Source organism: Sphingobium sp. CR2-8, from assembly GCF_035818615.1.
GTDB lineage: Bacteria > Pseudomonadota > Alphaproteobacteria > Sphingomonadales > Sphingomonadaceae > Sphingobium.
In genome coordinates this window covers 967002-1081099 of sequence record NZ_JAYKZY010000002.1, presented here as the reverse complement: position 1 = coordinate 1081099, position 114098 = coordinate 967002, and the positions used below count along the sequence as shown (strand labels likewise).

The window sequence follows — 114098 nt, the reverse complement described above, 5'->3', positions numbered from 1 at the left end:
TGCCGCGGCGGTCGGCATCCATGGCGCCTCATCCGAAAGCGCGCTGGCCGCAGGGCTGGTGATGGGCGTGATGATCATTCCGTTCGTCTCCTCCATGGCCGACGACAGCATCGCCGCCGTGCCCCAATCGATGCGCGACGGCAGCCTGGCGATGGGCGCGACGACCAGCGAGACGATCCGCAAGGTGCTGATCCCCGCCGCCCTGCCCGGCGTCGTGGGCGGCGTGCTGCTGGCCGTCAGCCGCGCCATCGGTGAGACGATGATCGTGGTGATGGCTGCTGGTCTTGCCGCCAACCTGACGATCAACCCGTTCGCCAGCGTGACCACGGTGACGACCCAGATCGTCCAGTTGCTGACCGGCGACCAGGAGTTTGACAGCGCCAAGACGCTGGCGGCCTTTGCGCTGGGGCTGGTGCTGTTCATCGTCACCCTGTTGCTCAACATCGTGGCCCTGCGGGTCGTGAAGAAATATCGCGAGGCTTATGAATGAGCGCGCAGATTAACATGCCGTTCGCCCTGAGCCTGTCGAAGCCTGTCTTGAGCGACTGCCGCAGGCAGGCAGTCGAAGGGGGCCTTCCTTCTTTTGAACAAGAACAGGGCTTCGACAAGCTCAGCCCGAACGGGGTAGAGTTTACGCTCTCGACACGGAGATTAGCGCAATGAGCGCGAGAAACCCGACCGACTGGAAGTCGGAGGACATGCGCAAGCGGATCGCGGGGCGCTATGCCGCCGAGCGTCGCTTCAAATTCGCCGGCCTGTTCGCCGTCGTCTTGTCCGCGTCTTTCCTGGCCTTCCTGCTGATCACCATGATGGGCAATGGCCTGCGCGGCTTTACCCGGACCGAAATCGCGCTGAAGGTCGACTTCCCGGCGTCTCCGCTGTTGCTCGATCCCAATGCGATCACGGACGAGGCGCTCAATAACGCCAATCTGCCGATGGTGACGGGCACTGTCGCCAAGGCGGCGCTGGGCGATCAGGCCGATGCGCTGCTGTCGCCCACCGCCTGGATCAGCATCCGCGATGCGATCAAGGCCGATCCCAAAATCTTGGCCCGCACCGCGACGATCGACGTGCCCGCCTCCACCGCGCTGGACCTGGCGGCCAAGAGCCAGAGTTCGCCGGACATGGAAGCGGCGGTCACGCGGTTAAAGCAGCAGGGCCTGTTGGCGACCGGCTTCAACTGGAATTTCCTGTCCGCCAGCGACGGCACCGATCCGACGCAGGTCGGCATCTGGGGCGCGTTCAAGGGATCGTTGCTGACGATGCTGGTCACGCTGATCCTGAGCTTCCCGATCGGTGTCGCCACGGCGCTCTATCTGGAGGAATATGCCCGCAAAAGCTGGTGGACCGACATCATCGAAGTGTCGATCAACAATCTGGCGGCGGTGCCCTCGATCATCTTCGGCCTGCTGGGCCTGTCGATCTTCCTGAACCTGGCGCATCTGCCGCGATCGGCCGCTTTGGTCGGTGGCATGACGCTGGCGCTGATGACGATGCCGGTCATCGTCATCGCCGGGCGCAATGCCATCAAGTCGGTGCCGCCCAGCATCCGCGACGCCGCGCTCGGCATCGGGGCCAGTCCCGTGCAGGTGGTGTTCCAGCATGTGCTGCCCCTCGCCCTGCCCGGCATCCTGACCGGCACGATCATCGGCATGGCCCGCGCGCTAGGCGAAACCGCGCCGTTGCTGATGATCGGCATGCGCGCCTTCATCGCAACCCCGCCGGGCGGGATCACCGATCCGGCGACCGTGCTGCCGGTGCAGATTTTCTTGTGGTCCGACGAAGTGTCCAAGGGCTTCGTAGAAAAGACTTCCGCCGCGATCATCGTTCTGCTGGCCTTCCTGCTCGCGATGAACGGCCTCGCCATCTATCTGCGCAACAAGTTTGAAACACGGTGGTAATGACACCCATGACAGAAGAACAAACCAGGCTGGCCATCGAAAACCCGAAAATGTCCGCGCGCGACGTCAAGGTTTTCTATGGCGAGAAACAAGCGATCAAGGGCGTGTCGATCGACGTCGGCATGGACCATGTCACCGCCTTCATCGGCCCGTCGGGCTGCGGCAAGTCGACCTTCCTGCGCACGCTCAACCGCATGAACGACACCGTCGCTTCCGCGCGGGTCGAGGGGGAGATCACGCTGGACGGCGAGAATATCTACGCCCCCTCGATGGACGTCGTGCAGTTGCGCGCACGGGTGGGCATGGTGTTCCAGAAGCCCAACCCCTTCCCCAAGTCGATCTACGAAAATATCGCCTATGGCCCGCGCATCCACGGCCTGGCCGCTGGCAAGGCGGACATGGACGTGATCGTGGAAAAGTCGCTGCGTCGCGCAGGCCTGTGGGACGAGGTGAAGGACCGACTGCATGACAGCGGCACGGCGCTGTCGGGTGGGCAGCAGCAGCGGCTGTGCATTGGGCGCGCGATCGCGGTGGAGCCGGAGGTGATCCTGATGGACGAACCTTGCTCCGCGCTGGACCCGATCGCGACGGCCAAGATCGAGGAGCTGATCCACGAACTGCGCGGCCGATACGCGATCGTCATCGTCACGCATAACATGCAGCAGGCCGCGCGCGTGTCGCAGCGGACCGCCTTCTTCCACCTGGGCGACCTGGTTGAATATGGCGTGACGTCCGACATCTTCACCAATCCCCGCCAGGAGCGGACCAAGGATTATATCACCGGCCGCTACGGCTGATCCGGGGAGAGAGACAATGGCTGAACATACGATCAAGGCATTTGACGAGGAAATTGACCGGCTGCGCGGGCTGATCGCCGAAATGGGCGGACGGGCAGAAGCGGCGATCGAGAATGCGATGCTGGCGCTGCAACGGCAGGACAGGGTGCTGGCCGCGCAGGTGGTCGCCGACGACAAGCGCATCGACGCGATCGAGGCGGAAGTCGAAAAGCTGGTGATCCAGGTGATTGCGCTCCGCGCGCCGATGGCTAACGACCTGCGCGACGTGATCGCGGCATTGAAGATCGTGAGCGTGGTCGAGCGGATCGGCGACTATGCCAAGAATATCGCCAAGCGCGTGCCGCTGATCGCGACCAACTCTCGCATCCTTGAACCCATTTCGCTGCTGCCGTCGATGGGGCAGGTTGCAGGCGAGATGGTGCATGATGCGCTGAACGCCTTTGCCGCGCGCGATCCCGATCTGGCGCTGGCGGTGGTCGAGCGCGACACGGTGGTGGACGATTTCTACAACAGCGTGTTCCGCACGCTCGTCACCTTCATGGTCGAAAACCCCAAGACGATCAGCGAGTGCGCGCACCTGCTGTTCATCGCCAAGAATATCGAGCGGATCGGCGACCATGCGACCAATGTCGCGGAAATGGTCTATTATGCCGCGACCGGCCAGACCCTGCCCGAGCGCGAGCGTGGGCCCGACATGCAGCCGGAGGATTAGACCATGGCACGAGCGAAAATGCTGCTGGTCGAGGATGACGCGGCGCTGGCCGAACTGCTGATCTGGCATTTCAAGCGCGAGGATTTCGAGGTCGCCCATACGGTCGACGGCGAAGAAGCGCTGCTGATGGCGCAGGAAAATGTGCCCGACATCGTGCTGCTCGACTGGATGGTCGAAAGCCTGTCCGGTATCGAAGTGTGCCGCCGCCTGCGCCGCATGAACGGCACCGCCAATGTGCCCATCATCATGCTGACCGCGCGCGGCGAGGAAGAGGATCGCGTCCGGGGCCTGGAAACGGGCGCGGACGATTATGTGACCAAGCCTTTCAGCCCCCGCGAACTGGTGGCGCGGGTCGGCGCGGTGCTGCGCCGCGTGCGCCCGGCGCTGGCCGGCGAGACGCTGACCTTCTCCGACGTGGAGATGGATACCGTTGGCCACAAGGTGCGCCGCAGCGGCCAGGTGATCCCGCTCGGCCCCACCGAGTTCCGGCTGCTCAAGCATTTCCTGGAGCATCCGGGCTGGGTCTTCTCGCGCGAGCGGCTGCTCGACAGCGTCTGGGGTCAGGACAGCGACATCGAACTGCGCACGGTGGACGTCCATATCCGCCGCCTGCGCAAGGCGATCAACGCCGATGGGCAATATCAGGACATCATCCGCACGGTGCGCTCGGCGGGCTATGCGCTGGATACCGAGGGGATGGGGTAATACAAGAATGCGATGAAGCTCACCCATAAGGCGGTTCCCCGGCGAAGGCCGGGGTCCAGGTCTGAGCGCGGGACTGGACCCCGGCCTTCGCCGGGGAACTACTGGCTATAGCTTCCTATCAACGCAACTTGGTATAACATCCGTCATTGCTACCATAAAAGAAGGCCTCCCCGAGCGATTGGGGAGGCCTTCTAATTGCGACGGTGGCTGCGCAGCCGATCAGGCCGCGCGGCGGGCCTTGTTCAGCTTCTTGAGCAGCATGTCGCGCTTGAGGCGCGACAGATGGTCGATGAACAGTACGCCTTCCAGATGATCCATCTCGTGCTGGAGGCAGGTGGCGAGCAGGCCTTCCAGCTGCTCCTCATGGATGCGGCCGTCGCGGTCCATCCAGCTGGCGCGGACGACGGCGGGGCGTTCCACTTCGGCATATTGATCAGGGACCGACAGGCAGCCTTCCTGATAGACGGACAGTTCCTCCGACCCTTTGAGAATCTGCGGATTGATGAAGACCATCGGCTTCTTGACCGGCTTGGCGTCTTCTTCGTACGATTCGGGTTCCTGCAGGTCCATGACCAGAACGCGCTTGGGCACGCCGACCTGGATCGCGGCCAGGCCGATGCCGGGCGCGTCGTACATCGTTTCGAACATATCGTCGATCAGCCGTTGCAGATCATCGTCGATCGCATCGACCGGGGTCGAAATGGTACGCAGGCGCGGGTCGGGCGCCTCAAGGATCGGTAGGATTGCCATGTGCCGAACATAGATGGAACGGCGCGCTATTTCAAGCGGCTGCCTGGATCGGCGTGCGGATGGGGCGGCGTTCCGCTTAACTTCACACATTTCCCGCACATCTTGAAATATCCGAACAAGAGTAGGAAATTAAACTATAAAATCTACGGGTTGGGATGGCGTCTACGACTATTTTCATCTGTCCCGTACAGTCCTGAAAGAGAAGGAATGTCCTTCGACAGGCTCAGGACGAACGTGTGGAGATGCCGTGCCAATGCTCGCACAAGGGTTAGTGGCCGTCGGTCCGGTAGGACAGCGCCTGTCCCCTACCCCACCGGCCGTCGCGCGCGCAGCGCCTGCGCCAGCGTGCCTTCGTCCAGATAGTCGAGTTCGCCGCCGACGGGCACGCCATGGGCCAGTTGCGTCAGGCGGATCGGGAAACGCTCCAGCCGCTCGGCCAGATAATGGGCGGTCGTCTGCCCCTCCAGCGTGGCGTTCATCGCCAGCACCACTTCGTCCACGCCGCCCTGCTCCAGCCGGGTGACGAGCGCATCGATCGTCAGATCCTCGGGCCGAACCCCCTCCAGCGCGGACAGCCGCCCGCCCAGAACATGGAAGCGGCCCAGGAAGAGGCGCGACTTGTCGAGCGCCCAGAGGTCTGACACATCCTCCACCACGCACAGCGCGCGCGGGTCGCGGCGTTGATCGCAGCAGATGCCGCAGGGATCGACCGTGTCGACATTGCCGCAGATATGGCAGGTCACGAGCCGTTCGTTCACCGCCTCCAGCGCGCGCAGCAGCGGCTCCATCGCGCCTTCGCGCTTCTTGAGCAGGTGCAGCACCGCGCGCCGCGCCGAACGCGGGCCAAGCCCGGGCAAGCGGGACAGGGCCTGGGTGAGCGTCTCGATTTCCGGGGATGCCATGGAACCGAGATAAGGGCTTGCAAGTCGTCCCGACAAGAGGTTTGAGCATCGGTCATGCGTATTATCTACATGGGCACCCCCGATTTCGCCGTTCCCGCGCTCGATGCGCTGGTAAAGGCGGGTCACGACGTCGTCGCGGTCTATAGCCAGCCGCCCCGCCCCGCCGGTCGGGGCAAGGGATTGCGCGCCTCCCCGGTCCAGACCCGCGCGGAGGCTTTGGGGATAGAAGTGCGCACGCCGGTGTCGCTGAAGGACGCGGACGTGCAGGCCGCCTTCGCCGCACTAGACGCCGATGTCGCGGTAGTGGCCGCCTATGGGCTGATCCTGCCCCGCGCCGTTCTGGACGCGCCGCGCCATGGCTGCATGAACATCCATGCGTCGCTATTGCCGCGCTGGCGCGGTGCGGCGCCGATCCAGCGGGCGATCCTGTCCGGCGACAATATCACCGGCGTCACGATCATGGACATGGAAGCGGGCCTCGACACCGGGCCGATGCGCGCCAAGCATGTCACCCCGATCGAGGATAAGACCGCGGGCGTCCTGACCGCCGAACTGGCGCAGGCGGGCGCGGAGCTGATGGTCGAGGTGCTGGACGACCTGTCCCTGCATCCGCCCATGGCCCAGCCGGACGATGGCGTCACCTATGCGTCCAAGATCGATAAGGCGGAGGCGCGGATCGACTTTGCGCAGGATGCGCATCGGGTCGAACGACAGGTGCGCGCCTTCAACCCCTTTCCCGGCGCCTTCTTCGAATATCGCGGCGAACGGTTCCGCATATTGGCGGCGCATATCGAGCATCATGCAGGCCCGGCGGGCGCATTGCTGGACGACAGTCTGCTGATCGGCTGCGGCCATGATGCGATCCGCCCGACACTGGTGCAGCGCGCGGGCAAAGGCGCGATGTCGCCGGGCGAATTGCTGCGCGGGTACGACATGCCCGCAGGAAGCCGGGTCGACGCCTGAACCATGACCCGCTATGCGTTCACCGTCGAATTTGACGGCCGCCCCTTCATGGGCTGGCAGCGGCAGACGCATGGGCCGAGCGTGCAGCAGACGATCGAGGATGCGATCTTCGCCGTAACCGGAGAACGCGCCGTCATCCATGCGGCGGGCCGGACGGACGCGGGCGTCCATGGCCTGGCGATGCGCGCCCATGCGGAGATTGCGAAGACTATTGCGCCATTTCGCCTGATGGAGGCGATCAACGCGCGCATGCGCCCCGCGCCGGTCGCGATCCTGGCATGCGAAACCGTTGCGGACGATTGGCATGCGCGCTTTTCCTGCGTTGGGCGATCCTATGTCTATCGGATCGCCAATCGCCGCGCGCCGTTGACATTCGAACGGGGTCTGGTGTGGCGGGTGATCCAGCCGCTCAACGCCGCAGCGATGCACGATGCGGCGCAGATACTGGTGGGACGGCATGATTTCACGACGTTCCGGTCGGCCCATTGCCAGGCGCAAAGTCCGGTCAAGTCGATCGACCGGCTGGACGTGGTGCGGGATGGCGATCGGATCGCCGTCCACGCCGCAGCGCGATCCTTCCTGCATCATCAGGTGCGATCGATGGTCGGGTGCCTGGCGATGGTGGGCATGGGACGATGGTCCGCCGACGATCTGCGCGCGGCGCTGGAGGCGAAGGACCGGGCGGCGCTGGGCCTCAACGCACCGCCGGACGGACTGTATTTCGTGCGGGCGGCCTATCCCGGCGAATAGTCGTCAGAGCCGTGTGCGGAAGGGCGTGAAATCGGTGCCTTCGTCATAGACGTCCAGCCCTTCGCGCCGTTTCAGGCTGTTGACCACCAGATAGGTGACGGGCGTCAGCAGCGCTTCCCAGCCGACCTTCATCGCCCAGTTGGTGACCATCACGGTCAGCACCTGCGTGTGGGTCCAGTTGCCCAGAAAGGCGAGCGGGTAGAAGAGGAGGCTGTCCACCCCCTGCCCCACGATCGTGGAGCCGATGGTGCGCATCCATAGATGCCGCCCCTGCGTCAGCAGCTTCATCCGGGCCATGACGAAACTGTTGGCGAACTCCCCGGCCCAGAAGGCGACGAGCGAGGCGAAAACGATGCGCCATGTGCTGCCAAACACGGTTTCATAGGCTTTCTGGTCGGGCCAGCCGTCTGCGGGCGGCAGGGCCACGACCACCCAGCTCATCACCGCCATGAACAGCATCGCGCCGAACCCGGCCCAGACGCAGCGGCGCGCGCGGGCATAGCCATAGACTTCGGTCAGCACGTCGCCGATGACATAGCCCAACGGGAAGAAGAGGATACCCGCGCCGAAAGTGAAGCCGCCCAGCGTCGCCAGCTTGGCCGCGCCGATCAGGTTGGACAGCAGCAGGATGGTGACGAAGGCCGCCATGAAAAAATCATAATAACGCAGCGGGCGCGTGCCCAGCGCGCCTGCCCCGATTTTGTGAACCGCCCCATCGCTCATATGCTCCTGCATATCCTGTGGTCAGGTGATTGCAAGCGGCGCGCTCCCTCGCTATCGCGGCACGCGCACGGCCCCGTAGCTCAGTTGGATAGAGCATTCGCCTTCTAAGCGAATGGTCGCTGGTTCGAATCCAGCCGGGGTCACCAAAATCCTCTCCCAGAGCATTTCATAATGGGCCCGGAACGGCCAAATTCTTGTCAGAGAATTTGCCCAAGCAAGGACAAATATATGACCATCTACGGCGCCATCGAAGCGGGCGGAACGAAGTTTGTTTGCGGAATTGGTAACGCTGATTCCGGGTCGATCGAGACAGTGACGATCCCGACACGCGATCCAGACTCGACCTTTGCCGATGTCGCTTCCTTTTTCCAGCGAGTGCAACACCATGGGGCGATCGAGGGGATCGGCATCGGCAGCTTCGGACCGGTGGAGTTGCGTACGACATCCGATCGATACGGCCAAATATTGGCGACACCTAAACGGCAATGGGATGGCGCGGACATGGTCGCGCGTACGAGGGCGATCCTCGATGTCCCTGTCGTGATCGACACGGATGTAAACGCCGCCGCCCTTGCCGAGGCCGCTGCGGCTGGGTCACATATCTCCCAGTTGGCGTATGTCACCGTGGGCACAGGGATAGGCATTGGCCTCGTCAGTGGTGGGCAGCCCGTCCATGGGGTCGGCCATCCCGAAGCGGGGCATATCCTGCCACGTCGGCATCCGATGCATGAGGGATTTGCGGGCGTCTGTCCCTTCCATGGCGATTGTCTGGAGGGTCTGGCCAGCGGGCCGGCCGTGTCCGCGGTTTGGGGTGAGACGCCATCGCACTTCCCAGACGATCATCCTTTCTGGGAAGTCGAATCATATTATCTGTCGCAGCTTTGCGTGACGCTGTTCCTCACGATGGCGCCGGAGCGGATCGTGCTGGGCGGCGGCGTCATGAAGCAGCAGCGCCTGTTTCCATTGATCCATGCGCGCACCGCCGAGTTGCTCGCCGGCTATTTCAGCGCCGCCACAAGCGCCGAAGCGATGGCGCAAAGAATTGTGCCGCCTGTCTGTGTCGAGCCGCCGGGGCTGATTGGCGCCTATCTTCTGGCGGAACGGCAGGCGATGTAAGGATGTAGGCGATGGCCCCTATGGCCGGCAGGCTCGATAAGGAACCTGCCGGCCGCTTTGTTCCAGTGGATAGTCGGAGCGCATTACCTCCAGCCCGAACCAGCGCAGTTCGGCAATCGCCGTGCAGAGCGATCGCGAACCAGACCGACTGGCTTGAGAGGCGGCTGCCGCCATATCCACTGACGACGGGCAAAGCTGAAGACATCAGCTCTGCCTTTGTCGCCCGCCACCTATCGGCTGGACGATGGGCGATCAAACCCAATTCATAAGGCAATCGATGCAGTAATTGGATTGAACCGGGCAGCGACGCGCGGCTGAGGACCACGGATTATCAAACCAACAGAAAAATCATTCGCGCTGGCAGCCTAAGGCAGATTGTCCGCTTGGCATCGATCGATCCATAATTGGCAATGGTTTTTCGACATTTCCATTGTCATTGGGTCGCCAAAGAAGCGTGTGGCAAGACGCCGGCCTTCTCAGGGCGGTTGATGGAGAGATTATGGACCGCAGGACATTCATATTAGCTTCGGGCACGATGCTGCCCATGGCTTTGGGGTCGGGTGCTGCCGATGGTGCAGGCGCCAAGCCAGTGAAATCCGCGCGCCCGTCGGCTGTCCATCCCTATCTGATGAAGCTGGGCTGCCAGAGCATGCCATCGTCCGATGCGCATTTCGCCGACTTCGCCCGGTTCGGCGTCACCAATATCTGCGCCCGCGCAACCGTTGCCGATGGTCGCGCCTATCCCACGGTCGATGAACTGGTGGCGCTACGCAAAATGGCGGAGCGTCATGGCCTTAGCCTTGACATGTTGCATCCCGAAATGCTGGATTCGACCCATATCGACAGGGAGAAGCGCCCCGCCATCATGCTGGGCGGCCCAGATCGCGATCGCGATATCGAAGCCTTTGCAACGACGTTACGCAACTGCGCCAAGGCCGGTATCCCTGCGGTCAAATATAATATGAGCATGCTCGGTGTGCTTCGCACCGATCCGGTCCCTGGCCGGGGCGGCTCGCATTATTTCGGCTGGGATGAGTCAAAGGCCAAGCCCGCGACCCCGTTGACCCGCGCAGGGGTGGTCGACGCCGACCTTTTCTGGGAGCGCATCACCTATTTTCTGGACCGCATCGTGCCGGTCGCCAATGAAACGAAGGTCCGCATCGCCTGTCATCCCCAGGATCCGGGCACGCCGCCCGGCGGCTATCAGGGCATTACCAACGTCTTGGGGACCGTGGAGGGGCTGCAACGCTTCGTCCAGATCAATGAAAGCCCCTATCATGGGCTCAATTTCTGTCAGGGTTCCGTGTGCGAGAATCTGACCGATCCTGCCAGGCAGATTTTCGATGTGATCCGCTGGTTCGGGTCGCGTAAGAAGATCTTCAACGTCCATTTCCGCAACATTCAGGGTCATCGGGGCAAGTTCAACGAGAGCTTTCCGGACGAAGGCGACATCGACATGGTCAAGGCGCTGCAGGTCTATGCCGAGGTCGGCTATGACGGCATGATCATGCCTGACCATGTCCCGGGCATGGACGACCCCCAGGTCGTCAATGGCCAACCCGTCTGGACGCCGCGCGCCGAAAACTTCGCCTTTTGTTACGGCTATATTCGCGGGCTGCTGCAATCAGCCCAGCGTCTTTCCTGATTCACTTCATTTTATCCATCATTCTTTAAAAATTCCGGGGAGGAATACTCATGATTAATCGCTTTGCCGCTTTGGGCGGCGTATCGGCGCTGGCCCTTTTGACAAGCACGGCCGCTCTGGCGCAGGGTGCGCCCGAGCAGGAGGCTCAACAGGCAGAACAGGCCAACGCCGAAAGCGACATCGTCGTTACGGGCAGTCGCATCCCTACCGGTGGCTTCAACCGTCCGACGCCTGTCACCGTCACCAGCACGGCCCAGTTGAATGCTGCCGTTCCCACCACGCTGGGTGAAGCACTCAAGCAGCTTCCGGCTCTTTCCGGGTCGACCGGGCCTCGCGGCGCGCAGACCTCCAGCGGTCAGGGCGGCGCCTATCTCAATCTTCGGAACCTGGGCAGCACACGTACGCTGACGCTGTTCGACGGCCGCCGCTTCATCCCGAACGACGGTAGCGGTCAGGTGGACACCAACCTGTTCCCGCAGGCGCTGGTCGAGCGGGTCGAAGTCGTTACCGGCGGCGCATCTGCGGCTTATGGATCGGACGCGGTGGGCGGCGTCGTCAACTTCATCATCAACAAGAAGTTCGAAGGCTTCAAGGCGAACCTGCAAGCAGGTATCACCACCTTTGGTGACAATGGCGAGCAGAAGGCGGAATTCGCCTATGGCACCAGCCTGGCCGGCGGTCGGCTCCATTTCCTGCTGAGCGGCGAATTTTTTCGCAACGAAGGGCAGGATGATCGTATCACGCGTGGCTTCTCGCGCCAGAGCTGTGGTCCGATTTCCGTACCGGCAGGATCGGGCAACGCCTCTTCGCGCATCTTTGCCTGCGACATTCGCGCAGCCAATGCGGCCTTTGGCGGGCTGATCACCGCAGGCCCGGCGGGCATCGCAGGATCGACGTTCGATGCCAACGGCAATCCCGTCGCTTTCCAATATGGTTCGTTGCGCACCGGTTCCACCATGGTCGGCGGCAGTGGCCCGATCACCCAGTTTGCGCCGCTCATTGCCGGGCTGGAAAAGCGGATTGGCTATACACGTCTGGCTTATGATCTGAGCGATGCCACCAGCCTGTTCTTCGAGGGCAATTACGGCCATACGGAGGTCAACTACCAGGTTGGTTCCTATTCCAACCAAATCGGCACCACGGCGTTGCGGATCCAGCGCGACAACGCCTATCTGCCCGCCGGCTGGGCCGCGCGGATGCCGGTCGGGTCGACGCTGACCATGGGCCGTTATGACACCGACCTGCCGCGCACCCATGTCAACGTCGTCAATGAAACCTTCCGTGGCGTGCTGGGCGCCGAAGGTTCCATATTCGGCGACCTCAAGTGGAATGTGTATGGTGAGGCGGCGCGCAACGAACGTAACCTGTCGCTGTCCAACAACCTGCTCCAGGCCAATTATGTGAATGCCTCAGATGCGGTACGCAACAGCAGCGGCCAGATCGTCTGTCGCTCGACGCTGACCAATCCGACCAACGGATGCGTGCCGATCAACGTATTCGGCAACAATTCCGTGTCCCCGGCCGCGCTGAACTATGTCACCGGCACCAACACCGCCGATCAGGTGTTCAAGGAATATGTCGCTGCCGCATCGATCGCAGGGAACCCCGTTACCCTGTGGGCTGGCGATCTGGGCTTTGCCACTGGCGTCGAATATCGTCGGCAGAGCTTCAACCAGGTGGTCGATCCCCTGTCGGAAGCCTTCAATCCCGTCACCAATGCCGAAGGCGCCTATCGCGTCGGCAATGCCAAGGCGCAGAGCGGCAAATATAATGTGAAGGAAGCCTTCCTGGAGCTGAACATTCCGTTGGCAAAGGATTTGCCGCTGATTCAGGATTTGAACTTCAACGGTGCGGTTCGTCGTACCGATTACAGCACCAGCGGCGTAGTCACCACATGGAAGGCCGGCCTTACCTGGCAATTGTTCGACGACCTGCGTGTTCGCGGCACCCGCTCGCGTGATATTCGCGCGCCCAGCCTGTACGAACTCTACCAGCGCGGTACGACCAGCTATCAGCCGACCGTATTTGACGTGATCACCGGCACGACGGCGACCAATGTCCGCTCCGTCGTCACCGGCAACCGCAATCTGCGTCCGGAAATTGCCCAGACGCTGACCTTTGGTTTCGTCTATTCGCCATCGTTCCTGCGCAACTTCAACCTGTCGGTCGATTTCTACGACATCAAGATCAAGGACGCGATCGCTTCCCTGTCCTTCCAGCAGACACTGGAAGACTGTAGAAATGGCAGCGCGGAATCATGCGCCTTTGTCTATCGTGATGCCAGCGGGGTGCTGACGCAGATCGACGTGGCGACCAAGAACCTCGCTTCGTTCAAGACGCGCGGCATCGATTTCGAGGCAAGCTATCGCGTTGGTGCCGACTGGCTGCGCGATGGCGCAATGCTCAACACCCGCCTGTTGGGCAATTATATCGACCGCTATATCCAGGAAACACCCGGTGTCAGGCCAGTGGATCGCGCGGGCCAGGTCGGCGTAGCGCCGCATTGGCGCGCCACGGGTCAGGTCGACCTGCAGATGGGCCGCTTCTCGCTGTTCAATCAGGCCCGGTATATTGGCGGCGGCGCATTCGACAAGGGTACGGCGGCAACCGACCTGCCGCAGCGCAACTTCAAGGGTCAGATTTTGGTCGATACCCGCGTGGGGGCGAAGGTCGACATGGGTGGCAAGGATGCCGAATGGTATCTGAGCGTGACCAATGTCTTCAACAAGCTGATAAACCCCTATGTCGCGAACAGCGCATCTGGCATTTCCGACTTCGATGCGATCGGTCGGACCTTCCGCGTCGGCGTGAATTTCTCGCTCTGATGGGATGCAATTGAGCCGTCTGCTCTCACCAGGCTCAAAGACTTGAAGTTAAAGCATGGCCGGGCAATTTTCGCCCGGCCATGCCGTCATGGAGAATAGGTAATGAATGCAAAGCTTTTCCATGGCGTATTGGTGGGCGCGCTGGCCGGACTCCTGTTCGGATTCGATACGGCGGTCATTGCCGGCACCACGGAAGGCATAAAGGCAGCATTCGGCCTGGATGCGGCGGGCGTCGGCTTCACGGTGTCCAGCGCCTTGTGGGGTACGCTGGCGGGCGCATTGCTGGCCGGTGTTCCCGGCGATCGCTACGGCGCGCGTACTTCGCTGAAATTCATCGCCTTGCTCTATGTCGTTTCCGGCATCGGTTGCCTGCTGGCGTGGAGTTGGCCTGCACTGTTGCTTTTCCGCCTAATGGCCGGCTTTGCGGTCGGCGCGTCTTCGGTGCTGGCGCCGGTCTATATCGCGGAAATCGCGCCTGCTGAAAAGCGCGGCATGATGGTGGGCGCTTTCCAGTTGAACGTCGTTCTGGGCATCCTCGTCGCCTATCTCAGCAATTATTTCGTCACCAGCCTCAATCTTGGCGACCTCGACTGGCATGTGAAATTCGGCGTGACCGCGCTGCCCGCGCTGTTGCTTCTGGGCCTGATGCGCACCATTCCCGACAGCCCGCGCTGGCTGGTGGCCAAGGGTCGCGAGGATGAAGCGCAACGCATTCTGACCGATCTGGGCGTCGCGGACGTCCCCGGCGAAATCAGCACATACCGCCGGGCCGAAGCGACTGCCAAGGCGCCACGCCTCAGCTGGATCGCGCACCGCCGCCCGATGTTGCTGGCCATCGCCATTGCGTCTTTCAACCAGTTGTCGGGGATCAACGCGATCCTCTATTATCTCAACGATATCTTCGCCGCTGCCGGTTTCAGCGGCGTGTCAGCCGACCGGCAGGCGATCGTCATCGGCGCGTGCAATCTGCTGTTCACTGCGCTGGCACTGACGGTGATCGACCGGATCGGGCGCAAGACGCTGTTGCTGATCGGCTCGGTGGGTCTGACGCTGGCGCTGGCTGGCGTTGCGGCGATCTTCTCCAGCGGGACGCATCAGGGCTGGTTGCTGTGGCTGCTGATCGGCTTCATCGCCTTCTTCGCTTTCTCGCAAGGTGCGGTGATCTGGGTCTACATCGCGGAAATCTTTCCCACCGACGTCCGTTCGCGCGGCCAAAGCCTGGGTTCCTCGGTCCACTGGTTCATGGATGCGATCATCGCCATGTCCTTTCCGCTGGTCGCCGCCCATGCGCGCGCGCTGCCCTTTGCGGTGTTCGCGGCGATGATGGCGCTCCAGTTCGTCGTGGTGCTGTTCTTCTTCCCCGAAACCAAGCGGCGATCGCTGGAAGCCATCGGCGCGTCGATGCGATGAGGGGCGCAGGTCGCATGCTCGCACGGATTGTGCCGTTGTCGCTGCTAGCGCTCGCGACGATGGCCGTTGCGCAGGATGGCGGCGCGTTCAAGCCGGGCGCGCGCAATCCGTTGATCCCCGGCACCTTCGCCGATCCGTCGATCGTGCATTACAAAGGGGAATGGTTCGTCTTCGCGACGATGGACCCGTGGGGCGGCGAGACGCTGGGCCTGTGGCGTTCACGCAATTTTCGCGACTGGACCTTCTCCACGCCCAACTGGCCGACCAAGACGGCCGCGACCAGCCCGACTTCCAACAAGAGCCGGGTCTGGGCGCCTTCGGTCGTGCGTGGCCGGGATGGCCGCTTCTGGATGTATGTCTCGGTCGGCAGCGAAGTGTGGGTGGGCGTAGCCGATGATCCCGGCGGGCCGTGGCGTGATGCCAATGGCGGCAAACCGCTGATCCCCGGCAACGCCAAACCCGGCTATCACATGATCGATGCCGAGGCGTTCGTGGACGATGACGGGCAGGCCTATCTTTATTGGGGGTCGGGGCTGAACTGGGTCAACGGTCGCTGCTTCGTCGTGAAGCTGAAGCCCGACATGGTGACTTTCGATGGCGAGCCCAAGGATGTGACCCCCGCGCATTATTTCGAAGCGCCCTTCATGGTGAAGCGTGGCGGCCATTATTTCCTGACCTATAGCTGGGGCAATACGACGAAGGACACCTATCAGGTCCGTTACGCGGTCGGCACGTCGCCGATGGGACCGTTCATGGAGCCGGACGACCGGGCGCTGCTGGAAACGGATGCGGCCAAGCAGATCATCAGCCCCGGCCACCATGCGGTATTTCGTGCAGGCGGCAAGGATTTCATCCTCTACCATCGGCAAGCATTGCCTTTCCCTTCGGCGGACGGTCAGGTGCTGCGGCAGATCGCGGTCGACCGGCTGATCGTGCAGGGGGATCGCCTGAAGGCGGTCGTGCCGACCCATGAGGGTCCAGATGTGCCGGGGGCAGCGAAGCGGAGGGGCAAAGCGCTGCCCTATGCGCTGGCTGCTTCGACCGGGAAAGCGGACCTGGCGGGCGACGATAATTATGCGACCGGTTGGACCTCCGCTGCCGGGGCGTCCTGGCTTCAGGCCGATGCAGGCCGCAGCCGCATGATCGGCCGCAGCCAAATCCGCCTCGCCGATCCGAATAAAGCGATTCGCTATCGTCTGAGCGTTTCAGGCGATGGACAGGCATGGTATCCCGTCGGCGGTATGAAGGAGGCCAAGGGGTCGCCGATCATTCTGCCCGCCGCAGGCCGCGGTCGCTATGCGCGGCTGGATTTCGACCAGCCCGTCTCAATCCTCGAATGGAGTTTTCTGCCATAAAATCCCTTCGTCTCCCGGCGCTCGCTTTTCTGAGCATGGCTGCCGCTCCCGTGCCCGCCCCGATCCAGCCGCAGGTGTCCGCCGACCGCCCGGATTGGGAAAATCCAGCCATTTTCGCGCGTGGCAAGCTGCCTGCTCATGCCACGGGGTTCCCCTTCGAGAGCGAAAAGCTGGCGCTGGACAATGACAGGACGCAATCGGGCCGGTTCCTGTCGCTCGATGGCACATGGAAATTTGCCTATACGCAAAATGCCGACGAAGCGCCCATGGACTTCGCCAGCCCCGGTTTCGACCTGTCGGGCTGGAAGGACATAAAGGTTCCCGCCGACTGGCAGACGCAGGGCTTCGACCGCCCGCTCTACAATAATGTCCGCTACCCCTTCCCCCCAACCGCCCGCTGATCCCGCATGAGAATAATCCGGTCGGTTCCTACCGCCGCGATTTCGACCTGCCTGCAAACTGGAAGGGCAGTGATGTCATCCTGCATATCGGGGCCGCAGGGTCAGCCTATTATGTCTGGGTTAACGGCCAGAAGGTCGGCTATAGCGAAGACAGCAAGCTTCCCTCCGAGTTCGCGATCAGCCGCCATCTGAAGCCGGGACGTAACAGCGTTTCCGTTCAGGTCTATCGCTGGTCGGACGGCAGCTATCTGGAAGACCAGGATTTCTGGCGCGTGTCGGGGATCGAGCGGTCGGTCTATCTGATCGCGGCGCCCCAGGCCCGGATCGACGACATCTTCGCCAAGCCCGGTTTGAGCGCCGACTATCGCGACGGCACGCTGGAAGTGGCGCTGAAACCCTCCGCCGCTGCAAAGGGGCTGACGGCGCGCATGACCGTGCGGGATGGCGACGCCATCCTGCTGACGCAGAGCGCGAAAGTCAGTGGCGCGACGCTGTCGATGACCGGCACGGTTCCAGCGGTCAGGCCGTGGACGGCCGAGACGCCCAACCTCTACACGCTGCTGGTCGAATTGCTCGACCGGCATGGCAAGGTGGTGCAAGCCACATCGCAGCGCATCGGCTTCCGCACGGTAGCGATCAAGGACGGCATGGTGACCGTGAACGGTCGCCCGATCTTCATCCGCGGCGTCAACCGACATGAGCATGACCCGGAAACATTCCATGTCATCTCCGAAGAATCCATGCGCCGCGACATCGAACTGATGAAGCGCAACAATGTGAATGCGCTGCGCACCTCGCACTATCCCAATGACGAGCGCATCTATGCGCTGGCCGACGAATATGGCCTTTACGTCATGGATGAGGCGAATATCGAGAGTCATGAATATCTGTCGGCCGCCAACAAGGCGAAGGACGATGCGAAATTCATGCTCGGTTATGACCCCGCATGGGAGGGTGCTCATGTCAGCCGCGTGCTCAACATGGTGGAGCGCGACAAGAACCATCCCTCCGTCATTTTCTGGTCGCTGGGGAATGAAGCGGGCGTCGGTCCCAGCTTCGCGAAGGCCGCCGCTGCGGCGCGCGCGCTGGACCCCAGCCGCCTGATCTCCTTCCTGGGCTGGAGCCAGACCAGCAATCACCGTCCGCTGCCCTATTCCGATATTTACGCGCCCATGTATCACAGCATCGACCAGATGCTGGATTATGCCGCGCACCGCGAACATAAGCAGCCGATGATCCAATGCGAATATGCCCATATGCAGGGCAATTCGGGTGGCAATTTCAAGGACTATTGGGACGCCATCTACGCCCATCCCGACCGGTTGCAGGGCGGTTTCATCTGGGACTGGGTGGAACAGTCCATCTATCGCTATACCAAGGACGGTCGGCGTTATTGGGGCGATGGCAGCGCATTTGGCGATAATCCGCGCGGCGAGATCGAGTTTGGCGACGGACTGCTCCAGTCCGACCGTACCCCCAATCCGCAGCTGTTCGAGGTGCAGAAAGTCTATTCGCCGATTCAGTTCAGCGCGTCCGATGCCGCCAGCGGCCGGATCACGGTGCTGAACCGGCATGACTTCCGGGATTTAAGCGGTTTCGACTTCGACTGGCAGTTGGATGAGGATGGCGTGACCATCGCGTCCGGCAAATTGTCGGGCATAAACGCTGCGGCGCGCGGTAGTGGCGAATTTGCGGTCCCGCTGCCCGCGAACCCACGTAAGGCGGGTGCGGAATATCTGCTGACGGTCCGCGCTCTGGCGAAGGAAGGCAGCATCCCGTTGGTCAAGACAGGGACCGTCGTGGGCTGGGAGCAATTTGCTCTTGGCGCGGTGCCCGTGCCTGCCGAACCGCCGCGTGCGGGTAAGGTCACGCTCAGCCTGGAGGACGGGCGACTGGTGTTGAAGGCGGGGGTCACGACGCTCACCATCGACCGGGCGACCGGCCTGATTTCAGACTATGCTTCGGGCGGCACGACTTTGCTATCCGGCGGGGCGCCCAACTTTACGCGGGCGCTGACAGACAATGATGCGGGCACACGCAAGCCTGAATGGAACAAGCTGTGGGAGGATATGTCGAGCAAGCGACAGCTCCAATCGCTGACAACCGCGCAGGGCCGGGATGGCGCTTCGGTCACCGTGCGATACCTGATGGGCGAAGGACAGGTGGCGTTTGCGACCCGCTACTCGCTGGCGGGCGACGGCAGCCTGAAGGTGGAGGGCGACTTCAAGCCATTGAAGTCCGATCTGCCCGACCCGCTGCGCATCGGCTTTGGCTTTGCCACCACCGGCGGTTTCCAGACGGTCACCTGGTATGGGCGCGGGCCGCATGAAAGCTATGCCGACCGCAAGACCAGCGCGATGATCGCCCTGTGGCGTGGCGCGCTGGCCGACCAGCATCATGACTTCATCCGTCCGCAGGAAAGCGGGACCAAGACCGACGTGCGTTGGATGCAGCTATCGGGCGGCAATGGGCCGAACCTGCATATTGCGGGACCAAAGCCGCTCACCATGAACGCCCTGCCCTTCCCGTATGAGGATCTGTCGCGGCGCGAGCCAGGCACGCGCAAGAGTACGGATATCGTACCGCAGGCGACTGGGTCGCTGATGGTGGACGCGATCCAGTCGGGCGTTGGCGGCGACACGACATGGAATGATCCGGGCCGCGCCCTGCCGCAATATCGGGTGCCGCTGACCCCGCGCCATTTCGAATTTCGCCTCAGCCCGACCACCAAGGCGGAGGACGGACAGGCGCGGCCCGCAAAGGCCACCATCACCCCATGAATTGAAATGATCCAGGGCATTCCCCAGGCAATCAGGATATCGGCCGAGGCGATGCTGGACATCGATATCGCGCCGCTATCGCCCGTATGGCTGTCGTTCAACGGGATATGGCGGTTGCAGGCGCTGGAAACGGATCGTGGCGGGTAAATTCCCCCGCCATGATCCGTAGAGCAAATTCCGATCCGATTACATCGGCTCGAAATCTGCTCCAGTTATTTGATACAACGCGTTTTTTTTAACCAGCAGACGATTCCGTCTGGTTGGAAAACGCTTTGAGATCAGAGGATGCTCTGGCCGGTCTTCGCCCAGTCGGCGGCGAAGCCTTCCAGGCCCTTGTCGGTCAGCACATGCTTGGACAGCATCTTGATGACCGAAGGCGGCGCGGTCATCACGTCCGCGCCGATGCGGGCCGCTTCCAGCACATGGATGGGATGGCGGACGGACGCGACCAGGATTTCGGTGTCGAAACCATAATTGTCGTAGATGAGGCGGATGTCGGCGATCAGCGCCATGCCGTCGAACCCATTGTCGTCATGACGACCGACGAAGGGCGAGATGAAGGACGCGCCCGCCTTCGCAGCAAGGAGCGCCTGGTTGGCGGAGAAGCACAGGGTCACGTTGACCATCGCACCGTCGTCGGTCAGCGCCTTGCAGGTCTTGAGGCCGTCGATCGTCAGGGGCACCTTGATGCAGACATTGTCGGCGATCTTCCGCAGGACTTCGGCTTCCTTCATCATCGTCGCATGGTCGAGGGCGACGACTTCGGCGGAGACGGGACCGTCCACGATGCCGCAGATTTCCTCCACCACTTCCAGGAATTTGCGGCCCGACTTGGCGATCAGCGACGGGTTGGTGGTCACGCCATCCAGCAGGCCGGTGGCGGCCAGATCGCGGATATCGGCGGTGTCGGCGGTGTCGACGAAGAATTTCACTGGGCAGCCCTTTGCGCAAAAAAGTGATTCGTTGCGTGGCGCTATAGCGTCTTAGGGCTAGCCTGTCCTACATGGGCGCAATGTCCCGCGCCCGTGTCCTGATCCTCAACGCCGCCCTTGGCCCGCTCGACTATCGCGTGCCACACGGCATGCCGGTGCAGCCCGGCAGCATCGTCGTCGCGCCGCTGGGGCCGCGCCAGCTGATCGGCGTGGTGTGGGAGGAAGACAGCTTCCCCGACATCGAGACGGTGGGCGACAATCGGCTGCGCAACCTGCTGGAGGTGGTGGATGCCCCGCCGCTGCCCGAACCGCTGCGGCGGCTGATCGAGTGGACGGCGGATTATTATCTGGCGCCCCCGGCGGCCGTGCTGCGCATGGCCCTGTCGTCCATGGCCGCGCTGGAGGGGACGCGGACCGTGATCGAATATAAGGCGACCGGCGCGGTGCCCGAGCGGATGACGGAGCAGCGCGCCCAGGCGCTGGAGCGGATCGGCGAGCGGCAGGGCCTGATCCGCGAACTGGCGATGATCGGCGGGGTGAGCGACGCGGTGATTCGCGGCCTCATCAAGCAGGATATCTTCCAGGCGATCGAGGTCAGCGTCGACACCCCCTTCCCCATGCCCGATCCCGGCCATGCCCAGCCCGTGCTGTCGGACGCGCAGACCAGCGCGGCGGAGCAGATGGCGGACGCGGTACGGGCGCATGACTTCGCGCCCTTTTTGCTGGACGGCGTCACCGGGTCGGGGAAGACGGAGGTCTATTTCGAAGCGATCGCGGCGGCGATCCGGGCGGATCGGCAAGTGCTGGTGCTGCTGCCCGAAATCGCGCTGACCGAACCGTTTCTGGAGCGGTTCGAGAAGCGGTTCGGGACGGTGCCGGTCAACTGGCATAGCGGCCTGCGCCAGAGCGAGCGGCGGCGGGCCTGGCGCGCCATCGCCAGCGGCCAGGCGCAGGTGGTGGTGGGCGCGCGATCGGCTTTGTTCCTGCCCTATCCCAACCTCGGCCTCATCGTCGTGGATGAAGCGCATGAGGCGAGCTTCAAGCAGGAGGACGGCGTCCATTATCATGCCCGCGACGTGGCGGTGATGCGCGGCCTCATCGAGAAATTCCCGGTCATCCTGGCGTCCGCCACGCCCGCCATCGAGACGCGGCATCAGGTGGAACTGGGCCGCTATGCGGAGATCAAGCTGCCCTCACGCTATGGCGGGGCGGAAATGCCCACGATCGAGGGCATCAACCTGCTGACCGACCCGCCCGAACGCGGCCGCTGGATCGCGCCGCCGCTGGTCAAGGCGATCGACGAAGTGATGGCGAAGGGCGAGCAGAGCCTGCTGTTCCTCAACCGGCGCGGCTATGCGCCGCTGACGCTGTGCCGCCATTGCGGCTATCGCTTCCAATGCCCCAATTGCACCGCCTGGATGGTCGAGCATCGGCTGACCCATCGCCTCGCCTGCCATCATTGCGGTCATGTCGTGCCCGCCCCGCGCCGCTGCCCCGACTGCAAGGAAGAGGACAGCCTGGTCGCCTGCGGCCCCGGCGTCGAGCGGATCGCGGACGAGGTGAAGGCGCTGTGGCCGCAGGCGCGCACCGCCATCGCGACATCGGACACGCTGTCGTCCCCCGCCCGCGTGGCCGATTTCGTGAAGTCGGTGGAGGCCGGCGACATCGACATCATCGTGGGCACCCAGTTGGTCACTAAGGGCTATCATTTCCCCAACCTGACTCTGGTGGGGGTGATCGACGCGGACCTGGGGCTGGAGGGCGGCGACCTTCGCGCCGCGGAGCGGACATTCCAGCAGATCGTGCAGGTGGCGGGGCGCGCCGGGCGCGGGGAGAAGCCGGGCAAGGTGTTCATCCAGACGCGCATGCCGACCAGCGAGGTCATCGAATCGCTGATCGAGGGCGACACCGAGCGATTCTATGCGGTGGAGACGGAGAACCGGCGGCGCGCCAACGCCCCGCCCTTCGGCCGTTTCGCCGCGATCATCATATCGAGCGAGAATGCCGACGAAGCGGCGCAGATCGCGCGGCTGATCGGCAAGTCGGCGCCGGTGATCGAAGGGATGCGCGTCTATGGCCCTGCGCCTGCGCCGCTGTCCGTCCTACGTGGGCGGCATCGCCACCGCCTGCTGATCCACGCCAACCGTAATATCGACATTCAGGCGGCGATTCGCGAATGGCTGGGCAATCTGGCCTGGAAATCGGGGACCCGCGTCGCGGTGGACATCGATCCCTACAGCTTCATGTGATGGACAGGCCCCTCGTCAGTCCATGTCGCAATCTCTGTTCGCTCGACCGCGAGCGAAAGATTTGCACCGGTTGTGGCCGGACGATCGAGGAGATCGTGCATTGGCGCAGCATGACGGAAGCGGCGCGTGCCGCCGTTATGGCGCGGGTGCGGGATTTCGAGCCGGAGACGCGTCCTTCTGCTTAGCCGCCTGCGCGTCAAGGCCTTCCTTCATCCTGATGGCCGCCTGCCGCATATCCGATCCGTGCGGCGAAAAGGCGATCGGATCGAGCAGGACCGACGCCGCCGCATAGTCCCCGCGACTGGCCATCGCATGGGCGATCTGGAACCGGTAGCTGGGATTTTGCGGCAACAGGCTGAACGCCTTGTACAGGCCGTCATAGCCGATGTCCGGCATCTTGCCGCCACGCATGGCATGATAGCGGTAGAAGAGCGCAAGCGGCACCGGATCTTCGGTATCGGCACGATTGGCGCGGACGATGGATGTCAGCGCGGCCTTCCAATCCTCCGCCTTGTCGCTGTCATGGGCGCGCTGGAGCAAAGCTTCCGCGCGCACGGCATAGGCGCGGGAGGATTTGGGATCGATCGCGATGGCGCGATCGGCGTCCGCCAGCGCCGCCTCTCCCTGCTCGGCATCCCATTCCGCTTCCGCCAGAAGCGCCAGCGCATAGGCGCTGTCAGGATATTTGGCGGTCTTGGCGCGGATCGACGTGACCAGGCCGGGAATCTCTTCCTTCTTCGGCCGATGGATGAGGTGGAGTTCATCCTCCACCAGCGCGCCTTGCGCCGGATCAAGCGGCGTGACGGCGATCGTGCCGATCGTCATTTCCTGCGGCTTGATGACGGACATCATCAGGCGCTTACGCATATAGGCCTTCAGTTCCTTTTCCAGTCCGTCCAGCCCACCTTCGAAATAGCTGTCCGGCTGCACATCCTTCTTCCCCTGCGCCAGGTCGTTCAGATAGCGGGTCATGCCGGCCGTCTGCGCATTCTTGTTCTGGAAATAATAATGGGTCAGCAGCCAGGCGGTGCCATAATAGCGGTCGCCATCCTTGAGGTTCAGCCCCTCCGTCGTGCGGGACATCAATTGCTTGAGCGGATAGGGCTGGCCCAGCACCAGCCCCGGCACCCGCGCCATCGGCACCTTGGCGAACTGGATCGACCCGTCCTTGGGGAAATTCACGACCGAGAAAAATTCCGCGAACCCCTCCACATACCAAGCCGGATAGGCGGCCGGGAAATGGTGCAGCATGAAATGATGGGTATATTCGTGGAACAGCACCTCTTCGGCGCCCATGTCGAACTTGCTGGTCTTCGCGCCGCGCGCCAGGAACGCATAAGCGCTGCGATCGGAGGTGGTGTAATAGCCGGCGATATTGGGATTGCGGGCCAGTTCCTTGACCTTGGCCTCGCTCGACAGGAGATAGACCTTCACCGGGCTGCCCTGATCGGGGCTGGTGACGCCGGTCAGGCGGCGCAGCAGGAAATCGAACTTCTCCAGCTGCTCCGCAAAGTCGCGCAGCGTTTCGTCCCTGCCTTCGCTATAGACGGTGAAATGCCGCGTCTGCGCCTGCCACCAGGCCGCCTGCGCCGTGCCCATGTTCGCGATCGCCAGGCCGAACCCGGCCAGCGCCTTCAACCACAATCGCATCGTCCGCGCTTACCCCTTCCGCTATCCCCGGTGGCAAGGTGGCGGAGCGCGGGGCGGATGAAAAGACACAATCTCCGTCACTTGTCCTTTTCCCGCGCGAGCAGCGCCTGTTTCCTGTCCACGCCCCAGGCATAACCGCCCAGGCCGCCGTCGCCGCGCACGACGCGATGGCAGGGTATGAGCACCGCCAGAGTGTTGCCGCCACAGGCCGTGCCCGCCGCCCGCACCGCGCCGGGGCGACCGATCGCAGCGGCGATGTCGCCATAGCTGCGCGTCTCGCCCGGCGGGATGGCGCGCAGGGCGGCCCACACCGCCTGCTGGAACGCCGTGCCACGTATGTCGGTCGGCAGGTCCGCGCCCGATGCAGGATCGTCCACCAGCGCGGCGACCCGCGCCGCCAGCATGTCCAGCGTCGCATCGGCTGGGGTCAGGTCGGCGCGAGGAAAGCGAGCGCGCAGGTCCGCTTCATTCTCGCCGAAGCTGATGCGGCACAATCCCTTGTGCGTCGCGGCGACCAGTAGCGGACCCAGGCTGCTTTGCACGGTGCGCCAGCGAATCGTGACGCCGCGCCCGCCATCCCGCCACGCGCTGGGCGTCATGCCCAGATGGGCCTGCGCGTCGGCATAGGCGCGGCTGGGGGCGTTATAGCCCGCCTCGTAGATAGCGTCGGTTACGCGGCCGTCATGCGCCAGCGCGTCCTTCAGGCGCGCCGCACGCACGCCGCGCGCGAAGGCGGCGGGGGTCAGGCCCGTCTCCCGCTTGAACAGGCGATGGAAATGATGCGGGGCATAGCCGGCATGGGCGGCGATCGCGTCGAGCCGGGGCGTGTCCTCCGCCCCCTCGATGAAGGCGACCGCCGCCGCGACCGCCAGCCGATCGCGCCCGACGTCATCGGGATGGCAGCGCAGGCAGGCACGAAAGCCCGCCGCGCGCGCCGCCGCAGGATCGGACAGGAAGGTCATATTCTCGCGCCGGGGGTGGCGCGCCGCGCAGCTTGGCTTGCAATAGATGCCGGTCGTCGCGACACAGCCCACGAAGCGACCGTCCATCGCCCGGTCCCGCGCGACGAAGGCGGCCCAGCAGGCATCGTCGTCCGGCATGCCCGGTGCATCAAGGCTATTGGCGGGTTTCAGGCGGGTCATCTGGTTCATGCCTATGCGATAGACGCACGCGATTGACCATGCTTCCCGCGCCTTGCTTTCAAAAGTCGGCACGGCATTTCCCGATTGCACCAAGCGCGCCTTCCAATATGTATGCGCGCATCTATGGTCGCCCTATTTCGCCGCTTCGCCCCTGCCCTTGCCTTCGCGCTCGCCCTCGGCGTGCCTGCGTCCCTGCATGCCGAGCAGCAGGATATCGCCTCTGCCGCGCGGGGCGTGGTGCGTGTCGCGCTGGTCGCGACGGATGGGTCCGACGCCTATTTCGTGGGCCATGGCAGCGGCTTTGCCGTCGCGCCGGACAAGGTGCTGACCAACGCCCATGTCGTTGAACTGGCGCGCGAGGAGAAGAATCTCGTCATCGGCGTCATCCCGTCCGAAGGCACGAAGACCTATGGCGGGCGAATCATCGCCTATTCGCCGGGCAACGACCTGGCCCTCATCCAGTTGGAGGAAGGATCGCTGCCGGTCAGCACCTTCTACGCGGGCGCGGTGAGCGACGGGCAGCATGTGACCGCGATCGGCTATCCCGGCACGGTAGATCGGGCGCAGGGCCTGGGCCTCAAGCAGTTGGTCGAACCGCTGGCGACGGTGAAGACCAGCGGCAACATCTCGTCCGGCCGGGCGAGTCGCAGTTTCGACACGCTGCTGCACACCGCGCCGCTGGCGGCCGGGAACAGCGGCGGGCCACTGATCGACGATTGCGGCCGTGTGCTGGGCGTCAACAGTTTCGGGTCGGTGTCGGACGGCAATGACGCGGAGTTCGGATTCGCCGTATCGTGGCGCGAAGTCGCCTCCTTCCTGCGTCAGGCGGGCGTGTCGTCGCTGCACACCGTCGTTCCCTGCCGGTCGATGGCGGAGGCGGACGCCGCCGAAGCAGCCATCACCCAGCGCGAATCGCAGGCGACCGAGCAGAAAAGCCGCGCGAGCGCAGACGCGCGCGAACAGCAGATGACCCGCGCCAGAGACGCGGCGGAACGCGACATCATCACCGCCCGCGAAAACGCCATGGCCGGGGCCGCCGTGCTGCTGGCGCTCGCCGTGCTGGGCCTGGGCGCGGGCGGCCTGTTCTACAATCAGGGCAAGGAAAAGCAGGCGACATGGTTCCTGGCCGGGGGCGGCGTGCTGCTGCTGTCGGCGCTCGGCCTCTTCTTCCTGCGCCCCAGCTTCGCGGATATCGACGAGCGGGCCAAGCTGCCTGCCGACAAGGGCGTGGTGGGCAACGGCGCCTTTGCCTGGAGCGGGGAGAATCTCTGCAAGGTCGATCTGGCGCGCAGCCGCCTTACCGTGTCGCAGCCCAATGATATCGGCCTGAACTGGGCCGATGGCGGATGCGTCAATGGCAACACCCAATATGTGGCGTCCGGCACGACATGGCAGCGCATGAGCCTGCCCGACGAGGCCAATTATGTGACCAGCAACCAGTTCGATCCGGCCACCGGTGTGCTGCGCGTCCAGCGCTGGCTGCCGGATATCGACACAATGGACAAGGCGCGGGCGCTGCTCAAAGAAGGCGCTGGCAAGGGGCCTATCAAAGGATGCGGTAGCGATAGCGACCTGCTGTCGCGGATCGCGACGTTCCAAAGCGACGTGACAGCGTTGCTTCCGGCCCAGCCCAATGAACGGATCGTCTATCATTGCCAGAAGGGCCGTTTGGCCCCGACCGATCCCACGCCATAACCGATTCGTCGCGGCGGAAATACTCAGGCAAATAGGCGCGATTTCACACTATTGCTGGAATCGCGTCACATGACTTGCATAGTCATAATCGCGCTGCTAACCGGCCGGGCAACAGGGGCTCGGGACGGATTTGACCGCGCCCTCTTTTTGCATGACCCGCAAATCAACGGAGGACGGCAGGCGCGTGGAGATTAACAGCGGCATTCAGGCTAGCCTCAGCGGCCGCTACGCGGTGGCGCTGTTCGATCTGGCCCGCGACGCAAATGCACTCGACACGGTGGCGGACAGCCTGGCCGGGTTGAAGGCGGCAATTGCCCAGTCCCCCGATTTCAAGGGCTTGATCAACAGCCCGGTGTTGAGCCGGGACGCAAGCGGTAAGACGATCGCCGCCGTCGCATCCTCCATGGGGACCGATGCGCTGACGACGAAATTCCTGGGCGTCCTCGCCCAGAACCGTCGACTGGGGCAGTTGCCCGCCGTCATCCGCGCCTATGAAACGCTGCTGTCGAATCACAAGGGCGAAGCGCGCGCGCAGGTGACGAGCGCCCATCCGCTCGACGCCGATCAGATCGCCGCGCTGACCCGCAGCCTCAAGGCGCGCGTCGGCCGCGAAGTGACGCTCGACGCAAAGGTCGACCCCGCGATCCTGGGCGGGCTGGTCGTCAAGATCGGCAGCCAGATGATCGACAGCTCCATCCGCACCCGTTTGAATACGCTCGCCCAGGCGATGAAAGGCTAAGTCATGGATATCAACGCCGCAGAAATTTCGAAGGTCATCAAGGACCAGATCGCCAATTTCGGCACCGAAGCGCAGGTCAGCGAAGTCGGTTCCGTGCTGACCGTGGGTGACGGCATCGCCCGCGTCCATGGCCTCGACAACGTCCAGGCGGGCGAAATGGTCGAGTTCGCCAACGGCGTGCAGGGCATGGCGCTGAACCTGGAAGCCGACAATGTCGGCGTCGTGATCTTTGGCTCGGACAGCGAGATCAAGGAAGGCGACACCGTCAAGCGCACCGGCACCATCGTGGACGTGCCCGTGGGCAAGGGCCTGCTGGGTCGCGTCGTGGACGGCCTGGGCAACCCGATCGACGGCAAGGGTCCGATCGTGTCCGACCAGCGCATGCGCGTCGAGCGCAAGGCGCCCGGCATCATCCCGCGCACTTCGGTCCACGAACCCGTGCAGACCGGCCTCAAGGCGATCGACACCCTCGTCCCCGTCGGCCGTGGCCAGCGCGAACTCATCATCGGCGATCGCCAGACCGGCAAGACCGCCGTCGCGATCGACACCTTCATCAACCAGAAGACCGCGAATGCTGGCGATGACGAGAGCAAGAAGCTCTACTGCATCTACGTCGCGATCGGCCAGAAGCGCTCGACCGTCGCGCAGATCGTCAAGCAGCTCGAAGAAAATGGCGCGATGGAATATTCGATCGTCGTCGCCGCGACCGCTTCGGAGCCCGCGCCGCTCCAGTATCTCGCCCCCTATACCGGCGTGACCATGGGCGAATATTTCCGCGACAACGGCATGCACGCCGTCATCGTCTATGACGATCTGTCGAAGCAGGCCGTAGCCTATCGCCAGATGTCGCTGCTGCTGCGTCGTCCTCCGGGCCGTGAAGCTTATCCGGGCGACGTCTTCTATCTGCACAGCCGCCTGCTGGAACGCGCTGCGAAGATGAACAAGGAAAACGGCTCCGGGTCGCTGACCGCGCTGCCGATCATCGAGACGCAGGCGGGCGACGTGTCCGCCTACATCCCGACCAACGTGATTTCGATCACCGACGGCCAGATCTTCCTGGAAACCAACCTCTTCTACCAGGGCATCCGTCCGGCCATCAACGTCGGCCTCTCGGTGTCGCGCGTCGGCTCCGCCGCGCAGACCAAGGCGATGAAGAAGGTGTCCGGCTCGATCAAGCTGGAGCTGGCCCAGTATCGCGAAATGGCGGCCTTCGCCCAGTTCGGTTCGGACCTCGACGCGTCGACGCAGAAGCTGCTGAACCGTGGTGCGCGCCTGACCGAGCTGCTCAAGCAAGGCCAGTTCTCGCCCCTGCCGTTCGAAGATCAGACCGCGTCGATCTTCGCGGGCACCAACGGCTATCTTGACAACGTCGCCGTCAAGGACGTGACCCGGTATGAAGAGCTGATGCTCGCCTATCTGCGTCACGACCACCCCGAAGTGCTGACCGCGATCCGTCACAGCAAGGATCTGGGCGACGATGCGAAGAGCAAGCTGAAGGCCGCGCTCGACAGCTTCGGCAAGACGTTCGCATAATATAGTCTTCGTCATCCCGGCGCAGGTCGGGATGACGAACTGAAGGGGTCGTGATGGCTAGCCTCAAAGAACTGAAGATCCGCATCGGGTCGGTCAAATCGACCCAGAAGATCACCAAGGCGAAGCAGATGGTCGCCGCCGCGAAGCTGCGCAAGGCGCAGGCCGCGGCAGAAGCCGCGCGTCCCTACAGCCAGCGGCTGGAAGCGGTCGTCGCCTCGCTGGCGTCCAAGATCGCCGGTGGTACGGGCGAAGGCGCCTCCCCCTTGCTGGCGGGCACCGGCAAGGACGACGTGCACCTGCTGGTCGTCGCCAACTCCGACCGTGGTCTGGCAGGCGCGTTCAACGCCAACATCGTCAAGGCCGCGCGGCTGAAGGCCGACGAACTGATCAAGGCTGGCAAGACGGTCAAATTCTACCTGATCGGTCGCAAGGGTCGTCCGGTCATCAACCGCATGTATCCCGGCAGCATCGTCGCGCAATATGATACGACGGGGACCAAGCAGCCCGGTTACGACCAGGCGCAGGCGATCGCGCACGAATTGAGCGAGATGTATCTGAACGGCAAGTTCGATGTCGCGCATCTCTTCTACTCACGCTTCAAGTCGGCCCTGGCGCAGATCCCGACCGAGCAGCAGATCATTCCGGTCAAGATCCCTGCGGACGCCGACCGCAACGCCATCCCCGCCACGGTCGAGTTCGAACCGAGCGAGGAAGCGATCCTGGACGATCTGTTGCCGCGCAACGTCGCGATCCAGCTATTCAAGGCGCTGCTGGAAAACAACGCATCAGAACAGGGCGCGTCGATGACCGCGATGGACAACGCCACGCGCAACGCCGGCGACCTGATCAGCAAGCTGACCATCCAGTATAACCGCAGCCGCCAGGCCGCGATCACCACGGAACTCGTCGAAATCATCTCGGGCGCCGAAGCCCTTTAAGTGCAGGCAAGGACATAAGTCATGGCAACCACCAACAATGTAGGCCGCATTTCGCAGGTCATCGGCGCCGTCGTCGACGTGACCTTCCCCGATGCGCTCCCCGCAATTCTTTCCGCGCTGGAAACCAGCAACAACGGCCAGCGCCTGGTGCTGGAAGTCGCCCAGCATCTGGGTGAGAACACCGTCCGCACGATCGCGATGGACTCGACCGACGGCCTGACCCGTGGGCAGGAAGTCACCGACACCGGCGCGCAGATCGTCGTGCCCGTCGGCCCGGCCACGCTCGGCCGCATCCTGAACGTCATCGGCGAGCCTATCGACGAACGTGGTCCGGTGCAGACCGAACTGCGCTCGCCCATCCATGCCAAGGCGCCCGAGTTCGTCGAACAGTCGACCGAAAGCTCGATCCTGGTCACCGGCATCAAGGTCATCGACCTTCTCGCCCCCTATGCCAAGGGCGGCAAGATCGGCCTGTTCGGCGGCGCGGGCGTAGGCAAGACGGTTCTGATCCAGGAACTGATCAACAACATCGCCAAGGGCCATGGCGGCACGTCGGTGTTCGCGGGCGTCGGTGAGCGGACCCGCGAGGGTAACGACCTGTATCACGAATTCCTGGACGCCGGCGTCATCGCCAAGGACGCCGATGGCAACGCCATCAGCGAAGGGTCGAAGGTTGCGCTGGTCTATGGCCAGATGAACGAGCCGCCGGGCGCCCGCGCCCGCGTCGCCCTGTCGGGCCTGACCATCGCCGAATATTTCCGCGACGTCGAAAATCAGGACGTGCTGTTCTTCGTCGACAACATCTTCCGCTTCACGCAGGCGGGCGCGGAAGTGTCCGCTCTGCTCGGCCGTATTCCTTCGGCCGTGGGCTATCAGCCGACCCTGTCGACCGACATGGGCCAGTTGCAGGAACGCATCACCTCCACGCACAAGGGGTCGATCACCTCGGTGCAGGCCGTCTACGTTCCCGCAGACGATTTGACCGATCCGGCGCCTGCGACCTCGTTCGCGCATCTGGATGCGACGACCGTTCTCAACCGCGCCATTTCGGAACTGGGGATCTACCCGGCGGTCGATCCGCTCGACTCCACCAGCCGCGTGCTGGAGCCGCGCACCGTGGGCCAGGAACATTATGACACCGCCCGCGCGGTCCAGTCGATCCTGCAGAAATACAAGTCGTTGCAGGACATCATCGCGATCCTGGGCATGGACGAGCTGTCGGAAGAGGACAAGCTGACCGTCGCCCGCGCGCGCAAGATCCAGAAGTTCCTGTCGCAGCCCTTCCACGTCGCCGAAGTCTTCACCGGCATCAGCGGCAAATTCGTCGCGGTGGAAGACACGGTCAAGTCGTTCAAGGCGGTCGTGGATGGCGAATATGACCATCTGCCCGAAAACGCCTTCTACATGGTCGGCGGCATCGACGAGGCCATCGAAAAGGCCAAGAAGCTGGCCGCCGAAGCGGCGTAAGCTGCCAACATTTCCCCTCCCTTCTTAGGGAGGGGGTCAAGGGATGGGTCGCGAGCGAAACGCGCGTCAGCCTATCCCGCAAAGTTGCGCGCGATTGCTTCGCAATCGACCCACCCCAACCCCTCCCCTGAAAGGGAGGGGCTAAGGAAACGTAAAATGGCACTGCATTTCGAACTCGTAACCCCCGAAAAGCTGGTCCGCTCGATGGAGGTCTGGCAGGTCGTGGTGCCCGGCACCGATGGCGACTTCGGCGTGCTGGAAGGCCATGCGCCCTTCATGTCGACGGTCCGCGATGGCAGCATCCAGATCTTCGCTTCGGCGGGCGCCGCGGCGGAAATCATCCCGGTCGAAGGCGGCTTTGCCGAGGTCAATGAAAAGGGCCTGACGGTGCTGGCCGAAAAGGCCGGCTGACCGGCGAGCCGATATTATGGCGCTTTGGACGCCATAAGATGAGGGGCGCTTTCCGCGCCCCTTTTCTTTGCCATGACTGACGGCATGCGCGCCCAGCCCCCAACCCCGCCGTCCCTGGCCGAAACGCCGATCGCCAAAACCCCGCCTGGCCGCCCCACCCTGCTCGCCCGTCCGGTTCCGGGGGGCTGGCTGATCGCAGCGATCGCGGCCTGGCTCGGCGTCGGACAGTTGCTGCTTTGGCGCTTTCTGGATATCGCGCCGCTATGGGCCTATGGGCTGGGCGCTATCCTGATCGCCGGGTTGTGCGCAGCAATCGCGCGCACGGCGCGATCCTATACCGGACCCACTGTCGCTACACTCCTACTCTGCATCGGCCTCGCAGGCGCTATCCTGATGCTGGGTGGCGAAGGGCGTTTCTTCTACGCCAATATCGACTGGCAGGTCCGCTTCGCCGCGCTCCGCGACATGAGCGCCTACCCCTGGCCCTTCGTCTATATGCGGGCCGAACCCGAAGTGCTGCGCGCGCCGGTCGGCATGTTCCTGGCGCCGGCGCTGATCGGCAAGATCGCCGGTGCGCGCGCTGCCGATCTGGCCTTGCTCGTGCAGAACAGCCTGATGCTGGGCGCGATATTGGCGCTGCTGACCACCCTGTTCGAAACCCGGCGCGCCAAGGCGGTGGCGTTGTTCGTCTTCATGGTCTTTTCCGGCCTCGACGTGCTGGGCCGCCTGCTCATCCATGGCGGCCTGTCCGATCATCTGGAAAACTGGTCGGGCCTGCAATATTCGTCCACCGTTACCCTCGCCTTCTGGGTGCCCAACCATGCGATATCGGGGTGGATCGGGGCACTGTCCTTCCTGCTCTGGCGCGCGGGGAAAATTCCTTTAGGCGCGGCGCTGGCGCTGTTGCCGCTGACGGCGCTCTGGTCGCCGCTGGGGCTGATCGGCGCCATGCCTTTCGCCCTGCTGGCAGGGGTTCGCACCCTGTATCAACGCAGCCTGCGCGTACCCGACATTGCCCTACCCGCGCTGGCGAGCCTGATCGCGGTCCCCGGCCTGCTGTATCTCGCGGCCGCCGGGAACAATGTCGGGATGCGGGCGCAGACGATCGTGCCATTGCAATGGGGCATTTTCGAACTGCTAGAAATACTGGTTTATATCGCGCCGCTGGCGCTGATGGCGCGCAGCGTGCGCTTCGGGCGGGACACGCTGGCGCTCGTGACGGTCTGGCTGCTCGTCATTCCTTTCGTTCAGATCGGATCGTCGATCGACATGATGATGCGCGGGTCGATCTGCGCGCTGACGATCCTGGCGATCATGGTGGCCGATGCGTTGTTGGGGGAGCCGGCGACGCGTCGCCTGTTGATCGGGCTGCTCGCGATCGGGTCCATCACCGGGCTGGCGGAAATCCGCCGCGCGCTGGTGCATCCGCCCGCGCCGGAGGTGCGGTGCAGCATCTTCAAGGCGTGGCGACAGAATTTCGGGGATTTCCCGATCGATTCCTATGTCGCGCCCTTGTCCGCCATGCCCGCGCTGGTCCGCCCTACCGCGCCCGCTCAGGTCCGTCCCGCCGAACCGCCGCGCTGTTGGGATGGGTCATGGTATCATCCCGAAGATCCGTCAGTCCGATAATATGGCGTAGAGCGACAGGCCGATCGGAAAACGCACACGGCCCAGAAGATGCCGCTCCCATCCGAAGATGCGCTGCAACAGGGCGTTGACCGGTGCGGACGGCCTGGCGTCGAGCGGCGCGGTCCGGCGCAGCAACCGGTGCATGGTGCGCATCGTCATGGCCAAGGGGAATAGCAGGCTGTTGAAATAGCCGATGCTCTCGACCTTCAGCCCGGCGGCCTGCGCCGCCTCGCGCAATCCCGCCAGCGTGTAGCGCCGCTTGTGATGATGCAGTACGTCATGGTCCGACCAGAGCCATGGCACGGCCGGGACGGTCAGCAATATCCGCCCCCCGGCGCGAGCCGTGCGCGCAGCGCAGCGAGGGACGCGCGGTCCTGCTCCACATGTTCCAGCACGTCGAGCAGCGCGATCAGATCATAATGCGCGCCGTCGAAGCCGATCCGGTCGGGCAACATGCCCGGCTCGACCCGGCCGACGCCCTGCGCCTGGGCCAGGGCGCGGGCCTGGGCGTCATATTCCAGCGCATCGACCGACCCGTGACGGGCCAGCATCGCCAGGTTGCCGCCGGTGCCGCATCCTGCCTCCAGGATACGCGCGCCTTTGCCGGGTGCGATCCGGTTGCGGATCAGCCCGTCCAATATCGCGCGCCGGGCGACGAACCACCAATGGCCGCCCTCCTGCGCGCTCATGCTCGCATAGGCTGATCGGTCCATTCGTCCTGTTCCTTATGAAGCGGGCGCGCCATCGGTGCGACAGAATCCGTAGCAACGATGTAGAGCGGCCTCTGGCGCACTTCCCGCGCGACCCGGCCGAGATATTCGCCGACGATGCCCAGGCTGAGCAGGTTCAGGCCGCCCAGCATCAGCACCGCGACCATGATCGACGCATAGCCCGGCACATCCACGCCGGTCACGATCGTATGGGCGACCAGGAAGGCCGCATAGGCGAAGGCCAATAGCGCGATGCCGCCGCCGACATAGGACCAGATGCGCAGCGGCATGGTGGTCGATGCGGTGATGCCGTCGATCGCCAGCGACCAGAGCTTGCCCAGCCGCCATTTCGTCGTGCCAGCGCCGCGCACGGCGCGGACATAATCGACCGTTGCGACGCGAAAGCCGATCCAGGAAAACAGGCCCTTGTTGAAGCGGGCCTGCTCGCCCAATTGCTTGATGACATCCACGGCCTGCCGGTCGAGCAGGCGAAAATCGCCGACATTTTCCGGAATGGGATAGTCGGACAGGCGATTGAGGATGCGATAGAATCCATGCGCGCTCCAGCGCTTGAACCAGCCGTCGCTCGACCGGTCGATGCGGCGGGCGTTGACCACCTGCGCCCCGGCGAGCCAGGCGCGCACCATGGCGACGATGACGTCCGGCGGGTCTTGCAGATCAACGTCGATCGGGATGACGGCGTCGCCGACCGCATGGTCGATGCCCGCCGCCAGCGCCGCTTCCTTGCCGAAATTGCGCGAGAGGGACAGGCAGCGCACGTCCGGGTTCAGCCGCGCGAGGATCGACACGATGTCGGCGGTGCGGTCCGAACTGCCATCGTCGACGAACAGATATTCGGCGCGCGCATCCGGTCCGATCAGCGCCAAGGCCTTCGCCACCGCAGGGCGCGCGGCGTCGAGGAACAGGGATATGACATCCTGCTCATTATGGACGGGAACGACGATCGACAGGGTCGGCATGGCGCGCAAATTTCCCCAAAACTTGGGTTGGCTATCGACCATAATGGTTAACGCCGCGTAACTGGACGCAAGCCATCTCGGTAGAAGGGCATTTCGCGAGGATGATTAGCTTTCCGCGCCATTAGCCATTTGTCAAAGTTTCCATCCTATTCACCGTCTTCAACCAGATTGGATCGACGCTTTCGGGGCTATGCACGCCGATCGCGACAGAGTGGCGGAGAAGTATGAGCGCCTTTGGACGGAAAAATGGACCCGCCGGCATCAAGTCCGGCTTTGGCGTTGCCCGCCCGATGCAGGGCGGCGGGCCGCGGGAGGAAGAACGCGGCGGTGACCAGTTCCCGCCGCTGGACATCGCATCCCTGCCGGGCGAAGTGGCGTTCGATCCCTTGTCCGCGCCGACCAGCCAGATGCAGCGCAACGCCGATGCCATGGCGCGCCTGTCCGATCGCGCCAATGCCGAACATCTGCCTGATGCGGGACCGCAGGGTTTCGAAGCCAGCGTCCACAAGATCAAGGAACAGGTGCTGCCGCGCCTGCTGGAGCGGGTCGATCCGGAAGCCGCAGCGACGCTGACCAAGGATGAACTGGCGGAAGAATTCCGCCCGATCATCATGGAAGTGCTGGCCGAACTCAAACTGACCCTCAACCGCCGCGAGCAGTTCGCGCTGGAAAAGGTGCTGGTGGACGAACTGTTGGGCCTTGGTCCGCTGGAAGAGTTGCTGAACGATCCGGACATCACCGACATCATGGTGAACGGGCCGGAACAGACCTATATCGAAAAAAAGGGCAAGCTGGTCATTGCCCCGATCAAGTTCCGCGACGAAGAACATCTGTTCCAGATCGCCCAGCGCATTGTGAACAAGGTCGGCCGCCGCGTCGACCAGACCACGCCGCTGGCCGACGCCCGCCTGCCCGACGGTTCCCGCGTCAACGTGATCGTGCCGCCCCTCAGCCTTAAAGGCACGGCGATTTCCATCCGTAAATTTTCGGCCAAACCGATTACCATCGACATGCTGGCCAATTGGGGGGCGATGTCGCCGAAGATGGCGACCGCGCTGAAGATCGCAGGCGCGTGTCGGTTCAACATCGTCATTTCGGGCGGCACGGGTTCGGGCAAGACGACGATGCTCAACGCCCTATCGAAGATGATCGACCCGGGCGAGCGCGTGCTGACGATCGAAGACGCGGCCGAACTGCGTCTGCAACAGCCGCACTGGTTGCCGCTGGAAACCCGCCCGCCCAACCTGGAAGGGCAAGGCGCGATCACGATCGGCGACCTCGTCAAGAACGCCCTGCGTATGCGGCCGGATCGCATCATCCTGGGCGAAATTCGTGGCGCGGAATGTTTCGATTTGCTCGCCGCCATGAACACCGGCCACGACGGGTCCATGTGTACGCTGCACAGCAACTCGCCCCGCGAATGCCTGGGCCGTATGGAAAACATGATCCTGATGGGCGACATCAAGATCCCGAAGGAAGCCATTTCCAAGCAGATCGCCAATTCGGTCGACTTGATCGTGCAGGTAAAGCGCCTGCGCGACGGGTCGCGCCGCGTCACCAACGTGACCGAAGTCATCGGCATGGAAGGCGACGTCATCGTCACCCAGGAACTGTTCAAGTTCGAATATCATGACGAGGACGACAGCGGGAAGATCATCGGCGAATATCGCTCGATGGGCCTGCGCCCCTATACGCTGGACAAGGCGCGCATGTTCGGTTTCGATCAGCCGTTCCTGGAAGCCTGTCTTTAAAAATAGGCGACAGGCGCGGAACGGCCCCAAGGCGTGGGTTCCCGTCTCAAGACCGGCTTCCGGCTGATCGGCGTATTCTGACGGCGCAGGAAGCGCTTGTCAGGCAGGCCCATAGCGGGCACATCGGACGCCATAATCACGACCTTAGAGGAGTGCCCGATGCGCCTAGCCCCCCTGCTTGCCGCCGCCGCCGTCATCCTGCCGATCGCTGCCGCCCCGGCGCAGCCTGCGAAGAAACAGGCTGGCGCGCCCAAGGCCGACGCCGCCATCGCCAGCGCGGTCGCCGCCCCCAGCCGTACGCCCAAAAATGTGGCGCGCGACGCCTATCGCCACCCCGCCCAGACGCTCGCCTTCTTCGGCGTGACACCGAGTCAGACAGTTGTGGAATATGCGCCGAGCGGTGGCTGGTACAGCGAAATCCTGGCGCCGCTGCTGCGCGGCAAGGGCACCTTCTACGCATTGCAGCCCACCGGTCGCGGGCTGGACGGTTACAAGACCTTCCTCGCCGCGAAGCCGACCGTGTATGACAAGGTGAAAGTCGTCGCCTATCCCGAAGAGGCGAGCGCGATCCCCAAGGGCAGCGTCGACACGGTGCTGACGTTCCGCAACGTCCACAATATGGTCATGGCCGGCAGCGAAGCCGCGACGTTCAAGGCGTTCTTCGACATGCTCAAGCCCGGCGGCACACTGGGCGTGGTCGATCATCGCCTGCCCGAAAATCGCGACACGGCGCTGGAAAAGAGCAGCGGCTATCTGAAAGTCTCGACCATTCGTCGCATCGCGCAGGCCGCCGGTTTCGAATATGTCGGCGCGTCGGAGGTGAACGCCAATCCCAAGGACACGGCCGATTGGCCCAAGGGCGTCTGGACCCTGCCGCCCACCCTGTCGCAGAAGGATGTCGACAAGGACAAATATCTCGCGATCGGCGAAAGCGACCGCATGACGCTGAAATTCCGCAAGCCGGTGAAATAATCGGACGCCGGTTGCGTCCCGGCGCAACCGGGTTAAGGGCGGGGGCGTGACCGCCACCGCCCCTTCTTCCTCTCCGGCCGCCGTTCCGGCTGCGCCGCGCGAAAACCGTCCGCTCTATGCCATCGGCCTGCGCCTGATCGCCGTGCTGTGCATGTCCATCATGTTCATCACCGTGCGGCTCGCGTCGGACCATGGCGTGCATGTGCTTGAATCGCTCTTCTACCGACAGGCGCTGGCTCTGCCCGTGATCTTCGGCTGGATCGTGTATAGCAGCGGCGTCGGCGGCATCCGCACCAGCCGCATCGGCGCCCATGCCAGCCGCATGGTCATGGGCCTGACCGGCATGGTCCTCAATTTCCTGTCCTATATCCTGCTACCCCCGGCGGAGGCGACCGCCATCGGCTTTACCATGCCGATTTTCGGCACCATCCTGTCGGCACTGATCCTGCGGGAAAGAACCGGAATATGGCGGTGGGGCGCGGTTCTGCTGGGGTTTGTCGGCGTGATGACCATGTTGCGTCCGGCTGGCGGCATCGATGTGCCTGTCGCTGGCGTGGCGACCGCGGTGGGCGGCGCAATCGTGACCGCCACCATCAGCCTGGTGCTGCGCGCGCTCAGCCGCACCGAACCGGCCGGGGTCATCGTCTTCTGGTTCACCCTGCTGTCCATGCCGCCGCTGGGCATCGCCATGCTCTTTGTGGGTCAGGCGCACGACCTGACCGCATGGAGCCTGCTGCTGGTGATCGGCATTTCCGGCGGCATCGCGCAATTATGCCTGACGGGCGCGCTGCGCTGGGCGCCGGTGTCGGTGGTGCTGCCGATGGATTATAGCACGATCCTGTGGACGACCCTGCTAGGCCTCGCCCTATGGGGTGACTGGCCGACGTCGACCACATGGATCGGCGCCGGCCTCATCGTGACGAGCGGACTGACCATCGCCTGGCGCGAGCATATGCTCGGCCGCCGGGCACGGTTAGTTCAGTAGTTCAGCGTCCAGGCTGATATCGGCCTTCAACAGCTTGGAAATCGGGCAGTTCGCTTTCGCCTTGGCCGCCAGTTCCTGGAAGGTCGCATCGTCGGCGCCGGGGATGGTGGCTTTCAGCGTCAGCTTGCTGGCCGTGACGGCAAAGCCGTCGTCCAGCTTTTCCAGCGTCACGACGGCGGTCGTATCCAGCTTTTCCGCCGTCAGGCCCGCTTCGCCCAGGATCATCGACAGGGCCATCGAAAAACAGGAGGCATGGGCGGCGGCGATCAGTTCTTCGGGATTGCTGCCGGGCACGCCTTCGAACCGGGTGGCAAAGCCATAGGGATAGGCATCGAGCGCGCCGCTCTGCGTGGAAATGCTGCCCTTGCCGTCTTTCAGGCCACCGGCCCAGATAGCCGAACCGCTGCGATTGATTTTCATGACTATGCTCCTTTTGGTGAAGCGGGGAACCCCGGCGGACCCCCATGGTTGCATCATCATAGCTGCATTTCTCACAGGAGCGTGACAATGGCTGATCCTATCATGGAAAATCATGGAGACCTGATCGCATCCGACCGGGTCGAGGGCACCGCCGTCTATAACCGCCAGGGCGAAAAGCTGGGCCGGATATCGAACTTCATGGTGGACAAGGTGTCGGGCCACGTCCGCTATGCCGTGCTGTCCTTCGGCGGGTTTCTGGGCATGGGGAACGACCATTATCCCCTGCCCTGGTCGATGCTGACTTACGACACGGGTCAGGGCGGCTATGTCGTGGATCTGAACAAATCATTATTGGACAATGCGCCCCGCTACGCCAATGAGGACCGCCCCGATTATGACGACGGCTATGGCCGTAACGTCTATCAATATTATGGGCTTATCTACCCCTGGTAAGCCAGCGCGCCGGGCCGGGGCGGCTATGCCACCATGGCCCGGCCCGCGTCCGCCGCGCGGTTTTCCAGTTGCCTAGATTTCACCACATTTCGCCGCTTCCCTATTGTCTACCAGATAAATAGAATTATCTTCGGAGCCTCGATATACAGGATGAGGATCAGACCATGGAGCGATTCGGTTTTTCGGGTGACGCGCGCCAGCCGGTCGTATTGACCATCCCCGGCCTCAACAATAGCGGGCCGGGCCACTGGCAGACATTATGGGAAGAAACACGCGGCGATTGCGAACGCGTGGACCTGGGCAGTTGGGCCAGCCCCAATCGCAATGCCTGGGTGACACGGCTGGACGCGGCGATCCGCGAAGCGAACGCGCCGGTCATATTGGCGGCGCATAGCCTGGGTTGCCTGGCCGTCGCCTGGTGGGGGGCGTTGCAGAGCCAGGCCTATGGCTGGCCGGTGACAGGCGCGCTGCTGGTGGCGCCACCCGATTGCGACCGGATGGAAACGCCCGAATCCATCGGCGGCTTCGGCCCCACCCCGCGCGCGCAACTGCCCTTCCCCTCCATCCTGGTCGGCAGCCGGGACGACCCCTATATCTTCTTCGAACGCGCCCACAGCATCGGCAAGAATTGGGGCAGCCAGTTCGTGGACGCGGGCTATGCCGGGCATATCAACGCCGAGTCGGGCCTGGGCGACTGGAAGGTCGGGCAATCGCTGCTCGAACGGTTGATCGACAATGCGCAGGAACAGGCGTCCGCCATGCGGCAGATGCGCCCGGCGCTGCCGATGGCGCAGCAGGATCGCACCGTTTCCGGTCCCACGCTCCACCCCTGAAGCTCACCCCCGGAGGGGCGCGACAAGACAAACTTGCGCGCCCCTTATATTTGCTTTTTTGTCTATCTTTGAAGTTGAGATATTAGGCGCAACAGAGGTGTCCATGAGCGAACATAAGCCAATCGAACTCCGCCCGGTCCGCGTCGACGGCCAGCGACCTGACGGCCCCCGCGCCGACATTGCCGTCAGCATCGACAAGGTGCGCGGCGTGTTGGAAGCGCTGCGGTTCGGGTCGATCACGCTGACCGTCCACGACGCGCGCGTGGTGCAGATCGACGTGACGGAAAAGACGCGCCTGACCGCGAACTGAGCGGCGCGCAGGGGTCAGGAGCCACAGGGTGGCTCAAGGCGGCATGGGGTGGGCCGTCCAGGACAATCATTCCCAAGACATGCGGCCCACCGGACACCGGCGCGGCCGCGATCGACAATCAGCCGGACAGCCGGACCAAAAGGGGACTATCATGATTGCGCGTTTTCTGTTGCTTGCCAGCGTGGCGGGCGCTTCTCTCCTCACGCCCGATGCCTTTGCGCAGGACGCGGCCGCCCCCGCCGCCGACCAGGGCGAACAGGCCAGCCCACGCGGCGACGTGATCGTCGTCACCGCCCGCCGGCGCCAGGAAACCGCGCAGGAAGTGCCGCTGGCGATTTCCGTGGTGCGGGGCGACAGCATCGAAGCGACCGGCAATTTCAACATCGTCAAGCTGCAACAGCTTGCGCCGACCTTGCAGGTCTACACCACCAACCCGCGCAACACGTCGGTCAACATCCGCGGCCTGGGCGTGCCGTTCGGCCTGACCAGCGACGGGTTCGAACAGGGCGTGGGCATCTATGTCGACGACGTCTATAACAGCCGCGTCGCCGCCGCGACCTTCGACTTCCTGGACGTCGCGCAGGTCGAAGTGCTGCGCGGCCCACAGGGTACGCTCTATGGCAAGAACACCACGGCTGGCGCGATCAACATCACGACCAACCAGCCTACCTTCGATTTCGAAGGCCGCGCGGAACTGACCGTCGGCAACCTGAACCTCAAGCAGGCGAAGGCCGCCATTTCCGGCCCGCTGTCGGACACGATCGCCGCCCGCGTCGCCATCGCTTCCACCAGCCGTCGTGGCACGCTCTACAATGTGACGAGCCGACGCTGGATCAACGAGCAGGACAATCTGGGCATTCGTGGGCAACTGCTGTTCAAGCCCAATGACGATTTCAGCATCACCCTGTCGGGCGACTATAGCAAGCAGGATCCGGAATGCTGCGGCACCACCTTCGTGCGTGTGGGCCGCACCCAACGCGCGCTGACCCGCCAATATGACGCGCTGGTCGCCGCGATCAACGCCGCCAATCCGGGCCGCAACTATGCGACGCCCAGCCGCAATCCCTATGATCGGTTGAGCGACCTCGATTCCAACCTGAACGCAGGCAACAAGATCGGCGGCGTGTCGGCCAAGATCAAATGGGATGTCGGCCCCGGTACGTTGACGTCTGTCACGGCCTGGCGCTTCTGGGACTGGAAGCCGGAAAATGATCGCGACTTCACCGGTCTGTCGATCGTGTCCCGCTCGCAAAATCCCTCGCAGCAGGACCAGTATAGCCAGGAATTCCGCTATAATTACGAAAGCCAGAAGATTGATTTCGTCGCGGGCCTGTTCGGCTTCAAGCAACGGATCGACACGCAGGGCACCGAGCAACAGGGCGCGGACGCCAGCCGCTGGAGCCTGACGGGCACGCAGGCGGCCAACCCCGCCATCCTCCAGGGGCTGACCGCCAGCAACACGCAATATCTGAAGGCCGACAGCGCCGCACTGTTCGGTCAGCTCAGCTGGAAGGTGACGGACGCGCTGACCATCCAGCCGGGCGTGCGGCTGAACTACGACAAGAAGTCGGGCTTCTACCAGCGCGTCGTCACCAACGGCCAGGGACAGGTCATCAGCTGCACCCCGACGCCAGCCGCCGGGTCTGTGCTCGCCGCGCAGTGCGGCGTGTATCAGCCGCAGATCAGCGCGCCGTCCGACAGTGCGTGGAACTTCACCTACGACTTCAATGTGAACTACAAGATCGCGCAGGACGTGCTGGCCTATGCGACCTATGCCAAGAGCTTCAAGACGCTGGGCATCAACCAGAACGGCCTGCCGCTCAACGCCGACAATAGTGTGAACTATGACGCCGGGACGGTGCGGCCGGAAGGCGTGCATCATTATGAAATCGGCCTGAAGACGCAGTTCTGGGATCGTCGGGCGACCTTCAACCTGTCCGCCTTCCGCACCGACATCAAGAATTTCCAGGCGACGGTGAACGGCGGCCAGTTCGGCACCGTGCGCGGCTATCTGGCTAACGCGGAAAAGGTCCGGTCGCAGGGTATCGAAGCGGATTTCAAGATCGTCGCCAGCGACCGCTTCACCGCTTATGCCAATGGCGCCTATACCGACGCCAAATATAAGAAATTCTCCAACGCCCCCTGCCCGCCCGAATTGTCGGGCGGCACGTTGCAGGCGGCGACGGCGACCCCGGACTATTCGCAGCCGGGCGTACCGGGCGCGCTCAGCCCACGTCAGTGCGATATTTCCGGCGAGCGCCTGCCCGGCGTGTCGCGCTGGGCCGCGTCCTTCGGCGCGGAATATAATATTCCGGTCAAGCTGCTGGCGAAGGAAGGCCAGGCCTATCTGGGCGTCGATGGCAATTACCGGTCGCACTGGAACAGCAACGCATCGCCTTCCATCTATACCGAGGTGAAGGGCTACGCGCTGACCAACTTCCGTGCGGGCTTCCGTGGCGACGGGTTCGATGTCTTCGGCTGGGTCCGCAACGCCTTCGACGTGGACTATATCGAGAATCTGCAAGTCGCGCCCGGCAACACCGGCCTGATCGCGGGCCAGGTGGGCGATCCCCAGACCTGGGGCGGCACGATCAAATTCTCGTTCTGACACAAACCCTGCCGGCCGGCGCGCGCATCATGCCGCTCCGGCCGGTCCGGCATTTGCGCGCCGCCCCGCGCTGCGGTAGAGCGCTGCCCATGTCCACGACCTATACGCTCGACACGGCGACCAGTCGCGCCACCCCCACGCCAGCGCCGATGAAGCGCCTGACGGTGCCCGCCATCCAGCGGCGCAAGTTCGAGGGGAAGACGGCCGAACCTCTGGTGATGCTGACCGCCTATACCGCGCGGCAGGCGCAGCTGCTCGATCCGCATTGCGACATGTTGCTGGTGGGCGATTCGCTGGGTCAGGTCATTTACGGACTGCCCTCCACCCTGCCCGTCACGCTCGACATGATGATCGCCCATGGCGCGGCAGTCGTGCGCGGGAGCTATCATAGCCTGGTGCTGATCGACATGCCGTTCGGCAGCTACGAAGCCTCCCCCAGCAGGCCTTCGCCAGCGCCAGCCGCATCCTGGCCGAAACCGGCGCGGCGGGCGTGAAGCTGGAGGGCGGCGTCGCCATGGCGGATACCGTCGCCTTCCTGACCCAGCGCGGCATACCCGTGATGGGCCATGTCGGCCTGACGCCGCAGGCCGTGAATGCGCTGGGCGGCTATGGCGCGCGCGGCAAGAGCCAGGAGGAACATGCCAAGATCCTGTCCGACGCCAGCGCCATAGCGGGCGCAGGCGCCTTTTCCGTCGTGCTGGAGGGCGTGATGGAAGATACCGCCATTGCCGTGACCGACAGTGTCGACATACCCGTCATCGGCATCGGCGCATCGGCGCATTGCGACGGCCAGGTGCTGGTGGCCGAAGATATGCTGGGCATGTTCGAACGCACCGCCCGCTTCGTGAAGCGCTATGATAATATTGCCGAAACGATCAGCAAGGCGGCGGAACGCTACGCCGCCGATGTCCGCAACCGGGCCTTTCCAACCGAAGAACAGGTGTATCGCCCCAAAAAGTGATTTGCCTGTGGCATAAGCGCCGCTAATGATCGCGCCTTCTGCGCATAATTTCTATTTCATTTCTCGGAGAATCCCGTGGCCCTGACGCCGCAAAATAGCGAAGCCTTCATGCGAGAGGTCGATGACGCCGTCCGCCAGGACCAGCTTCTGACCGTCTGGCAGCGCTATGGGCGCTGGATTCTGGCTGCCGTCATCCTGGGCCTCGCTGCCTTTGGTGGCTGGCTCTACTGGCAGCATTACAGCAAGACCCAGTCGCAAGCCGTGTCCGAACGGATGGACGAAGTGCTGACGACCGCGGCAGGTGGCGGCACGCCCGACGCCAAGCAGGTCGAGGCGCTGACGAAGGCGACCCAGCCGGGCTATCGCGCCTCCGCCCTGCTGACGCAGGCAGGCGTTGCATCGCGCAAGGGCGACACGAAGGGTGCGATCGCCCTTTATGCCGCCATGGCCGCCGACACCGGACTGGACCAGCCCTATCGCGACCTGGCGTTGATCCGTCAGACGGCGCTGGAATTTGACGCCCTGAAACCCCAGCAGGTGGTCGATCGGCTCAAGCCGCTCGCCATCGAAGGCGCGCCCTGGTTCGGCAGCGCGGGCGAACTGGTCGCCATCGCGTATATGAAGATGGGCAAGACCGATCTGGCCGGGCCGATGTTCGCCGCCATGGCGAAAGATGCCAATGTGCCGCAGTCGATCCGTTCACGCGCGCGACAGATGGCAGGATTAATGGGGATCGACGCGGTCGAAAGTCCGACCGAGCCGAGCGAAGGATGACCGAGCGGATGGGAATGACGAGCATGAAAGCCTTCGCGCCGATAGGTCGGGCCGTAACCATGGCCGCGCTGGTCGCCCTTTTGGCGGGCTGCGGCATCGTGGGTGGCAAAAAGGGCGGCCCCAAGACGCCGGTCGTCGGCAACCGCATGTCGATCCTGAACAACGAGCAGGGGGTCGAGGTCGAACCGAGCCTGGCCGATGTGCCGGTCACGCTGCCCGCGCCCTATGTCAACGACAGCTGGTCGCAGCCGGGCGGCGATCCGTCCAAGGCGATGGGCCATGTGTCGCTCGGCGGCTCCCCTTCGCAGGTGTGGAGCGTGTCGATAGAGGGCAGTTCGCCACAGGCGCGCCTGGCCGCATCGCCGGTCGTGGCGGGCGGCAAGCTGTTCGTCACCGACGCCGGCGCACATGTCATCGCCTATGACGCGGCGAGCGGCGGGAAGCTGTGGCAGACCAATCTGCCGTCCGAGGGCAAGGGCAATGGCCGATCGCTGTTCGGCGGCGGCGTCAGCGTATTGGGGGACCGGGTGTTCGCCAGCACGGGGCTGGGCGACGTCTTCGCGCTCAACGTCTCCGATGGCGCGATCATCTGGAAGAAGCATCTGTCCGGCCCTTTGCGTGGTGCGCCGACGCTGGAAAACGGTCATGCCTATGTGATGGGCCAGGACAATCAGGTCTTCGCGCTCAACCAGTCGGACGGCGAAACCCAGTGGACCGACAGCGGCACGTTGCAGGTCACCGGCATTTTCGGCGTGGCGGCCCCTGCCGCTGCGCAGGGCACGGTGATCGCGGGCTACAGTTCGGGTGAAATCAACGCTTATCGCTATGAAAATGGCCGTACACTCTGGGGCGACGCGCTGTCGCGCACCAGCATCTCGACCGCCGTGGCGTCGCTGACGGACATCGACGCCGATCCGGTGATCGACCGTGGCCGCGTCTTCGCGATCGGCCAGGGCGGACGCATGGCGAGCTACGAACTCACCAGCGGCCAGCGCTTGTGGGAAATCAACATCGCGGGGATATCCACCCCCTGGGTGGTCGGCGAATGGGTGTTCGCGGTGACCAGCGACGCCCGGCTGCTCTGCATCGCGCGCGCCACCGGCAAGATCCGCTGGGTCAGCCAGTTGCGCCGTTGGCAGAAGGAAAAGAAGAAGGACAAGGCGATCCGCTGGACCGGCCCGATCCTGGCCGGTGGGCGCCTGATCGTCGTGTCGACGCGCGGTGAGATGGTCTATGTCGATCCCGCCACCGGATCGGTGCAATCGACGGTGGACATGGATCGCTCCATGTCGCTTTCCCGATCGTCGCCAACAACATGCTCTATGTGCTGGCCGACGACGGGAAATTGACGGCGTTCCGTTAAGCGACACAAATATGCTAAGCGTGCTCCCGCGCAGGCGGGGGGTCGGTTCTCCCATCTGGACCGGACCCCCGCCTGCGCGGGAGCACGGCGTTTATCGATTTTGAATTTTTAAGAAGGAAACGGGCCTCCATGCTGCCCACCGTAGCCATTGTCGGGCGTCCCAATGTGGGCAAGTCCACCCTGTTCAACCGCCTGATCGGCAAGAAGCTGGCGCTGGTTGACGATCAGCCCGGCGTGACCCGCGATCGGCGGGAGGGGGAAGCGCATCTGCTGGGCCTCGACTTCACGATCGTCGACACCGCCGGTTATGAGGATGAGGACGCCCAGTCGCTGCCCGGCCGCATGCGGATGCAGACAGAGGCAGCCGTCGAAAATTGCGACGTCGCCCTGTTCATGATCGACGCGCGCGCGGGCATCACCCCGCTGGACGAGGAAATTGCCCGCTGGCTGCGCGCCAACGATGCACCGGTCGTGCTGGTCGCCAACAAGGCGGAGGGCAAGGCGGCGGATGATGGCGTCATGGAATCCTACAGCCTGGGGCTGGGCGAACCCATCCCCTTCTCCGCCGAACATGGCCAGGGCATGGCCGACCTGTTCCAGGCGCTGCTCCCCCATCTGGAGCGCGAAGGCGACGAGCCGCACGAAAAGGAATTTTACGAGGATGAGGAAGGCGCGCCACTCAAGCTCGCCATCGTCGGCCGTCCCAATGCGGGCAAGTCCACGCTCATCAACCGCCTGCTGGGCGAAAACCGCCTGCTGACCGGGCCGGAAGCGGGCATCACGCGCGACAGCATCGCAGTCGACTGGATGTGGACCAGCCGGGACGGGCTGGAACGCCCCGTCCGCCTGATTGACACGGCGGGCATGCGCAAACGCGCCAAGGTGCAGGAAAAGCTGGAAAAGCTGGCGGTATCCGACGGCATCAACGCCGTGAACTTCGCCGAAGTCGTCGTCCTGATGATCAATTCCACCCGCGGGCTGGAGGCGCAGGATTTGCGCATCGCCGACCGCGTGCTGGAGGAAGGCCGCGCGCTCGTCGTCGCGCTCAACAAATGGGACACGGTCGAACATGGATCGGCGCTGTACCAGGGCATCAAGAAGGCGCTGGACGAGGGTCTGGCGCAGGTGCGCGGCGTGCCGATCATGACCATATCGGGCGCCACCGGAAAGGGGCTGGACGACCTGATCCATGTCGCCTTCGAAACCCGCACCGCCTGGTCGCAGCGCGTATCGACCGGCGTGCTCAACCGCTGGTTCGAAACCGCGCTGGAAGCCAATCCGCCGCCAGCCCCCGGCGGCAAGCGGATCAAGCTGCGCTACATCACCCAGAACAAGACCCGGCCGCCGACCTTCGTGCTGTTTGGGACGCGGCTGGATGATCTACCCGAAAGCTACCGCCGCTATCTGGTGAACGGCATCCGCCGGGAACTGGGTTTCGGCGCGGTGCCGGTGCGCATGACGCTGCGCAGCCAGAAGAACCCGTTCGCGACCAAGTAAAGGCATGGCAGCCGATCCGGTCATGGTGAACGCCAGGGGCATGAAATGCCCTTGGCCCGCCCTGCGCGCGGCGCGCGCGTTGCGCGATGCGACCCATATCGTGATCGAAGCGGACGATCCGATCGCCGGACGTGAATTGGCGGCGCTGGCAACGGCGCAGGGATATAGTTTCGCGGCGCTGGGCGATCATCGATACGCCCTTTCGCGCGCGGGCTGAACAGCGACCAGATCGGCGGCATCGCCACGCCCTTTAACCGGCTGTTTACACGCCGCGTCTATCTCTGCGCCGTTGGATTAAGGAGCGGCGCGGGTGTCCCATCTCGATACCGAATTGGTCAGTGCAGGCGATTTGACCCGGACCCGCAGCGAGCTGGGCGCCGCCTTCCCGCGCATCCTGGGCTATTTTCGTGAAGACGGCGCCAAATCGATCCGCGCTATCGAAGATGCGTTTCGCGCCCGCAGCGCCGCCACGCTGGTCACGCCTGCCCACACTCTGAAAGGGGAATCCGCGCAGTTCGGGGCATTCCGGCTGAGCGCCATGGCGGAAGAGATCGAAATGGTCGCTCGCCGCTGCGTGGAAATGCATCAAAGCCCCGACGAACTGATCGAGGTCGTCGTCGCCCTGCGCGCTTGCTTTGCCGAAACGATGGCGCTGCTCGATCGGGACGCCAACCCATTGGCCCCGCGTCGCCCCACCGGCTTTGGCCGCCGCGTCGAAGCGCCAGTGCAGGGATTTGGCCGGGCCATCTGATTTCCGTCTTGAAGTGAAACCCACCCTGCCCCCATATGCAGGGCATGACCCGCTTTTCCCTGCTCGACCTCGTCCCCGTTCGCGAAGGCGATGATGTCGCTACCGCCCTGGCCAATGCCGCCGACCTTGCCGCCCATGCCGAAAAGCTGGGCTATCACCGTTTCTGGGTGGCCGAACATCATGGCATGGCGGGTATCGCGTCGGCCGCTACGGCGGTCGTGCTGGCGCATATCGGGCAGGCGACATCCACCATCCGGATCGGCGCGGGCGGCATCATGCTGCCCAACCACGCGCCGCTGGTGATCGCGGAACAGTTCGGCACGCTCGACGCGCTCTTCCCCGGCCGCATCGACCTGGGCCTGGGCCGCGCGCCCGGTTCGGACCAGCGGGTGGCCCAGGCGATCCGGCGCAACCTGTCAGGCGGAGCGGACCAGTTCCCCCGCGATGTGATGGAATTGCAGGCCTATTTCGCCAACGACGAAAGGCTCAGCATCCAGGCGACCCCGGGTGCAGGCGCGGATGTGCCGCTGTGGATACTCGGCTCCAGCCTCTATGGCGCGCAACTCGCCGCCGCGCTGGGCCTGCCCTATGCCTTCGCGTCCCATTTCGCGCCCGCCGCGCTGGACGAGGCTATCGAGATATACCGCCGCGATTTTCGTCCATCGGCCCAGCTCAAATATCCCTATGTGATGGCGGGTTATAATGTCTTCGCCGCTGATACGAGCGCGGAGGCCCACTTGCTCGCCAGTTCGATGCAGCAGGCCTTCGTGCGATTGCGCACCGGGCAGCCGGGCAAGCTCCAGCCGCCAGTGGCAGGCTATTATGACCAACTGCCCGCGCAGGCGCAGGCGATGCTGTCCGACGTGCTGAGCGTATCCAGCATCGGTACGCAGGAGGATGTGGAGCGTGACATCGACGCATTTCTACGCCGCACCCGGGCGGACGAACTGATCCTGACCGGCCAGATTTTCGATCCCGCCGCGCGCAAGCACAGCTTCGCCATTGCGATGGCCGCCGCTCAGGCGGTGGCGAGCCGCGAAACGGTCTGAGGCTCCGCCTTCTTCAATCGTCCGCCGCTCAGGATCGCCGCCGCACCCGGCGCGATCCGGCGTAGGGTAGCGCCCACCAGCACCACGACGCCCAGCACCATGACCGGCTGGAGGATCAGGTAGAAGGGGTAGAAGGGCGACCCCATCTTCCCGAACAGCCCACCCAGCACAGGCCCGAACAGCCAGATCAGGATCAGGTGGGCGCTGAACAGGAAGAAGGCATAGGGTTCGATCCGCAACAGCCCCGCGCGCGCGGGGCTGGCAGCCAGCGCCCAGGCCAGACGCCAGAAAGCGCCAGCAGCGGCAACACGCAGCGCCATATCCAGAGCGCGCTGGCCCAGCGGCCACGCATCGTCACCGACCGTAATGGCGGCATAGAGTTGCGCCGCCATCAACAGGAAGAACGGGGCGGCAACGAGCAGCATCGGGCGGTTCGCCACGCGTTCCGCCCAATTGCCGCGCTGCGCCAATATCCCGAGCGTGAAGAAAACCAGGATCGACGCGCGCATCAGGACGGGCGGGCCCAGGCCGAAGATGTGGCAGACCGCCGCCACCGCCGCGATCAGCGCCAGCGACCAGCCAGGCAGCCGCACCAGCAGGGGCGCGGCTATCATGCACAGGAACAGGTCGCGCAGGAAAGGCATCTGCACGTTAATGTCGGGATTGCGGGTCAGGATCAGGACTTCGTTGACCGTCCACCAGCCCGATTGCGGCAAGGGCGCGGACAGCCCGAACCGCCAGGCCGCGCCGGACACGAGAATGATCGCGATGATGTTCCAAAGCGCCATCGGTAGCAATATCGTGCGCGCCTTACGCCGCACATGCTTGCCCCAGTCGCGGGTGCCTTGCGACGTCGCCACCAGCCATCCGGAGATCACGCCCAGCAGCGGCACGGCGCTGCGGCCGAACAATTCCATCAGCAGCCAGCGCAGATTGTCCTGCCCGCTGCCGCGCATCGTCTTCAAGGCTTCGCCATTCAGCCCGGTCCAGGCATGGACATAGACGACGCCCAGGATGCAGATGACCCTGGCTATCGCGATCGCGGCGGAGCGGCGCGCCCCATCTATTTTTAGGATTTCGGGCAAACGGCGATCCTGAATGTTGTCCCATTCTAATGCCCGAAATTAATCCATGTTCCTTTTGCGCTGCTCGACTGGTCCATATCGGACCCCGGCTCAGCGACTCTTAACTTTGCCGCTTCAATCTGGTGCGGGCCGTGCGCGAGGACGAGATAAGCCAATATTTACCTCTATTGCCTAGAAGCGGCCTGTTAACCGGAAGCCTTTCCGGTCGAAGGGACGTCAAAGGCTCATGACCCATATGCCGGGAGCACACATATTCTCGTCCGCCGCCGGACCCGCGCAACTCGCGTCGATCCAGTCGATGGGCATGGTGTTCCAGATCGCGGGCTCCAGTTCCAAGGTGCTGATCGACGCCCAGCGTCTGGCGCTGCTGGAGCATGACGCGGACCCCTGCACCGCCATGGCGGGCCAGGTCGGCAGCCAGGTGAAGATGCGGGTGGGCGATAGCTGGCTGGTCGCCAGCGTCCGGGCGTTGACGCTGGATCAGGCCAGCAAGGGCATCGTCGCCGACATCGATTTCTTGGGCGAAGGGGACGAGGAGCCGCTAACCGGGCGCATCCATCGCTTCCGCCGCGGCGTCACCCGCTATCCCACGCCCGGCACCGACATCTTCCCGGTATCCGGCCAGGATATGCAGCAGATCTACGCGGCCGACGATCGCGCGAATGTGGAGATCGGCACCGTCTATCCCACCACCGATACGCGCGCCGCGCTCTATGTCGATTCGATGCTGGGCAAGCATTTCGCGCTGCTCGGCTCCACCGGCACCGGCAAGTCGACCAGCGCCGCACTGATCCTGCACCGCATCTGCGACCTGTCGCCGCAGGGCCATATCGTCATGATCGATCCCCATGGCGAATATGGCGCAGCCTTTGCCGACAATGGCGCGGTGTTCGACGTCACCAATCTGGCCCTGCCCTATTGGCTGATGAATTTCGAGGAACATTGTGAGGTGTTCGTCACATCGTCCGGCTCCGAACGGACGGTGGACAGCGACATCCTCGCCAAATGCCTGCTGGCGGCCCGATCGAAAAACCGCTTGGCTGAAAGCATTGGTCGGCTGACGGTCGATTCGCCGATCCCCTATCTATTGTCCGACCTCACCACCATCCTCCAGAATGAGATGGGGAAGCTCGACAAGGGCACCAATTCGCTGCCCTATATGCGCCTGAAAACCAAGATCGACGAGATCAAGGCCGACCCACGCTACAGCTTCATGTTTTCGGGCATGCTGGTCGCAGACACCATGCAGGCTTTCCTCGCCAAGATTTTCCGTCTGCCGTCCGATGGCAAGCCGATTTCCATCATCGACGTGTCGGCCATGCCGTCCGACATCACATCGACCGTGGTGTCGGTGCTGTCGCGGCTGGTGTTCGACTATGCCATCTGGGCGCGTGACGAGCCGCAGCGGCCCATCCTGCTGGTGTGCGAAGAAGCGCATCGCTACATCCCCAACACGACCACCGGGTCGGGCCAGGCGGTGCGCAAGATATTGGAGCGGATCGCGAAGGAAGGTCGCAAATACGGCATTTCGCTGGGCCTCATCACTCAGCGCCCGTCCGATCTGGCCGAAGGCGTGTTGTCGCAATGCGGCACGATTATTTCGATGCGCCTCAACAACGACCGCGACCAGGCCTTCGTGCGGGCCGCCATGCCCGAAGGCGCGCGCGGTTTCCTCGATTCCATTCCGGCGCTGCGCAATCGGGAGGCGATCATCTGCGGCGAGGGCGTCGCGGTGCCGATCCGCGTCGCGCTCGACAATCTGGAAGAACATCGCCGCCCCGCGTCGGGCGACCCCAGCTTCACCGAATTGTGGCGTCAGGCGGGCAGCGAAGCCGACATATTGGATCGCACCATTACCCGCTGGCGCAACCAGGGACGGTAGACCGAGTCCTCAACCGACTGGCGCGATGCGCCCGGCCGGTTCCGCGTCGCTATTGGCCGTCTCGCGGCACTGTTCCTCATGCAACGGCACCAGCAGCCGCGTCTTGCGCCAGCCGCCACGCGCATAGACGACCCATGCCAGCGACAGCGACACGACCGACCCCGCCGGAAAACTCAGCCACAGCGCGTCCGCACCCAGGATCGGATAAGCCAGTTCGTAAAAGCCGAGCCGCACGCCGAACAGCGTGAAGCAGAGGATCAGCAGCGGCGCCATCACCACGCCATTGGCGCGCATGACGCCGAACAGGATCATCGTGCAGCCGAACATCATGAAACTCCACGACGCCAGCAATTGCATGTTCCACGCCGCCGCGATCGCTTCGCTGTTGCTGCCCAGGAACAGCGACAGCAACCCGTTGTGGAACAGCAGGATGATCGCGATCATCGCCCCGGTGATCGCCAGCAGATAGAAGATGCCGTAGCGGGTGATACGGCTGATCCGGTCCCAGCGCCCTGCCCCGATATTCTGCGCCGCCATGGCGCTGACCGCCGCGCCCATCGCCATCGCGGGCATCTGAAGATAGGTCCATATCTGCTGCGCCGCGCCATAGGCCGCCGTCACCATCAGCCCTTCCCGATTGACCAGCCCGATCATCACCAGGCCGGACGCCGACATGACGATCATCTGCAACCCCATGGGCAGCCCCTTGGCGAACAGGACGCGCAACTGGTCGACACTGGGTCGCAGATAGCGCAACTCCGCCCCCCGCAGCCGCAGCGGCAGATCCTTGGCATAGATATAGGCGATGACGCCGATCAGGCTGATGATGCCCGCCGCCGCCGTGGCCGCCGCCGATCCGGCGATGCCGAACGCCGGAACCGGTCCCAGCCCCAGGATCAACACCGGATTGAGCACCAGGTCGATGGCGACGCTGGCGATCATGAAGATCAACGGCGTCTTCGCGTCCCCCGCGCCGCGCAGCCCCATCATGATCATGACGACCAACAGGGTGGCGGGCATCGCGAAAAAGATGACGCGCAGATAGACCAGCGCCAGGTCGAACGCCTCGACTGGCGTCGCCAGCAGCCGCAGCAGCGCGGGCGCGCCGATCCAGCCCGTGATCGCGACCCCCAGCCCCAGGATCGAACAGAAGCCGACCGCCGATCCGAAGGCGCGCCGCGCCGCGTCCAGATCGCGCGCGCCGACCGATTGGGCGATGACCACGGTGGACGCCATGCCAAATCCGAACACGACCGAAAACATCAGGAACATGATGATATTGGCGTTCGCCGTCGCCGCCAGCGCCTGCGCACCCAGAAAGCGGCCGACCCAGATCGCGTTGATCGATCCGTTGAGCGACTGGAGGATATTGGACGCCAGCGTGGGAATGGCGAATAGCAGCAGGGTCGCGGCAATCGGTCCCTGCGTCAGGTCTTTCGCGCCTGGTCTGCTTGCTGCCATCGGCCTGCCTCTTCCCCTGTGTCAGGCTTGTGGAATAGCCCCATGCCCCGTTCGCCCTGAGCCTGTCGAAGCCTGTCCTGAGCGACTGCTGCAAGCAGTCAGTCGAAGGGGGCCTTCCTTCTTCAACAAGAAGAAGGCTTCGACAAGCTCAGCCCGAACGGATTTTTGCTTATTTCCGAAAAATCTAGCCCAGCCGATCCAGCGCCGCCTTCAACCGTTCCGCTTCCGCCGTCTTCTCGGCATGATCTTCACGCGCCTTGACGACGGCTTCGGGCTTGGCCTTCTCGACGAAGCTGGGGTTGGACAGGCGTCCGCCAAGGCCATCCCGCTCCTTCTCTGCGGCGGCCAGCGCCTTGGCAAGGCGGGTCTTTTCCGCCGCGATGTCGATCACACCTTCCAGCGGCAGGATGAAGGTCGCTTCGTCCACCACGATCTGCGCCGCGCCGCCCGCCGGTGGTTCGCCAAAGGTCAGGCTTTCCACGCGACCAAGCCGCGCCAGCGCCACGCCCTGGCGATCGAGCCGACGATGCGTCTCTTCCGATCCATCGCGCACCACCATCGGCAGCTTCGCGCCGGGCGGCACATTGAGTTCGGTGCGCGCGGTCCGGATCGCGCTGACGAGGCGGATCAGCCAGTCGATCTCCGCCTGCGCGTCCGTGTCCACCGCCGCAAGCGCCTGCGGCCATTGCGCGACGATCAGGGCGTTCGCACGCTCGCCGGTAAGGTGCCATAACTCTTCGGTTATGAACGGCATGAACGGGTGGAGCATCACCAAAATCTGGTCGAACGCCCAGCCCGCAACGGCGCGCGTCTCGTCGTCCATCGCACCCTTGGTCAATTCGATATACCAGTCGCAAAACTGGTCCCAGACGAAATGATAGATGGCGTTGGCGGCCGCATCGAAGCGGAGGTCAGCCAAAGCCGTGTCGATCGCCTGCACGGTTGCGACCGTCTCCGCGATGATCCAGCGGTTGACCGGCAGGGTGGCGTGGGGCGCTTCATGGCTGGTAGACGCGGTGACGCCGTTCGACTGGAGGAAGCGCGCGGCGTTCCACAGCTTCGTCGCGAAGTTGCGGTATCCCTCGACCCGCTTCTCATCCATCTTCACGTCGCGGCCCTGGCTCTCCATCGCCGCCATGAAGAAGCGCAACGCATCCGCGCCGAACCTGTCGATCAGGCCCAGCGGATCGACCACATTGCCCTTGGACTTGGACATTTTCTGCCCATCCGCCGCGCGGACCAGACCGTGCAGATAGAGTTTGCGCCACGGGACTTCGCCCATGAACTCCATCCCCTGCATCGCCATCCGCGCGTCCCAGAAAAACAGAATGTCGAAGCCGCTGATCAGCAGGTCATTGGGGTAATGGCGTTGCAATAGGCTCTGACCCATTCGGGCTGAGCCTGTCGAAGCCCCGTCCTTTTCTTCCGAAGAGAAGTGTGGCCCTTCGACAAGCTCAGGGCGAACGGTGGTTTCGTCTTCGGGCCAGCCCAGCGTGCCGAACGGCCAGAGCGCGGACGAGAACCAGGTGTCGAGGACATCGGGATCGCGGCGGATCATCGCCGTCACGCTATCGCCGTCAACATTCAGTCCGGCTTCGTCGCCAATGACAACAGAAAACGCTTTTCCTTCTAAATCCCAATGCTCACGATAAAATGCTTCTGCCTTCGCAATGACAGCATCATCACTTTCCGCAACAAAGGTCGGCAACGCCGACGAAGGATCACCAATTCTATCAGTTTGTAGCTTGGGGAAGTGTGCCCCCCAAATTGGGAAACCAAACCACGCCGGGATCTGATGCCCCCACCAAAGCTGGCGCGACACGCACCAGGGCTGGATATTCTCCATCCAGTTGAAGAAGGTCTTTTCCCACGTCTTGGGCACGATCTCGATCGCGCCGTCGCGGACCGCCTGCATCGGCGCGACCGCCAGCTTTTCGGCGTCCACATACCACTGATCGGTCAGCCAGGGTTCGATGACCACATTGGAGCGATCCCCGAACGGCGTCTGGATCGTGCGCGGCTCGAAATCGGCCGAGACTTCCTCGCCTTCCTTGTCCTTGGTGATATGGGGCACGAGGAAACCAAGCGCCTTCATCTCCTCGACCACGGCCTCACGCGCGCCGTCCACGCCATCGCGCTTGAAGCGGTGCAGCCCCAGAAAGCGATCGGGGATCAGCCCGTCGGCGGTCTGGACGACATTGGCGTCAGCATCGAACATGTTGAGCATGTCGCCGGCCTTGAACCCCGCCCGCTTGCCCACGTCGAAGTCGTTGAAATCATGCCCCGGCGTGATCTTGACCGCGCCCGATCCCAGTGCCGGATCGGCATGTTCGTCGGCGACGATAGCAAAACGCCGACCGGTGATCGGCTGGAGGATATCCTTGCCGATGACATCCTTGTAGCGCTCGTCGTCGGGATGCACCGCCACCGCCATGTCGGCCAGCATCGTCTCGGGCCGGGTCGTCGCAACGACGATATGGTCGCTGCCATCGGCCAGCGTCACGCCATCTGCCAGCGGATAGCGGAAGCGCCAGAAGCCGCCCTTCGTCTCGACCGTCTCGACCTCCAGGTCCGAAATGGCGGAGCGGAAATGCGGGTCCCAGTTCACCAGCCGCTTGTCGCGATAGAGCAGGCCGCGCTTGTGCAGTTCCACGAAGGTCTTGACGACCGCCTTGGAAAAGCCCTCGTCCATGGTGAAGCGTTCGTTCGCCCAGTCCATGGAACAGCCCAGACGGCGCAACTGGCCGGTGATGGTGCCGCCGCTCTCCGCCTTCCATTCCCACACCTTCGCGACGAATTCATCGCGGGTGAAGTCGGTGCGCTTCTGCTGCTTGGCGTTCAACTGCCGCTCGACCACCATCTGCGTCGCGATGCCCGCATGGTCGGTGCCGACCACCCACAGCGCATCCTTGCCGCGCAGCCGCTCGTAGCGGATCACGATATCCTGCAACGTATTGTCGAGCGCATGGCCGATATGCAGGCTGCCGGTCACGTTCGGCGGTGGATTGACGATCGTGAAGGGCGTCGCGTCCGGCCGTTCCGGGCGGAACAAGCCATTGGCTTCCCAATGGGCGTACCAGCGGGATTCGATATCGGCGGGGTCGAAAGTTTTGGGCAATTCGGTCATGGGAAGGCGCTGTAATGCGCCTTCCCTTCAGGTTCCAGCGCTTTTACTTGGCCGTCCACTTGTCCAGCCAGCCCAGCGCCTCGCCATACCATTGCAGCGAGTTTTTAGGCTTCAAAACCCAGTGATTCTCGTCGGGGAAGACCAGCAGCTTGGACGGTACGCCGCGCCGCTGGAGCGCGGTGAAGGCGGCCAGCCCTTGCGTGTAGGGAATGCGGAAATCCTTCTCGCCCGTCACCACCAGCATCGGCGTCTTCCAGGCGGCGACATGATTGACCGGGTTCCACTTCTCATATTCTTCCGGCTTCTCATAATAGGGGCCGCCATGTTCCCATTCGTCGAACCACAATTCCTCGGTCTCATAGGCCATGGCGCGGGCGTCGAACACGCCGTCATGCTGGACCAGGCATTTGAAGCCGTCGGGCCACTGCCCCGCGATCCAGTTCATCATATAGCCGCCATAGCTGGCACCCAGCGCGCAGGCGTTGCCGACATCGATATCCGCATCCTTCGCTGCCGCTGCGGCCAGTCCCAGTTTCAGGTCTTCCAACGGCTTGCCGCCCCAATCCTTGTTGATGGCGTCGGTGAAGGCCTGCCCATATCCGGTGGAGCCATGGAAATCGACGATCACCGCGGCATAGCCATGGGCCGCGAACGCCTTGGGATTCCAGCGATAGGACCATGAATCATTGAAGCTGCCCTGCGGCCCGCCATGGACCAGGAAAGCGACCGGCAACTTGGCGCGCGTGCCTGATGCCGAGGGGTTCAGCGGCTTGACGATCTGCCCCCAGACGGTGTCGCCATTCGCGCCCTTGAAGCTGAACCTTTCGACCGACACGTCATCGACCCCCGCCAGCTTGGCCGCGTTGACTTGCGTCAGGCGGACGGGCTTGCCTTTAGCGGGCATTTTCCAGAAATCGGCAGGCGACTGGATACTGTCCATCGCATAGACGAAGCCGCCTTTGGGCAGCGGCACGACGCTACCCGCATGCCCCTTCTGCGTCAGCCGGGTCAGTTTGCCCGACGCGGCATCGACGCGGAACACCGGATTGTCGAGCACGTCGTTCGCGGTGACGAGCAGCCCCTTGCCATTGGCTTCCCAGGCGATCGACGCGACGGATCGATCCCATCCCTCCGTCAGCGCCTTCGTCGCGCCGGTCGCGACGTTGCGCAGCATCAGCACCTGGCGGTCGGCTTCATAGCCCGGCCGCTGCATCGCCACATAGGCCAGCCATCGGCCGTCGGGCGACACGGTGGGCAACGTATCGGTCGCTTCGTTCGCCTTGGTCAGGTTGGTGGGCGCGGCGCTGCCGTCCGCCGGAACCGAAAAGATATCGAGGTTGGTCGACAACGGCTCGATCCGTCCGGCCTCGCGCAGCGCGAAGAACAGCGTGCTGCCATCCTTGCTCCAGCTTATTTCTTCGCCGCCACCGAACGGCTTGGACGGGCTGTCGCCGACCAGACCGCCCATCACCGACACGGCAGGGCCGCCCGCGACTGGCATCACGAAGATCTGCGATCGCTGACCGTCGCTCCATGTGTCCCAGTGGCGCACGAACATCTGGTCGTACACGCGCGCGGACCCCGCGTCCTTGGGCGCGTCGGGCTTCACGTCATCGATCGTCTTCGCCCCCACCGGGCGATCGGCCCATAGCGCGACCTTCGTCCCGTCGGGGCTGAGCAGGAAGCCGGAAATGCCGCCGGGCGCCTTGCTGATCTGCACCGGTTCGCCGCCGCCGATCGCCACGCGCCATAATTGATCGTCGCCGCTGGCGTTCGACAGGAAATAGAGCGCCGATCCATCGGGCGAAAAGACTGGCGCTGTTTCATTCTTGTCTGGCTTCGACGCGATCAGGCGCGGCGCCTGCCCCGCCTTGCCGATGTTCAGCAGATAGAGGTCCATCCGACCCTTGTTCCCCGCCAGGTCGGTGCTGCGCTGCTGATAGGCCAGCCATTGGCCGTCGGGCGATACCGCAGGCGCGGCGATGCGGTCCAGCGCCACCATGTCGGCGGGCGTGAACGGACGGGCGAGCGCGGGCGTAGCGGCCAGAGCCATCGCACCGACCGCAGCGAGCAGAAAAGTCTTCATGGAAATCACCCTTGGATCGAACGGGCGATACCATCGGCGCATGTCCGCGCCGATGCAGCATCGTCAGGATGACAAGGGTCTAGGCCGCCGCGCAAACGGCGGCAAGCATCACCTTAGCGGCCGGTGATGCGCGCAATTTCCTTGGCCACCATCTCTTCGACCAATGCGGGCAGGCGGGCGTCGAGCCATTCCTTGAGCATGGGCTTGAGCATCGCGCGGACCAGACCGTCGAGCGTATTGTCGCCGCCATCGACCGGCGCGATCAACATGGTGGACAGCGCCGACAGCGAATGCCGCGCGGCCACTTCGCTTTCGACCGACAGGATCGACTCGTCGCCCGTGGCGCTGGCGGAACCGGCGGCGCTTGCAGGCGTACGGGGGGTGGCGGCTTTGGGCGCAGGCATGGGGTTCTCCTCCGCGACCTCGTCGGTCAGTTCCAGCACTTCTTCGACGGGCGTCTCGATCGGGGCAACCGCAGCGGCGGCCTTCGCGTCGGCGCGCATACGCCGCGGCGCAGCCTGCACCGCTTCCTCGCCTTCTTCGGCGATGATCCGCTTGATGGACGAGAGTATCTCTTCCATCGAGGGTTCCTTGGTCATGTCACCCATGGATAGTCCCCGTCCAAAATCCATTGCGCACCCTTTACGCCGTTAAGATTACCCAGCCGGGTTAACAAGCGGTTAAGGCTTATGCGCAGTGGCGTCGACATTGGCGTTTTGCGCGGGCGTGTCAACGGTCCGCGTGGCGACTGGCATCGGCTTGGGATCGAAGCTCCAGTCCAGCCACTTGCCCTTTACCCGCTCATAATTGACCATCGGGTCGTAGAGCGTGCCGCTGTCCAGGCCCAGATCATCGGCTTCGGCATGGCCCATGGCGGCGATGACGCTGAAGGCCGCGACATAGGCGTTACGCTGCGCCGTCACCAGTTGAACCTTGGCGTTCACCGCTTCCTGCTCGGCGTTGAGGATGTCGAGAATCGTGCGGCTGCCGACTGAATTTTCGGCGCGTACGCCCTCCAGCGACAGCTCTGCGGCTTCCACCGCCCGCTGGTTGGACTCGATGCTCTCCAGCGACGCCTGCCAACTCGCATAGGCCGCCCGCGTCTGCGAAATGACGCTGCGCTCCACCTCGATCTCGCGCTCGATCGCCTGCGATTCGCGCGCCTGGTTCTGGCGCACCTGCGCGGCGGGGCGGCCACCCTGATAGAGGGGGATGGTCAGTTGGACGCCAGCGGTGGCCTGCTTGTTGACCTGTGGCCCTTCGACGGCATTGCCGTCCACATCCTGGGCGCTGCCGCCCAGCGTGTGCAGATAGTTTGTGTAACCCGCCGTGGTGAACCCGGACAGCGTCGGCAGACGCCCGGCCCGCGCGACCTTCACGTCGTAACCGGCGGCGATCCGGTTCTTCTTGGCCGCCAATATATCCGGATTATCGTTCATCGCGACCTGGACCGCGATGACCGGCGTCGCGGGAAGCCCGGGCAACGTGGGCGGTGCATCCAGCCCGTCGGGCGTATCGCCGACCAGCGCGATATAATTTTCGCGGCTCGTGACCAGATTGGCCTCCGCCGTCTGCAGGTCCGACCGCGCCAGCGCCAGACGCGATTGCGACTGGGCCACGTCGGTGCGGGTCAGGTCGCCGACCTCGAACCGGTCGTTGGTGGCCTGAAGATTGACCTCCAGCGCCTTCACGTTCGACCTGTTGAGCGACACGACCGCATTGTCGCGGATCACGTCCATATAGGCGGCGACAACCTGGGTGAAGATGCTCGCTTCGGTGCCGCGCAGATTGGCTTGACCGGCTTCCACGCGCACTTTGGCTGCCTTCACGCCATTGCGCACCGCCCCACCGGCATAGAGCGGCACGTTCAGCTGCGCATTGGCGTTCACCGTCCGCTGGGGCGATGTGAAGCTGATCGTGGGTTTCAGGATGCTTTCGGAAAAACTGCCCGTCACGTCCAGGCCGGGTCGCCCGGCCGCCTTCTGGATCGGCACATTCTCGTCCGTCGCCCGTTGCCCGGCGCGGGCGCCGGTCAGCGTCGGGTTGGTCGCATAGGCCTTCGCCAGCGCGCGCTGCAAGGTTTCGGCCCGCGCGATCCCGGCGGGGCCTACGGTCAGGGCGGAAGACAGCAACAGCAAAGCGGCTGCGGCATGATGCCGATAGAATATGCGCTTGCCCGTCATCTGTCCCCGCCCATCATCTCTTTAGAACACAAATCCCTTGGGTGCGCCGAACCCAGGCAGCACCACCATTTCGATATCGACAAGGCTGCCAAGACCCAGATGCCCCGCAACCACCCGGCCGCTGCTCAGGCGGGTGACGCCGCGATCGGCGATCCCGGTTACGACGCGGGCGTCCTCGGCAAGTTGCTGAACGAGCGTCGCGGGAACTTCCTCCACCGCGCCGTCGATGAACAGCACATCATAGGGCGCGCCATCGGCCGCGCCGCCATGCAGCGCGCCGCGCACGACGGTGACGCCGGACACTGTAATCTCAGGCCCGCCCGCTTCCTCGACCGCAGTCACCTGCGCGCCCAGGTCCACGAGTAGCGCCGCGGCGTAGCCGGTCGCCGCGCCGATCAGCAGCACCTTGTCGCCCGGCGCGATCTTCGCTTCGGACAAAAGGCGGCCCGTCACCAGCGGCGGATTGAGCGCGCGACCGCCATCCAGCGGAATGGGCCGGTCGACATAGGCCATGGCGCGGCGCTCCGCGGGCACGAAATCCTCGCGCGGCACCTTGGCCATCGCAGCGATCACGCGCTGGTCGTCCACGTCGCTGGTCCGCAACTGGCTTTCGACCATGGCGGTCCGCATCGAAGAATAATTCTGCTCGGTCACGATAGTTTCTCGCTTGGTCCAGTGGGCTTGGCACAACTGTATTGGCAATGCAATACACTAAGGGGATCATCGGACCTCTAAATCAGCGAGCAGCCCACGCCAAGCGGCTTTGCGCGGAGCCAGGCAAGTTTCTTCGCCCAGGCTACCCATCGCCCGCTTGACTTTAGCGACAAAGCCGCACATTTGCGGCCTCCCACGCCGAGGCCCGATGGCGGAGTGGTTACGCAGAGGACTGCAAATCCTTGCACGCCGGTTCGATTCCGGCTCGGGCCTCCAAAATCCTGTCTGGCGACGTCTGCCAGCAGTTGAAAAATCCCTGATTTCCGGTAGTTTATGGGCATTCGCTGATTGTCAGTGGATGCCCTTGTTTGCCTGCAATTGCGGATTATGGGGGCCTAATTTGGGGGCCTCAAAGGCCCCAGCAGAATTGAGGCCCCCAATGGTGCTAACCGATACCGCTATCCGCAATGCCAAGCCCGCAGATAAGCCTTACAAGGTTACTGACTCCCAAGGTTTGTATCTGCTCGTCAATCCAAGAGGCAGCAAGCTGTGGCGAATCAAATACCGGATCGACGGCGTAGAACGGAAACTGTCGCTCGGGGCGTATCCCGAGATTACCTTGGCCGAGGCGCGCGCTGCCAGGGATGCCGCCCGGAGGCAGCTGGCTCATGCGATTGATCCCAACGTAGCCAAACGACAAGCCCGCATTGAGGCGAGCATTCGGGCCAGCAACAGCTTCGCTAGCGTGGCCGAGGAATTGATAGAGAAGAAAGCGCGTGAGGGGTTGGCTGAGCCAACGCTAGAGAAGATGCGCTGGTTTGTGAAACTGATGGGGGCAGACTTCGGAAAGCGGCCTGTCACCGATATCACGCCTCAGGAACTTCTTCATGAACTGCAGAAGCATGAACGACGTGGCCGCTTGGAAACCGCCAATCTGCTGCGCGCCTTTGCCAGCCGCGTTTTCCGCTTTGCAGTCGCAACGGCACGTGCCGAACGTGATCCGGCGCAACTCCTGATCGGCGCATTGACCACACCGCGAGTCAAGCACTTCGCCGCCATCATCGATCCAAACGAGTTCGGCGCTCTCCTGCGCGCTATCGAGGATTATCAGGGCGATCCTGCCGTCATGTACGCCCTTAAACTCACACCTCATGTCTTCCAGCGCCCGGGCGAACTGCGGCAAATGGAATGGGCTGAGGTTAATTTCGACAAAGCTGTCTGGACGATCCCGGTAACCAAGATGAAAATGCGCCAGCCCCATTCGGTGCCTCTGTCTCGGCAGGCTCTCGCGATACTGCAAGCCATGCGATCCTTATCCGGCTCCGGGCGCTATGTGTTCCCTTCGATCCGCACCCGAGCAAGACCGATCAGCGAAAACACCATCAACGCGGCATTGCGGCGCATGGGCTATTCCAAAGAGCAAATGACGGCCCACGGCTTCCGCACGTCCGCATCATCGCTGTTGAACGAATCCGGCAAATGGAACCCGGATGCCATCGAGCGCGCACTGGCACATATGGTGGCCGGGTCCGTACGTCGCATATATAACCAGTCCGCCTATTGGGCCGAACGTGTCGAAATGGCGCAGTGGTGGAGCGACTATATGGATGAACTGCGAAAGGGCGGAAACAGATGACAGGCCCGCCCTGCCCTACTCCACCGCGGGCATTTTTTCAGCAAGAGCCGTGTAGCGCTGGCGTATCAAGCCATATCTCGGGATTGTGCCAGCCGCTTGATGGACTCAGTGGTCAGCAAGGTTCGCCTACCGATTTTGATCGCATCAAGTTTGCCAGATTTGAGTAAGGCATAAACCGATGACCGACCGATGCCGAGCGCCTTAGCGGTGTCGTTAATAGAGATTGCTAGCACTTCCATGTGCATCTCCTTGCTTATCGATTACCAAGGTAAGCGTGCGTTCCGGCTCACGCGCTGAACCATTGATGCTGGCCACTAGCTAAAATCATGCCGAGAGCCTTTCGTCCTGCGGAGCTTGGCGTTCGCCGGTCTCATCGCAGGAAGTGTCGCCTTGGGTGGCCTCGGCCTGAACCGCTTCGACCTGCGCGGCGGCGTGCCGCGCCAGCAGCCAGTCAGCGGCCTTGCTGGCGGCGCTGGCGGCGCGGAAGATCGCGCGGTTATCCTCGCGCAGCACGTCCAGCCAACTGCCGAGATAATCAGCGTGACGGCCGGTCGGGACGATGCCCAGCGCGGCACAGAGAAAGGCCGCACCCATTTCGGCAATCAATTCCTCGCGGGCATAATCCTTCGATCCGAAGCTGTTGACGAGATTGCGGTTCAACCGGGACGGGTGGCCGCTGCCGTGGCAAAGTTCGTGTAGGCAGGTCCGATAATAGTTGATCTGCTCGAAAAAGGCCGGTTGCGGCGGCACCTGCACATAATCCTGCGCGGGCACATAATAGGCGCGATTGCCGCCGACGCGGAACTCGATGCCGCTTGCGGCGATCACTTCCTCGGCGACCGGCACGATCTGGCGTTCGGGCAAGGGGGCCGGATCGGGCGCGAGGCCGGGGCGCAATCCCTCGCACTGCGTGACGTTGAACACGGTGAAGCGTTTCAGGAAGGGAATGGACTTGGCGTCGCTGCCGGTTTCGACGGCGCGCACTTTCTCGGCCTCGGGGGTGAAGCGGTCGGCATAGACGACGGTGGTGCCGCGCTCGCCCTTGCGGACGCATCCCCCTGCCTCCAGCGCCTGTTTGAAGGTTAGCCAACCCTGCGAGGGATAGCCCTGCTTTATCACTGCGCCCCACAGGATAAGGATGTTCACGCCAGAGTAACGGCGTGCGGTAAGGGCGTTGCGCGGCAGTCCGGGGCTTACTGCGATGCCATCACCATCGGGACGCCCCCAAGGCTGAACCCAAGGCAAGCGGCCCGCCTCCAGTTCGGCGATGATCCGCGCCGTCACCTCGTCATAAAGGTTCGTGCGCGCCGTTTCGGACTCTGCACGGGCCTTGGCCGCGATTGGGGCTCCGCCGTTGGACGCCATGGGTCTCCGGCCCTTGCCGCGCGCGCGAACAGTCGTGGGAGAACGCATCATTTACCTCCTGCACCGCCCCAAAACCACCATGGCCTCCCCCGGAAGCGGGGGTGGGCGGCAGGATGCGAACCGAAAAGGCCCGCTTTAGCGGCGTCGGCACCCAAAGGGCCGCAACGTCAGTGGAGGAGCCGGGCGCAGCCCGGCTTGCCGGGGACGCGAGCGGGCCTAGCAGGGAGCGCCGCCCACTCCCGCGCCACCGGGAGAGGCCACCAACAGCGCCGTCGCCCAAGCGGCGACCGCAGCACTTCCCGGCGGCGGAGCCGCCGCCAACGAAAAAATGGCCCCCGGCCGGCGCGGTCGGGTCAGCGGTGCAGGGTCGGGATTCGCAGGCCAAGGCGGCACTTGTCGACAGCCTCGCGAAACCGGACGCACCGCCCGACCGAGAGGCCGGCGTGCCTGCGGGGCCGCCAATCGGGCGCCGCACCCTGGCCGGCTGCGCAGCCGTCCGGCAGTGTGCGTCCTCAGCCCCGCTCCATCAGGTCAGCGGACGCTGACCCGCGCCAGCCGATCGTCACCGCCAGGCCGAGACCCGGCGACGGGGGCTCGGCGGCGAGAAGCCTGGCTTCGAGCGGTAGAGCGCGGTCGCGCCGCTTCACCGGCGCGAGGCGTTTGCTCCCCACCCAGTTGCGAACCTTTCGACACCCTCTTTGCGATCCTGAAATCAGTCGTTCACCGTGCCGCCGTTTCGGCGGGAACCGACCGATAGTGTTGAAAAACCCGCCACTGAGATCGAGGCTGGTACCAGCTTGGGCACGGTCTGGAGGGCCCGTCCCGGTTATGCGAGCGCCGGTGCGGCGGGGATCGGGATCAGCTTTGCCAATTTGCGGAGATTTTGAGCCGTGGCTGCAAGGAGGAACTCGTCCTTTGCCCCGTTTGGCCCTCGAAGGCGCAAGCGGTCGAGCTTGAGGATGCGTTTGAGGTGGGCGAACAGCATCTCAACCTTTTTCCGCTCGCGGCGGGATGTGACATAGGCGTCGGTTTGGGACAGATCTCTTGCCAGATCTCGTGCACCCTCGTGAATTGATCGGATCACTTTGCGATTGGGCTGACCGGGGCAGCATTGCTGCTTGAGGGCGCAGGCATCGCAGTCATGTTTGCTGGCGCAGTAGCGGATAAACCCGTCTTGATCGACGTCGCCCCGCAGCGCCGCAAAGTTCCTGCGGCGCGGGAACAGCTCTTTGCTGCCGGGACATACATAGAGATCATGTTGGTGATCGTAGCGGAATTCGTCGCGTTGGAAACTTCCGGTCCGGCGCCTCGCGTGATCGAAAATCGGGATATGCGGTTCGATGCCGCGCTCATGGACAAGCCAGGCGATATTGGCGGCATCGCCATAACCAGTATCGGCGGCCAGACGCTGGGGCCAGATGCCAAAACGTTCCTGTGTTCGGTCAATCATCGTTCGCTGCGCTGTCACTTCGGCGGGACGAATGGCCGTGGTGGCTTCAACATCAACAATCACGGCGTTTGCCAAATCGATGAGATAGTTGGTGCTGTAAGCGAAGAAGGCTTGCCCGCCATGGGCGCTTGTCCAGCGCGCTGCGGGATCGGCAGGCGACAGATATTTGGGCGTGACGGGCGATGCAGCCCCAAACGCTGCGGCATCGAGCACCTCCAGATACTCCCGGGCAGCATGATTGACGATGTCCGGGGGCAAGCCCTCCTCGCCAGGCACACCGCGTTGGCGGTTCGCGTCGGCCTTGATCAGGCGGCGTCGACGGCAAAACCCTCGCCACCGACCAATCCCTCCTCGATGCAGCGCGTGACAGTCATTTCGAACAATTCCCGCAATAGGTCGCTATCCCGGAAGCGGCCGTGGCGGTTCTTTGAGAAGGTCGAATGATCCGGCACCGCTCCATCAAGGCCGAGGCGGCAGAACCAGCGATAGGCCAGATTGAGATGCACTTCCTCGCACAGGCGCCGCTCTGACCGGATGCCCAGACAATAGCCAATGAGCAGCATCCGGATCATGAGCTCGGGATCGATCGAAGGGCGGCCCGTCTCGCTATAGAATGGCTGCAGCTTCTCCCGGATACCGTCCAGGTTCACAAAGCGGTCAACCGCCCGCAGCAGGTGGCTTTGCGGCACGTGGTCCTCCAGGCTGAAGCTGTAAAACAGCGCCTCCTGCATCACCGTCCGAGCACCCATCATCAGCCTGCCTCCCAACGACAGACACAGTGAATCAGGACTATGCGATTACTGCAAGGCCGAGTTTTTCAACACTATCGACCAGACCCGGTCGTTCCCGAGTGAGTAACCGAACGACCGCTCCCAACAGAAGCCGCCATCAGCACTGCGGCAAGCAGCCCGACGCCAGCCGCCCTACTCTCGGTCATCCAAACAAATCGACAGCCTCCCGAAAATTGCCATTCCGAACACATGTAGCAGTCCCGTTTCTCCATTTTGAAATGGCCGTGTCGCGAAACTCATTCGGGAACGGGTTTTGGGAAAGCGGCGTGTTGGCGCGGGCGAAGAGGCTTACCTGACCCGGCTTTCCGCTGAACTTTCTTACCGAGACGATGGACTGACAGTTCGCAGGTCACGATTTTGGCGTGATCGGAAACACCAGAAGAGTCGAGGTGGCGGAGGCGCACAACCGCCCCTGCGCATCGACGAGGCGCGCCTCGGAGAAGGCGACCCGGCGTCCGAGCGAGACGAGCTTGCCTTCAGCGCGAACCGGGCCGCTCGTCTCGCTCAGGGCGCGGTGATAGGACACCTTCAGCTCCAGCGTCGTGTATCCCTGGCCGGCAGCCAGGCTGGAATGGACGGCGCAGCCGCAGGCGCTGTCGAGCAATGTCGCCGCATAACCACCATGAACCGAACCGAGCGGGTTGAACACCTTGCGTGATGTCGAGCCTTCGAACACGACGCGGCCGCGCTCCAACTCCACCAGCGCGAACTCCAGCGTCTCGCCGATCGGCGGCTGACGACCCGTCGCCATCAGCGCGGCAAGCTGGTCGTGGCCATCCAGATCGGCATGGTCGAGCATCACGTTCACCGTCCGGTTCCTTCTGATCCATCGCTTCCGGCAGCATCGCCCTCGGCCCCGATCCACGCGCGCGTGCTGGTCAGCAACTCATCGGCCAGCGCCGGATCGTCGACGGCCCGTGCCATGACGAGGGCGCCGACCATCGCCGACCACCGCCCGATTGCTTCGCGCCGACGTTCCGCCGGGTCGCCGTCAGGCAAGGAGCGCGCGAACCGGTCGATCTGTGCGTCCAGCCCCTTGGCCATCGCCGCGCGCGCTTCCGGTGTCTGCTGGCGCATCAGCCCGGCAAGGCTGGCGGTCGGGCATCCTTCGCCCGCATGATCGCGGTGCAGCGGTGACAGATAGACGTCGATCCAGCCTTGGAGATCGGGCATCGTCTCACCCTCGCCATCGAGCGCGAACGCAATGGTCTGGGCGACAAGGTCGTCCTTGGATGCGAAGTGGCTGTAGAAGCCGCCATGAGTCTGCCCGGCGGCCTTCATCACCTCCGACACAGTCACCGCATCGAAGCCACGCTCCCGGAACAGCCGGCTTGCCTCGGTGAGTATGCGTACCCTGTTGGTCGCCATCTGGTCGCGACTGACCTTCATAAAAAATTCTCCGATCGCTCGGTTGACATATTCATGATCGCTATCACATAAAATATTATCGTGACGACTGTCATGAATATAGTGTTTCAGCCGCAAAGGGCAACAGCATGACCAATACGACTATTCTCATCACCGGTGCCTCGACCGGCATCGGCGCCACCTACGCCGATCGCTTCGCCCGACGCGGCCACGATCTAGTGCTGGTCGCCCGTGACGAGGCGCGGCTGAAAGCGCTGGCGACGAAGCTGTCATCGGAGCATGACGTTGCCGTCGACGTTCTGCCCGCCGACCTGACCGACACCGCCCAGTTGGCAACGGTCGAGACGCGACTGCGCGACGATGGCAGGATCGGCACGCTCATCAACAACGCCGGCGCGGGCTTGAATGGCGCGTTCGTCGATCAATCGACTGATGCGGTGGATCAGCTGGTCGCGCTCAACACGACGTCGGTCGTCCGCCTCGCCAGCGCCATCGCTCCACGGCTGGCGCAGGCTGGCGAAGGCGCGATCGTCAACATCGGCTCGGTCGTCGGGCTGGTGCCCGAGTTCGGCATGAGTGTCTACGGCGCTACCAAGGCCTTCGTTCTCTTCCTGTCGCAGGGATTGTCGCTCGAACTCGGACCCAAGGGCGTTTACGTCCAGGCCGTGCTGCCGGCGGCAACCCGCACCGAGCTGTGGGGCCGTGCCGGCGCCGACGAGGCAAGCCTACCGCCGATGATGGACGTGAACGAGCTGGTCGACGCCGCGCTCGTCGGCTTCGATCGCCGCGAGGGCGTCACCATTCCGCCGCTGCACGACGGGACGCTGTGGGACGCATACGACCAGGCGCGTCGGGCGATGGTGCCGCACTTTGGCTCGGTCCACCCCGCGCCCCGCTACACCGCAGCCTGACCCCCATTTTTCCAACAAGGACCAACTATGAGCGATCTTTTCTCCCCGTATCAACTCGGCCCGCTGACGCCGCCCAATCGTATCGTCATGGCGCCGCTGACCCGCAACCGCGCCGCACCCGGCCTCCTGCCGAGCGAGCATGCGGCGGAATATTACGCGCAGCGCGCATCCGCCGGCCTCATCATTACCGAGGCGACGCAGGTGTCGGTGCAGGCGCAAGGGTATCAGGACACGCCCGGCCTCTACACGCCCGAGCAGATCGCTGCGTGGCGCATGGTGACGGATGCGGTGCACGGCAAAGGCGGCCGCATCTTCGTCCAGCTCTGGCACGTCGGGCGCGTTAGCCATGTCGATCTGCATGGTGGTAAGGCACCGGTCGCACCCTCGGCGATCCGCGCCGAGGCCAAGACCTTCGTCAATAACGGCTTTGCGGATGTGTCCGAGCCGCGCGCGCTCGAGCTGGACGAGCTGCCAGGCATCGTCGAGAGCTTCCGCCAGGCGGCCGCGAACGCGATGGACGCCGGCTTCGACGGCGTCGAGGTGCATGGCGCCAATGGATATCTGCTCGACGAATTCCTGCGTGAGACCGCGAACGTGCGAACCGATGCCTATGGCGGTTCGATCGAGAACCGTGCCCGTCTGCTGCTGGAGGTCACGGCCGCCGTCGCTGGGGAAATCGGCGCGAACCGGACCGGCGTGCGCCTGTCGCCGGTCTCGCCTGCGAGCGGCATCGTGCCGGCGGACGACGAGCAGCCGCAGTTCGACCATGTCGCAGAGAAGTTGGGCGAAATGAAGATCGCCTATCTCCACGTCGTCGAGGGTGCGACCGGTGGGCCGCGCGATGCCAAGCCGTTCGACTATGGCGCGCTGCGTCGTAAGTTCGGCGGCACCTTCCTCGCCAACAACGGCTTCGACAAGGCACTCGCCGAGGAGCAACTGGCCGCAGGCAAGGCGGACCTGTTCGCGTTCGGGCGCGGCTTCATCGCCAATCCCGATTTCGTCGAGCGGTTGAAGTCGGGCGCGGAGCTCAACCAGCTCGATCCTTCCACGCTTTATGGTGGCGGCGCGAAGGGCTATACCGACTATCCGACGCTGGCTGGTGCCTGAGGAGAAGGCAAATGAAAGCCTATGTTCTTGATCGCTACGGCAAGCAGCAATCGCTGCGCCTCGGCGACATGCCTGAGCCCGTACCTGCGGCCGACGAGGTGCTGGTCGAGATCCATGCGGCTGGCCTTAACCAGCTCGACGCGAAGATCCGCGACGGGGCGTTCAAGCCGATCCTGCCCTACAAGCCCCCCTTCGTGCTGGGGCATGATCTGGCCGGCACGGTGGTGTCGGTCGGTCAGGGGGTGCGCGGGTTCAAGCCGGGCGACGAGGTCTATGCCCGCCCGCGCGACGGCCATATCGGCACGTTCGCCGAGCACATCGCTGTTAAGCAAGCCGATCTCGCGCTGAAACCCGCCAATCTGTCGATGGAGGAAGCGGCTTCGATCCCGCTCGTCGGGTTGACCGTCTGGCAGGTGCTGGTCGAGCGCGCGAAACTGAAGAAGGGGCAGAAGGTCCTGATCCATGCCGGCTCGGGCGGGGTCGGCACGCTGGCGATCCAACTCGCCAGGCATCTCGGCGCAACCGTCGCGACGACGGCGAGCGCGGCCAATGCAGACCTCGTCCGCAGCCTCGGTGCCGATGTCGTGATCGACTATAAGAAGCAGGATTTTTCAGAGGAACTTTCCGGCTATGACGTCGTGCTCAATAGCCTGGACGGCAAAACGCTGGAGAAGTCGCTCAAGGTGCTCAAACCCGGCGGCAAGCTGATCTCGATTTCCGGGCCGCCCGATCCGGCGTTCGCCAAAGCGCAGGGGCTGAACATCGTCCTGCGCCTGTTGCTACGCGCGACGAGTGTCGGCATCCGCCGCAAGGCGAAGCGGGCGGGCGTCGATTATTCGTTCCTGTTCATGCACGCCGATGGCGGGCAGCTAGCGAAACTTACGTCGCTGATTGAGAATGGAACGATCAAACCCGTGGTCGACCGGGTCTTCCCGTTCGACCGGATGGATGATGCGATGGCGCAGCTCGACAAGGGCGGGGCCAAGGGCAAGCTCGTGGTGCGCGTGCGATGAGCCGCGCGGACTGGAACACGGCTCCGACGCTCACGGTCGAGGCGGCGGGAACCCGCTTCGCCTATCGACGCCTCGGCCCCGACCGGGGCACGCCGATCGTGCTCCTCAATCACTGGGGTGCCAATCTCGACAATTTCGACCCGCCGATCGTCGAGGGGTTGGCCGCAGACCGTCCGATCTACGCACTCGACTATCGCGGCATCGGCCGTTCGGGTGGCGCGGCACCGTTGACCGTCGGAGACATGGCAATCGACATGATCGCGATGATTGGAGCACTGGGGCTGGCAAAGGTCGACCTGATCGGCTTTTCGCTCGGCGGCTTCGTCGCGCAGGAGATCACGCTCCGGCAGCCCGATCTTGTTCGTCGTCTCGTCCTGGCGGGCACTGGCCCTGCCGGGGGCACCGGGATTGAGCGGGTAGGTCGGGTGTCGCTGCCGCTGATCCTCAAGGGTGTGGTGACGCTGCAGGACCCAAAGACCTTTCTGTTCTTCACCGACACCGCCAACGGTCGGCAGGCGGCGAAGGCGTTCCTCGCGCGGCTTAAAACCCGCACGGTGGACCGTGACAAGGCCGTCAGACTTCGGGCCTTCGGTCGCCAACGCAAGGCGATCGAGGCGTGGGGCAGGCAGTCACCGCAGGACCTATCGCTCCTCCGCCAGCCGACGCTGGTCGCCAATGGCGACCATGACATCATGGTGCCGAGCGAGAACTCCACCGACCTCGCGCGCCGCATCCCCGGAGCGGAGCTCGTTCTCTACCCCGACGCCGGGCATGGCGGTATCTTCCAATATCACGACGCTTTTCTCGCGAAGGCCAAAGCGTTCCTCGATACCTAATGTTGCTGTTTTTCGCTTCAGCTTGGCTGAGAGTTCTTTTGAGAACCCGCCCATTTCCCAATTCACCATCCTTTTAAAAAGGTGGCCGTTGCGTGATGACGGCACCCACTTCTCGGAAACCTACCGGATTTCATTCCGCCAATCTTCGCGGACACCGGCGGGTATTTGCTTTGCCAAGAATGCCCGGCTCTGGCTGGAGCCGTCGTTCTGCGAACCCGGCTTGAAGGGCTGGGATGTCCCACAAGCCGATCAGAACCCGCACTGATCAAAGGTAGCCATTTGGGCCTTGACCATACCGCTCCCGCGCCACCGGGAGAGGCTACCAACAGCGCCGCCGCGCAAGCGGCGACCGGAAGGGTCAGCAGCGCTGCCGCGCGCCAGCGATCGTCACCGGCAGGCCGAGACCCGGCAACGGGGCTCGGCGGCAAGAAGCCTGGCTTCGCGCCGTAGAGCGCGGTCGCGCCGCTTTACCGGCGCGAGGCGCCAGCCCTATCGTCACACGGTAGGCATCGCCGCTGTCAGGCGGTGAATCGGCATATCACCCCCTCCGCCCCATCAATTGCCGCCAGCCGCCACGCGCCATGGCGCCAGCCTCGCGCACCAGCCGACGCACCCGCGACCGCAGCGAATCGGACGATCCCGTCCAGTCCTGCGCCACGCGCGCGTCCCCGAACAGGGCGGCACCGATGTCGCGCTGGCTGGCCCCCTGCCCGAGCGCATCATGGACGCGGAGCATATCGACCAGCCGCGCGATCTGCGGATCGGAAGGAAACAGCGCGCGCGAGAATTGCCGCCTGCGACACAGGTCGAGAAACCGGCGCAGCGGCAATAAGCGTTGCTGCGAAGACAGGATGCCCTGCAAGCGGAAATGCAGCAGGACGGCTTGCTGTCCTGTCAGCCGCCCTTCCTCAATATCGATACGGATATGATGCCAACCGTCGGACAGGACGGCATGTTCGCGTCCCTCCCTGCCGATGGCAACGGCGAGCCAGGGGGCGATTCGGTCGAGATCCAGGCTATCGGGATCGGCCGGATCAGCGGGGATGGCGGCGACGGCCATCGTCCCCGGATCGAAATCGGCATGCCAGATGATCCGGGCCTCGGGCGCTGCGCGGCTCGGATGCTCGGCGAAAGTGCAGCCCCCAAGGGAGCGGGTCGGGATCGATGCCGCGCGTGGCCGTACTGGCCCGCACATGCCAGGCGATATAATCGGGATCGCGGCGCAGCCATTCCCACATGAGGCCGGCCCGGTCGATCCCGCGCAGTCGCGCATAGCCTGCGGCATCCCGCCAATCGCGCGAAGGGCGTTCGCCGGTCGGCAAATTCACCGGCCGCCTCTGCCGCCGCCGATCGAGCGACGACAAGACCATACCCTCCAGAGGATGCGCTCGCCATGGCAGCGTTGCGCGCCCGACAAGGCTAGCGCCGGTCTTTTTCTACTAAAGCCGTTATGATATGACAATTTTGTTACTGGAGTTGTTGGGTGCTGAAATGAGACACCAGCGCCTGGCCCGAGAGGACGGGAAAGGGCGGACGCCGGGCGCGCGGTGACTTGAGACACTGCCGGTGATCGCGACATCGTCTTATGAGATTGTTGCATATGGCGACGCAGTTCAGACGCGTCGTGGATGCCGTGGCGAACGGCGATGATTTCGCAGCGGCCATGAAGGGGCTGACGGATCAGCTCGGCTTCCAATATTTTGCGCTGACGCATCATGTCGATCTCGCCAGGGCCAGTGGCGGCGCGATCCATCTGCATAATTATCCGACGCAATGGGCCGATTATTATCATCGCCATGCCCTGGGCGTGACCGATCCGGTCCACCGCGCGAGCCATGTGGCAAGCGTCGGCTTTCCCTGGTCGCACATGGCGGAGATGATCCCGTTGTCGGGCCGCGATCGTCGCATATTGGCCTTGGGTCGCGCGCAGGGCATCGGCGATGGTTTCACGGTGCCGGCGGTCCATGTGCCCGGCGAAGCGCGCGGCTCCTGCTCGTTCGCGAATGAAGCCGGACGACCGCTGCCGCATGACATGCTGCCGCTGGCGCAATTTGCGGGCCTGTTCGCGTTCGAAGGCGCGCGGCGCCTCTGGTCCAGTGGCAGCCTGCGGCAGACACCGCCGCGCCCGATGCTCACCGACCGCCAGCGGGACTGCGTGCTCTGGGTCGCACGCGGCAAGAGCGACTGGGAGATCAGCCTGATCCTGCAGGTGGGCGAAGAGACGGTAGCCCGCCATATCAAGCAGGCGTGCGAGCGCTATGGCGTGAACAAGCGGACATATCTGGTGATCCTGACGCTCTTCGACGGAACACTGACCTTCTCGGATATTTTCCGCCGCCGCTATTACCCTTTTCCGGAATAGCGGCCGGACCCGCCGCGAGGCGACCCTGGACCGATCACGGCCAGGGAGTCCTTATCATGTTGCATATCCGTCAATCCGCTGCGCGACCGGCCTCGGACGCCGTCCTGCGTTCGATGTTCGCCGCCCGCAAATCCGTCTTTGTCGACCTGCTCAAATGGGACGTGCCGGTGCTCGCCGACAGCTATGAGATCGATCAATATGACGACGCGCATGCGACCTATCTGATCCTGGCCGACCCTGACGGGACCCATCTGGGATCAGCCCGACTCCTGCCCACGACAGGCCCCCATATATTGGGCGATTTCTATCCCGACCTGTGTGAGCAGGCACCGCCGCAGGCACCGGACATCCAGGAAATCACCCGCTTCTGCCTGGATCGCCGCCTGCGGGCGGCGGAGCGGCGGCAGGTCCGCGATACGCTGGTGACCGCCCTGGTCGATCATGCCCTGGCGCACGGCATCATCGCCTATAGCGCCATTGCCGAGATGGGCTGGTTGCAGCAGATCCTTGCCTTTGGCTGGCACTGCACGCCGCTTGGCCCGCCGCGCAGGATCGACGGGACCATGCTCGGCGCGCTCCGCATCGACATTGCGTCGGACACAAAGGCGTTGTTGGCTGAGCGCGGCATTGTTGCGTCGCCGCTGCGCATCCACCAGCGCGTCGCTGCCTGAAGGAGACGCCGCCATGACCGTCTCCATCACGCTCACCCAAGCGATCGCGCGCCACGCGACCGAACTTAAGACGCAAGGCTATTGCCTCGTCCCGGATGCCCTGCCGGCCGCGGCCATCGCGGCGCTCGACGACGATCTGGCCGGCGATTTCGCCCGCACGCCCTTTGGGCAGGGCCATTTCTACGGCGAAACCACCAAGCGCTTCGGTCGGCTCCTGATCCGGTCCGACCATGCCAGGGCTCTGGTCCAGCATGACCTGATACTCGGCATCGTCGAGACGATCCTGTCGCCCTGGTGCGACTGCATTCAGCTGAACACGACCCAGGCGATCGCCATCCATCCCGGCGCCCCGGCCCAGTTCCCCCACCGGGATCATAAGCGAGGTTCTCAAGCCTCGGCGCCGCCTTCGCGACGCGGAACAAGACTAACATCCTGATTCGGAGAAGCAATACCGATGGGACGATTTGCAAAGCGCGCCTATTTGTAGAGGGGGAGATCGACCACGATCCCGCCTATAATAATGTCTCTGCTTCCCAGCCAGCGCTCGACTGCCCCATGTCGAAGAGCGTGATCATCATGCGCAAGCGTTTCGCGCCTTGATTTCTGCGGGCTTTCGTTCGGGCGCAAGAGAACATTTGAGGAAAATCGCGCGGCCGGATCGGGATGCTGACAAAATGAGGCGGGATTGCAGAGTTTCAGGCAATCATTCCCCGATACTCACTTTTTCAATCCGGATTTGAGATAAATTTGCCGCCATTCACTCCGACTGACTTTTTCAATCGCGTATTACCGGGAATGGCGAAGCTTGGGACAAACCCGTCGTTCCTAACACTGTTGGCGAACGGCTGCTTCCGGCGAAGCTAGCCATTCGTTATTTGGGAGGGCTGCTCGCGGGCAATCGCCTCAAGATGCGCACGATGGTGATGGCTCCCGCCATTCAGATCGCATCGGTTGATCATTTCCATACAGTGTATTTCAAGTCTAGTGCTTGCTCAGTTCGTTGCTGATTATAATCGTGTCTGCTTCCGGAGGAATGTCTTAGAAAATAACATAAATCATGGCATGAGCGACCTATTGTTGAGCACCCACCAAGGGAAATAGCATGCGTTTGATGATCACGCTGTTGGCAAGCGCGGCGCTCCTTGTGCCGCAATTGGCGCAGGCCCAAAAGGCAAACGGCCTGAACGATCTGGTCGGTGCGCGGGCACCAGGCGGGGAAACAGCGCTTCAATCGCGCGGCTGGGTCCATATCAAAACCGATCAGGGCGATGACCGGGTCTGGAGCTATTGGTGGCAGCCCACCCAGAAGAGCTGCGTCAGCATCGCGGTCAAGGAAGGCCGCTTCGATTCCATCACCCCAACTACGGCGCCAGACTGCAATCAGAAGGTCGGCGGCAAGGGACCGAGCGGGACGGCGGTGGCGGCGGGCGTCGGTATCGCCGCGATCATCGGCGCCATCGCGCTCGCCCACAAGTCGCATAATCACGACAATGGCCAGCATTATGACGATGATGCCTCCGACGCCGCCTATGAGCGAGGCTTTCGCGACGGGCTCTACTCCCAGACCTACCATAATTATGATCGCTCAGAGCCCTATTCGCGTGGCTATGAGGCTGGCGTCAGTCAGAAGGGGCGAGAAACGAGTCATCGTGACGGTCATCGCTCAGACGGTGCCGGCTATCAGCAGTCGGTCGATCTGAATGACCTTGTCGATGCACGCGCAGCAGGCGCCGACAGCGAAATGCAGCGGCGCGGCTTTCGCAACGTAGGCGGCCTTAAGAGCGGCATGTCGAGTTACACCTACTGGTTCAACGATCGCACGCGGCAGTGCGTCCAGATGGGCATTGCCGACGGGCGGGTCCAGAATGTAGCCGATATCGGCACCTATCAAGGGTGTCGGTGAGCTGCCGCAATGCGCGTCACGATATTCGGCACTCGCAGCTATGACCGGCAGTTCCTGACGGCCGCGAATGCGGATCATGGCCATGAACTCCGGTTTGTGGAGGCTGGCCTCGACCCGCTCACCGCCCGGCTGGCTACGGGCAGCGATGCGGTTTGTGCTTTCGTCAACGATTGCCTCGACGCCGAAGTGATCGAGCAACTGGCGGGCCTAGGCATCCGTATCGTCGCTCTGCGCTGCGCCGGCTACAATAATGTCGATCTTGAAACCGCAGCAAGGCGGGGCATCGCCGTCACGCGGGTTCCTGCCTATTCGCCCCATGCCGTGGCGGAATTCACCATCGGCCTGCTGCTGGCGCTGGACCGCAAAATCCATAGGGCATGGTCGCGCGTCAGGGAAAATAATTACGCGCTAGACGGTCTGGTCGGGCGCAATCTCCATGGGCGTGTCATGGGTATAGTGGGGACCGGTCAGATCGGCGCCCTGGTCGCCAGAACCCTGCGCGCAGGCTTTGTTTGTGCGGTGTTGGCCAGCGACCCAGTCGTCGATCCGGAACTGGAAGCGATTGGAGTCCGCTATACGAGCGTGGACAGGCTGCTGCGGGAGGCCGATGTCATCAGCCTGCATTGTCCGCTGACGCCCGATACCCGGCACATGATCAATGCCGAGACGCTGGCGCAGGCTCGTCCCGGCCTGGTCCTCGTCAACACCAGCCGCGGTGCGCTGATCGAAACCAAGGCGCTAATCGACGCGCTCAAGGCCCGCTCGATCGGCGGCGTTGCTCTCGATGTCTACGAACAGGAAGCAGGCATTTTCTTCGATGACCTCTCCAGCGAGATCATCGACGACGATCTGCTCCAGCGTCTGTTGACCTTTCCGAACGTGCTGGTGACGGGCCATCAGGCGTTCCTGACCGAGGAAGCCTTGGCCGCGATCGCGCAAACGACGCTGGGGAGCCTGTCGAGTTTCGAGAAGGGCTTGCCGCTGGCGCATCAAATCCTGCCTGCCGAACAGGTTGGTCAGCGCCTGCCATGAATTTCGTGCAGTGGTTGAACTCGCTCGACGAGCTTCTCTATGAAGTGATGAGCTGGCTCGTCTTCTATCCGATAACCTTGTGGCAAATCCTGCGCCATCCGCTCGCGACGATGCACTACGCCGAAGAACAGTTGCGGCTGGACCAGGACCAGCAGTACCGCGCAACCGTCAGCCCGCCCATCATGCTCATCCTGACGATTGTGCTTATCCAGGGCCTTGGCCTTGCCATCGACGGCACCAACACGATCGTCAAGCATCGCCATGGCCTTGCCAGCCTGGTCAACGACAACACGACCCTGCTTTTCCTGCGGCTGGTGCTGTTTGGCACATTCGCCCTCGTGCTGGCAGCGCGCAAAGTACACAGGAGCGAGCAGGATCTTGATCGGGACACTCTCAAGCCTGCCTTCTATGCCCAATGCTATGCGATCTCGCCCTTCGCTTTGCTGCTAGGCGGCGGAGTCAGCGCTACGACCCATTTCCATGACGCAGTACAGTTGCTCGGCCTCACGGCAATCCTTGCTGCCTTCCTTTTCTACGGCATCGTTCAGATCCGCTGGTTCCAGCAGGAACTCGGCCAGTCCTGGTTACGGTCATTCATCGATGCCTCCATCGGCATGATCGTGAGCATCATGGCAACAGCTACGCTTGGGATTCTTTTTGCATGACCCGCACCTTCCGTAAGCGACCCGTGAAATCTTTCTCGATGCTGTCCATGATCTTCGTACTGGCGATGACAGGCACGGCCCATGCCCAAGGTTCGAAAGTCAGCTCTGCCCCCGAACTGGCGCGACAGATCGACGCGCTCAAGCCTGGTCAATGGGTATGGGCGCCAGCAATCGCCCCCAGCGGCCCGGTGATGATATATGTCGACCTGTCGAAGCAGATCGCGCTCGTCTATCGCAATGGTATCCGCATTGGCGCCGCGACCGTCTCATCAGGCAAGGATGGCCATGAAACGCCGACCGGCGTCTTCACCATCCTGCAAAAGGACGCCACCCATCGGTCCAGCGTCTATAATAATGCGCCCATGCCCTTTCAGCAGCGACTGACATGGGATGGCGTGGCGCTGCATGCTGGTGGCCTGCCCGGCTATCCGGAGAGTCATGGCTGCGTTCATTTGCCCTATGAATTCGCCCGCGCCCTGTTCGCCATGACCAACCTTGGCATCACCGTCATTGTGCAGGGCAGCGCCGCCGACCATGTGCATACCAGCGATAACAGCCTTCTTGTTCCCTTCGATGTCAAGGGGCAGCCTGCAACCGTCAAGCCTCTTATCGGTGAGGCCTATCGCTGGGAACCGGAGGCCGCGCCCGAAGGTCCGTTGACGATCATCGTCTCCAAACTCGACCAACGGCTTGTCGTGCTGCGCAATGGCATAGAAATCGGGCGAAGTGTTGGGCAGATCAACGACGATGATCCCGGGTCGCATGTCATCAACCTTGTCATACGCGACGGTAAGCCGCACTGGCTCTATGTCGGCCTGCCGGGCCATGGCGATGAGGACGGACAGGAGGTCGACGAGGCCATTCTCAACCGCGTGCGAATGCCGAAACGCTTCTACGAGTTGGTACGTGGCGCCCTGAAACCCGGCACTACGATTCTGGTGACCAACTCGCGGGTCGGGGCGAAGCCGCTGGAGCGGCTCACGATTATGGATGCAGTCGTTCCACAGCCATAGAGGAGAACTTCATTCGGCGCAGAGAAGCGCCGCAGCAGGTATAGGCTCGCGCAACCCCGGAATCCTTCCGAAGATCGCGCAAAACCAGCGATCAGGCAGAACGCCCGACAAAAATTTCTCAGAAACGCCGCTGCCCGGCATCGACTTTGTCACAGGTGCCGGAAAAGTCCTGCCCGGTGCCCTTGATCGTGATCACGCCGGTTTGCCGGTCGATCCTAAGCTTGGGCTTGTTGAGGCCGTTGAGGCGATAGCTCGCCCGGATTTCGTCGCTCCCGACGATGACGTCTTCTAGCTGCCACCAATGCTGATGATCGCCACCCGAATGGAGGGGCGGTATCAGCTTTTCCGGCAAACGGATGCGACCATCATTACCATAGATCTGGAGCGTGACTGCGGACGCGAATCCCCGCATCTCGGTCTGCACACCGCTGCGCACTCGATATTTGTGATCATAGCGGTCCCACTCCAGGTTGTTGACATAGCCCGAACCGAGCTTTTCACCCTGACCCGAACAAACCAGATTGATGGCTTCATCGTCTCCGCCCTGTGCCGAGGCCGGGCCGGCGAGCAAAATGGCGCCTGCCATTGTTACGATAGCAAGTTTCAACATCCCTTTTCTCCTGCTTGTCCGAGTGGGATGGTGTCAGCATCGACGACATCCGACCAGAGGTGATATTCGTTCCGCAGCGTCGAATCGATGCAGCTCATAGGTGGGCTCATCTGGATAGACGCCGTCAAAGGGGCGGCCAAGCGTGACCGCGGCGATTGTCAAACTGCGCCGCGCTGAAGTCCATAGATTGGGGCAGGGAGATGGGTCGGTGTGGAGGCGTTCGGTCAGCATGGTCCCGCGAATCACGCCGCAGCACGACGTATCGGCATAAAGACTATGCTGACCCGGCACAGATATCAGAAAATCGCGGCCTTCACGCCCAGCACGAAGCGGGGGCCATAATATTCGACCTGCAACGGACGATCCTTGTTGCCCAGATAATAATGCAGCTTCTGATTGGTAAGATTGCTCGCTTCACCGAACAGCGTCACCTTCGGCGTCACCTGCCAGTTCACCGTCAGATCGAGGCTGGTATAGGCGCCATAAAAGCTGTCCAGATTGGCGCTGGCCCCATATTCCTCAATGAATGCGCCCTTGTAGTTCATCGCCAGGCGGCTGGAGAAACGGCCGTCGTCATAATAAAGTGCAAAGTTCGCCAGATTATTGGCCTGTCGCGGTACTCGCACCTCGCGTCCATCGGGGAGCGTGAACTTGGAGCGGATGAGGGTATAGTTCGCATTGACGCCGAAGTTGGACAGCAGGCCGGGCAGGAAGGTCAGCCGGCGCTGCACGTTGAACTCCAGGCCGTAAAGATCGCCCGCCGCGCCATTGGCCGGGGTCAGGAAAGCGACGCCATCAATGCCGCGATAGGTGTCGATCCGTCGCGAGTCATAAATCGGATTGCTAATCCGCTTATAAAAGGCGCCCGCCGAAATCACGCCGTCATTGCCGAAATAATGTTCGAACAACAGGTCGCCATTCCAGGCATAGGTGGGCTTGAGGTCCGGGTTGCCGCCGGCAAATTCCAGATCGGCTTCGCTGAACGCGCCGCCGGGCGCGAGATCGCCAAAGTCGGGCCGGGCAAAGCTGCGGGTGATGGCCGCACGAAGATTGGTGTCGCTGTCGAAGCGATAGGTCAGATGCAGCGACGGCAGGATCGCCAGATAGTCGTTGGAGCGCCGCTCGTTTTCCAGCGCGCCGTTGACCAGAACCTGTCCCGAAACGGTCGTCTTGGTATGTTCCAGCCGCACGCCGCCGAGCAGCGTGACCGCCTCGCCGGGGTTCCAGGTCGCCATGGCGTAACCGGCCGTCTGCTTTTCCACGAGGCGGAAGGTGCGACCCAAAGACCCCCATTTTGCGCGGTCGCCGATCCGGCCGTATCCAGCACCAGATTGCCGCGATTGGCGAGATACCAGTTCACCAGATCCTTTTCGGACACGACCTGAGAGAATTGGCCGCTATATTGCTTGCCGATCGGGAGTTCGTCGAGATAGCCGCCGCGCCCCGGCTGGTTCATCAACGGGAAGTCCGCCAATGTCGGCACCGGCCCCGCTGCCGGGTTCCAGGTGTAGAACAGATCCTCGAACGTCGCATCGCGCAGCTTGTCGCGATATTTGGCGCCCGCCTTGAAGGTCAGCGTGTCGCTGGCCGGTAAAGTCGCGTTGCCTTCCAGCACGATCCGGTCGGTTTCCTTCACCCGGATCTTGTAGAGTTCGACATTGGACAGGCGGGTGAGCGCCGGGTCCATCTGGAAACCGGACGGCAGATGGTTGCTGATCGCATCGGCCGGATCGGTGCCGCCGTCTATCTCGTTATAGGCAAGGTTGCCCGAACCGCGATTGTCCAAGCCCTGATAGCTGACATTGCGCTGGTCGAACCGGACGACGAAATAGCTGTTGTCGCGGCCGTCGGGCGTATCGCCATAGCGAAAGAGATTTTCGTAATGCGCGGCTTTCCAGTCGATCTTCGCGCCGCCGTTGCCCAGCATATGGATGCCGCCCACTTCACCGCCCTTCAGTTCGGTGATGAGCGTGTTGAAGATATGCTGCACTTCGACCCGGTTGGACGCGAAGTTCAGGCGGTGCTTGTAATGCGTCTCGTCATCCTTGAGCGATCCGTAGATGCCGCGAGCATAAAGCTTGCCGCCATCGTCGAACGCATATTCCATCGCGCCGTTTAGGCCGATCGTCTCGCGCACGCCGGTATAGTCGCGCAGTTCGAGGCGGGTGATGCCGATGCCGTCCCCGCCACGGCGCGGTTCATAATTGTCTGTCGCCCAGTGGCGGTTATAATAGCTGCCCGACAGGACGAAGCCGAATTTGCCGTCGGCGAAGCGGTCGCCATAGAGGCCGTTCATCAGGAAGCCGCCCCTGTTCGCCTTCTCCGAATAATTGCCGCCGGCAGTCAGTTGCAGCGTGCGCTTGTCGGGTGCGGTCTTGGTGATGAAGTTGACCGAGCCGCCGATCGCGTCGCCCTCCATGTCGGGCGTGATTGCCTTGGCGACGACGACCTGTTCGATCAGCTCGGACGGGAAGAAGTCGAAAGCGGTCGCGCGGCTGGTCGTTTCCTCCTCGGCCGTAGGCAGGCGGCTGCCGTTGATGAGGGTCGAATTCCATTGCGAGGGCAGGCCACGCACGGCGACGAAGCGGCCTTCACCTTGGTCCCGCTCGATGGCGACGCCAGGCAGGCGCTGCACAGCTTCGGCGGCGTTGCGATCCGGCAGGCGACCGATGCCGTCGGCAGTCAGGACGTTGACGATATTGTCGGCGCGACGCTGCGCCTCGATCGACTTCATCTCGCCGCTGACGATCGTGCCGGTGACGACGATGTCGCTGGACGACGCATCGCCGGCGGCCGGGACGATTTGCGCGTGCGCCGTGGTGGCGAGGACGAGTGCCCCCAAGCTGACAGCGGATTTAAGAACGAACCTCGTCATAATTTCACCCCTTGATTGATGGCGGCGCTATCACAGCGCCGCTGATCTTGATCCTGGGGTTGCCATGACTTGGTCTGGCTCATCCAATTCATTGGGTGCATCGCAGCAATAGCCGGATGGCGGACCAATTTAGACGAAAATCGCCTCGCACAGCTTGGCCGTACGAGGTATAATCTTCGAAAGAGAATGAAATTGCGTGTTTAAATATTTGCGTGTCCCAGCTTTCGTCTGAAATAGAGGATGGAGACGGACGCCATGGCCAGACACAGCGCCGCGCCCGCATAGGCAAGCCAGATGAAGAAATGGAGCCAGTCGAGCGTGACGCCCGGCAGGTTGCGGAGCAGCGTCAGCACGACGCTGGCGCCATAGCCGGTCGCGTCGGCGACATAGATGAGGAAGCCGGCCGTTCCCGCCCGTCGCGTCGCCGCGACCAGCCGGTCGAACAGCATCGCGTTAAACGGTGTATAGCCCAGATATAGCCCAAGCCCCGACAGGATCATCCAAGGGAGTGGCGCAAGCCAGCCTAGCTGGAACGCCAATGTCGACAGCCCGATCAGCGCCGCGCCCAGCATGACGATGACATGGATGACGATCAGCGCACGCAGATTGTCCCGGATGAAGACGAGACTGGCCAGGATGGCCAGCGTCACCAGCGCGATCGGCGCCTCGCTGGCGGTAAAGACGCTCGACACGCCCGCATAGCCAAGGTCGATCCAGATTTCGGCCGAGAAATTGTCGCGAAAATCACGGATTGCCGTAAAGAATGTATAAGCGAGGACCAGAAAGCCGACGCCCGGACCATAGTCGCGCAGAAAGGCACGGCGCGCTGCGGCAGGCATGGGCGGTCGCGCCATCCGCTCGGCCTGCTCCTCCGGTGTCGGGGGCGGCATGTGCGCCAGGCCGATGACCGCGACGATCAGCAGCGGCATGAACAGGGCGCCGGTCATTGCCGGCATCCAATATTCGCTGACGCCCATGCCGATCATCAACCACATGCCGACCGACTTCACGATGCCCGACGACACCACGAAGCTGGCGCACAAGATGGCCGCGATCACCTCGCTCGTACGCCGCCCCTCGACATAGCCGAACACCAGTCCCCAAATCATGCCGAGCGGCAGACCGTTGAGGAACAGCGCACCAACTTTCCAGTTGGGCGGCAGAATAGCGAAGAGCAGCAGCGCCACCCATGAAACCATGATGAGTCCGACGATCGCGAGACCGCGACGGGACGCCGCCATTTCGGATATCACCTTGACCCCGATGAACTTGGACAGCGCATAGCCCGCGACCTGTGCGATCACGAGCGCGATCTTGAAATCGATCACGCCTTCCCAGCCGCTGGCATCGGCATAGGTCGCCGCGGTGAACGGCTTGCGAAACGCATACATGGAGCAATAGGCGGCAAAGGCGGCAAGTCCGCCATAAAGAGCGAACAGGGCTGGATGCGCCCGCGCCAGACGCTGCGTGAACGTCCGTCGCGGCCTCATCACTGCCCCAGTTGCCGCCAGGCTGGTCACGCGTTGTGGCCGATCAACATCCGGGTCGGCGCAGACCCGGGTTGCTCGCCCTTGACCAGCGCTTCCTCGATCAGGCGGATCGCAATGCACAGGTCAGCGACGCTTTCGATCACAAAATCCGCTCCGGCCGCCGCGAACTCGACCATCACCGGCGCCATGCGCGCGGACCGGTCGTCGGCGGACAAGCTCATGAAATCATCATAGGCCAGCCCTACGCCATTGCCCGATCCGGCAAGGCCGATGGTCCATAGCCCCGCGTTTCGGCCAGCGGCGATCCCGACCGGCGCGTCATCGACGGCGACGCAGCGCCCCGCCGGCCATGCGGACAATTGCGCCATCGCTTGCCACAGCATCAGCGGCGCAGGGCGGCCCAGCGCAGTTTCGCCAGCGCACACGATCGCGTCGGGCGCATAACCCTGCTCGGCGGCAGCGGGGATGATGTCCGCCATCATCGTGCGGGTGTAGCCGGTGGTCGAACCGACCTTGATCCCTTTGTGACCCAAGGCGGAAGCCGCTGTCGCTGCGCCCGGAATGAGATCACGGCAGAGACTTGCACTATGGGCCATGGCAGGTTCCAGATCGACCATGATCGCGTCGACATCGGCCTGCGTCCACGCGCTGCCCTTCGCCGCCATCCAGCGCATCGCCATGGCGTCCTCGGACAGGATGGCGACCACATGCTCGCGCTTGGCCATGCCCATATAACGGCGGATGGTGGCCTCGTCGGCGGGAACACCGGCCGCTTCGAAAACCTGGTGCATGGCCATCACGGGGGCACGCGATCCGAAATCGATCATCGTACCAGCCCAGTCGAACAGGACCGCGACAATATCCGACATCATGCAATCTCCTTGATCGGGGCATTGAGCGCCGCGCCGACCACCCGTTCGCCAATGGCGAAGGCGGTGGACATGCCAGCGCCGCAAGTCACAGCCGTGACATGGACGCCGGGCGCAACGGCCTTGGTGAACCAGTTCTGCTTGGGGGATGAGGCGTAAATGCCCACCCAGCGTTCGATAACCGGCGGGGCCTTGCCCAGCACAGCAGAAAACTCTTCCAGCATCAAGGCGTCGATGCGCTCATGATGGAAGGGGTCGGGGGCGTCGCCATAGTCATGGCTGTCGCCCACGACCAGCGACCCGTCGGCCGACTGCACGGCGATCAAGTGAATGCCCGCATCGAGGAAAGCCCCTTGCTCCGCCTGCAACTGGGTCGCGAGCGGCGCGGCTTCCGGCAGGGCGGAATAGCCTTCGTATCTGGTGAGCCCGAGGTCGCTCATCACCGGCCGCGCAAGCCGATAGCCGGGCGCGGCGAGGCGCAGCATCTGCAACTTGCAGCGCGTGACTGCATGGGCCGCCATGACCTGCGGGAACAGCGCGTTCAGATCGTCGCCGGGGCATATGAATATGGCAGCGGCGCGATAGTCGCCTGCGCTCGTGACGACGCGCCCGTTGTCGCAGGCGGTCACCGTGGCAGGCGGCGCGAAGGTGACGCCCATGTCCCGTTCCAGCCACGCAGCTATCTTGGGTATGGCATCGCGGGCTTCCACGCGCAGTTCGTGCGGACTGACCAAAGCCGCTTCGCACGGCTGAAACGGCGTCTCGGCGTCGAGCGTGCGTAACTGACGGTCGGTCAGAAGCTGACAGCCCTCGCCCATTTCGGTGGCCATGAAGGCCTCCAGAACGGCAGCGGCAGCCTGACGCCGCACGGGCAGGACAAGGCCGGTCTGCTCGATGGCGATGCCCGCACGCGGCGCAACATTCGCCCATACGTCGCGTGCGCGCCGCGCGAGCGGCCACATCTCGGATCGTTCCTGGCCCGTCACGGTGACGAATCCGAAATTGCGGATGCTGGCACCAGTCGCACGGGCATGGCGGTCGATCACGACCACACGCTTGCCGGTCCGCGCCGCCGCCAGCGCATGGGCAAGCCCTACTATGCCGCGGCCGACCACCGCAACGTCAAATTCCCTGTCCATGTCGCTCTCGTCTGCCTGTGACCAACTTGTAACAATCTTGCTTCACAGGCTGTTTGCGGCAGCGGCGCGATCAAGGCCAATGCATCTGAGGCATGGCGACCATAGACGCGCATGGCCTTCGGTCAGGGAAAGGTAATGGGTTGAGCGTCAATTTCCTGCATCTGCGCAGCTTTTATGCGGTCGCCAGCGAACGCAGCGTCAGCAAGGCCGCACGGCGGCTCAACATCTCGCAGCCGACCTTATCCAAACAGTTGAAGGCATTGGAGGATCGCTACAAGGTCAAGCTGATCGAAGGGATGCGCCCACCACTGACGCTGACCACTGCCGGGCACGAACTGTTCGACAAAGCGCAGAAACTGTTCGGGATCGCCGATGAGATCGGCGCGCTGCTGGGCGAAGACGACATCGACAGCGGCGCGCTGCTGCGCCTGGGTACTGACAGTCCGCCCTATGCCGCCGAGTTCATGGCCGCGTTCAAGACGGAAGTTCCCAATGCGCATTTTCGCGTGACGATCGCCAACGCCATGCAGACCAACGAGCTGCTACTGAAGGCGCAGGTGGACATCGGCATCATCTGCGAACCGCCGATCGAAACGGACTATACCTACACGCCACTTTATGCAGACCGACTGGTGGCGATTTTGCCGGCGTCATGGCCGGACGATGGATTGAAGCTGTTCCCGATTGCGCGGCTGGCGCAGGAAGTGATTTTGGTCCGTGAAGCCACGTCGCGCACGCTGGCGGCCATGAACCGACTTCTGGCCGATGCGGAAATCGCACCGGGCCAGACGATGGAACTGCACACACGTGAAATGATCCGGGAGGGCGTCGCTCAGGGCATCGGCATGAGCCTGATGTTCGAGAAGGAATGCCCGCCCGACAGCCGCATAAGGGTGCTACCGCTCGATACGCGCTCATCCCTGATCGAGGTGAAAGGCTATCTGGCTGTGCGGACTGAACGCAAGCGCATGCCGTTGATCCGCCAGTCGCTGGCAATCGCCAAGAGGTTGGCAGAACGCTGAGGCGCGGTGCTTTCATATCGGCATTGATGATCGCGAACCTCAGTCTAAAAATCTGAAAATTGCGCGCAGACGAGCACGTCGCTCGAACCACAATGACCAACTTTGCTAACAGCCGACGTTCGTGCCTCTGCGATCGAAAGGCAACAATTGGTCGGCAGCCGACGCCGGGTGAATGTCAGCTACCTCTGCAGCCGGGCTCCGAACCGGACATTCCACTATCGGCCATTATAGCTTGGCAGATAAATCACCTGCCAAAATCACTCGGCAAATCTTCTATAGCCTTCATTGGATAAGATGGAAGGCTCGACATGAGCGGTGTTTTGTTCGGAATTTCTTGCTGAACCGCTTCTGCGGCTCCCTCTTTCGCTGCTTCTGTCACAGAATTTTCGAACATCCGCTTAAGGGCCCAACCCACAACGAAAGTCACAGAAGCTGTTACCACTGCGCGAGCCGCTGTTTCTTTAAGCGATCGCACGAATTGCTTGCGTTGCTGGCGACCCGATTGCCCTGCCACGACGTCGGCTAATTTCTCTCTGGTACGCATTGAGTCACCCCTGAACGAATCGGTTGTGACGGGACAACGCCCAACCAACTTTCTGGATGCAAAGCGCCATTCATGAAAATTTCTGCCGATGTCGCGGCTATCGTCTGGCCTATTGGCAAATTGCTTTAGCTACGTTTTTGGTATGGCTGCTATCTAATGCCCACAGCTCTGAAGCCGACATTTTGCAAACGACCATTACTTGCATCCTTTATGTCCTTGGCTGATCAATGATCATGAGAGCGTTGGCGTTCACCCAAGACAATCTCAGCAGCGTCATCCGTCACCATGACGTCTGAAACCAAGCCAAGGTTTTCTCCTGCTTGCGTTGGGCGACTTTAAAACCTTCGAGGGCCATCGGTGCGGCCTCTTCAGCTGCATCCAGATATTTCGCCCACCAATCCATCATTTTACGGCGATGCTGCAGATAACGCGCCGGGTTATAGACCCCCCTGACCCCGCGCGGCATATGCGCGAGCTGCATTGCTATCCAGTCTGGCATGAAGAGACCGGACTCATTCAAGACGGCACTGCCAAGGGATCGAAAGCCGTGGACCGTGGCCTTGCCGCGTAGGCCCATTCGATACATGACATCGAGCATGCGGTTTTCGCTGATGACGTCCGATCGGGAGCCAGCAACCGGGAACAGATATTTCCCCAGCCGCTCATTGCCGACTTTGCCATATTTATTAATGTCCCGGATTTGGCGCAAAAGATCGACGGCCTGCGGGGGCAGGGGCACAAGATGCTCGGAACGCATTTTCATGCGCTCCGGCGGTATGCGCCAGAGCGGCTCTTCGCTTCCCAGCCCCTCAAACTCTGTCCATTGCGCAAATCGCGTTTCTTGTGTCCGCACCATGGTAAGGATCGTCCATCGCAATGCGAGGTGGCTCAGTTGCGAGCCGCCGTCTGCGTTGAGACGTGCATAGAATTCAGGAAGGTCCTTGATCTCGATCTTGGCGCGGTGCCGGACCGGCGGGGGCTTGATCATCGCTGATGAAAGGTCCCGGCATGGATCGCTCTCGCAGCGTCCGTCCGGGATGCCGAAACGAAATATTTCGCTGCAATGGTTCGTGATGCGATGGGCCATTTCGAACGACCCGCGCGCCTCGATCACGCGCAATGCTTCGAGCATCGTGCGTGGAAGGATGGAGCGGACAGGCTTGTCCCCTATAATAGGGAGAATATCATTGTTGAGCCGCCCCTCTATCAGCCGGGCGTAGCGCGGGGACCAAGCCGGACGACGCGCCTCCATCCATTCATGTGCCAGCATGGCGAACGTGGTCCGGTCGGCCACGACCTGAAACCTGGCTTCCTTCCTATGGTCGATGGGATCGGTGCCTTGCGAGACGAGCGCCTTCATCTCTTCGCCCCAGACGCGCGCACGGTGCAGGCTGACAGCGGGATACTCGCCGCCATCGACAGTTTTCTGCTTGCCATCGAAGCGATAGGCGAGACGCCAGCGCTTCTTCCCAGACGGCATCACCACGATGTGCAAGCCGCCACCGTCGGACTTTTTGATGAGCTTGTCGCGGGCCACCAGAGTGGCGAGCATTTGATCGGTCAGCATGGGCGGTACTCCGGCTCCGCTGTTTGCGGATTCGAACCGGCAGCACCCGATTACCAACTTCGACGCCTGTTTTTACCAACGGATTTACCAACAAATCGCCTGAAACTGCCTGATCGGAATGGCTCCGGCGTGAGACAGAATAACGGAAATAAGTCACTGAAAACAGGGTTTTTTATTGCAACCCTGTGAGACGGTGTTGGTAAATATGGGTCGAAATATTGGCTGGGGCGGCAGGATTCGAACCTGCGCATGGCGGCATCAAAAGCCGCTGCCTTACCGCTTGGCGACGCCCCAGCAGCACCGATCATGTCGGCGCGGACCGCCATATAACGTGTCATCGGCGAAAGGAAAGCCTAGTCATGCCAGTTTCGTGACGCCAATATGCACTTTGCCTCTATGCCGGATCATATCCCTTCATGTCGGTTACCAGTACCCCCTCCCAGCCCGCCCAGATTTCATCGGCCTCCCCGCTCTTCCTGCGCGAGGACGAGATACGGCGCGGGATCGAGATGCTCTATTTCGGCTATTCCGCGCTCACTCGATCGATCGACGAAGGGCTGGCCGCGCAGGGGCTTGGCCGGGCGCATCACCGGGCGCTCTATTTCATTTCGCGCCAGCCCGACCTGACGGTCAAGGATCTGCTGCGGCTGCTGGCGATCACCAAGCAATCGCTGGGGCGGGTGCTGAACGACCTGATCGAGCGTGGCTATATCGAGACGCGGACGGGCGCCAGCGATCGGCGGCAAAAGCTGCTGCGGCTCAGCCCTGCGGGCAAGACGCTGGAAGCCGAACTGTTTCGCGCCCTGCGTGAGAAGATGGCTGCGGCCTATGCCCAGGCGGGACAGGGATCGGTCACCGGATTCTGGCGCGTACTGGAAGGGCTGATCCCAGAAGCCGACCGGTCGATGATATTCGGCCTGCGCAGCGGATAGGCAGGGTTGCGAAACCTTATGCGGCTTCCTGCGCTTAACAGCATCCATATGTTGCAAGAGGAGCCTTCATGCGCACATCCCTTATCGCCGCAGTCGCGGTGCTGACCGTCGCCAGCCTGTCCGCCTGTTCGGAAAAGGCGCAGGACAATCTGGAAAATGCCGGGTCGGCGATCGGCAACGACGTCAGCAGCGCGGTCGACAATGCGGGTGCGAAGATCGACAATGGCCTGGACCGGGCCGGACGGGCGATCGACAATGGCGCCGACCGGATCGGCGCGGCCACGGACAATGCAGCCGTCGATGCGAAGCGTGAAGCGGGCGAGGCCAAGCGCGATGTCGGCGAATCGCTGGAAAAGGCGGGCAGCGACCTCAAGAAGGAATGATGGGATCCGGGAGCGCCGTCGAATGGCGTGAGAATGCTTCGACGGCGCTCCCGCCCAATGGCCTAACCCCTGCGGAAAACCGGGGGGCGCTTTTCGAAAAAGGCGGCGAACGCTTCCTGCGCTTCGGGGAGGAGAGGGTTTCGCGAAAGAGGCGCGCTTCCTCCTCGATCCGTGCAGCGAGCGCTGCGGAATCGCCCTTCATCAGGCGGCGCGTGGCGGCCAGCGCCTGGGGCGGCTTGGCCACGAGCGCCGCAGCCTTGGCCCGTGCATGATCGCGTAGTGCGTCGGTCGATACAATGGCGGTCACGAAGCCGGCGCGATCGGCACTTTGCGCGTCCATCGGTTCGCCCAGAAGCAGCATCGCCGCCGCCTTGGCATGGCCCATGATCGCCGGGGCGAGCAGGCTGGAACCGGCTTCCGGTACAATTCCCAGATTGACGAAGGGCATGACGAAGCGCGCGTCGGGCGCGGCATAGATGAGGTCGCAGTGGAACAGCATGGTCGTGCCCACGCCGACGGCCTGGCCCTGGACCGCGGCGACCAGCGGTTTGTCGAACGCGGCGATGGCGCGGATGAAGTCGAAGGCGGCGGCGCCCCCCTCCGGCCCGGCCATGAAATCCTTCAGGTCGTTGCCCGCGCAGAAGGCATCCCCCTGCCCCGAGATCAGCACCGCGCCGATATCCGCGCGCGCAGACGCGTCGGCGAGGGCAGCGGTCATGGCGCGATACATGGTAGCGGTCAGGGCGTTTTTCTTGTCCGGCCGATCGATCCGGATTTCGATTACACCCGCATCGTCCATGATCCTGATATCTTCGCTCACGGTCATCCTCTCCTTGTGCGCGTCCAAGGGGAAATTGTTGGCGCATGCCATGGCCCGCGTCTATCCCCTGCCCGAACAGTCGATGATGGAAGCTCATGATACAGCGCCTGCGTCAAGCCCTGGACCCTTTTTTGATCCTGTTGATCGCGACCGTCGCCCTCTCGTCCATCCTGCCGGCGCGGGGGATCGGCGCGTGGGTCGCAGACATGGCGGCCGATGTCGGCATCGTGCTGCTCTTTTTCCTGCATGGCGCAAAATTGTCGCGCGCGGCGATCTGGAGCGGGGCGAAGGCGTGGAAGTTGCACCTGGCGACGCTGGCAACGACCTTCGTCGCCTTTCCCCTGTTGGGACTGATCGTCGGGCAATTCGGGTTCGTGCCCATAGACATGCGGCCCGGGCTGTTGTTCCTGGCGCTGCTGCCATCGACGGTGCAGTCGTCCATCGCCTTTACCGCGATCGCGCGGGGCAATGTGGCCGGGGCGGTGGTCAGCGCTTCCTTTTCCAACCTGCTGGGCATTTTCCTGACGCCGGTGCTGGTCGCGCTGCTGATGCAGAGGAGCGGTAGCGGGAGCCTGATTTCCCTGTCCTCGGTCGAAGGAATCGTGCTGCAACTGCTGCTGCCCTTCGTCGTCGGCCATCTGATGCGGCCCTGGATCGGCGGCTTCATCGAGCGGCACAAGGCGATGATCGGACGGGTCGACCGGGGATCGATCTTGCTGGTGGTCTATGCCGCCTTTTCCGCCGCGGTGGTCGAGGGATTATGGTCCAAGGTTTCGAGCGAGGAACTGCTGGTGCTGGCGCTGCTGTGCATCGGGATGCTGGTGGCGATCCTGTTCTTCACGCTGATGGTGGGCCGGATGCTGGGCCTGTCGCGGGAAGATGCGATCGTGCTGCAATTTTGCGGGTCGAAGAAGAGTTTGGCGTCGGGCGTGCCGATAGCGGGCGTGCTGTTCCCGGCTGCGGCGGTGGGCCCGATCCTGTTGCCGATTATGGTCTTCCACCAGATCCAGTTGATGGTCTGCGCCTATCTGGCGCGACGTTACGGGGCACAGGCGGACGGTGAAAGAGACAGCGAGTTGGACAGTTGAATCGTCTTTTCGAAAAGTCTATTATACGATCGTAAAACATGATGGGCGCGGGGGTGCGATATGGTTCGCGGGGTGCTGGCGGGGAATGATCCCGATGCGGGGTGGAGCCTGCCGACCTGGACCTATGGCGACGCCGAGTTTTTCGCGGTCGAGGTGGAACGCATCTTCCGCCCATCCTGGCAGATCGTGTGCCATGAGAGCGACATTCCCGCACCCGGCGATTATCATGTGATTGATTATATTGGTGAAAGCGTGATCGTCCTGCGCGGTGAAGACGGGACGATACGCGCCTTCACCAATGTGTGTCGCCATCGCGGTGCGCGCATCGTGGACGGTCCCGGCGGTTGCGCCAGGAAGCTGGTCTGCCCCTATCATGGCTGGACTTACGAACAGGATGGGCGGCTTTCGGGCGTGCCGATGAAGGCCAGCTATGGCGCGGCGTTCGCGCTGGCGGATCATGGATTGACGCCGGTCGAGGTGGAGGCGTGGCAGGGCTTTCTGTTCGTGCGGCTGGCCGATGATGGCGGACCGTCCGTGGCGCAGATGATGGCGCCCTACGCGCATGAAGTCGCGCCCTACAGGTTCGAAGACGTGCGGGCATTGGGGCGAGTGACGCTGCGGCCTCGGGACGTGAACTGGAAGATCATCGGCGACAATTATGCGGACGGACTGCATATCGCGGTGGCGCATCCGGGCCTCAAGCGCCTGATGGGTGATGGCTATGGCGTGGAATCCAGCGCGCATGTCGACACGATGTGGGGGCCGATCCTGGACCGGCCGTCGGCCAACCTGTCCGAGCGGGCCTATCAGCATTTCCTTCCGCCAGTGCCGCATCTGCCACCCGAGCGGCAGCGGTTGTGGACCTATTACAAGCTGTGGCCCAATGTCGCCTTCGACATCTATCCCGACCAGATCGACTTCATGCAGTGGCTGCCGGTGTCGCCGACGCAGACGCTGATCCGTGAGATCAGCTATGCGATCCCCAACTCACGGCGGGAGATGCGGGTGGCGCGTTACCTCAATTGGCGGATCAACCGACAGGTGAATGTCGAGGATACGGACCTTGTCGCGCGGGTGCAGGCGGGCATGGCATCGGCGAGCTTCACGGTGGGGCCGCTGTCCGAGCAGGAAGTGGCGTTGCGGCATTTTTGCGGGCGGGTGCGCGATGTGATCCCGCAGGCGCGGCTGCATCGGGCGCCGGGGATGGGGTGGAGCAACATGGCATGACCAAAAGCTACGACGCCGTCATCATCGGGGGCGGGCATAATGGGCTGGTCTGCGCCTTCTACCTGGCGCGGGCGGGCTACAAAGTGCGCATATTGGAGCGGCGCGGCGTCGTGGGCGGGGCGGCGGTGACGGAGGAGTTCCATCCCGGCTTCCGCAATTCCACCGCCAGCTATACGGTCAGCCTGCTCAATCCCAAGGTGATCCGCGACATGAAGCTGGAGACCCATGGCTATCGCGTGATCGAGCGGCCGATCAGCAACTTCCTGCCGCAGCCCGATGGCGGCTATCTGAAACTGGGCGGCGGAATTGAGAAAACGCAGGCGGAGTTCGCCCGGTTCAGCGCGAAGGATGCCGCCGCCCTGCCCGCTTATTATGCGGCGCTGGAGGTGGTGGCGGATGTGCTGCGCGACCTGGTGCTGCGAAGCCCGCCCAATGTCGGCGATGGGCTGACGATGATCGTCGAGGCGCTGAAACAGGGGCGACGGGTCGCGGGGCTGGGGATCGAGGCGCAGCGGGACGTGCTGGACCTGTTCACCAAATCGGCGCGCGGCTTTCTGGATAGCTGGTTCGAGAGCGACGCGGTGAAGGCGGCGTTCGGTTTCGATGCGGTGGTCGGCAATTATGCGTCGCCCGATACGCCGGGCAGCGCCTATGTGCTGTTGCACCATGTGTTCGGCGAGGTGAACGGCAAGAAGGGCGCATGGGGGCATGTGGTCGGCGGCATGGGCGCAATCACGCGGATCATGGCGCAGGTCGTGACTGCGATGGGGGTGGAGATCAGCCTGGACGCGCCGGTCGAGGCGGTGCTGGTGGATGGCGGGCGTGCCGTCGGCGTGCGGCTGGAGAGCGGCGAAGCGGTGATGGGTGGCGCGGTGATCGCCAATGTCGGGCCGAAACTGCTATATGAGCGGATGATGGACCCGAGCGACCTGCCCGTAGATTTCGTCAAGCGGATCAAGGCGTTCAAGGCGGGATCGGGGACGTTCCGGATGAATGTGGCGCTGAGCGCCCTGCCCGACTTCACCTGCCTGCCGGGCGCGGGCGAGCATCACCAGTCGGGGATCATCATCGCGCCGACGCTGGACTATATGGACCGGGCCTTCATGGACGCGAAGCGGGACGGATGGTCGAAGGCGCCGATCGTGGAGATGCTGATCCCGTCCACGGTGGATGACACGCTGGCGCCCGAAGGGTGCCATGTGGCGAGCCTGTTCTGCCAGCAATTCGCGCCGGAACTGCCGGACGGACGGTCGTGGGACGACGCGCGCGAAGCGGCGGCGGACGATATCATCGCGACGGTCGAGCGCCATGCGCCGGGCTTTGCGAAGAGCGTGATCGCGCGGCAGATCCATTCGCCGCTGGATCTGGAGCGCAAGTTCGGGCTGGTCGGCGGCGACATCATGCATGGCAATCTGACGCTGGACCAGATGTGGGCGGCGCGGCCGGTGCTGGGCCATGGCGGCTATCGCGGGCCGGTGAAGGGCCTCTATATGTGCGGCGCGGGAACGCATCCGGGCGGGGGCGTAACCGGCGCGCCGGGGCATAATGCGGCGCGCGAAGTGCTGCGCGACGGGTCGATCCTGGGGAAATGGTTCGGGCGCAGGTAAGCGCCTTGCCCTCCCCCGTCGGCTTGCCTAAAGCACCGGCTCATGCCCGATATCTTCATACCCGACGCGACCCCCGAGCTGACCGGCCGGGCGTTGTTTCCGCACAGGCATCTTCTGTCCATCGCGGACCTGAAGCCCTGGGAAATCCGTTTCCTGCTGGATGAGGCCGAACATTGGGCGCAGGCAAACAAGGGCCGCGCGCGCAAGCATGACGGGCGGCTGGCGGGGATGACCCAGATCAACGCCTTTTTCGAGAACAGCACGCGCACGTTGCTGTCGTTCGAGATTGCGGGGAAGCGGCTGGGCGCGGACGTGGTCAACATGCATGCCGGGCAATCGAGCGTGAAGAAGGGCGAGACGCTGATCGACACGGCGATGACGCTCAATGCCATGGCGGCCGATGTGATCGTGATCCGCCATGCGAGTTCAGGCGCGGTGCGGCTGATCGCGGACAAGGTGGACTGCCCGGTGCTGAACGCGGGCGACGGGTGGCACCAGCATCCCACGCAAGCCCTGCTGGACGCGCTGACGATCCGGCGGCGCAAGGGCAGTTTTGCCGGGCTGGTCGTCGCGATCTGCGGCGATGTGCTGCATAGCCGGGTGGCGCGATCGAACATGTTGTGCCTGGCGGCGCTGGGCGCGCAGGTGCGCGCGGTGGCGCCGCCCACGCTGCTGCCGCCCGAAGTCGAGATGCTGGGGGCGACGCCCTTCACCCGGATGGACGAGGGGCTGGACGGCGCGGACGTGGTGATGATGCTGCGGTTGCAGAATGAGCGGATGGATGGGGCCTTCATCCCCTCCCCCGCGAATATCATGCGCTCTATGGGCTGACGCCCGAGCGGCTGGCGCTGGCCAAGCCCGACGCGCTGGTGATGCATCCCGGCCCGATGAACCGGGGGGTGGAGATCAGCAGCGCGGTGGCGGACGATCCCGAACGCTCGGCGATCACCGAGCAGGTGGCGATGGGGGTCGCGGTGCGGATGGCGTGCCTGGACGTGCTGACGCGCGGCGCGCGCGGTGTGGAGGGTTGGGCATGAGCATCTTCTCAACCCCGTTCGGGCTGAGCCTGTCGAAGCCCTTCACCTCGTCCCGCACCCAATCCCAAAAGACAGAAAAGCCCTTCGACAAGCTGAGGGCGAACGGATTTGAGGGGGTGTTATGACACGGTTGGCCATCATCAACGGTCGCCTGGCCGATCCCGCAGGTGACGCGCCGACGCCGGGCGTCGTGCTGATCGAGGGCGACCGGATCGTCGCGGCGGGCGATGTTGCGGTGCCGGACGATGCGCAGCGTGTCGATGCGGGCGGCCTCGTCGTCGCGCCGGGCCTGATCGATCTCGGCGTCTTCGCCACCGACAAGCCGGCCTTTCATTTCGGCGGGATCACGCGCGCGGCGCTGATGCCCGACCAGCGCGCGCCGCTGGACGAGGTGGGACTGATCCGGCAGGCGACGCGGGCGGGCAAGCCCGATTTCTGGGTCCATCCGATTGCGGCGGCGACGCGCGGGTTGCTGGGCCAAGAGATGGCCGAGATGGGCCTGATGCAGATGGCGGGCGCGAAGGCGATCGGCACCGGGCGGCAGTGGATCGCTGATTCGGGTGTGATGCTACGCGTGCTGTCCTATGCCAGCGGGCTGGGCCTGACCGTCATCGCCCATGCCGAAGATGGCGGGCTGACGGCCAAGGCGGTGGCGACGAGTGGGGAGACGGCGACGCGGCTGGGCCTACCCCACGCACCGGCCTGCGCCGAAGCGCTGGCCATCGCGCGCGACATCATGCTGGCGCGCGAGGCAGGCGCGGCGATCCATTTCCGGCTGGTGACGACGCAGGCGGGGTTCGACCTCATCCGCGCGGCCAAGGCCGAAGGGCTGAAGGTGACGTGCGGCATCAGTCCGGCCTATCTGTTCCTGAACGACCAGGCGGCGACCGATTTCCGCACCTTTGCGCGCCTGTCGCCGCCGTTGCGGGACGAGGCGGACCGGCAGGCGAGCCTACGCGCGGTGGCGGACGGGACGGTCGACGTCATCACGTCCAGCCATGATCCGCGCGGGCCGGAGGACAAGCGCCTCCCCTTCGCCGACGCGTCACCCGGCATGGCGGGGGCGGAGACGCTGCTGGCGCTGTCGCTCAATCTGGTGCGGGAGGGGCATGTGACCATGGGGCGGCTGATGACGCTGCTGAGCGCCAATCCTGCGCGGATATTGGGCGTGAATGCGGGCAGCTTCGCGAGCGGGAGCGCGGCGGACCTGATCTTCGTCGATCCCGATGCGCCCTGGATCGTGGACAGCGCCCGGATGGCGGCGGCGGCGGGCAATACGCCGTTCGACAAGGTGCCGGTGCAGGGGCGCGCGCGGCGGATCATGAAGGGCGGCGTGTTTCTATAAGCTTGGCGTCATGCGCTTAACTTCGCACATTTCCCGTATGTTTTGACATTATGTTGCGTTGGCGTGATCCTATTGGAAAGCGATGTCGGCTGAAGGTGTAGCTGGCGGCCGCTATGGTAGCAGGGGAACCGGGGCGTAGGATGGCGAAGTCCGTATGGACGAAGACGACCATCTGTTGCTCTTTGAATATGCTGTGCGATGACTTGGAGTCGGCCATTCACTTGAACGTCACCCCAGCGAAGGCTGGGGTCTCAGGCGGTCAGAGGATAAGGTCCGTCATATCTCGTAGGTGTAGTGTACTGCCTCGCGCTATCCCTATCGTGGCGCGCCGCCGCCTGAGATGCCAGCCTTCGCTGGCATGACGCGGTTATGTCAGGTTCGGTAAACCAGAGCGGTCAGTCCGCTACCCCCCCAAATCAGCCCCGCGCCCCGTGGATCCGAAGCCAAAGGGAACCCCCTCCCCCTTCACGCGCTTGCGTTTGTGGAACAACAGGGGACATTGATGACGCAGCAGGTCGCGCAGCAGGTGCATGTCGATGCGCCGTGGAAGATACCGCCAAAGGCATGGTGGGAGATTTTGAAGCGCGTCTATACGGGACTGGGCGACCATCATGTCGGGCTGCTGGCGGCCGGTGTCGCTTATTATGCATTCCTGTCGATCGCGCCTTTGCTGGCCGCCGTCGTCCTGACCTATGGGTTGTTCGGCGATCCGGCGATCGTCAGTCGCCATATGCAGGCGATCATCACGGTCGTGCCCGCCGACGCAGCGGGCCTGATCAACGACCAGTTGCTGGGCGTGGTCAGCACGCGCAAGCCCGCGATCGGGTTCGGCCTGCTGCTGGCGCTCACCATCGCCGTCTATGGCGCGACGCGGGCGGCGTCGGCGATCATGGAGGCGCTCAACATCGTCTATGAGCAGAAGGAAGGGCGCAACATCCTGCACTTCTATCGCACGTCGATGGGGATCACCTTCTCGGCTGTGCTGGTGGTGGTGGTCGGCGTGTTCACCGCGACGGTCATCGGCCTGTTGCAGGATTTCCTGACCAACTGGGGGCCGGGCGTGCTGTTCACGATCAAGGCGGCGACATGGGTGCTGGCCGGTTTGTTCGCCAGCGTCATATTCGGCCTGATCTATCGTTTCGGGCCGAACCGGCGGCAGGCGCAGTGGCAATGGCTGACGGTCGGATCGGTGGCGGCGACATTGTTCTGGCTGATCGCGACGCTCGGCGTGTCCTTCTACGTTTCCACATTCGGCAATTATAACAAGACCTACGGATCGCTGGGCGCAGTGGTGGTGCTGCAACTGTGGCTGTTCGTGTCGGCCTATATCGTGCTGCTGGGCGCGCAGATCAACGCGGAGGCCGAGCGGCAGACGAGCGTCGACACCAGCGTGCCCCAGGCAAATGCTGCGCGCGCATAATGACGCTTGCCCTGCCCGTCAGGCCACGCTAAAGCGCCCTCCTTCGCTGGCTCGGGCCAGTGCAGGAGTGTAGCTCAGTTGGTAGAGCGTCGGTCTCCAAAACCGAATGCCGTGGGTTCGAGTCCCTCCACTCCTGCCAAGCGAACTGGCCGCGAACGCTTGTAAATACAGGTGCTCGCGGCTAAGTGCGCAAGCGAATTTGGTCGCGGAGCATGCGGCCGCACCCCCGGACGCCGAACAGGGCGGGATCGGGAGGGCGGACTGTTGCTTCGCGATTTGGTGTTGGTTTAAAGAAGTGCAGAGGCAGGCGATGGCGAAGGTTTCCCCCGGCGAATTCGTCAATCAGGTGCAGACCGAAGCGAAGAAGATCGTGTGGCCCACGGGCCGCGAAACGGTGATGACCGGTGTCATGGTCGTCATCATGACAACGCTTCTGGGCCTGTTCTTCTTTGGCATCGACACCTTCTTTGGCGCGATCGTCCAGTGGTTGCTGGCTTTTGCAGCGGGTCGTTGATCGGCACGTTCTGAACAGGAGTTTGAGACGGTAACATGGCGCGCTGGTACATCATCCACGCCTATTCGGGCTTCGAAAACAAGGTCAAGGAATTGATCCTGTCCGAAGCCGAGCGCATGGGCCTCTCCCAACTGGTCGAACAGGTCGAAGTGCCTGTCGAAACCGTGACCGAGGTCAAGCGCGGCAAGAAGGTCCAGGTCGAGCGCAAGTTCATGCCTGGCTACGTCCTTGCCAAGCTGGCCATGAACGACGACATCTATCACCTGGTGAAGAACACGCCCAAGGTGACGGGCTTCCTGGGTTCGATGGGCAAGCCACAGGCGATCAGCGAGAGCGAAGCCGCCCGCTATTTCGGTGCCCGCAAGGAAGCCGAAGCCGCGCCCAAGCACAAGGTCAGCGTCGATTACGAAATTGGCGACAGCGTCAAGGTGCTGGACGGTCCGTTCGCCAGCTTCAACGGCGTGGTCGAGGAACTGGATTTCGAAAAGAACCGGGTCAAGGTGTCGGTGTCGATCTTCGGTCGCGCCACGCCTGTGGAACTGGACTTCGAGCAGGTCGAACTGTCGAAGTAACCGGTCGCAGGACAGGTTCTGCAAAAGGGTCGCCGCCGCAGGGTTGGCGACCCTTTTTGTACCTAATAGGAAATCGCTACGACTACCAGCATGAGAGCCCCCTCGATAATGGCGGGTTCATATCGCGCGTTCCCCGGCGCAGGCCGGGTCCAGTCCCACGCTCCGAACTGGACCCCGGCCTGCGCCGGGGAACGTGGAGCGAGAGGTTCACATCGTCGCCAGTTGATACGAGAATAGCGCCAACCGGGATTTTCCGTCAGACGGACAGTCCCCCTTCCCTTTCGGAAGGAACATCGCTATAGGCCCGCGCTTCCGTGCTGCCCCAGGGTGGCCGGATGCTATGCGGGAGGAGGTTTCTGGCCTCCGTTCGACCGCTAAACTTGAACCGGGCGGGATGCTTGCAGACCGCCCAGCAATAGAGTGAGTGACAATGGCCAAGAAGATTACGGGCTATATCAAACTCCAGGTGCCCGCTGGAGATGCCAAGCCTGCCCCGCCGATCGGCCCTGCCCTGGGTCAGCGCGGCGTGAACATCATGGAATTCTGCAAGGCGTTCAACGCGCAGACGGCGAATCTGGACAAGGGCACCCCCCTGCCCACCATCATCACCGTCTATGCGGATCGCAGCTTCACCTTTACCACGAAGCAGCCGCCTGCGACCTTCCTGATCAAGAAGGCGATCAACCTGAAGTCGGGTTCCAAGGAACCGGGCAAGGTCGTCGCCGGCAAGATCACGCGCGCTCAGCTCGCCGAAATCGCGCAGGCCAAGATGGTCGATCTCAACGCGAACGACATCGACGCTGCAACGAAGATCATCGAAGGCTCCGCTCGCGCGATGGGCCTCGACGTGGTGGAGGGCTGATATAATGGCGAAGATCACCAAGAAGGCGAAGGCCCTGGCCACCGCGATCGACCGCGAAAAGCTGCACGGCGTTGACGAGGCGCTGGGCCTGATCAAGACCCACGCGACCGCCAAGTTCGACGAAAGCGTCGAAATCGCGATCAACCTGGGCGTCGATCCCCGTCACGCCGACCAGATGGTCCGTGGCGTCGTCACGCTTCCGGCTGGTACGGGCAAGGACGTCCGCGTCGCCGTGTTCGCCCGCAACGACAAGGCGCAGCAGGCGCTCGACGCCGGTGCCGACATCGTGGGCGCGGAAGACCTGCTGGAATCGATCCAGGCCGGTAACATCGATTTCCAGCGCGTCATCGCGACGCCGGACATGATGGGTCTGGTGGGTCGCCTTGGTAAGGTTCTGGGTCCCAAGGGCCTGATGCCGAACCCGAAGCTGGGCACCGTGACGCCGAACGTCGCCGAAGCCGTGAAGGCCGCCAAGGGTGGTCAGATCGAATTCCGCGTCGAAAAGGCCGGTATCATCCACGCCGGTCTGGGCAAGTCGAGCTTCACCGCCGAAGATCTGCGCAAGAATTTCGACGCCTTCGTCGACGCGATCGTCAAGGCGAAGCCGTCGGGTTCGAAGGGCAAGTATGTCCGCAAGATCGCCCTGTCGTCCTCGATGGGTCCGGGCGTGAAGGTCGATGTGGCGGAAGTCGCCGCAGTCTGATCTTTATGCTATAGCGTTAAGGCAAGCCTCCTTCCTCGGGAACGCGGGAAGGAGGCTTTCTTATTTGGGGAAAGCCGTGAACGGCGCTCCTCTAAACCGTTCAGGCTAAGCCTCTCGAAGCCTCGTTCTTCTACCAAAAAGAAGAGTGGCCCTTCGACAAGCTCAGGGCGAACGGAGGTTGGTTTTCCAACCTAGAGAATCAGGGTGTGTGACCTTGCACCCTGAACATCCGTTTTGCGGATGGAAGGCACAGGTCTTGTTGTATCCGTCGGAAGAAGGCGGGTCGCTTTATCCGATGGAAAAACAATAATATGGCTTTTGAAACCCTCCACCCCCTGCTCGCCCAGGCCCTGACTACCAAGGGCTATGAGGCGCTGACCCCCGTTCAGTCCGAAGTGACGCAGGAAGAGGCGCATGGCCGCGACCTGATCGTGTCGGCGCAGACCGGTTCGGGCAAGACCGTCGCCTTCGGCCTCGCCATGGCGAGCGAATTGCTGGGCGATGCCGATCGCCTGCCCCCGGCGGCCTGGCCGCTGGCGCTGGTGATCGCGCCGACGCGCGAACTGGCGTTGCAGGTCAGCCGCGAGCTGGAATGGCTCTATGCCGGTGCCCGCGCCCGCATCGCGACCTGCGTGGGCGGCATGGACGCCGCCAAGGAGCGCCGCGCACTGGCGCAGGGCGCGCATATCGTGGTGGGCACGCCCGGCCGTCTGCGCGACCATCTGGAACGCGGCGCGCTCGACCTGTCGGCGCTCAAGACCGCGGTGCTGGACGAGGCGGACGAAATGCTCGACATGGGCTTCCGTGAGGATCTGGAAGGCATTCTCGACGCGACCGCCGAGGGCCGCCGCACGCTGCTGTTTTCGGCGACCATGCCCAAGCCGATCGTGGCGCTGGCGCGGCGTTACCAGAAGGACGCGCTGCAAATCGCGACCATCTCTGCCGAGCGCGGCCATGGCGACATCAGCTATCAGGCGATGACGGTGGCCCCTGCCGACATCGAGAATGCGGTGGTGAACCTGCTGCGTTTCCACGAGGCGGAAACCGCGATCCTGTTCTGCGCGACGCGCGACAATGTGCGCCATCTGCATGCCAGCCTGACCGAACGGGGCTTTGCCGCCGTGGCGCTGTCGGGCGAGCATAGCCAGAATGAGCGCAACCATGCGTTGCAGGCGCTGCGCGACAAGCGGGCGCGGGTGTGCGTGGCGACCGACGTCGCCGCACGCGGCATCGATCTGCCGACGCTGACGCTGGTGGTGCATGTCGAACTGCCGCGCGACGCGGAAACCATGCAGCATCGGTCGGGCCGTACCGGGCGCGCGGGCAAGAAGGGCACCGCCGTGCTGATCGTGCCCTATCCGCGCCGTCGCCGCGTCGAATCGATGCTGAAGGGCGCGAAGATCCCGGTCGAATGGACGACCGCGCCGAGCAAGGAACAGATCGCCGCGCAGGACGCCGAACGGCTGCGTTCGCGCCTGCTGGAGCCGATGGAACTGGAAGAGTCCGACTGGGCGCTGGGCGGCGAATTGCTGGAAGCCAAGAGCGCCAAGGAAATCGCCGCGATGCTCGTGCGCAGCGCCCGTGCGGCGATGCCTGCGCCCGAAGAGCTGCTGGACGCCAGCGAAGCCCCTGCCCGCCGTGACGGGCCGCGTCCGGGCTTTGAGGACACGCAGTGGTTCCGCATGAACATCGGCCGGACGCAAAATGCCGATCCGCGCTGGATATTGCCGCTGATCTGTCGTCGCGGCCATGTGTCGCGCGGCGACATCGGGGCGATCCGGATCACGACCAACGAGACGATGTTCGAAATCCCCAAGGCGATTTCGGCCAAGTTCCTGGCCGCCGTCCGCCGGTCGGGCGAAGCGGGCGACGAAGGCGCGGACGTGATGTTCGACATGGTCGACGGCGCGCCGCGTGAAGAGGCGCGGACCAACCGCAAGCAGTTGCGTCCTGCCAATGGCGATCGCCCCAATCGCACCGGCCCGCCCCGTGGCGGCCCCGGCAACCATTCGCGCGGCGGCGCTGCCCCGCACAGCCCGCGTCCGTTCAAGGGCGCTGGCGCGGGTGGCCCGCGCAAGGGGCCGCCCCGCTCGCGCGGCTGATAGCAGATAGGCCATTGCCCTTTAGGGCAGCTGGCAACCCGATGGGCGCGTCGTTCATTCCAGCAGGATGACCGACGCGCCCATCTTGATTCCGGTGCTGGGCGACCAGTTGACCCCCGACATCGCGGCGCTACGCGCGGTGGACAAGGCGCGCAGCGTCGTGCTGATGATGGAGGTGGCGGATGAGACCCGTTATGTCCGCCATCACAAGGCGAAGATCGCGTTCATCCTGTCCGCCATGCGCCATCATGCGGAGCGCTTGCGGGCGCTGGGCTGGACGGTCGATTATGTGCGGCTGGACGACCCCGATAACAGCGGCAGCTTTACCGGCGAGGTCGCCCGCGCGGTGGCGCGACATCGCCCCGCCGCCATCCATGTTACCGAGGCCGGCGAATGGCGGGTCCGCGCGATGCTGGACGCGTGGGAGACGCGCTTCGCCCTGCCCGTCACCATCCATGAGGATGATCGTTTCCTCTGTTCCCATGCGGCCTTCGACACTTGGGCGGCAGCGCGCAAGCAGTTGCGGATGGAATATTTCTACCGCGACATGCGGCGGCAGACGGGGCTGTTGATGGCGGCCGACGGCACGCCCGAGGGTGGGCAGTGGAATTTCGACGCGGATAATCGCAAGCCTGCGCCAGGCCGCGACCTGTTGATGCCCCGGCCTATAGCGTTCCGGCCCGATGCGATCACGGCGCAGGTTCTGGACATGGTCGCGGCGCGTTTTGTCGACCATATCGGCAGCCTGGACCATTTCCATTTCGCGGTCACGCATGAGGATGCGCTGCGCCAGCAGCGTCGCTTCCTGGACGAGGCGCTGCCGCGCTTTGGCGACTATCAAGACGCGATGCTGAGCGACGAGCCGTTCCTGTGGCACTCCATCCTGTCGCCCTATATCAACGCAGGCCTGCTCGATCCGCTGGACCTGTGCCGGAAGGTCGAGGCCCGCTATCGCGCGGGCAAGGTGCCGTTGAATTGCGCCGAGGGTTTCATTCGCCAGATCATCGGCTGGCGCGAATATGTGCGTGGCATCTATTGGCATGAAGGGCCGGATTATGGGCGGCGCAACGCGCTGGACGCGACGCGCGACCTGCCCGCCTTCTACTGGACGGGCGAGACGGACATGCGCTGCCTGTCCCAGGCGATCGGCCAGACGATCGACCATGGCTATGCCCATCATATCCAGCGGCTGATGATTACCGGCAACTTCGCCCTGCTGGCCGGGATCGACCCTATCCAAGTGCATGTCTGGTATCTGGAAGTCTATGCCGACGCCTATGAATGGGTCGAGCTGCCCAACACGCTGGGCATGGCGCTGTTCGCGGACGGCGGGCTGCTGGGGTCCAAGCCCTATGCTGCGAGCGGTGCATATATCAACCGCATGTCCGATTATTGCGGCGGCTGCCGCTATGACGTCAAGCAGCGGGTGGGCGAGGATGCCTGCCCGTTCAATGCGCTCTATTGGGATTTCCTGGCGCGCAACGCGCGCAAGCTGGGCCGCAACCCGAGGATGGCGATGCCCTATCGCAATTGGGAGCGGATGGCGCAGGACGACCGGGCCGCCATATTGGCGCAGGCGGCCCGGTTTTTGGAACAGCTGGATACAGGTGGCGAGGCCAGAGCGTGATGTAGCCGCCCTGCCCTCGTCTATCCCGCTATCCCGCGCCGCATAGGTTGAGCATGCGGGACGCCAGTTCGCGTTCGCCCATCACGACATGGGGGACGCCCAGCCGCTCCAGATGCGCGACCTCCGCATCGGAATGGGCGCGGGCGATGACCTGGATATCCGCGTTCAACATCCGCGCATGTTGGTGGATCGCGCCGCCTTCGAACCCTTCGGGCACGGCGATCAGCAGATGGTGAGCATGGGCAATGCCGGCGGCGAGGAGATGCTTGTCCTCCAGCGCGTTGCCGCGCACAGTGGACAGGCCCTCTTCGGCGGCTTCCTCCGCGCGTTCCGGGTCGCCTTCAATCACCACGAAATGGACCTTGCGCTCGGTCAGGCGGGTGGCGATCAGCTTGCCGACCCGGCCGTAGCCGACCAGGATGACATGGCCGATACGGGGGCGGTCGGGCGCGGGCGCGGGTGCATCCTCCTCGTCATCATCCTTCTTATGTTCGCGCACGACCAGTGAGAAGAGGATGGGGTTGAGGAAGATGGAGACGAGCGCGCCCGCCAGGATCAGGTCGCGCGCGTCGGCGGGCAGGACGCCCAGCCCCGTTCCCAAGGATGCGAGGATGAAGGAGAATTCGCCGATCTGCGCCAGGCTGGCGGCGATGGTGAGCGCGGTGACATTGGCATGGCCGAAGGCGCGTACGATGCCCCAGGCGGCGATCGATTTGCCCACCACGATGATGAGGACGGTGGCGAGCAGCGGCAGCGGATGTTCCAGCACGATCGACGGATTGAAGAGCATGCCGACCGACACGAAGAACAGCACGGCGAAGGCGTCGCGCAGGGGCAGGGTTTCTTCGGTCGCGCGACGGCTGAGCGGGGTTTCGCCCAGGATCATGCCCGCGAAGAAGGCGCCCAGCGCGAAGGAGACGTCGAAGGCCAGCGCCGCGCCGAAGGCGACGCCGAGCGCGATCGCGAGGACGGCGAGCCGGAACAGTTCGCGCGATCCGGTGTGGACCACCCAGTGCAGCGTCCAGGGAATCACGCGACGGCCCACGATCAGCATGACCGCGACGAAGCCCGCAACCTTCAGCAGCGTGCCCAGCAGCGGCGCGATCAGGGCCTCCAGCCCGCCACCGCCATCGGCCTGGCCGAGGACGCCCGCCAGTGCTGGCAGCAGGACCAGCGCCAGGACCATGACCAGATCCTCGACGATGAGCCAGCCGATCGCGATTCGCCCGCGTCGCGTATCCACCAGGTCCGCGCCCTGGAGCGCGCGCAGCAGAACGACGGTGCTGGCAACCGACAGCGCCAGGCCGAAGACGATGCCGCCCATCAGGCCCCAGCCCATATAATAGGCCAAGCCTATGCCGAGCAGCGTGGCGACCGCGATCTGGACCAGCGCGCCGGGGACCGCGATATTCTTGACCGACAGAAGATCCTTGAGCGAAAAATGCAGGCCGACGCCGAACATCAGCAGGATGACGCCGATTTCGGCCAGTTCGTTGGCCAGCCCTGCGTCGGCGACGAAGCCCGGCGTGAAGGGACCGACCAGGATGCCCGCGACGAGATAGCCGACCAGCGGCGACAATTTGAGGCGATGGGCGATCGAGCCCATGATGAAGGCAACGACGAGACCGGCGACGATCGTCCCGATCAGGGGCGTGTGATGGGGCATGGGTGGCTTTCGTGACGCGGATTGGCGGACGGCACGACGCAGATGCGCCGTCCGCTAGTCCATTCTGATTATTCTACGACGGTCATCATCATCACCGACAAGGCGGCGGCGACGACGGCGATACCGGACATGACGGCGGGCATGAACCACCAGGGCGGGCGACGACGCGAACGTCGTGCGGCATTCCTGCGAGCCATGTTATGCTCCTTCTTCCGACGAAAGCCCGCATCGCGTGCGGGCGGAGAAGCGAATCGTCAGGAAGCGGCGGGCGGCGCGCGGGCGTGGCGTGTCCGCGCGGGCGCGAAGGCGCGGGGATGGTGGCGGTCACGGCCCGCCATGCCGGGCAAGCGGACATGATGGATCGCCAGCAGGACGATCGCCAGCGCGACAGCAAGAATCAGGGGTGGCGACGGACCGTCATGCGTGGGGGTGGAGGCGTCCACCGCCTGAAACGCGGCATGGGCGCGTGCCTTGAGCACGACATCAGCGGTGGCGGGATTGAAGGCCGAGCCGGTCGCGCGGCTAAGCGGCGGACCCAGGGGCGCGAGCGCGGACAGCAGGGTCACAAGGATCAGCGTCCAGAGCGCGGCGACGACCGGAAGGCGCAGATATGCGCCCTTTCCGCTCCACCATGACTCCATGCCGTGCCGCATCCGCCAGATCGATCCTTTATCCTGGGCTTCCTTGTCCCCTGAGAAGATAGGGATTAAAAAGCCGGAAAACCACCCCCGTCCTGCGCCGCCATCGGTTGACAGGCGCGAGTCATTAAACTAACGGGCCACATTCCCGCGCGGGTCGGCTAAGGCTTCATGTCTTTGGTGATCTGCGTAAAGCAGATTTGAACGAGAAGAGACAAGCCATGTTCGCTATCGTGCGCACAGGCGGCAAGCAGTATCGCGTCGCCGCCGGAGACAAGATCGTCGTTGAGAAGCTGGCTGGCGAAGCCGGCGACAAGGTTACGCTGGACGACGTCCTGCTGGCCGGTGAAGGCGGCGACCTGAAGGACGCGGCCAAGCTGACCGTCGCGGCCGAAATCATCGCGCAGGCGAAGGGTGAGAAGGTCATCGTCTTCAAGAAGCGTCGCCGCCACAATTATCGTCGCAAGAACGGCCATCGCCAGAATCACACGATCCTCAAGATCGTGTCGATCGCCTGAGCCGCAGCGCAAGATTTCGAGGAGTTTAAGTCATGGCACATAAAAAAGCTGGCGGTTCGTCGCGCAACGGTCGCGACTCCGAGTTGAAGCGCCTTGGCGTGAAGAAGTTCGGCGGTCAGGAAGTGATCGGCGGCAACATCATCATTCGCCAGCGCGGCACGCGCGTCTATCCGGGCCGCAATGTCGGCATCGGCAAGGACCACACGCTGTTCGCGCTGAACGAAGGCCGCGTGGTGTTCCACGCCGGCAAGCTCGGCCGCAAATATGTGTCGGTGGACGCAGTAGCCGAAGCGGCTGAATAACGGACGATCGATGACGGATCGTCCCCCGCAACAGGGGCGATCCTCCCGGTAAGGGCCATATGGCACTGCCGGTTTCGAGGGAAACAAGGGGCGCTCCTTCCATGGGAGCGCCCCTTTTTCCGTTGCGCGTTTCTTGCCGGAACGCGAACAGACAAAAGATTGGCATTTCTCTTTCCGATTTCCCTCAAGTCATTGGAACTCCACGCCTTCTCACGCGTCTTGCGGGCGAGGAAACATCCAGAACAACGCGTCTTCAAGCCGTCATCAACGGTCGTTAGGGGGCGCAGACAAGAGGAGAGACGAGAATGTTTGCCCGTACCCCCCGCCTGCTCCTGCGTCCGGGCTGGATGGAAGATGCCGCCACCCTGGCCCAGACCATCAACGATCCTGCCGTCCTGCGTAACCTGACGCGCGCGCCCAGCCCCTATGGACTGGACGATGCGCAAGCGTTTCTGGCGCTGCCGCAGCATCCGCAACTGCCCCGCCTGCTGGCGTTCACCCGCACCCAGGGCGCGCCGCGCCTGATCGGCGGATGCGGCGTCCATCTGGACGAGGAGGGCGCACCCGAACTGGGCTATTGGATCGCCCGCCCCTATTGGGGCCTGGGCTTTGCGACCGAAGCCGCGCGCGCGGTGCTGAGCATGGCGCGAGCCAACGGCGTTCGCGACATCCGCGCGGGTCACTTCGCCGACAATCCCGCGTCGGGCAATGTGCTGCGCAAGCTGGGCTTTCGTTTCAGCGGACGCACGGCGCAGCGCTACAGCCTGGGCCGGGACGCGATGGTCGATTGCCTGCTGTTCGAGGAAGGCGACCCGGGGCTGTGCAGCAACGATCCGGCGGCGGACCTGTATCGCGACGCGGTCGTGCCGATGGCGGCCTGACAAGGCTTCTGGGGCGTACCCAGTCCGCTGCCTGCGCCCCGACAACCGTGTTTATACCAAGTTGCATTGACAGGACCCTACAGCCAGTTGTTCCCCGGCGAAGGCCGGGGAACTGCCCTACGGGTCAGCATAATCGCATTATAGTATCAGTCGATGATCGCGGTCGATCCCGACGGGAAATCGACGCCCGTAAATTCGGGATAGGCGGCGCGCAGCAGGGCGACCTGCTGCGCATTGTCGATGCGGACGAGGAACCATTGTCCGTCGTCCTTGAGCGCCAGCGTGCTGGTCTTGCTTTGGATCTTGCCCGCGTCGGGGATGGCGATGACGCTTTGCGTCGGTATCAGCATATAGGTTCGGCTGCGGTCGGGCGTCGTCGCGACCTTTGCGGCGGACATATCCATGCCGAAGGACAGGAATGTCATGCCATCGACCGCCGCGAACGCCTGCGCGGCGACCATCTCCTTCAGCTTGCCTTCGGGCAGACCGACCTTCTCCGCCATGACGCGCAACAGACGCGGCGGAATGAAATCGACGCTTTGCGCCACGCGCCCTGCCTTCATCGCCGCGTCGAAGTCCGCGATCCGGCTTTCGATGACCGATCGATCGGCCGGTGCGATTTCCTGCGCCCGGGCCTGTATGCCGATCGAGCCGACCAGTAGCCATGCGGCCAACCCGATCGCTTTGCGCTTCGTCTTCGTCATGCGGGCGCTCCTATGGTCGTCGCGCGGGGCCGGTCGAACACACGAGTCGGCTTTCCGCCCAATTGGGTGTCGGTGAGGGCAAGGAAGCCCAGCTTTTGCGCCACCTTGATCGATGCCTCATTGCCCGGATCGATGATGCAGCGCAGCGATGGCGCTTCGATATGGGCGTCGGTCCAGTCGACGATCGCCTGCATCGCTTCGGTGGCGACCCCCCTGCCCCAGGCCTGTGGCCCGAGCACCCAGCCGGCTTCGGGTACGCCTTCCAGTTCGGGCAGACCCCGTTCGGCGCTGAGCAGGCCCGCTTCGCCCAGGAAGGCGCCGCTATCGCGTTCCTCTATCACCCACATGCCATAGCCCAGCAGCGACCACATGCCCGCATAGCGCAGGATGCGGAACCACACCGCCTGGCTGTCCAGCGGCTGGCCGCCGATGTGCCGCACGACATCGGGGGCCGCCCATAAGGTCCGGCAGGCACCATAATCCTCGACGCGATGCGGGCGCAGGGTCAGGCGGGGGGTTTGCAGCGTCGGGACATCGGTCATGCGCCGATAAGAGACGCGTGCAATGCGCCGGTCAAGCCGCCGGGGACGTTCAAAGCAGCGCGATGCGTATCAGTGCGGCCCAGTGGGTTGGGCCGGGTTGGGAAAGCCATCGACAGCGCAGGGAAGAAAGCCGTAGCGATCGAACCACCGTTCAGCCAATGTCCAGGGGACTGCGCGATCCGGGCGGCCGCCGACCGACCCTGTCATGGATGTTAAGATGAGTTGTTTACAATCATGTCCATAAAACGCGCGCGCCTCAGCCCGGACGAAAGCCGCCTCGTCGCGATGGAGGCAGCGCGCAACCTGTTGATCGAAACGGGGCCGCAGGCAGTGACGCTGAAGGCCGTGGCGGGCCGGATCGGGCGGACCCACGCCAATCTGCTGCATCATTTCGGGTCAGCGGCGGGGCTGCAAAAGGCGCTGGCAGGGCATCTGGCGGACATGATCACTGCCAAGATCGGCGCGGCGGTCAACGCCGCGCGGCGCGGCGAGGTCAGCCCGCGCATCATCGTCGACATGACGTTCGACGCGTTCGACCGGGAGGGGGCGGGCGCGCTGGCAAGCTGGATGCTGGCGTCGGGCAATGAGGATGCGCTGGACCCGGTGGTGGAGGCGATCCACCGGCTGGTCGATAAGCTGGCAGCGAGCGCGCTGACGCCCAATCTGGCCGAATTGATCCGCGAGAATACGCTGATGCTGGTGCTGCTGGCGCTGGGCGATTCGCAGCTGGGCGGCGCGATGGCCGATGCGCTGGCCCTGCCGCGCGAAAAGGCGCGCGACATCGCCACGCGCAACCTGACATTCGCCCTGATGCAGGAAGCCGCGGCGATGGCGGCGCAGGCCAAGGGATCATCCGATTAGGACGATCCATATGACTTTCGTTTGCGCGTTCCGCGCGCCGTCGGCCGTCCCGGCCGCGTTCTACAATGCTCTAAGGTTTAACTTTGCGCGATTAAGCGTTATGGGCGCGCCATGCATTTTCTCGATCAAGCCAAAATCTATATCAAATCCGGCTGGGGCGGCCCCGGCGCGGTCAGTTTTCGCCGCGAAAAATATGAGGAATATGGCGGCCCGGACGGCGGCAACGGCGGCAAGGGCGGCGACATCATCTTCGAAGCGGTGCAGGGCCTCAATACCCTGATCGATTTCCGCTACACCCAGCATTTCAAGGCGCAGCGCGGCACGCCCGGCATGGGCAAGAACCGCTATGGCGCGGGCGGCAAGGACCTGATCATCAAGGTGCCGGTCGGCACCCAGATCCTGTCCGACCCCAAGCCGATCGAGGGTAGCGAGGACGAGGACGGCTATCCTGATTACGAGGATCAGGACGTTCTGGCCGACTTCACCGAAGTGG

The 114098-nt window shown here is 63.4% G+C and carries 102 protein-coding genes, 4 tRNA genes and 8 pseudogenes (2 of these 114 cut by a window edge); 76 read left to right on the top strand and 38 right to left on the bottom strand.

Features of this window, described 5'->3' with window-relative positions:
• The 6 genes in view from pstC to phoB are tightly spaced (at most 16 nt apart) and all read left to right on the top strand, a layout consistent with a single transcriptional unit that may run on beyond the window.
• Positions 1-490 carry the final stretch of a phosphate ABC transporter permease subunit PstC gene (pstC, locus tag U5A82_RS09165; protein ID WP_326290306.1) on the top strand. 905 nt of this gene lie to the left of the window's left edge, so the window shows 490 of its 1395 coding nt (coding positions 906-1395); its start codon lies off the left edge, out of view; it ends in the stop codon at positions 488-490.
• Positions 487-663, top strand: a complete 177-nt coding sequence (locus U5A82_RS09160) for a hypothetical protein (protein WP_326290304.1) — start codon at positions 487-489, stop codon at positions 661-663. The genes pstC and U5A82_RS09160 overlap by 4 nt, the downstream gene beginning before the upstream one ends.
• A complete protein-coding gene (gene pstA, locus U5A82_RS09155) occupies positions 660-1901 on the top strand; it encodes a phosphate ABC transporter permease PstA (RefSeq protein ID WP_326290302.1) in 1242 nt (413 codons plus the stop codon). Before U5A82_RS09160 ends, pstA begins: the two co-directional genes overlap by 4 nt.
• Positions 1902-1909: 8 nt before the next feature.
• On the top strand, positions 1910-2698 hold the full coding sequence (gene pstB, locus U5A82_RS09150; RefSeq protein ID WP_326290301.1) for a phosphate ABC transporter ATP-binding protein PstB: 789 nt from the start codon (positions 1910-1912) through the stop codon (positions 2696-2698).
• A gap of 16 nt (positions 2699-2714) precedes the next feature.
• Entirely contained in the window at positions 2715-3410 is a 696-nt protein-coding gene (gene phoU / locus U5A82_RS09145; protein ID WP_326290299.1) for a phosphate signaling complex protein PhoU, read from the top strand.
• A gap of 3 nt (positions 3411-3413) precedes the next feature.
• Positions 3414-4115 carry a phosphate regulon transcriptional regulator PhoB gene (gene phoB / locus U5A82_RS09140; protein WP_326290297.1) on the top strand — a complete coding sequence of 234 codons (702 nt, stop codon included), beginning with the start codon at positions 3414-3416 and terminating at the stop codon, positions 4113-4115.
• Between the two features lie 219 nt (positions 4116-4334).
• Here the strand turns inward: phoB and def are convergent, their stop codons facing one another.
• Positions 4335-4865, bottom strand: a complete 531-nt coding sequence (gene def, locus U5A82_RS09135; RefSeq protein ID WP_326290295.1) for a peptide deformylase — start codon at positions 4863-4865, stop codon at positions 4335-4337.
• Between the two features lie 305 nt (positions 4866-5170).
• Complete coding sequence (recR, locus tag U5A82_RS09130) at positions 5171-5767, bottom strand: recombination mediator RecR (RefSeq protein WP_326290293.1); 597 nt, start codon at positions 5765-5767, stop codon at positions 5171-5173.
• Positions 5768-5821: 54 nt separating this feature from the next.
• Here recR and fmt point away from each other — a divergent pair, with 54 nt between their 5' ends.
• Both fmt and truA read left to right on the top strand, forming a co-directional pair.
• Positions 5822-6730 (top strand): methionyl-tRNA formyltransferase, encoded by a 909-nt coding sequence (gene fmt / locus U5A82_RS09125; protein WP_326290291.1) that lies wholly within the window; start codon positions 5822-5824, stop codon positions 6728-6730.
• 3 nt (positions 6731-6733) lie between these two features.
• Positions 6734-7480, top strand: coding sequence for a tRNA pseudouridine(38-40) synthase TruA (gene truA, locus U5A82_RS09120; RefSeq protein ID WP_326290289.1), 747 nt, complete (start codon positions 6734-6736; stop codon positions 7478-7480).
• 3 nt (positions 7481-7483) lie between these two features.
• On the opposite strand, the gene U5A82_RS09115 is transcribed toward truA, so the two are convergent.
• The gene (locus tag U5A82_RS09115; RefSeq protein WP_326290287.1) at positions 7484-8203 is read right to left on the bottom strand and encodes a queuosine precursor transporter; all 720 of its coding nucleotides are present in this window, start codon (positions 8201-8203) and stop codon (positions 7484-7486) included.
• A gap of 69 nt (positions 8204-8272) precedes the next feature.
• Here U5A82_RS09115 and U5A82_RS09110 point away from each other — a divergent pair.
• The 9 genes and pseudogenes from U5A82_RS09110 to U5A82_RS09065 all read left to right on the top strand — a co-directional run bounded on the left by U5A82_RS09110 (position 8273) and on the right by U5A82_RS09065 (position 19882).
• A tRNA-Arg gene (locus tag U5A82_RS09110) sits at positions 8273-8349 on the top strand.
• Between the two features lie 82 nt (positions 8350-8431).
• Positions 8432-9319, top strand: a complete 888-nt coding sequence (locus tag U5A82_RS09105) for an ROK family protein (RefSeq protein WP_326290286.1) — start codon at positions 8432-8434, stop codon at positions 9317-9319.
• Positions 9320-9818: 499 nt separating this feature from the next.
• Positions 9819-10964, top strand: a complete 1146-nt coding sequence (locus U5A82_RS09100) for a mannonate dehydratase (protein WP_326290284.1) — start codon at positions 9819-9821, stop codon at positions 10962-10964.
• A 50-nt stretch (positions 10965-11014) separates the two neighbouring features.
• On the top strand, positions 11015-13789 hold the full coding sequence (locus U5A82_RS09095) for a TonB-dependent receptor domain-containing protein (protein WP_326290283.1): 2775 nt from the start codon (positions 11015-11017) through the stop codon (positions 13787-13789).
• 102 nt (positions 13790-13891) lie between these two features.
• Positions 13892-15199: a sugar porter family MFS transporter gene (locus U5A82_RS09090; protein ID WP_326290281.1), complete on the top strand. Its 1308-nt coding sequence runs from the start codon at positions 13892-13894 to the stop codon at positions 15197-15199.
• 14 nt (positions 15200-15213) lie between these two features.
• Positions 15214-16554 carry a family 43 glycosylhydrolase gene (locus tag U5A82_RS09085; RefSeq protein ID WP_326290279.1) on the top strand — a complete coding sequence of 447 codons (1341 nt, stop codon included), beginning with the start codon at positions 15214-15216 and terminating at the stop codon, positions 16552-16554.
• Positions 16536-17209 (top strand): annotated as a pseudogene (locus U5A82_RS21790) (sugar-binding domain-containing protein); the annotation flags it as partial. The gene U5A82_RS09085 and the pseudogene U5A82_RS21790, both read left to right, overlap by 19 nt.
• A gap of 18 nt (positions 17210-17227) precedes the next feature.
• Positions 17228-19735, top strand: a complete 2508-nt coding sequence (locus U5A82_RS09070; protein WP_326290275.1) for a glycoside hydrolase family 2 TIM barrel-domain containing protein — start codon at positions 17228-17230, stop codon at positions 19733-19735.
• Positions 19736-19741: 6 nt separating this feature from the next.
• Positions 19742-19882 carry a hypothetical protein gene (locus tag U5A82_RS09065; RefSeq protein ID WP_326290274.1) on the top strand — a complete coding sequence of 47 codons (141 nt, stop codon included), beginning with the start codon at positions 19742-19744 and terminating at the stop codon, positions 19880-19882.
• A 131-nt stretch (positions 19883-20013) separates the two neighbouring features.
• Here the strand turns inward: U5A82_RS09065 and fsa are convergent, their stop codons facing one another.
• Positions 20014-20667 (bottom strand): fructose-6-phosphate aldolase, encoded by a 654-nt coding sequence (gene fsa, locus U5A82_RS09060; RefSeq protein WP_326290272.1) that lies wholly within the window; start codon positions 20665-20667, stop codon positions 20014-20016.
• An 80-nt stretch (positions 20668-20747) separates the two neighbouring features.
• Here fsa and U5A82_RS09055 point away from each other — a divergent pair, with 80 nt between their 5' ends.
• Together U5A82_RS09055 and U5A82_RS09050 are read left to right on the top strand one after the other, a co-directional pair.
• On the top strand, positions 20748-22916 hold the full coding sequence (locus U5A82_RS09055) for a primosomal protein N' (RefSeq protein ID WP_326290270.1): 2169 nt from the start codon (positions 20748-20750) through the stop codon (positions 22914-22916).
• Complete coding sequence (locus U5A82_RS09050) at positions 22844-23101, top strand: DUF1289 domain-containing protein (protein WP_326290268.1); 258 nt, start codon at positions 22844-22846, stop codon at positions 23099-23101. Before U5A82_RS09055 ends, U5A82_RS09050 begins: the two co-directional genes overlap by 73 nt.
• On the opposite strand, the gene U5A82_RS09045 is transcribed toward U5A82_RS09050, so the two are convergent.
• Entirely contained in the window at positions 23052-24566 is a 1515-nt protein-coding gene (locus U5A82_RS09045) for a tetratricopeptide repeat protein (protein WP_326290266.1), read from the bottom strand. The genes U5A82_RS09050 and U5A82_RS09045 overlap by 50 nt on opposite strands.
• A gap of 77 nt (positions 24567-24643) precedes the next feature.
• Positions 24644-25717 (bottom strand): bifunctional DNA-binding transcriptional regulator/O6-methylguanine-DNA methyltransferase Ada, encoded by a 1074-nt coding sequence (ada, locus tag U5A82_RS09040; protein ID WP_326292892.1) that lies wholly within the window; start codon positions 25715-25717, stop codon positions 24644-24646.
• Between the two features lie 114 nt (positions 25718-25831).
• On the opposite strand from ada, the gene U5A82_RS09035 reads away from it, so the two are divergent.
• The 7 genes from U5A82_RS09035 to U5A82_RS09005 all read left to right on the top strand — a co-directional run bounded on the left by U5A82_RS09035 (position 25832) and on the right by U5A82_RS09005 (position 34120).
• On the top strand, positions 25832-27403 hold the full coding sequence (locus U5A82_RS09035) for a S1C family serine protease (RefSeq protein ID WP_326290265.1): 1572 nt from the start codon (positions 25832-25834) through the stop codon (positions 27401-27403).
• A 184-nt stretch (positions 27404-27587) separates the two neighbouring features.
• Positions 27588-28142, top strand: coding sequence for a F0F1 ATP synthase subunit delta (locus U5A82_RS09030; RefSeq protein ID WP_326290263.1), 555 nt, complete (start codon positions 27588-27590; stop codon positions 28140-28142).
• A 3-nt stretch (positions 28143-28145) separates the two neighbouring features.
• Positions 28146-29675, top strand: a complete 1530-nt coding sequence (gene atpA, locus U5A82_RS09025; RefSeq protein WP_326290261.1) for a F0F1 ATP synthase subunit alpha — start codon at positions 28146-28148, stop codon at positions 29673-29675.
• A 53-nt stretch (positions 29676-29728) separates the two neighbouring features.
• Complete coding sequence (locus U5A82_RS09020; RefSeq protein WP_326290259.1) at positions 29729-30613, top strand: F0F1 ATP synthase subunit gamma; 885 nt, start codon at positions 29729-29731, stop codon at positions 30611-30613.
• A 21-nt stretch (positions 30614-30634) separates the two neighbouring features.
• Positions 30635-32080 (top strand): F0F1 ATP synthase subunit beta, encoded by a 1446-nt coding sequence (atpD, locus tag U5A82_RS09015; protein ID WP_326290258.1) that lies wholly within the window; start codon positions 30635-30637, stop codon positions 32078-32080.
• Between the two features lie 156 nt (positions 32081-32236).
• Positions 32237-32491 carry an ATP synthase F1 subunit epsilon gene (locus U5A82_RS09010; RefSeq protein ID WP_326290257.1) on the top strand — a complete coding sequence of 85 codons (255 nt, stop codon included), beginning with the start codon at positions 32237-32239 and terminating at the stop codon, positions 32489-32491.
• A gap of 84 nt (positions 32492-32575) precedes the next feature.
• On the top strand, positions 32576-34120 hold the full coding sequence (locus U5A82_RS09005) for a hypothetical protein (protein ID WP_326290256.1): 1545 nt from the start codon (positions 32576-32578) through the stop codon (positions 34118-34120).
• Here U5A82_RS09005 and U5A82_RS09000 read toward each other — a convergent pair.
• Both U5A82_RS09000 and U5A82_RS08995 read right to left on the bottom strand, forming a co-directional pair.
• Positions 34109-34833: pseudogene (locus tag U5A82_RS09000) on the bottom strand (class I SAM-dependent methyltransferase). The gene U5A82_RS09005 and the pseudogene U5A82_RS09000 overlap by 12 nt on opposite strands.
• The gene (locus U5A82_RS08995) at positions 34806-35810 is read right to left on the bottom strand and encodes a glycosyltransferase family 2 protein (protein WP_326290255.1); all 1005 of its coding nucleotides are present in this window, start codon (positions 35808-35810) and stop codon (positions 34806-34808) included. Before U5A82_RS08995 ends, U5A82_RS09000 begins: the two are co-directional and overlap by 28 nt.
• 224 nt (positions 35811-36034) lie before the next feature.
• On the opposite strand from U5A82_RS08995, the gene U5A82_RS08990 reads away from it, so the two are divergent.
• The 3 genes from U5A82_RS08990 (at position 36035) to U5A82_RS08980 (ending at position 39518) form a co-directional block, all read left to right on the top strand.
• Positions 36035-37561 carry a TadA family conjugal transfer-associated ATPase gene (locus U5A82_RS08990; protein WP_326290254.1) on the top strand — a complete coding sequence of 509 codons (1527 nt, stop codon included), beginning with the start codon at positions 36035-36037 and terminating at the stop codon, positions 37559-37561.
• 159 nt (positions 37562-37720) lie between these two features.
• On the top strand, positions 37721-38533 hold the full coding sequence (locus tag U5A82_RS08985) for a class I SAM-dependent methyltransferase (RefSeq protein ID WP_326290252.1): 813 nt from the start codon (positions 37721-37723) through the stop codon (positions 38531-38533).
• Between the two features lie 46 nt (positions 38534-38579).
• Positions 38580-39518, top strand: coding sequence for a DMT family transporter (locus U5A82_RS08980; protein WP_326290251.1), 939 nt, complete (start codon positions 38580-38582; stop codon positions 39516-39518).
• Here U5A82_RS08980 and U5A82_RS08975 read toward each other — a convergent pair.
• A complete protein-coding gene (locus tag U5A82_RS08975) occupies positions 39507-39938 on the bottom strand; it encodes an OsmC family protein (RefSeq protein ID WP_326290250.1) in 432 nt (143 codons plus the stop codon). The two genes, U5A82_RS08980 and U5A82_RS08975, sit on opposite strands and share 12 nt — an antisense overlap.
• An 87-nt stretch (positions 39939-40025) precedes the next feature.
• Here U5A82_RS08975 and U5A82_RS08970 point away from each other — a divergent pair, with 87 nt between their 5' ends.
• The 11 genes and pseudogenes from U5A82_RS08970 to U5A82_RS08920 all read left to right on the top strand — a co-directional run bounded on the left by U5A82_RS08970 (position 40026) and on the right by U5A82_RS08920 (position 50537).
• A complete protein-coding gene (locus U5A82_RS08970; protein ID WP_326290248.1) occupies positions 40026-40391 on the top strand; it encodes a PRC-barrel domain-containing protein in 366 nt (121 codons plus the stop codon).
• Between the two features lie 164 nt (positions 40392-40555).
• Entirely contained in the window at positions 40556-41224 is a 669-nt protein-coding gene (locus U5A82_RS08965; RefSeq protein ID WP_326290246.1) for an RBBP9/YdeN family alpha/beta hydrolase, read from the top strand.
• Between the two features lie 103 nt (positions 41225-41327).
• Complete coding sequence (locus U5A82_RS08960; RefSeq protein WP_326290244.1) at positions 41328-41534, top strand: YezD family protein; 207 nt, start codon at positions 41328-41330, stop codon at positions 41532-41534.
• 151 nt (positions 41535-41685) lie between these two features.
• Entirely contained in the window at positions 41686-44142 is a 2457-nt protein-coding gene (locus U5A82_RS08955) for a TonB-dependent receptor (RefSeq protein WP_326290242.1), read from the top strand.
• A gap of 89 nt (positions 44143-44231) precedes the next feature.
• Positions 44232-45103: pseudogene (gene panB, locus U5A82_RS08950) on the top strand (3-methyl-2-oxobutanoate hydroxymethyltransferase).
• A 75-nt stretch (positions 45104-45178) separates the two neighbouring features.
• The gene (locus U5A82_RS08945; protein ID WP_326290240.1) at positions 45179-45877 is read left to right on the top strand and encodes a tetratricopeptide repeat protein; all 699 of its coding nucleotides are present in this window, start codon (positions 45179-45181) and stop codon (positions 45875-45877) included.
• Positions 45874-47240, top strand: a pseudogene (locus tag U5A82_RS08940) (outer membrane protein assembly factor BamB family protein). The gene U5A82_RS08945 and the pseudogene U5A82_RS08940 overlap by 4 nt, the downstream one beginning before the upstream one ends.
• 129 nt (positions 47241-47369) lie before the next feature.
• Entirely contained in the window at positions 47370-48737 is a 1368-nt protein-coding gene (der, locus tag U5A82_RS08935) for a ribosome biogenesis GTPase Der (protein WP_326290239.1), read from the top strand.
• A gap of 4 nt (positions 48738-48741) precedes the next feature.
• Positions 48742-48954, top strand: coding sequence for a sulfurtransferase TusA family protein (locus tag U5A82_RS08930; RefSeq protein WP_326290237.1), 213 nt, complete (start codon positions 48742-48744; stop codon positions 48952-48954).
• Positions 48955-49047: 93 nt separating this feature from the next.
• Positions 49048-49488, top strand: coding sequence for an Hpt domain-containing protein (locus U5A82_RS08925; protein ID WP_326290235.1), 441 nt, complete (start codon positions 49048-49050; stop codon positions 49486-49488).
• A 44-nt stretch (positions 49489-49532) separates the two neighbouring features.
• Positions 49533-50537: an LLM class flavin-dependent oxidoreductase gene (locus U5A82_RS08920; protein WP_326290233.1), complete on the top strand. Its 1005-nt coding sequence runs from the start codon at positions 49533-49535 to the stop codon at positions 50535-50537.
• Here U5A82_RS08920 and U5A82_RS08915 read toward each other — a convergent pair.
• Positions 50507-51622, bottom strand: a complete 1116-nt coding sequence (locus U5A82_RS08915) for an acyltransferase family protein (protein WP_326290232.1) — start codon at positions 51620-51622, stop codon at positions 50507-50509. The genes U5A82_RS08920 and U5A82_RS08915 overlap by 31 nt on opposite strands.
• Before the next feature lie 226 nt (positions 51623-51848).
• On the opposite strand from U5A82_RS08915, the gene U5A82_RS08910 reads away from it, so the two are divergent.
• Complete coding sequence (locus tag U5A82_RS08910; protein WP_326290230.1) at positions 51849-53504, top strand: ATP-binding protein; 1656 nt, start codon at positions 51849-51851, stop codon at positions 53502-53504.
• A 9-nt stretch (positions 53505-53513) separates the two neighbouring features.
• On the opposite strand, the gene U5A82_RS08905 is transcribed toward U5A82_RS08910, so the two are convergent.
• The 6 genes from U5A82_RS08905 to U5A82_RS08880 all read right to left on the bottom strand — a co-directional run bounded on the left by U5A82_RS08905 (position 53514) and on the right by U5A82_RS08880 (position 63015).
• The gene (locus U5A82_RS08905; RefSeq protein WP_326290228.1) at positions 53514-54965 is read right to left on the bottom strand and encodes an MATE family efflux transporter; all 1452 of its coding nucleotides are present in this window, start codon (positions 54963-54965) and stop codon (positions 53514-53516) included.
• Between the two features lie 184 nt (positions 54966-55149).
• The gene (locus U5A82_RS08900) at positions 55150-58092 is read right to left on the bottom strand and encodes a valine--tRNA ligase (protein ID WP_326290227.1); all 2943 of its coding nucleotides are present in this window, start codon (positions 58090-58092) and stop codon (positions 55150-55152) included.
• A gap of 43 nt (positions 58093-58135) precedes the next feature.
• Complete coding sequence (locus U5A82_RS08895) at positions 58136-60178, bottom strand: S9 family peptidase (protein WP_326290225.1); 2043 nt, start codon at positions 60176-60178, stop codon at positions 58136-58138.
• A 113-nt stretch (positions 60179-60291) separates the two neighbouring features.
• Positions 60292-60786 (bottom strand): DUF2497 domain-containing protein, encoded by a 495-nt coding sequence (locus tag U5A82_RS08890; RefSeq protein WP_326290224.1) that lies wholly within the window; start codon positions 60784-60786, stop codon positions 60292-60294.
• Positions 60787-60858: 72 nt separating this feature from the next.
• Complete coding sequence (locus U5A82_RS08885; RefSeq protein WP_326290223.1) at positions 60859-62361, bottom strand: TolC family outer membrane protein; 1503 nt, start codon at positions 62359-62361, stop codon at positions 60859-60861.
• 21 nt (positions 62362-62382) lie between these two features.
• Positions 62383-63015, bottom strand: a complete 633-nt coding sequence (locus U5A82_RS08880; protein ID WP_326290222.1) for a protein-L-isoaspartate O-methyltransferase family protein — start codon at positions 63013-63015, stop codon at positions 62383-62385.
• Between the two features lie 202 nt (positions 63016-63217).
• Here U5A82_RS08880 and U5A82_RS08875 point away from each other — a divergent pair.
• Positions 63218-63291 (top strand) — tRNA-Cys (locus tag U5A82_RS08875).
• Between the two features lie 163 nt (positions 63292-63454).
• Positions 63455-64651, top strand: coding sequence for a tyrosine-type recombinase/integrase (locus U5A82_RS08870; RefSeq protein ID WP_224547761.1), 1197 nt, complete (start codon positions 63455-63457; stop codon positions 64649-64651).
• A 65-nt stretch (positions 64652-64716) separates the two neighbouring features.
• Here U5A82_RS08870 and U5A82_RS08865 read toward each other — a convergent pair whose 3' ends face one another.
• The 5 genes and pseudogenes from U5A82_RS08865 to U5A82_RS08845 all read right to left on the bottom strand — a co-directional run bounded on the left by U5A82_RS08865 (position 64717) and on the right by U5A82_RS08845 (position 69646).
• Entirely contained in the window at positions 64717-64890 is a 174-nt protein-coding gene (locus U5A82_RS08865) for a helix-turn-helix domain-containing protein (protein WP_062732997.1), read from the bottom strand.
• Positions 64891-64975: 85 nt separating this feature from the next.
• Positions 64976-66016, bottom strand: coding sequence for an ArdC family protein (locus tag U5A82_RS08860; RefSeq protein WP_326292891.1), 1041 nt, complete (start codon positions 66014-66016; stop codon positions 64976-64978).
• A gap of 826 nt (positions 66017-66842) precedes the next feature.
• Positions 66843-68218, bottom strand: a pseudogene (locus tag U5A82_RS08855) (transposase).
• Between the two features lie 388 nt (positions 68219-68606).
• Positions 68607-69056 (bottom strand): PaaI family thioesterase, encoded by a 450-nt coding sequence (locus U5A82_RS08850; protein WP_326292890.1) that lies wholly within the window; start codon positions 69054-69056, stop codon positions 68607-68609.
• Positions 69057-69061: 5 nt separating this feature from the next.
• The gene (locus tag U5A82_RS08845) at positions 69062-69646 is read right to left on the bottom strand and encodes a TetR/AcrR family transcriptional regulator (protein WP_326290221.1); all 585 of its coding nucleotides are present in this window, start codon (positions 69644-69646) and stop codon (positions 69062-69064) included.
• Positions 69647-69753: 107 nt separating this feature from the next.
• On the opposite strand from U5A82_RS08845, the gene U5A82_RS08840 reads away from it, so the two are divergent.
• The 5 genes from U5A82_RS08840 (at position 69754) to U5A82_RS08820 (ending at position 73757) form a co-directional block, all read left to right on the top strand.
• Entirely contained in the window at positions 69754-70536 is a 783-nt protein-coding gene (locus U5A82_RS08840) for an SDR family NAD(P)-dependent oxidoreductase (protein ID WP_326290219.1), read from the top strand.
• 27 nt (positions 70537-70563) lie between these two features.
• On the top strand, positions 70564-71643 hold the full coding sequence (locus U5A82_RS08835) for an alkene reductase (protein WP_326290218.1): 1080 nt from the start codon (positions 70564-70566) through the stop codon (positions 71641-71643).
• Positions 71644-71654: 11 nt separating this feature from the next.
• Positions 71655-72656, top strand: coding sequence for an NADP-dependent oxidoreductase (locus tag U5A82_RS08830; protein ID WP_326290217.1), 1002 nt, complete (start codon positions 71655-71657; stop codon positions 72654-72656).
• Positions 72653-73492, top strand: coding sequence for an alpha/beta fold hydrolase (locus U5A82_RS08825; RefSeq protein ID WP_326290216.1), 840 nt, complete (start codon positions 72653-72655; stop codon positions 73490-73492). Before U5A82_RS08830 ends, U5A82_RS08825 begins: the two co-directional genes overlap by 4 nt.
• 88 nt (positions 73493-73580) lie before the next feature.
• Positions 73581-73757, top strand: coding sequence for a hypothetical protein (locus tag U5A82_RS08820; protein WP_326290215.1), 177 nt, complete (start codon positions 73581-73583; stop codon positions 73755-73757).
• Positions 73758-74030: 273 nt separating this feature from the next.
• Here the strand turns inward: U5A82_RS08820 and U5A82_RS08815 are convergent, their stop codons facing one another.
• Both U5A82_RS08815 and U5A82_RS08810 read right to left on the bottom strand, forming a co-directional pair.
• Positions 74031-74552 (bottom strand): DNA -binding domain-containing protein, encoded by a 522-nt coding sequence (locus tag U5A82_RS08815; protein ID WP_326290214.1) that lies wholly within the window; start codon positions 74550-74552, stop codon positions 74031-74033.
• Positions 74527-74820 carry a transcriptional regulator domain-containing protein gene (locus U5A82_RS08810; RefSeq protein WP_326290213.1) on the bottom strand — a complete coding sequence of 98 codons (294 nt, stop codon included), beginning with the start codon at positions 74818-74820 and terminating at the stop codon, positions 74527-74529. Before U5A82_RS08810 ends, U5A82_RS08815 begins: the two co-directional genes overlap by 26 nt.
• A 272-nt stretch (positions 74821-75092) precedes the next feature.
• Between U5A82_RS08810 and U5A82_RS08805 the strand changes: the two genes are divergently transcribed.
• From U5A82_RS08805 to U5A82_RS08775, 7 genes are all read left to right on the top strand, one after another.
• A complete protein-coding gene (locus tag U5A82_RS08805; protein WP_326290212.1) occupies positions 75093-75854 on the top strand; it encodes a LuxR family transcriptional regulator in 762 nt (253 codons plus the stop codon).
• A gap of 56 nt (positions 75855-75910) precedes the next feature.
• Entirely contained in the window at positions 75911-76525 is a 615-nt protein-coding gene (locus U5A82_RS08800) for an acyl-homoserine-lactone synthase (protein ID WP_326290211.1), read from the top strand.
• A 13-nt stretch (positions 76526-76538) separates the two neighbouring features.
• A complete protein-coding gene (locus U5A82_RS08795) occupies positions 76539-76961 on the top strand; it encodes a phytanoyl-CoA dioxygenase family protein (protein ID WP_326290210.1) in 423 nt (140 codons plus the stop codon).
• A gap of 666 nt (positions 76962-77627) precedes the next feature.
• Positions 77628-78428: a hypothetical protein gene (locus U5A82_RS08790; protein WP_326290209.1), complete on the top strand. Its 801-nt coding sequence runs from the start codon at positions 77628-77630 to the stop codon at positions 78426-78428.
• A 9-nt stretch (positions 78429-78437) separates the two neighbouring features.
• On the top strand, positions 78438-79460 hold the full coding sequence (locus tag U5A82_RS08785) for a 2-hydroxyacid dehydrogenase (protein WP_326290208.1): 1023 nt from the start codon (positions 78438-78440) through the stop codon (positions 79458-79460).
• The gene (locus U5A82_RS08780) at positions 79457-80125 is read left to right on the top strand and encodes a hypothetical protein (protein ID WP_326290207.1); all 669 of its coding nucleotides are present in this window, start codon (positions 79457-79459) and stop codon (positions 80123-80125) included. Before U5A82_RS08785 ends, U5A82_RS08780 begins: the two co-directional genes overlap by 4 nt.
• A 38-nt stretch (positions 80126-80163) precedes the next feature.
• Positions 80164-81138: a L,D-transpeptidase gene (locus tag U5A82_RS08775; protein ID WP_326292889.1), complete on the top strand. Its 975-nt coding sequence runs from the start codon at positions 80164-80166 to the stop codon at positions 81136-81138.
• A 118-nt stretch (positions 81139-81256) separates the two neighbouring features.
• On the opposite strand, the gene U5A82_RS08770 is transcribed toward U5A82_RS08775, so the two are convergent.
• From U5A82_RS08770 to U5A82_RS08745, 6 genes and pseudogenes are all read right to left on the bottom strand, one after another.
• Positions 81257-81745 carry a hypothetical protein gene (locus tag U5A82_RS08770; RefSeq protein WP_326290206.1) on the bottom strand — a complete coding sequence of 163 codons (489 nt, stop codon included), beginning with the start codon at positions 81743-81745 and terminating at the stop codon, positions 81257-81259.
• Positions 81746-82044: 299 nt separating this feature from the next.
• Positions 82045-83010, bottom strand: coding sequence for a TonB-dependent receptor domain-containing protein (locus U5A82_RS08765; protein ID WP_326290205.1), 966 nt, complete (start codon positions 83008-83010; stop codon positions 82045-82047).
• Between the two features lie 1193 nt (positions 83011-84203).
• Positions 84204-84482 (bottom strand): annotated as a pseudogene (locus tag U5A82_RS08760) (TonB-dependent receptor plug domain-containing protein); the annotation flags it as partial.
• 341 nt (positions 84483-84823) lie between these two features.
• Complete coding sequence (locus tag U5A82_RS08755; protein ID WP_326290204.1) at positions 84824-86113, bottom strand: DUF5690 family protein; 1290 nt, start codon at positions 86111-86113, stop codon at positions 84824-84826.
• A 26-nt stretch (positions 86114-86139) separates the two neighbouring features.
• Entirely contained in the window at positions 86140-86985 is an 846-nt protein-coding gene (gene phnX / locus U5A82_RS08750; protein ID WP_326290203.1) for a phosphonoacetaldehyde hydrolase, read from the bottom strand.
• Positions 86982-88121, bottom strand: coding sequence for a TIGR03364 family FAD-dependent oxidoreductase (locus U5A82_RS08745; protein WP_326290201.1), 1140 nt, complete (start codon positions 88119-88121; stop codon positions 86982-86984). Before U5A82_RS08745 ends, phnX begins: the two co-directional genes overlap by 4 nt.
• Positions 88122-88261: 140 nt before the next feature.
• Here U5A82_RS08745 and U5A82_RS08740 point away from each other — a divergent pair, with 140 nt between their 5' ends.
• Entirely contained in the window at positions 88262-89143 is an 882-nt protein-coding gene (locus U5A82_RS08740; RefSeq protein ID WP_326290199.1) for a LysR family transcriptional regulator, read from the top strand.
• Between the two features lie 244 nt (positions 89144-89387).
• On the opposite strand, the gene U5A82_RS08735 is transcribed toward U5A82_RS08740, so the two are convergent.
• The 3 genes from U5A82_RS08735 to U5A82_RS08725 all read right to left on the bottom strand — a co-directional run bounded on the left by U5A82_RS08735 (position 89388) and on the right by U5A82_RS08725 (position 91548).
• Positions 89388-89687 (bottom strand): hypothetical protein, encoded by a 300-nt coding sequence (locus tag U5A82_RS08735; RefSeq protein WP_326290197.1) that lies wholly within the window; start codon positions 89685-89687, stop codon positions 89388-89390.
• Between the two features lie 280 nt (positions 89688-89967).
• Positions 89968-91254 carry a tyrosine-type recombinase/integrase gene (locus U5A82_RS08730; RefSeq protein WP_326290196.1) on the bottom strand — a complete coding sequence of 429 codons (1287 nt, stop codon included), beginning with the start codon at positions 91252-91254 and terminating at the stop codon, positions 89968-89970.
• A gap of 219 nt (positions 91255-91473) precedes the next feature.
• Positions 91474-91548: transfer RNA gene (locus U5A82_RS08725), tRNA-Gln, on the bottom strand.
• A gap of 122 nt (positions 91549-91670) precedes the next feature.
• Between U5A82_RS08725 and U5A82_RS08720 the strand changes: the two genes are divergently transcribed.
• Together U5A82_RS08720 and U5A82_RS08715 are read left to right on the top strand one after the other, a co-directional pair.
• Positions 91671-92186: a MarR family winged helix-turn-helix transcriptional regulator gene (locus U5A82_RS08720; protein ID WP_326290194.1), complete on the top strand. Its 516-nt coding sequence runs from the start codon at positions 91671-91673 to the stop codon at positions 92184-92186.
• 68 nt (positions 92187-92254) lie between these two features.
• Positions 92255-92569: a hypothetical protein gene (locus tag U5A82_RS08715; protein ID WP_326290192.1), complete on the top strand. Its 315-nt coding sequence runs from the start codon at positions 92255-92257 to the stop codon at positions 92567-92569.
• Between the two features lie 62 nt (positions 92570-92631).
• Here U5A82_RS08715 and U5A82_RS08710 read toward each other — a convergent pair.
• A pseudogene (locus U5A82_RS08710) lies at positions 92632-93395 on the bottom strand (enoyl-CoA hydratase-related protein).
• Positions 93396-93487: 92 nt separating this feature from the next.
• Between U5A82_RS08710 and U5A82_RS08705 the strand changes: the two are divergent.
• The 13 genes and pseudogenes from U5A82_RS08705 (at position 93488) to U5A82_RS08645 (ending at position 107493) form a co-directional block, all read left to right on the top strand.
• On the top strand, positions 93488-94477 hold the full coding sequence (locus U5A82_RS08705; RefSeq protein ID WP_326292888.1) for a bile acid:sodium symporter family protein: 990 nt from the start codon (positions 93488-93490) through the stop codon (positions 94475-94477).
• Between the two features lie 60 nt (positions 94478-94537).
• A complete protein-coding gene (locus U5A82_RS08700) occupies positions 94538-95704 on the top strand; it encodes an aromatic ring-hydroxylating oxygenase subunit alpha (protein WP_326290190.1) in 1167 nt (388 codons plus the stop codon).
• A complete protein-coding gene (locus tag U5A82_RS08695) occupies positions 95701-97311 on the top strand; it encodes a phytoene desaturase family protein (protein WP_326290188.1) in 1611 nt (536 codons plus the stop codon). The genes U5A82_RS08700 and U5A82_RS08695 overlap by 4 nt, the downstream gene beginning before the upstream one ends.
• A 42-nt stretch (positions 97312-97353) precedes the next feature.
• Positions 97354-98348 (top strand): annotated as a pseudogene (locus U5A82_RS08690) (aspartate carbamoyltransferase catalytic subunit).
• Positions 98349-98469: 121 nt separating this feature from the next.
• A complete protein-coding gene (locus U5A82_RS08685) occupies positions 98470-99693 on the top strand; it encodes a dihydroorotase (RefSeq protein WP_326290186.1) in 1224 nt (407 codons plus the stop codon).
• A gap of 502 nt (positions 99694-100195) precedes the next feature.
• Positions 100196-101113 carry a YihY/virulence factor BrkB family protein gene (locus U5A82_RS08680; protein WP_326290184.1) on the top strand — a complete coding sequence of 306 codons (918 nt, stop codon included), beginning with the start codon at positions 100196-100198 and terminating at the stop codon, positions 101111-101113.
• 63 nt (positions 101114-101176) lie between these two features.
• A tRNA-Trp gene (locus U5A82_RS08675) sits at positions 101177-101252 on the top strand.
• A 171-nt stretch (positions 101253-101423) separates the two neighbouring features.
• On the top strand, positions 101424-101627 hold the full coding sequence (gene secE, locus U5A82_RS08670; RefSeq protein WP_326290182.1) for a preprotein translocase subunit SecE: 204 nt from the start codon (positions 101424-101426) through the stop codon (positions 101625-101627).
• A 35-nt stretch (positions 101628-101662) separates the two neighbouring features.
• The gene (gene nusG, locus U5A82_RS08665) at positions 101663-102199 is read left to right on the top strand and encodes a transcription termination/antitermination protein NusG (RefSeq protein WP_326290180.1); all 537 of its coding nucleotides are present in this window, start codon (positions 101663-101665) and stop codon (positions 102197-102199) included.
• Positions 102200-102629: 430 nt separating this feature from the next.
• A complete protein-coding gene (rplK, locus tag U5A82_RS08660; protein ID WP_326290178.1) occupies positions 102630-103061 on the top strand; it encodes a 50S ribosomal protein L11 in 432 nt (143 codons plus the stop codon).
• A 4-nt stretch (positions 103062-103065) separates the two neighbouring features.
• Complete coding sequence (rplA, locus tag U5A82_RS08655; RefSeq protein ID WP_326290176.1) at positions 103066-103764, top strand: 50S ribosomal protein L1; 699 nt, start codon at positions 103066-103068, stop codon at positions 103762-103764.
• 311 nt (positions 103765-104075) lie between these two features.
• The gene (locus U5A82_RS08650) at positions 104076-105866 is read left to right on the top strand and encodes a DEAD/DEAH box helicase (RefSeq protein WP_326290175.1); all 1791 of its coding nucleotides are present in this window, start codon (positions 104076-104078) and stop codon (positions 105864-105866) included.
• 67 nt (positions 105867-105933) lie between these two features.
• On the top strand, positions 105934-107493 hold the full coding sequence (locus U5A82_RS08645; protein ID WP_326290173.1) for a cryptochrome/photolyase family protein: 1560 nt from the start codon (positions 105934-105936) through the stop codon (positions 107491-107493).
• Positions 107494-107521: 28 nt separating this feature from the next.
• On the opposite strand, the gene ybaL is transcribed toward U5A82_RS08645, so the two are convergent.
• From ybaL to U5A82_RS08630, 3 genes are all read right to left on the bottom strand, one after another.
• Positions 107522-109159 (bottom strand): YbaL family putative K(+) efflux transporter, encoded by a 1638-nt coding sequence (gene ybaL / locus U5A82_RS08640; protein ID WP_326290172.1) that lies wholly within the window; start codon positions 109157-109159, stop codon positions 107522-107524.
• Positions 109160-109227: 68 nt separating this feature from the next.
• A complete protein-coding gene (locus U5A82_RS08635; protein ID WP_326290170.1) occupies positions 109228-109356 on the bottom strand; it encodes a hypothetical protein in 129 nt (42 codons plus the stop codon).
• Positions 109357-109413: 57 nt separating this feature from the next.
• Positions 109414-109812 carry a hypothetical protein gene (locus U5A82_RS08630; RefSeq protein ID WP_326290168.1) on the bottom strand — a complete coding sequence of 133 codons (399 nt, stop codon included), beginning with the start codon at positions 109810-109812 and terminating at the stop codon, positions 109414-109416.
• 206 nt (positions 109813-110018) lie between these two features.
• Between U5A82_RS08630 and rplU the strand changes: the two genes are divergently transcribed.
• The 3 genes from rplU to U5A82_RS08615 all read left to right on the top strand — a co-directional run bounded on the left by rplU (position 110019) and on the right by U5A82_RS08615 (position 111498).
• A complete protein-coding gene (gene rplU, locus U5A82_RS08625; protein ID WP_004207901.1) occupies positions 110019-110315 on the top strand; it encodes a 50S ribosomal protein L21 in 297 nt (98 codons plus the stop codon).
• 32 nt (positions 110316-110347) lie between these two features.
• Positions 110348-110617, top strand: coding sequence for a 50S ribosomal protein L27 (gene rpmA / locus U5A82_RS08620; RefSeq protein ID WP_326290166.1), 270 nt, complete (start codon positions 110348-110350; stop codon positions 110615-110617).
• A gap of 305 nt (positions 110618-110922) precedes the next feature.
• Entirely contained in the window at positions 110923-111498 is a 576-nt protein-coding gene (locus tag U5A82_RS08615; RefSeq protein WP_326290164.1) for a GNAT family N-acetyltransferase, read from the top strand.
• Between the two features lie 146 nt (positions 111499-111644).
• On the opposite strand, the gene U5A82_RS08610 is transcribed toward U5A82_RS08615, so the two are convergent.
• Entirely contained in the window at positions 111645-112202 is a 558-nt protein-coding gene (locus U5A82_RS08610) for a hypothetical protein (protein ID WP_326290162.1), read from the bottom strand.
• Positions 112199-112744 carry a GNAT family N-acetyltransferase gene (locus U5A82_RS08605; protein ID WP_326290161.1) on the bottom strand — a complete coding sequence of 182 codons (546 nt, stop codon included), beginning with the start codon at positions 112742-112744 and terminating at the stop codon, positions 112199-112201. Before U5A82_RS08605 ends, U5A82_RS08610 begins: the two co-directional genes overlap by 4 nt.
• Positions 112745-112978: 234 nt before the next feature.
• Between U5A82_RS08605 and U5A82_RS08600 the strand changes: the two genes are divergently transcribed.
• Positions 112979-113605, top strand: coding sequence for a TetR/AcrR family transcriptional regulator (locus U5A82_RS08600; RefSeq protein ID WP_326290159.1), 627 nt, complete (start codon positions 112979-112981; stop codon positions 113603-113605).
• A gap of 111 nt (positions 113606-113716) precedes the next feature.
• On the top strand, positions 113717-114098 hold the 5' end (the start) of the coding sequence (gene obgE, locus U5A82_RS08595; protein ID WP_326290158.1) for a GTPase ObgE. It continues 716 nt past the right edge of the window; the window shows 382 of its 1098 coding nt (coding positions 1-382); its start codon is at positions 113717-113719; its stop codon lies beyond the right edge, outside the window.

Excerpts from the sequence above, each read along its gene's own strand:
- U5A82_RS09160 (WP_326290304.1), top strand. The coding sequence starts at position 487 with ATGAGCGCGCAGATTAACATGCCGTTCGCCCTGAGCCTGTCGAAGCCT.
- pstA (WP_326290302.1), top strand. The coding sequence starts at position 660 with ATGAGCGCGAGAAACCCGACCGACTGGAAGTCGGAGGACATGCGCAAG.
- pstB (WP_326290301.1), top strand. The coding sequence starts at position 1,910 with ATGACAGAAGAACAAACCAGGCTGGCCATCGAAAACCCGAAAATGTCC.
- phoU (WP_326290299.1), top strand. The coding sequence starts at position 2,715 with ATGGCTGAACATACGATCAAGGCATTTGACGAGGAAATTGACCGGCTG.
- phoB (WP_326290297.1), top strand. The coding sequence starts at position 3,414 with ATGGCACGAGCGAAAATGCTGCTGGTCGAGGATGACGCGGCGCTGGCC.
- def (WP_326290295.1), bottom strand. The coding sequence starts at position 4,865 with ATGGCAATCCTACCGATCCTTGAGGCGCCCGACCCGCGCCTGCGTACC.
- recR (WP_326290293.1), bottom strand. The coding sequence starts at position 5,767 with ATGGCATCCCCGGAAATCGAGACGCTCACCCAGGCCCTGTCCCGCTTG.
- fmt (WP_326290291.1), top strand. The coding sequence starts at position 5,822 with ATGCGTATTATCTACATGGGCACCCCCGATTTCGCCGTTCCCGCGCTC.
- truA (WP_326290289.1), top strand. The coding sequence starts at position 6,734 with ATGACCCGCTATGCGTTCACCGTCGAATTTGACGGCCGCCCCTTCATG.
- U5A82_RS09115 (WP_326290287.1), bottom strand. The coding sequence starts at position 8,203 with ATGAGCGATGGGGCGGTTCACAAAATCGGGGCAGGCGCGCTGGGCACG.
- U5A82_RS09105 (WP_326290286.1), top strand. The coding sequence starts at position 8,432 with ATGACCATCTACGGCGCCATCGAAGCGGGCGGAACGAAGTTTGTTTGC.
- U5A82_RS09100 (WP_326290284.1), top strand. The coding sequence starts at position 9,819 with ATGGACCGCAGGACATTCATATTAGCTTCGGGCACGATGCTGCCCATG.
- U5A82_RS09095 (WP_326290283.1), top strand. The coding sequence starts at position 11,015 with ATGATTAATCGCTTTGCCGCTTTGGGCGGCGTATCGGCGCTGGCCCTT.
- U5A82_RS09090 (WP_326290281.1), top strand. The coding sequence starts at position 13,892 with ATGAATGCAAAGCTTTTCCATGGCGTATTGGTGGGCGCGCTGGCCGGA.
- U5A82_RS09085 (WP_326290279.1), top strand. The coding sequence starts at position 15,214 with ATGCTCGCACGGATTGTGCCGTTGTCGCTGCTAGCGCTCGCGACGATG.
- U5A82_RS09065 (WP_326290274.1), top strand. The coding sequence starts at position 19,742 with ATGATCCAGGGCATTCCCCAGGCAATCAGGATATCGGCCGAGGCGATG.
- U5A82_RS09055 (WP_326290270.1), top strand. The coding sequence starts at position 20,748 with ATGTCCCGCGCCCGTGTCCTGATCCTCAACGCCGCCCTTGGCCCGCTC.
- U5A82_RS09050 (WP_326290268.1), top strand. The coding sequence starts at position 22,844 with ATGGCTGGGCAATCTGGCCTGGAAATCGGGGACCCGCGTCGCGGTGGA.
- U5A82_RS09045 (WP_326290266.1), bottom strand. The coding sequence starts at position 24,566 with ATGCGATTGTGGTTGAAGGCGCTGGCCGGGTTCGGCCTGGCGATCGCG.
- ada (WP_326292892.1), bottom strand. The coding sequence starts at position 25,717 with ATGAACCAGATGACCCGCCTGAAACCCGCCAATAGCCTTGATGCACCG.
- U5A82_RS09035 (WP_326290265.1), top strand. The coding sequence starts at position 25,832 with ATGGTCGCCCTATTTCGCCGCTTCGCCCCTGCCCTTGCCTTCGCGCTC.
- atpA (WP_326290261.1), top strand. The coding sequence starts at position 28,146 with ATGGATATCAACGCCGCAGAAATTTCGAAGGTCATCAAGGACCAGATC.
- U5A82_RS09020 (WP_326290259.1), top strand. The coding sequence starts at position 29,729 with ATGGCTAGCCTCAAAGAACTGAAGATCCGCATCGGGTCGGTCAAATCG.
- atpD (WP_326290258.1), top strand. The coding sequence starts at position 30,635 with ATGGCAACCACCAACAATGTAGGCCGCATTTCGCAGGTCATCGGCGCC.
- U5A82_RS09010 (WP_326290257.1), top strand. The coding sequence starts at position 32,237 with ATGGCACTGCATTTCGAACTCGTAACCCCCGAAAAGCTGGTCCGCTCG.
- U5A82_RS09005 (WP_326290256.1), top strand. The coding sequence starts at position 32,576 with ATGCGCGCCCAGCCCCCAACCCCGCCGTCCCTGGCCGAAACGCCGATC.
- U5A82_RS08995 (WP_326290255.1), bottom strand. The coding sequence starts at position 35,810 with ATGCCGACCCTGTCGATCGTCGTTCCCGTCCATAATGAGCAGGATGTC.
- U5A82_RS08990 (WP_326290254.1), top strand. The coding sequence starts at position 36,035 with ATGAGCGCCTTTGGACGGAAAAATGGACCCGCCGGCATCAAGTCCGGC.
- U5A82_RS08985 (WP_326290252.1), top strand. The coding sequence starts at position 37,721 with ATGCGCCTAGCCCCCCTGCTTGCCGCCGCCGCCGTCATCCTGCCGATC.
- U5A82_RS08975 (WP_326290250.1), bottom strand. The coding sequence starts at position 39,938 with ATGAAAATCAATCGCAGCGGTTCGGCTATCTGGGCCGGTGGCCTGAAA.
- U5A82_RS08970 (WP_326290248.1), top strand. The coding sequence starts at position 40,026 with ATGGCTGATCCTATCATGGAAAATCATGGAGACCTGATCGCATCCGAC.
- U5A82_RS08965 (WP_326290246.1), top strand. The coding sequence starts at position 40,556 with ATGGAGCGATTCGGTTTTTCGGGTGACGCGCGCCAGCCGGTCGTATTG.
- U5A82_RS08960 (WP_326290244.1), top strand. The coding sequence starts at position 41,328 with ATGAGCGAACATAAGCCAATCGAACTCCGCCCGGTCCGCGTCGACGGC.
- U5A82_RS08955 (WP_326290242.1), top strand. The coding sequence starts at position 41,686 with ATGATTGCGCGTTTTCTGTTGCTTGCCAGCGTGGCGGGCGCTTCTCTC.
- der (WP_326290239.1), top strand. The coding sequence starts at position 47,370 with ATGCTGCCCACCGTAGCCATTGTCGGGCGTCCCAATGTGGGCAAGTCC.
- U5A82_RS08930 (WP_326290237.1), top strand. The coding sequence starts at position 48,742 with ATGGCAGCCGATCCGGTCATGGTGAACGCCAGGGGCATGAAATGCCCT.
- U5A82_RS08920 (WP_326290233.1), top strand. The coding sequence starts at position 49,533 with ATGACCCGCTTTTCCCTGCTCGACCTCGTCCCCGTTCGCGAAGGCGAT.
- U5A82_RS08910 (WP_326290230.1), top strand. The coding sequence starts at position 51,849 with ATGACCCATATGCCGGGAGCACACATATTCTCGTCCGCCGCCGGACCC.
- U5A82_RS08905 (WP_326290228.1), bottom strand. The coding sequence starts at position 54,965 with ATGGCAGCAAGCAGACCAGGCGCGAAAGACCTGACGCAGGGACCGATT.
- U5A82_RS08900 (WP_326290227.1), bottom strand. The coding sequence starts at position 58,092 with ATGACCGAATTGCCCAAAACTTTCGACCCCGCCGATATCGAATCCCGC.
- U5A82_RS08895 (WP_326290225.1), bottom strand. The coding sequence starts at position 60,178 with ATGAAGACTTTTCTGCTCGCTGCGGTCGGTGCGATGGCTCTGGCCGCT.
- U5A82_RS08890 (WP_326290224.1), bottom strand. The coding sequence starts at position 60,786 with ATGGGTGACATGACCAAGGAACCCTCGATGGAAGAGATACTCTCGTCC.
- U5A82_RS08885 (WP_326290223.1), bottom strand. The coding sequence starts at position 62,361 with ATGACGGGCAAGCGCATATTCTATCGGCATCATGCCGCAGCCGCTTTG.
- U5A82_RS08870 (WP_224547761.1), top strand. The coding sequence starts at position 63,455 with ATGGTGCTAACCGATACCGCTATCCGCAATGCCAAGCCCGCAGATAAG.
- U5A82_RS08865 (WP_062732997.1), bottom strand. The coding sequence starts at position 64,890 with ATGGAAGTGCTAGCAATCTCTATTAACGACACCGCTAAGGCGCTCGGC.
- U5A82_RS08860 (WP_326292891.1), bottom strand. The coding sequence starts at position 66,016 with ATGGCGTCCAACGGCGGAGCCCCAATCGCGGCCAAGGCCCGTGCAGAG.
- U5A82_RS08850 (WP_326292890.1), bottom strand. The coding sequence starts at position 69,056 with ATGCTCGACCATGCCGATCTGGATGGCCACGACCAGCTTGCCGCGCTG.
- U5A82_RS08845 (WP_326290221.1), bottom strand. The coding sequence starts at position 69,646 with ATGAAGGTCAGTCGCGACCAGATGGCGACCAACAGGGTACGCATACTC.
- U5A82_RS08840 (WP_326290219.1), top strand. The coding sequence starts at position 69,754 with ATGACCAATACGACTATTCTCATCACCGGTGCCTCGACCGGCATCGGC.
- U5A82_RS08835 (WP_326290218.1), top strand. The coding sequence starts at position 70,564 with ATGAGCGATCTTTTCTCCCCGTATCAACTCGGCCCGCTGACGCCGCCC.
- U5A82_RS08830 (WP_326290217.1), top strand. The coding sequence starts at position 71,655 with ATGAAAGCCTATGTTCTTGATCGCTACGGCAAGCAGCAATCGCTGCGC.
- U5A82_RS08825 (WP_326290216.1), top strand. The coding sequence starts at position 72,653 with ATGAGCCGCGCGGACTGGAACACGGCTCCGACGCTCACGGTCGAGGCG.
- U5A82_RS08815 (WP_326290214.1), bottom strand. The coding sequence starts at position 74,552 with ATGGCCGTCGCCGCCATCCCCGCTGATCCGGCCGATCCCGATAGCCTG.
- U5A82_RS08805 (WP_326290212.1), top strand. The coding sequence starts at position 75,093 with ATGGCGACGCAGTTCAGACGCGTCGTGGATGCCGTGGCGAACGGCGAT.
- U5A82_RS08800 (WP_326290211.1), top strand. The coding sequence starts at position 75,911 with ATGTTGCATATCCGTCAATCCGCTGCGCGACCGGCCTCGGACGCCGTC.
- U5A82_RS08795 (WP_326290210.1), top strand. The coding sequence starts at position 76,539 with ATGACCGTCTCCATCACGCTCACCCAAGCGATCGCGCGCCACGCGACC.
- U5A82_RS08790 (WP_326290209.1), top strand. The coding sequence starts at position 77,628 with ATGCGTTTGATGATCACGCTGTTGGCAAGCGCGGCGCTCCTTGTGCCG.
- U5A82_RS08785 (WP_326290208.1), top strand. The coding sequence starts at position 78,438 with ATGCGCGTCACGATATTCGGCACTCGCAGCTATGACCGGCAGTTCCTG.
- U5A82_RS08780 (WP_326290207.1), top strand. The coding sequence starts at position 79,457 with ATGAATTTCGTGCAGTGGTTGAACTCGCTCGACGAGCTTCTCTATGAA.
- U5A82_RS08775 (WP_326292889.1), top strand. The coding sequence starts at position 80,164 with ATGCTGTCCATGATCTTCGTACTGGCGATGACAGGCACGGCCCATGCC.
- U5A82_RS08755 (WP_326290204.1), bottom strand. The coding sequence starts at position 86,113 with ATGAGGCCGCGACGGACGTTCACGCAGCGTCTGGCGCGGGCGCATCCA.
- phnX (WP_326290203.1), bottom strand. The coding sequence starts at position 86,985 with ATGATGTCGGATATTGTCGCGGTCCTGTTCGACTGGGCTGGTACGATG.
- U5A82_RS08745 (WP_326290201.1), bottom strand. The coding sequence starts at position 88,121 with ATGGACAGGGAATTTGACGTTGCGGTGGTCGGCCGCGGCATAGTAGGG.
- U5A82_RS08735 (WP_326290197.1), bottom strand. The coding sequence starts at position 89,687 with ATGCGTACCAGAGAGAAATTAGCCGACGTCGTGGCAGGGCAATCGGGT.
- U5A82_RS08730 (WP_326290196.1), bottom strand. The coding sequence starts at position 91,254 with ATGCTGACCGATCAAATGCTCGCCACTCTGGTGGCCCGCGACAAGCTC.
- U5A82_RS08720 (WP_326290194.1), top strand. The coding sequence starts at position 91,671 with ATGTCGGTTACCAGTACCCCCTCCCAGCCCGCCCAGATTTCATCGGCC.
- U5A82_RS08715 (WP_326290192.1), top strand. The coding sequence starts at position 92,255 with ATGCGCACATCCCTTATCGCCGCAGTCGCGGTGCTGACCGTCGCCAGC.
- U5A82_RS08700 (WP_326290190.1), top strand. The coding sequence starts at position 94,538 with ATGGTTCGCGGGGTGCTGGCGGGGAATGATCCCGATGCGGGGTGGAGC.
- U5A82_RS08695 (WP_326290188.1), top strand. The coding sequence starts at position 95,701 with ATGACCAAAAGCTACGACGCCGTCATCATCGGGGGCGGGCATAATGGG.
- U5A82_RS08685 (WP_326290186.1), top strand. The coding sequence starts at position 98,470 with ATGACACGGTTGGCCATCATCAACGGTCGCCTGGCCGATCCCGCAGGT.
- U5A82_RS08680 (WP_326290184.1), top strand. The coding sequence starts at position 100,196 with ATGACGCAGCAGGTCGCGCAGCAGGTGCATGTCGATGCGCCGTGGAAG.
- secE (WP_326290182.1), top strand. The coding sequence starts at position 101,424 with ATGGCGAAGGTTTCCCCCGGCGAATTCGTCAATCAGGTGCAGACCGAA.
- nusG (WP_326290180.1), top strand. The coding sequence starts at position 101,663 with ATGGCGCGCTGGTACATCATCCACGCCTATTCGGGCTTCGAAAACAAG.
- rplK (WP_326290178.1), top strand. The coding sequence starts at position 102,630 with ATGGCCAAGAAGATTACGGGCTATATCAAACTCCAGGTGCCCGCTGGA.
- rplA (WP_326290176.1), top strand. The coding sequence starts at position 103,066 with ATGGCGAAGATCACCAAGAAGGCGAAGGCCCTGGCCACCGCGATCGAC.
- U5A82_RS08650 (WP_326290175.1), top strand. The coding sequence starts at position 104,076 with ATGGCTTTTGAAACCCTCCACCCCCTGCTCGCCCAGGCCCTGACTACC.
- U5A82_RS08645 (WP_326290173.1), top strand. The coding sequence starts at position 105,934 with ATGACCGACGCGCCCATCTTGATTCCGGTGCTGGGCGACCAGTTGACC.
- ybaL (WP_326290172.1), bottom strand. The coding sequence starts at position 109,159 with ATGCCCCATCACACGCCCCTGATCGGGACGATCGTCGCCGGTCTCGTC.
- U5A82_RS08635 (WP_326290170.1), bottom strand. The coding sequence starts at position 109,356 with ATGGCTCGCAGGAATGCCGCACGACGTTCGCGTCGTCGCCCGCCCTGG.
- U5A82_RS08630 (WP_326290168.1), bottom strand. The coding sequence starts at position 109,812 with ATGCGGCACGGCATGGAGTCATGGTGGAGCGGAAAGGGCGCATATCTG.
- rplU (WP_004207901.1), top strand. The coding sequence starts at position 110,019 with ATGTTCGCTATCGTGCGCACAGGCGGCAAGCAGTATCGCGTCGCCGCC.
- rpmA (WP_326290166.1), top strand. The coding sequence starts at position 110,348 with ATGGCACATAAAAAAGCTGGCGGTTCGTCGCGCAACGGTCGCGACTCC.
- U5A82_RS08615 (WP_326290164.1), top strand. The coding sequence starts at position 110,923 with ATGTTTGCCCGTACCCCCCGCCTGCTCCTGCGTCCGGGCTGGATGGAA.
- U5A82_RS08610 (WP_326290162.1), bottom strand. The coding sequence starts at position 112,202 with ATGACGAAGACGAAGCGCAAAGCGATCGGGTTGGCCGCATGGCTACTG.
- U5A82_RS08605 (WP_326290161.1), bottom strand. The coding sequence starts at position 112,744 with ATGACCGATGTCCCGACGCTGCAAACCCCCCGCCTGACCCTGCGCCCG.
- U5A82_RS08600 (WP_326290159.1), top strand. The coding sequence starts at position 112,979 with ATGTCCATAAAACGCGCGCGCCTCAGCCCGGACGAAAGCCGCCTCGTC.